Source organism: Mesorhizobium sp. P2_A12 (assembly GCF_056405075.1).
In genome coordinates this window covers 1-113,692 of sequence record NZ_JBFUCU010000005.1, presented here as the reverse complement: position 1 = coordinate 113,692, position 113,692 = coordinate 1, and the positions used below count along the sequence as shown (strand labels likewise).

General features: G+C 63.3%; 105 protein-coding genes and 1 pseudogene (1 of these 106 cut by a window edge). 55 read left to right on the top strand and 51 right to left on the bottom strand.

Annotated elements, in window-relative coordinates; translation table 11 throughout:
- The 3 genes from acuI to olsB form a co-directional block, all read left to right on the top strand.
- Positions 1–771 carry the 3' portion of an acrylyl-CoA reductase (NADPH) gene (gene acuI / locus AC1DZU_RS14370; RefSeq protein ID WP_477285645.1) on the top strand. 219 nt of this gene lie to the left of the window's left edge, so 771 of the gene's 990 nt are visible here — the last part of the coding sequence; its start codon lies beyond the left edge, outside the window; the stop codon is at positions 769–771.
- Between the two features lie 143 nt (positions 772–914).
- Positions 915–3,197 (top strand): hybrid sensor histidine kinase/response regulator, encoded by a 2,283-nt coding sequence (locus AC1DZU_RS14365; protein ID WP_477285643.1) that lies wholly within the window; start codon positions 915–917, stop codon positions 3,195–3,197.
- A 205-nt stretch (positions 3,198–3,402) separates the two neighbouring features.
- Complete coding sequence (gene olsB / locus AC1DZU_RS14360) at positions 3,403–4,278, top strand: l-ornithine N(alpha)-acyltransferase (protein WP_457151051.1); 876 nt, start codon at positions 3,403–3,405, stop codon at positions 4,276–4,278.
- Between the two features lie 67 nt (positions 4,279–4,345).
- Here olsB and AC1DZU_RS14355 read toward each other — a convergent pair whose 3' ends face one another.
- The gene (locus AC1DZU_RS14355) at positions 4,346–4,978 is read right to left on the bottom strand and encodes a trimeric intracellular cation channel family protein (protein WP_477285641.1); all 633 of its coding nucleotides are present in this window, start codon (positions 4,976–4,978) and stop codon (positions 4,346–4,348) included.
- 108 nt (positions 4,979–5,086) lie between these two features.
- Positions 5,087–5,719: a nucleotide exchange factor GrpE gene (gene grpE / locus AC1DZU_RS14350; RefSeq protein WP_477285639.1), complete on the bottom strand. Its 633-nt coding sequence runs from the start codon at positions 5,717–5,719 to the stop codon at positions 5,087–5,089.
- A gap of 240 nt (positions 5,720–5,959) precedes the next feature.
- On the opposite strand from grpE, the gene AC1DZU_RS14345 reads away from it, so the two are divergent.
- From AC1DZU_RS14345 to AC1DZU_RS14335, 3 genes are all read left to right on the top strand, one after another.
- The gene (locus AC1DZU_RS14345; protein WP_477285637.1) at positions 5,960–6,160 is read left to right on the top strand and encodes a hypothetical protein; all 201 of its coding nucleotides are present in this window, start codon (positions 5,960–5,962) and stop codon (positions 6,158–6,160) included.
- 98 nt (positions 6,161–6,258) lie between these two features.
- Positions 6,259–6,639, top strand: a complete 381-nt coding sequence (locus AC1DZU_RS14340; RefSeq protein ID WP_477285635.1) for a hypothetical protein — start codon at positions 6,259–6,261, stop codon at positions 6,637–6,639.
- A gap of 160 nt (positions 6,640–6,799) precedes the next feature.
- The gene (locus AC1DZU_RS14335) at positions 6,800–7,819 is read left to right on the top strand and encodes a fatty acid desaturase (protein ID WP_477285633.1); all 1,020 of its coding nucleotides are present in this window, start codon (positions 6,800–6,802) and stop codon (positions 7,817–7,819) included.
- A gap of 101 nt (positions 7,820–7,920) precedes the next feature.
- Here the strand turns inward: AC1DZU_RS14335 and AC1DZU_RS14330 are convergent, their stop codons facing one another.
- The 7 genes from AC1DZU_RS14330 to cysG form a co-directional block, all read right to left on the bottom strand.
- Entirely contained in the window at positions 7,921–8,541 is a 621-nt protein-coding gene (locus AC1DZU_RS14330; protein WP_184876947.1) for a DJ-1/PfpI family protein, read from the bottom strand.
- A 192-nt stretch (positions 8,542–8,733) separates the two neighbouring features.
- Positions 8,734–10,341, bottom strand: a complete 1,608-nt coding sequence (locus tag AC1DZU_RS14325; RefSeq protein ID WP_477285631.1) for a GMC family oxidoreductase — start codon at positions 10,339–10,341, stop codon at positions 8,734–8,736.
- 96 nt (positions 10,342–10,437) lie between these two features.
- Entirely contained in the window at positions 10,438–10,971 is a 534-nt protein-coding gene (locus tag AC1DZU_RS14320) for a DUF934 domain-containing protein (protein ID WP_477285629.1), read from the bottom strand.
- A 167-nt stretch (positions 10,972–11,138) separates the two neighbouring features.
- Positions 11,139–11,903, bottom strand: coding sequence for a phosphoadenylyl-sulfate reductase (locus AC1DZU_RS14315; RefSeq protein ID WP_184876954.1), 765 nt, complete (start codon positions 11,901–11,903; stop codon positions 11,139–11,141).
- Positions 11,878–13,548 (bottom strand): nitrite/sulfite reductase, encoded by a 1,671-nt coding sequence (locus tag AC1DZU_RS14310; protein WP_477285627.1) that lies wholly within the window; start codon positions 13,546–13,548, stop codon positions 11,878–11,880. The genes AC1DZU_RS14315 and AC1DZU_RS14310 overlap by 26 nt, the downstream gene beginning before the upstream one ends.
- A gap of 42 nt (positions 13,549–13,590) precedes the next feature.
- Positions 13,591–13,896 carry a DUF2849 domain-containing protein gene (locus tag AC1DZU_RS14305; RefSeq protein ID WP_477285625.1) on the bottom strand — a complete coding sequence of 102 codons (306 nt, stop codon included), beginning with the start codon at positions 13,894–13,896 and terminating at the stop codon, positions 13,591–13,593.
- Entirely contained in the window at positions 13,893–15,344 is a 1,452-nt protein-coding gene (cysG, locus tag AC1DZU_RS14300) for a siroheme synthase CysG (RefSeq protein ID WP_477285623.1), read from the bottom strand. The genes AC1DZU_RS14305 and cysG overlap by 4 nt, the downstream gene beginning before the upstream one ends.
- Positions 15,345–15,825: 481 nt before the next feature.
- Between cysG and AC1DZU_RS14295 the strand changes: the two genes are divergently transcribed.
- Positions 15,826–17,613 carry a cation:proton antiporter domain-containing protein gene (locus tag AC1DZU_RS14295; protein ID WP_477285621.1) on the top strand — a complete coding sequence of 596 codons (1,788 nt, stop codon included), beginning with the start codon at positions 15,826–15,828 and terminating at the stop codon, positions 17,611–17,613.
- Between the two features lie 91 nt (positions 17,614–17,704).
- On the opposite strand, the gene AC1DZU_RS14290 is transcribed toward AC1DZU_RS14295, so the two are convergent.
- Positions 17,705–18,514: an AraC family transcriptional regulator gene (locus AC1DZU_RS14290; RefSeq protein WP_477285618.1), complete on the bottom strand. Its 810-nt coding sequence runs from the start codon at positions 18,512–18,514 to the stop codon at positions 17,705–17,707.
- 160 nt (positions 18,515–18,674) lie between these two features.
- Between AC1DZU_RS14290 and AC1DZU_RS14285 the strand changes: the two genes are divergently transcribed.
- Positions 18,675–19,595, top strand: a complete 921-nt coding sequence (locus AC1DZU_RS14285) for a zinc-binding dehydrogenase (RefSeq protein WP_477285616.1) — start codon at positions 18,675–18,677, stop codon at positions 19,593–19,595.
- A gap of 82 nt (positions 19,596–19,677) precedes the next feature.
- Here AC1DZU_RS14285 and AC1DZU_RS14280 read toward each other — a convergent pair whose 3' ends face one another.
- The 8 genes from AC1DZU_RS14280 to AC1DZU_RS14245 form a co-directional block, all read right to left on the bottom strand.
- Positions 19,678–20,430, bottom strand: a complete 753-nt coding sequence (locus AC1DZU_RS14280; RefSeq protein ID WP_095199543.1) for an SDR family NAD(P)-dependent oxidoreductase — start codon at positions 20,428–20,430, stop codon at positions 19,678–19,680.
- A gap of 116 nt (positions 20,431–20,546) precedes the next feature.
- Positions 20,547–20,870: a hypothetical protein gene (locus tag AC1DZU_RS14275; protein ID WP_477285614.1), complete on the bottom strand. Its 324-nt coding sequence runs from the start codon at positions 20,868–20,870 to the stop codon at positions 20,547–20,549.
- A gap of 48 nt (positions 20,871–20,918) precedes the next feature.
- On the bottom strand, positions 20,919–23,186 hold the full coding sequence (locus AC1DZU_RS14270) for a transglycosylase domain-containing protein (RefSeq protein WP_477285612.1): 2,268 nt from the start codon (positions 23,184–23,186) through the stop codon (positions 20,919–20,921).
- Between the two features lie 190 nt (positions 23,187–23,376).
- A complete protein-coding gene (locus AC1DZU_RS14265; RefSeq protein WP_013529552.1) occupies positions 23,377–23,523 on the bottom strand; it encodes a hypothetical protein in 147 nt (48 codons plus the stop codon).
- 25 nt (positions 23,524–23,548) lie between these two features.
- Positions 23,549–23,803, bottom strand: coding sequence for a GlsB/YeaQ/YmgE family stress response membrane protein (locus tag AC1DZU_RS14260; protein ID WP_457153965.1), 255 nt, complete (start codon positions 23,801–23,803; stop codon positions 23,549–23,551).
- A 110-nt stretch (positions 23,804–23,913) separates the two neighbouring features.
- A complete protein-coding gene (locus tag AC1DZU_RS14255) occupies positions 23,914–24,117 on the bottom strand; it encodes a hypothetical protein (protein WP_477285609.1) in 204 nt (67 codons plus the stop codon).
- A 74-nt stretch (positions 24,118–24,191) separates the two neighbouring features.
- Positions 24,192–24,812, bottom strand: a complete 621-nt coding sequence (locus AC1DZU_RS14250) for a ribonuclease D (protein WP_095084743.1) — start codon at positions 24,810–24,812, stop codon at positions 24,192–24,194.
- 125 nt (positions 24,813–24,937) lie between these two features.
- Entirely contained in the window at positions 24,938–26,323 is a 1,386-nt protein-coding gene (locus tag AC1DZU_RS14245; RefSeq protein ID WP_477285607.1) for a M20/M25/M40 family metallo-hydrolase, read from the bottom strand.
- A gap of 420 nt (positions 26,324–26,743) precedes the next feature.
- Between AC1DZU_RS14245 and polA the strand changes: the two genes are divergently transcribed.
- On the top strand, positions 26,744–29,698 hold the full coding sequence (polA, locus tag AC1DZU_RS14240; RefSeq protein ID WP_477286071.1) for a DNA polymerase I: 2,955 nt from the start codon (positions 26,744–26,746) through the stop codon (positions 29,696–29,698).
- A gap of 10 nt (positions 29,699–29,708) precedes the next feature.
- The gene (locus tag AC1DZU_RS14235; protein ID WP_477286069.1) at positions 29,709–30,329 is read left to right on the top strand and encodes a LysE family translocator; all 621 of its coding nucleotides are present in this window, start codon (positions 29,709–29,711) and stop codon (positions 30,327–30,329) included.
- On the opposite strand, the gene AC1DZU_RS14230 is transcribed toward AC1DZU_RS14235, so the two are convergent.
- Positions 30,326–30,730: a transcriptional repressor gene (locus AC1DZU_RS14230; RefSeq protein WP_477285605.1), complete on the bottom strand. Its 405-nt coding sequence runs from the start codon at positions 30,728–30,730 to the stop codon at positions 30,326–30,328. The genes AC1DZU_RS14235 and AC1DZU_RS14230 overlap by 4 nt on opposite strands.
- A 259-nt stretch (positions 30,731–30,989) precedes the next feature.
- Here AC1DZU_RS14230 and AC1DZU_RS14225 point away from each other — a divergent pair, with 259 nt between their 5' ends.
- The 5 genes from AC1DZU_RS14225 (at position 30,990) to amrB (ending at position 39,147) form a co-directional block, all read left to right on the top strand.
- Positions 30,990–33,194, top strand: coding sequence for a caspase family protein (locus AC1DZU_RS14225; protein ID WP_477285603.1), 2,205 nt, complete (start codon positions 30,990–30,992; stop codon positions 33,192–33,194).
- 145 nt (positions 33,195–33,339) lie between these two features.
- Entirely contained in the window at positions 33,340–33,687 is a 348-nt protein-coding gene (locus AC1DZU_RS14220) for a hypothetical protein (protein ID WP_477285601.1), read from the top strand.
- Positions 33,684–34,394 (top strand): DUF4760 domain-containing protein, encoded by a 711-nt coding sequence (locus tag AC1DZU_RS14215; protein WP_477285599.1) that lies wholly within the window; start codon positions 33,684–33,686, stop codon positions 34,392–34,394. Before AC1DZU_RS14220 ends, AC1DZU_RS14215 begins: the two co-directional genes overlap by 4 nt.
- 2 nt (positions 34,395–34,396) lie before the next feature.
- A complete protein-coding gene (locus AC1DZU_RS14210; RefSeq protein WP_477285597.1) occupies positions 34,397–37,423 on the top strand; it encodes a caspase family protein in 3,027 nt (1,008 codons plus the stop codon).
- A gap of 35 nt (positions 37,424–37,458) precedes the next feature.
- Positions 37,459–39,147, top strand: coding sequence for an AmmeMemoRadiSam system protein B (gene amrB, locus AC1DZU_RS14205; RefSeq protein ID WP_477285595.1), 1,689 nt, complete (start codon positions 37,459–37,461; stop codon positions 39,145–39,147).
- Positions 39,148–39,332: 185 nt separating this feature from the next.
- Here the strand turns inward: amrB and AC1DZU_RS14200 are convergent, their stop codons facing one another.
- Both AC1DZU_RS14200 and AC1DZU_RS14195 read right to left on the bottom strand, forming a co-directional pair.
- Positions 39,333–41,165, bottom strand: a complete 1,833-nt coding sequence (locus tag AC1DZU_RS14200; RefSeq protein WP_477285593.1) for an MORN repeat-containing protein — start codon at positions 41,163–41,165, stop codon at positions 39,333–39,335.
- A 153-nt stretch (positions 41,166–41,318) separates the two neighbouring features.
- Positions 41,319–42,413 (bottom strand): trypsin-like serine peptidase, encoded by a 1,095-nt coding sequence (locus tag AC1DZU_RS14195; protein WP_477285591.1) that lies wholly within the window; start codon positions 42,411–42,413, stop codon positions 41,319–41,321.
- A gap of 348 nt (positions 42,414–42,761) precedes the next feature.
- Here AC1DZU_RS14195 and AC1DZU_RS14190 point away from each other — a divergent pair, with 348 nt between their 5' ends.
- Positions 42,762–43,856 (top strand): S1 family serine peptidase, encoded by a 1,095-nt coding sequence (locus AC1DZU_RS14190; RefSeq protein ID WP_477285589.1) that lies wholly within the window; start codon positions 42,762–42,764, stop codon positions 43,854–43,856.
- Between the two features lie 78 nt (positions 43,857–43,934).
- Here AC1DZU_RS14190 and mgrA read toward each other — a convergent pair whose 3' ends face one another.
- The 7 genes from mgrA to AC1DZU_RS14155 form a co-directional block, all read right to left on the bottom strand.
- Positions 43,935–44,981: an L-glyceraldehyde 3-phosphate reductase gene (mgrA, locus tag AC1DZU_RS14185; protein WP_477285587.1), complete on the bottom strand. Its 1,047-nt coding sequence runs from the start codon at positions 44,979–44,981 to the stop codon at positions 43,935–43,937.
- Between the two features lie 119 nt (positions 44,982–45,100).
- Positions 45,101–46,243, bottom strand: a complete 1,143-nt coding sequence (locus AC1DZU_RS14180; protein ID WP_477285585.1) for a Gfo/Idh/MocA family protein — start codon at positions 46,241–46,243, stop codon at positions 45,101–45,103.
- A gap of 11 nt (positions 46,244–46,254) precedes the next feature.
- Positions 46,255–47,001: a sugar phosphate isomerase/epimerase family protein gene (locus AC1DZU_RS14175; RefSeq protein ID WP_477285583.1), complete on the bottom strand. Its 747-nt coding sequence runs from the start codon at positions 46,999–47,001 to the stop codon at positions 46,255–46,257.
- A gap of 53 nt (positions 47,002–47,054) precedes the next feature.
- The gene (locus AC1DZU_RS14170; protein ID WP_477286067.1) at positions 47,055–48,152 is read right to left on the bottom strand and encodes an ABC transporter ATP-binding protein; all 1,098 of its coding nucleotides are present in this window, start codon (positions 48,150–48,152) and stop codon (positions 47,055–47,057) included.
- A 5-nt stretch (positions 48,153–48,157) separates the two neighbouring features.
- Positions 48,158–49,087: a carbohydrate ABC transporter permease gene (locus tag AC1DZU_RS14165; protein ID WP_477285581.1), complete on the bottom strand. Its 930-nt coding sequence runs from the start codon at positions 49,085–49,087 to the stop codon at positions 48,158–48,160.
- Positions 49,084–49,971, bottom strand: a complete 888-nt coding sequence (locus AC1DZU_RS14160; protein ID WP_477285579.1) for a carbohydrate ABC transporter permease — start codon at positions 49,969–49,971, stop codon at positions 49,084–49,086. The genes AC1DZU_RS14165 and AC1DZU_RS14160 overlap by 4 nt, the downstream gene beginning before the upstream one ends.
- 81 nt (positions 49,972–50,052) lie before the next feature.
- On the bottom strand, positions 50,053–51,291 hold the full coding sequence (locus AC1DZU_RS14155; RefSeq protein ID WP_477285577.1) for an ABC transporter substrate-binding protein: 1,239 nt from the start codon (positions 51,289–51,291) through the stop codon (positions 50,053–50,055).
- Positions 51,292–51,695: 404 nt separating this feature from the next.
- Here AC1DZU_RS14155 and AC1DZU_RS14150 point away from each other — a divergent pair, with 404 nt between their 5' ends.
- Entirely contained in the window at positions 51,696–52,748 is a 1,053-nt protein-coding gene (locus AC1DZU_RS14150; protein ID WP_477285575.1) for a LacI family transcriptional regulator, read from the top strand.
- Between the two features lie 6 nt (positions 52,749–52,754).
- Here AC1DZU_RS14150 and gndA read toward each other — a convergent pair whose 3' ends face one another.
- The 6 genes from gndA to AC1DZU_RS14120 all read right to left on the bottom strand — a co-directional run bounded on the left by gndA (position 52,755) and on the right by AC1DZU_RS14120 (position 58,611).
- Entirely contained in the window at positions 52,755–54,182 is a 1,428-nt protein-coding gene (gene gndA / locus AC1DZU_RS14145; protein WP_477285573.1) for an NADP-dependent phosphogluconate dehydrogenase, read from the bottom strand.
- Between the two features lie 158 nt (positions 54,183–54,340).
- Positions 54,341–55,954 carry a copper resistance CopC/CopD family protein gene (locus AC1DZU_RS14140; RefSeq protein ID WP_477286065.1) on the bottom strand — a complete coding sequence of 538 codons (1,614 nt, stop codon included), beginning with the start codon at positions 55,952–55,954 and terminating at the stop codon, positions 54,341–54,343.
- Positions 55,955–56,034: 80 nt separating this feature from the next.
- On the bottom strand, positions 56,035–56,553 hold the full coding sequence (locus tag AC1DZU_RS14135; RefSeq protein WP_477285571.1) for a YcnI family copper-binding membrane protein: 519 nt from the start codon (positions 56,551–56,553) through the stop codon (positions 56,035–56,037).
- A 39-nt stretch (positions 56,554–56,592) separates the two neighbouring features.
- Positions 56,593–57,132 carry a copper chaperone PCu(A)C gene (locus AC1DZU_RS14130; RefSeq protein ID WP_477285569.1) on the bottom strand — a complete coding sequence of 180 codons (540 nt, stop codon included), beginning with the start codon at positions 57,130–57,132 and terminating at the stop codon, positions 56,593–56,595.
- 97 nt (positions 57,133–57,229) lie between these two features.
- Positions 57,230–57,586, bottom strand: a complete 357-nt coding sequence (locus AC1DZU_RS14125) for a DUF2946 family protein (protein WP_477286062.1) — start codon at positions 57,584–57,586, stop codon at positions 57,230–57,232.
- A 122-nt stretch (positions 57,587–57,708) separates the two neighbouring features.
- Positions 57,709–58,611 (bottom strand): GntR family transcriptional regulator, encoded by a 903-nt coding sequence (locus AC1DZU_RS14120; protein ID WP_477285567.1) that lies wholly within the window; start codon positions 58,609–58,611, stop codon positions 57,709–57,711.
- A gap of 229 nt (positions 58,612–58,840) precedes the next feature.
- Between AC1DZU_RS14120 and AC1DZU_RS14115 the strand changes: the two genes are divergently transcribed.
- The 6 genes from AC1DZU_RS14115 to AC1DZU_RS14090 all read left to right on the top strand — a co-directional run bounded on the left by AC1DZU_RS14115 (position 58,841) and on the right by AC1DZU_RS14090 (position 66,564).
- Positions 58,841–60,346 carry a UxaA family hydrolase gene (locus AC1DZU_RS14115; RefSeq protein ID WP_477285563.1) on the top strand — a complete coding sequence of 502 codons (1,506 nt, stop codon included), beginning with the start codon at positions 58,841–58,843 and terminating at the stop codon, positions 60,344–60,346.
- A 121-nt stretch (positions 60,347–60,467) separates the two neighbouring features.
- Complete coding sequence (locus tag AC1DZU_RS14110; RefSeq protein ID WP_477285562.1) at positions 60,468–61,466, top strand: aldo/keto reductase; 999 nt, start codon at positions 60,468–60,470, stop codon at positions 61,464–61,466.
- 336 nt (positions 61,467–61,802) lie between these two features.
- The gene (locus AC1DZU_RS14105) at positions 61,803–62,795 is read left to right on the top strand and encodes a substrate-binding domain-containing protein (RefSeq protein ID WP_477285561.1); all 993 of its coding nucleotides are present in this window, start codon (positions 61,803–61,805) and stop codon (positions 62,793–62,795) included.
- A 159-nt stretch (positions 62,796–62,954) separates the two neighbouring features.
- Positions 62,955–64,508 carry a sugar ABC transporter ATP-binding protein gene (locus AC1DZU_RS14100; RefSeq protein WP_477285559.1) on the top strand — a complete coding sequence of 518 codons (1,554 nt, stop codon included), beginning with the start codon at positions 62,955–62,957 and terminating at the stop codon, positions 64,506–64,508.
- The gene (locus AC1DZU_RS14095; RefSeq protein WP_477227872.1) at positions 64,505–65,473 is read left to right on the top strand and encodes an ABC transporter permease; all 969 of its coding nucleotides are present in this window, start codon (positions 64,505–64,507) and stop codon (positions 65,471–65,473) included. Before AC1DZU_RS14100 ends, AC1DZU_RS14095 begins: the two co-directional genes overlap by 4 nt.
- A gap of 74 nt (positions 65,474–65,547) precedes the next feature.
- Positions 65,548–66,564 (top strand): zinc-binding alcohol dehydrogenase family protein, encoded by a 1,017-nt coding sequence (locus AC1DZU_RS14090; protein WP_477285556.1) that lies wholly within the window; start codon positions 65,548–65,550, stop codon positions 66,562–66,564.
- Between the two features lie 78 nt (positions 66,565–66,642).
- Here the strand turns inward: AC1DZU_RS14090 and phnF are convergent, their stop codons facing one another.
- Positions 66,643–67,392 carry a phosphonate metabolism transcriptional regulator PhnF gene (gene phnF / locus AC1DZU_RS14085; protein WP_477285554.1) on the bottom strand — a complete coding sequence of 250 codons (750 nt, stop codon included), beginning with the start codon at positions 67,390–67,392 and terminating at the stop codon, positions 66,643–66,645.
- A 122-nt stretch (positions 67,393–67,514) separates the two neighbouring features.
- Here phnF and phnG point away from each other — a divergent pair, with 122 nt between their 5' ends.
- The 12 genes from phnG to phnE (AC1DZU_RS14025) all read left to right on the top strand — a co-directional run bounded on the left by phnG (position 67,515) and on the right by phnE (AC1DZU_RS14025) (position 77,981).
- Positions 67,515–67,976, top strand: a complete 462-nt coding sequence (phnG, locus tag AC1DZU_RS14080; protein WP_477285552.1) for a phosphonate C-P lyase system protein PhnG — start codon at positions 67,515–67,517, stop codon at positions 67,974–67,976.
- Complete coding sequence (phnH, locus tag AC1DZU_RS14075) at positions 67,976–68,587, top strand: phosphonate C-P lyase system protein PhnH (protein WP_477285550.1); 612 nt, start codon at positions 67,976–67,978, stop codon at positions 68,585–68,587. Before phnG ends, phnH begins: the two co-directional genes overlap by 1 nt.
- A 1-nt stretch (position 68,588) precedes the next feature.
- The gene (locus AC1DZU_RS14070) at positions 68,589–69,701 is read left to right on the top strand and encodes a carbon-phosphorus lyase complex subunit (RefSeq protein ID WP_477285548.1); all 1,113 of its coding nucleotides are present in this window, start codon (positions 68,589–68,591) and stop codon (positions 69,699–69,701) included.
- Positions 69,698–70,591 carry an alpha-D-ribose 1-methylphosphonate 5-phosphate C-P-lyase PhnJ gene (locus AC1DZU_RS14065; protein ID WP_477285546.1) on the top strand — a complete coding sequence of 298 codons (894 nt, stop codon included), beginning with the start codon at positions 69,698–69,700 and terminating at the stop codon, positions 70,589–70,591. The genes AC1DZU_RS14070 and AC1DZU_RS14065 overlap by 4 nt, the downstream gene beginning before the upstream one ends.
- Entirely contained in the window at positions 70,588–71,364 is a 777-nt protein-coding gene (gene phnK, locus AC1DZU_RS14060) for a phosphonate C-P lyase system protein PhnK (RefSeq protein ID WP_477285544.1), read from the top strand. Before AC1DZU_RS14065 ends, phnK begins: the two co-directional genes overlap by 4 nt.
- Before the next feature lie 3 nt (positions 71,365–71,367).
- The gene (gene phnL / locus AC1DZU_RS14055; protein ID WP_477285542.1) at positions 71,368–72,075 is read left to right on the top strand and encodes a phosphonate C-P lyase system protein PhnL; all 708 of its coding nucleotides are present in this window, start codon (positions 71,368–71,370) and stop codon (positions 72,073–72,075) included.
- Positions 72,072–72,689, top strand: coding sequence for a DapH/DapD/GlmU-related protein (locus AC1DZU_RS14050; protein ID WP_477285540.1), 618 nt, complete (start codon positions 72,072–72,074; stop codon positions 72,687–72,689). Before phnL ends, AC1DZU_RS14050 begins: the two co-directional genes overlap by 4 nt.
- Before the next feature lie 85 nt (positions 72,690–72,774).
- Positions 72,775–73,485: a DUF1868 domain-containing protein gene (locus AC1DZU_RS14045; RefSeq protein WP_477285538.1), complete on the top strand. Its 711-nt coding sequence runs from the start codon at positions 72,775–72,777 to the stop codon at positions 73,483–73,485.
- Between the two features lie 135 nt (positions 73,486–73,620).
- Entirely contained in the window at positions 73,621–74,469 is an 849-nt protein-coding gene (gene phnC, locus AC1DZU_RS14040) for a phosphonate ABC transporter ATP-binding protein (protein WP_111548853.1), read from the top strand.
- A 148-nt stretch (positions 74,470–74,617) separates the two neighbouring features.
- A complete protein-coding gene (phnD, locus tag AC1DZU_RS14035; protein ID WP_477285536.1) occupies positions 74,618–75,526 on the top strand; it encodes a phosphonate ABC transporter substrate-binding protein in 909 nt (302 codons plus the stop codon).
- Positions 75,527–75,580: 54 nt separating this feature from the next.
- Positions 75,581–76,537: a phosphonate ABC transporter, permease protein PhnE gene (gene phnE, locus AC1DZU_RS14030; RefSeq protein ID WP_184877052.1), complete on the top strand. Its 957-nt coding sequence runs from the start codon at positions 75,581–75,583 to the stop codon at positions 76,535–76,537.
- A gap of 76 nt (positions 76,538–76,613) precedes the next feature.
- Positions 76,614–77,981 (top strand): phosphonate ABC transporter, permease protein PhnE, encoded by a 1,368-nt coding sequence (gene phnE / locus AC1DZU_RS14025; RefSeq protein WP_477285533.1) that lies wholly within the window; start codon positions 76,614–76,616, stop codon positions 77,979–77,981.
- A gap of 157 nt (positions 77,982–78,138) precedes the next feature.
- Here phnE (AC1DZU_RS14025) and AC1DZU_RS14020 read toward each other — a convergent pair whose 3' ends face one another.
- The 3 genes from AC1DZU_RS14020 to AC1DZU_RS14010 all read right to left on the bottom strand — a co-directional run bounded on the left by AC1DZU_RS14020 (position 78,139) and on the right by AC1DZU_RS14010 (position 81,422).
- Complete coding sequence (locus tag AC1DZU_RS14020; protein WP_477285531.1) at positions 78,139–78,990, bottom strand: sugar phosphate isomerase/epimerase family protein; 852 nt, start codon at positions 78,988–78,990, stop codon at positions 78,139–78,141.
- Between the two features lie 39 nt (positions 78,991–79,029).
- Positions 79,030–80,217, bottom strand: a complete 1,188-nt coding sequence (locus tag AC1DZU_RS14015) for a Gfo/Idh/MocA family protein (RefSeq protein ID WP_477285529.1) — start codon at positions 80,215–80,217, stop codon at positions 79,030–79,032.
- Between the two features lie 149 nt (positions 80,218–80,366).
- A complete protein-coding gene (locus AC1DZU_RS14010; protein WP_477285527.1) occupies positions 80,367–81,422 on the bottom strand; it encodes a sugar phosphate isomerase/epimerase family protein in 1,056 nt (351 codons plus the stop codon).
- A gap of 400 nt (positions 81,423–81,822) precedes the next feature.
- Here AC1DZU_RS14010 and AC1DZU_RS14005 point away from each other — a divergent pair, with 400 nt between their 5' ends.
- Genes AC1DZU_RS14005 through AC1DZU_RS13985 form a run of 5 tightly spaced genes read left to right on the top strand, consistent with a single transcriptional unit; the run spans position 81,823 to position 86,076 of the window.
- Entirely contained in the window at positions 81,823–82,710 is an 888-nt protein-coding gene (locus AC1DZU_RS14005) for a sugar phosphate isomerase/epimerase family protein (protein WP_477285525.1), read from the top strand.
- Positions 82,711–82,769: 59 nt separating this feature from the next.
- Positions 82,770–83,939 (top strand): mandelate racemase/muconate lactonizing enzyme family protein, encoded by a 1,170-nt coding sequence (locus AC1DZU_RS14000; protein WP_477285523.1) that lies wholly within the window; start codon positions 82,770–82,772, stop codon positions 83,937–83,939.
- A 2-nt stretch (positions 83,940–83,941) separates the two neighbouring features.
- Positions 83,942–84,658 carry a FadR/GntR family transcriptional regulator gene (locus AC1DZU_RS13995; protein ID WP_095084786.1) on the top strand — a complete coding sequence of 239 codons (717 nt, stop codon included), beginning with the start codon at positions 83,942–83,944 and terminating at the stop codon, positions 84,656–84,658.
- Between the two features lie 5 nt (positions 84,659–84,663).
- Positions 84,664–85,644, top strand: coding sequence for a hydroxyacid dehydrogenase (locus tag AC1DZU_RS13990; RefSeq protein ID WP_477285521.1), 981 nt, complete (start codon positions 84,664–84,666; stop codon positions 85,642–85,644).
- Between the two features lie 42 nt (positions 85,645–85,686).
- Complete coding sequence (locus tag AC1DZU_RS13985) at positions 85,687–86,076, top strand: hypothetical protein (RefSeq protein ID WP_477285519.1); 390 nt, start codon at positions 85,687–85,689, stop codon at positions 86,074–86,076.
- A gap of 13 nt (positions 86,077–86,089) precedes the next feature.
- Here AC1DZU_RS13985 and AC1DZU_RS13980 read toward each other — a convergent pair whose 3' ends face one another.
- Positions 86,090–87,385: an amidase gene (locus tag AC1DZU_RS13980; RefSeq protein ID WP_477285517.1), complete on the bottom strand. Its 1,296-nt coding sequence runs from the start codon at positions 87,383–87,385 to the stop codon at positions 86,090–86,092.
- Between the two features lie 118 nt (positions 87,386–87,503).
- On the opposite strand from AC1DZU_RS13980, the gene AC1DZU_RS13975 reads away from it, so the two are divergent.
- The gene (locus tag AC1DZU_RS13975; RefSeq protein ID WP_477285515.1) at positions 87,504–87,851 is read left to right on the top strand and encodes a GFA family protein; all 348 of its coding nucleotides are present in this window, start codon (positions 87,504–87,506) and stop codon (positions 87,849–87,851) included.
- Between the two features lie 141 nt (positions 87,852–87,992).
- On the opposite strand, the gene AC1DZU_RS13970 is transcribed toward AC1DZU_RS13975, so the two are convergent.
- The gene (locus AC1DZU_RS13970) at positions 87,993–89,207 is read right to left on the bottom strand and encodes an MFS transporter (RefSeq protein ID WP_477285513.1); all 1,215 of its coding nucleotides are present in this window, start codon (positions 89,205–89,207) and stop codon (positions 87,993–87,995) included.
- Between the two features lie 183 nt (positions 89,208–89,390).
- Here AC1DZU_RS13970 and AC1DZU_RS13965 point away from each other — a divergent pair, with 183 nt between their 5' ends.
- From AC1DZU_RS13965 to AC1DZU_RS13955, 3 genes are all read left to right on the top strand, one after another.
- Positions 89,391–90,377, top strand: a complete 987-nt coding sequence (locus AC1DZU_RS13965; RefSeq protein ID WP_477285511.1) for an AraC family transcriptional regulator — start codon at positions 89,391–89,393, stop codon at positions 90,375–90,377.
- A gap of 58 nt (positions 90,378–90,435) precedes the next feature.
- Positions 90,436–91,404, top strand: a complete 969-nt coding sequence (locus tag AC1DZU_RS13960; RefSeq protein ID WP_477285509.1) for an AraC family transcriptional regulator — start codon at positions 90,436–90,438, stop codon at positions 91,402–91,404.
- 143 nt (positions 91,405–91,547) lie between these two features.
- Positions 91,548–91,979 carry a DUF4437 domain-containing protein gene (locus tag AC1DZU_RS13955; RefSeq protein WP_477285507.1) on the top strand — a complete coding sequence of 144 codons (432 nt, stop codon included), beginning with the start codon at positions 91,548–91,550 and terminating at the stop codon, positions 91,977–91,979.
- A 13-nt stretch (positions 91,980–91,992) separates the two neighbouring features.
- Here AC1DZU_RS13955 and AC1DZU_RS13950 read toward each other — a convergent pair.
- The 8 genes and pseudogenes from AC1DZU_RS13950 to AC1DZU_RS13915 form a co-directional block, all read right to left on the bottom strand.
- Positions 91,993–92,751, bottom strand: a pseudogene (locus tag AC1DZU_RS13950) (ABC transporter ATP-binding protein); the annotation flags it as partial.
- 113 nt (positions 92,752–92,864) lie between these two features.
- Positions 92,865–93,305 carry a hypothetical protein gene (locus tag AC1DZU_RS13945; RefSeq protein WP_095772406.1) on the bottom strand — a complete coding sequence of 147 codons (441 nt, stop codon included), beginning with the start codon at positions 93,303–93,305 and terminating at the stop codon, positions 92,865–92,867.
- The gene (locus AC1DZU_RS13940) at positions 93,302–94,390 is read right to left on the bottom strand and encodes an ABC transporter ATP-binding protein (protein ID WP_477285505.1); all 1,089 of its coding nucleotides are present in this window, start codon (positions 94,388–94,390) and stop codon (positions 93,302–93,304) included. Before AC1DZU_RS13940 ends, AC1DZU_RS13945 begins: the two co-directional genes overlap by 4 nt.
- Before the next feature lies 1 nt (position 94,391).
- The gene (locus AC1DZU_RS13935) at positions 94,392–95,330 is read right to left on the bottom strand and encodes a carbohydrate ABC transporter permease (RefSeq protein ID WP_095084794.1); all 939 of its coding nucleotides are present in this window, start codon (positions 95,328–95,330) and stop codon (positions 94,392–94,394) included.
- Positions 95,331–95,333: 3 nt separating this feature from the next.
- Positions 95,334–96,395: a carbohydrate ABC transporter permease gene (locus tag AC1DZU_RS13930; protein ID WP_111548867.1), complete on the bottom strand. Its 1,062-nt coding sequence runs from the start codon at positions 96,393–96,395 to the stop codon at positions 95,334–95,336.
- Between the two features lie 80 nt (positions 96,396–96,475).
- A complete protein-coding gene (locus tag AC1DZU_RS13925; RefSeq protein WP_477285502.1) occupies positions 96,476–97,909 on the bottom strand; it encodes an ABC transporter substrate-binding protein in 1,434 nt (477 codons plus the stop codon).
- Between the two features lie 46 nt (positions 97,910–97,955).
- Complete coding sequence (locus tag AC1DZU_RS13920) at positions 97,956–99,068, bottom strand: ABC transporter ATP-binding protein (RefSeq protein ID WP_477285500.1); 1,113 nt, start codon at positions 99,066–99,068, stop codon at positions 97,956–97,958.
- Between the two features lie 438 nt (positions 99,069–99,506).
- Positions 99,507–100,166: a TetR/AcrR family transcriptional regulator gene (locus tag AC1DZU_RS13915; RefSeq protein WP_477286060.1), complete on the bottom strand. Its 660-nt coding sequence runs from the start codon at positions 100,164–100,166 to the stop codon at positions 99,507–99,509.
- A 110-nt stretch (positions 100,167–100,276) separates the two neighbouring features.
- On the opposite strand from AC1DZU_RS13915, the gene AC1DZU_RS13910 reads away from it, so the two are divergent.
- From AC1DZU_RS13910 to AC1DZU_RS13900, 3 genes are read left to right on the top strand one after another with little or no spacing between them, the layout of a single operon-like run.
- Entirely contained in the window at positions 100,277–101,473 is a 1,197-nt protein-coding gene (locus tag AC1DZU_RS13910; protein WP_477285498.1) for a Tm-1-like ATP-binding domain-containing protein, read from the top strand.
- A 10-nt stretch (positions 101,474–101,483) separates the two neighbouring features.
- Positions 101,484–102,338 (top strand): phosphoenolpyruvate hydrolase family protein, encoded by an 855-nt coding sequence (locus AC1DZU_RS13905; RefSeq protein ID WP_477285496.1) that lies wholly within the window; start codon positions 101,484–101,486, stop codon positions 102,336–102,338.
- 6 nt (positions 102,339–102,344) lie between these two features.
- Positions 102,345–102,764 carry a cupin domain-containing protein gene (locus AC1DZU_RS13900; RefSeq protein WP_477285494.1) on the top strand — a complete coding sequence of 140 codons (420 nt, stop codon included), beginning with the start codon at positions 102,345–102,347 and terminating at the stop codon, positions 102,762–102,764.
- Positions 102,765–102,792: 28 nt separating this feature from the next.
- On the opposite strand, the gene AC1DZU_RS13895 is transcribed toward AC1DZU_RS13900, so the two are convergent.
- The gene (locus tag AC1DZU_RS13895; RefSeq protein ID WP_477285492.1) at positions 102,793–103,983 is read right to left on the bottom strand and encodes a M24 family metallopeptidase; all 1,191 of its coding nucleotides are present in this window, start codon (positions 103,981–103,983) and stop codon (positions 102,793–102,795) included.
- Positions 103,984–104,353: 370 nt separating this feature from the next.
- Here AC1DZU_RS13895 and AC1DZU_RS13890 point away from each other — a divergent pair, with 370 nt between their 5' ends.
- The 7 genes from AC1DZU_RS13890 (at position 104,354) to AC1DZU_RS13860 (ending at position 111,076) form a co-directional block, all read left to right on the top strand.
- Positions 104,354–105,964: an ABC transporter substrate-binding protein gene (locus tag AC1DZU_RS13890; RefSeq protein WP_477285490.1), complete on the top strand. Its 1,611-nt coding sequence runs from the start codon at positions 104,354–104,356 to the stop codon at positions 105,962–105,964.
- Between the two features lie 183 nt (positions 105,965–106,147).
- Positions 106,148–107,134, top strand: a complete 987-nt coding sequence (locus AC1DZU_RS13885; RefSeq protein ID WP_477285488.1) for an ABC transporter permease — start codon at positions 106,148–106,150, stop codon at positions 107,132–107,134.
- Positions 107,131–107,961 (top strand): ABC transporter permease, encoded by an 831-nt coding sequence (locus AC1DZU_RS13880; RefSeq protein ID WP_477285486.1) that lies wholly within the window; start codon positions 107,131–107,133, stop codon positions 107,959–107,961. The genes AC1DZU_RS13885 and AC1DZU_RS13880 overlap by 4 nt, the downstream gene beginning before the upstream one ends.
- Positions 107,958–108,773: an ABC transporter ATP-binding protein gene (locus tag AC1DZU_RS13875; protein ID WP_477285484.1), complete on the top strand. Its 816-nt coding sequence runs from the start codon at positions 107,958–107,960 to the stop codon at positions 108,771–108,773. Before AC1DZU_RS13880 ends, AC1DZU_RS13875 begins: the two co-directional genes overlap by 4 nt.
- Entirely contained in the window at positions 108,770–109,546 is a 777-nt protein-coding gene (locus AC1DZU_RS13870) for an ATP-binding cassette domain-containing protein (RefSeq protein ID WP_477285482.1), read from the top strand. Before AC1DZU_RS13875 ends, AC1DZU_RS13870 begins: the two co-directional genes overlap by 4 nt.
- Positions 109,547–109,631: 85 nt before the next feature.
- Positions 109,632–110,174 carry an L-2-amino-thiazoline-4-carboxylic acid hydrolase gene (locus tag AC1DZU_RS13865; protein ID WP_477285480.1) on the top strand — a complete coding sequence of 181 codons (543 nt, stop codon included), beginning with the start codon at positions 109,632–109,634 and terminating at the stop codon, positions 110,172–110,174.
- Positions 110,175–110,293: 119 nt separating this feature from the next.
- Positions 110,294–111,076, top strand: coding sequence for a hypothetical protein (locus tag AC1DZU_RS13860; protein ID WP_477285478.1), 783 nt, complete (start codon positions 110,294–110,296; stop codon positions 111,074–111,076).
- A 12-nt stretch (positions 111,077–111,088) separates the two neighbouring features.
- Here AC1DZU_RS13860 and AC1DZU_RS13855 read toward each other — a convergent pair whose 3' ends face one another.
- Positions 111,089–111,700: an NAD(P)-dependent oxidoreductase gene (locus tag AC1DZU_RS13855; RefSeq protein WP_477285476.1), complete on the bottom strand. Its 612-nt coding sequence runs from the start codon at positions 111,698–111,700 to the stop codon at positions 111,089–111,091.
- A gap of 41 nt (positions 111,701–111,741) precedes the next feature.
- Positions 111,742–112,377: a DsbA family protein gene (locus AC1DZU_RS13850; protein WP_477285474.1), complete on the bottom strand. Its 636-nt coding sequence runs from the start codon at positions 112,375–112,377 to the stop codon at positions 111,742–111,744.
- Between the two features lie 140 nt (positions 112,378–112,517).
- Between AC1DZU_RS13850 and AC1DZU_RS13845 the strand changes: the two genes are divergently transcribed.
- Positions 112,518–113,435 (top strand): LysR family transcriptional regulator, encoded by a 918-nt coding sequence (locus AC1DZU_RS13845; protein ID WP_477285472.1) that lies wholly within the window; start codon positions 112,518–112,520, stop codon positions 113,433–113,435.
- The last annotated feature ends 257 nt before the right edge of the window (positions 113,436–113,692 follow it).

Sequence of the window (113,692 nt, the reverse complement as noted above, 5' to 3'; positions counted from 1 at the left end):
GTCGTCTCGTCTTCCCATCCTGACTGGCGCGCCGGCGACAAGGCCATCCTGAATGGCTGGGGCGTCGGCGAAACCCACTTCGGCGCCTATGCCGGCCGCGCCCGCGTCAAGGGCGACTGGCTGGTTCCGCTGCCGCAAGGGATGAGCCCGCATGACGCGATGGCGGTAGGAACCGCCGGCTATACCGCCATGCTCTGCGTCATGGCGCTGGAACGGCATGGCATCCTGCCCGATCGCGGCCCGGTGGTGGTGACGGGGGCGGCCGGCGGCGTCGGCTCGGTCGCGGTTTCGATCCTGTCCAGCCTCGGCTACCATGTCGTTGCTTCCACCGGCCGCAACGCCGAAAGTCCCTATTTGATCAACCTTGGCGCCGCCGAAGTGATATCGCGCGACGAGCTTGCCCAGCCGGCCAAGCCGCTGGCCAAGGAGCGCTGGGCCGGCGGCGTCGACGCGGTCGGCAGCCACACACTGGCCAACGTGCTGTCGATGACTTCCTATGGCGGCGCGGTCGCCGCCTGCGGCCTGGCCGGAGGCATGGACCTGCCGACGAGCGTCGCCCCCTTCATCCTGCGTGGCGTCTCGCTGCTCGGCATCGATTCGGTGATGGCGCCGAAGGCGGTCCGTCTCGAAGCATGGCGGCGCATCGGCACCGACCTCGATCTGCAGAAGCTCGCCAGCCTGTCGACGACCATCGGTTTCGACGGCATCATCGATGCCGCGCATGACATCGTCGACGGCAAGATCCGCGGTCGTGTCGTCGTGGATATGTGAACCGCTCGACTACCCTGAGAAGGCGGACGGAATTGCCAACTCGGATGGCAAATCCGCAACCGTCGCGGCGAAAAGCGCTCATCCGCTAAAATTCGAACGATCCGCCGCAATTTTCCATAATCTCTATCTGGCAAGGGTTTCGCATGATCGCGGAATCCGGCAGCCAACAGGTGGACACGGGCGAAGACGTCGATGCGGCGCCGACATCGACGCGGCGCTTTGTCGCCGCGCCGCCGCTGGTGCCCGAGCCGGAACCCGCCAGGCGCGAGGGCCTTGCGTTGCTGGCCTTCGCCGCCATCGTCGCGCTGGCAGGCCTGGCGCATCTGACCGGAGCACCGATCTTTATCAGCGTCGCATTGCTGGCAGTCGGCCTTGCCGGCCTTGCCCTGCATCTGCGCGCCAGGCGGAGCGAACACCGCACCGCGGTCCTGCTCGACGAGACCACCGCCCGCAGCCGCGCCGAGATCGAGACGCTGGCCGACCGCATGTGGGAGATGCAGGAGAGCGAGGAGCGGTTTCGCGGGCTGATCGACGCACTTGGCGACCTCGTCATTCATCGCGACCGCGATGGCTACATCGTCTATGCCAACAAGATCTTCGCCGACCTCGTCGAAAGCGATCAACGCGACCTCGCCGGCAAGACCCTGGCGGAACTCGGCATCGATGTCGGCATCGTTCCCGATGCTGCCTTTTCCGATCATGAATGCCTGAGTTCCACCGATGTCTCCATCCGCACGCCGAGCGGTCCGCGCTGGTTTTCGTGGATCGAACTGTCGGTGCGCGACAAGGACAGCGGCGCCGTTTCGCATCGCGCCATCGCGCGCGACATCACCGCCCGCAAACGCGCCGAATCCTCGCTGATCACCGCTCGCGAGCGGGCCGAATACGCCAGCCAGGCCAAATCGCGCTTCCTCGCCACGGTCAGCCATGAAATTCGGACGCCGATGAACGGCATCATGGGCATGGCCAGGTTGCTGGCCGACACCAGCCTGTCGCCGGAACAGCAGACCTATGTCGGCGCCGTCTCGACGTCGGCCAGCGCATTGCTTGCCCTGATCGAGGATCTGCTCGATTACTCCAAGATCGAGGCGGGGCGCTTCGACCCGGAGCCGCAGCCGATGTCGGTGCGCGAAATCGCCGACAACATCGTCGAATTGCTCGCTGCCCGCGCCTTCGCCAAGGATATCGGGCTGGGCTGCCATGTCGAACCCGACGTGCCCCAATTGATCACCGCCGATCCGGGCAAGGTCAGGCAGGTGCTGCTCAACCTCATCGGCAATGCCATCAAGTTCACCGATAGCGGCGGTGTATTGGTGAGCATCGCACGCGCGCGCACCGAAACCACCGACCGCATCTGCTTCACGATCGCCGACACCGGTCCGGGTCTGCATGAAGACGACCTGGAACGCATTTTCGAGGAGTTCGAGCAGGCCGACGGCACGTCGACGCGCACGCATGGCGGGGCCGGCCTCGGCCTTGCCATCTCCAAACGCCTGGTGGCCGCCATGAGCGGCACGATTTCAGTATCGAGCCGATTCGGTCAGGGATCCGAGTTCGTCTTCGAAATCCCGGCAATATCGGCCACGGAAGCGCCGCAGAGCCGACAGAACGCGCTTTCGGGCAAGCGCGCGGTGATCCTGTCGAAAAATGCCGTCGAGGCCGATGCCATCGCCCGCACCATCCGCGCCAATGGCGGCGCGGTCGATGTCGCCACCACCGTCGCGCAGGCCGCGCCCTTTGCCAACGGCTGCGATGTGCTCCTGGTCGACGCGGCGATGGAAGAGAGCGACGGAAGGCTGCTCAAGCGCCTGCGCCAGAGCGGTTTCGCCGACTGCGAGGCCATCACGCTGATCGCGCCGACCGACCGCGGCATGCTTGGCGAGTTCCGCGCCAGCGGCTACGCAACCTTCCTTGCCAGGCCGGTGCGTGGCGGAACGCTTCTGCGTGTGCTGTTGAGCAGCAATGCTTCCGCCCTCGCCCAGCCCCAGCCGGAAAACCGTCACGCACCCGCGCTTCGTGCCCTCGGCAGCCGCCAACGGGGCCTGTCGGTGCTGATCGCCGAGGACAACGACATCAACGCCATGCTTGCCCGCGCCACGCTGCTGAAGGCCGGACATCGCGTCAAGGTGGTCGGCAACGGCAAGGCCGCCGTCGAGGCTGTCACCGGCGCCGGGCACAGCCATCGCTTCGACGTGGTCCTGATGGACCTTCACATGCCGGTCATGGACGGGCTGGACGCGATTGCTGCCATCCGCCGCTACGAGGAGGAAACCGCCGTGCCGCCGGTGCCGATCATGGTGCTGTCGGCTGATAGCCAGGAAAAGACCCGCCATGCGGTGCTTGCCCATGGCGCCAGCGGCTTCGTTACCAAGCCACTCGACCCTGACGCGCTGGTCAATGCCGTCGAGGGACAGGTCGCGGCCTAGGGCATGATCCCGAACCGAAGGTCAGGAACTTCGACAGCCCATCCAACCCGCCCGCTGGCGTAACGTAGCCGGTTGACCGTATTCGCCAGCCGACGAAGTATTGCCCACGACGTCGTATCACGGTACTGTCACAATCCTGTTGCACCTACACCGTATCCCCGTGCCAAGAGGGATGGCTCGAAGGAGAATCCTCGTGCATACAGTTATGCCGGAATGTGACACTCGGCCGAACGCCAGCAGCGCCTTGCTTGCCGGGCGTAACGTCGATTCCGTCATAAAGGGCGCAGCACTCGGCCGTATCGGTAATCTCGAAGTGCGGCTCGCCCGCAACGAGGCCGAGATCGCGGCCGCGCAGGAAGTCCGCTACCGGGTGTTCTACGATGAACTCGGCGCCAGGAAGGATTTGTTCCAGGCGCCGGATCGCCGTGACGCCGACCGGTTCGATCCGCTCTGCGACCATCTGCTCGTCTTCGATACTTCGCTTTCCGGCCCCGAACATCGCCGTATCGTCGGCACCTATCGCCTGCTGCGGCAAGAGATCGCGGCCGCCGCTGGAGGCTTTTATTCCGAAGGTGAATTCGAGCTGACCAAGCTTATCGCCCGTCACCCCGGCCAGCGTTTTCTCGAGCTCGGCCGCTCCTGCGTGTTGCCTGAATATCGGTCGAAGCGCACCATCGAGGCGCTATGGCAAGGTATCTGGGCCTATATCAACCACTACGAAATCGGTGTGATGACCGGTTGCGCGTCCTTCCACGGCACTGTGCCGGCGGCGCATGCCGAGGCGCTTACCTATCTCGCCCACCACTGCCGGACGAATTCGGCCTGGGACGTGCGCGCGGTGTCCGGGCGCTACTGTTCGATGGATCTGATGCCGATCGAGGCGGTCAATGCCAAGGCGGCGATCGCGGCGATGCCGCCGCTGGTCAAGGGCTATCTGCGCGTCGGCGCCCGCATCGGCGATGGCTGCGTCATCGACCGCGAATTCTCAACGGTCGACGTGTTCGTCGTGATGCCGGTCAAGGAAATCGGCGCCCGCTACGTCAACTATTATGGCGGGGAAGCCCAGCGCTTCGCTGCGTGAATAGCCGAATAATAGGACGTCGTGGCCGGAGTTGCGCGGCAACAACCACTATTCGCTATACCCTCTTTCACGGAATATCTTCCGGTCGCCGGCCGGGTCGGCTCTTGTAGGGGGGAAATGCCCAGCCGAAGCGGAGCGCCCCACCGCGCACGGCGAACGCCGCGGCGAAGCCGGCCAATCCTGAGACAATCTGCGGCAAGCCGGCAACGTCGCCTGCTGTGAAGATGGCAGCGCCGACGAGCGCGGCCGTGACATAGATTTCAGGCCTCAGCAGCACCGAAGGCTCCCCGGCCAGAAGATCGCGCAGGATACCGCCGAACGTCGCGGTCAGCATGCCGGTGATCACCGACACCGCCGGCGAGCCGGTGATGGCAAGTCCCTTGGCCGCGCCCATCACGGAAAACGCGGCAAGGCCGATGGCGTCGAGCCAGAGCAGCAGCTTGTAACGGGATTCGACGCGGTGCGCGGTGAAGAACACCACCACCGCCACCACCGCGCAGATCAGCACATAGTCCCTGTTTCCCACCCAGAACACCGGCACGTTGAGGATCAGGTCGCGAAACGTGCCGCCGCCGATGCCGGTGACGCTGGCCAGGAACAGGAAACCGATAATGTCGAGCTGCTTGCGTGAAGCAGCAAGCGCCCCGGTCGCGGCAAAGACGGCGACGCCGGCATAGTCGAGAAGCGCGATGGGGTTCATGAGTGAGCGAATAGCAAGAAGGGAGTAGCGAATAGGGAATAGCACGAAGCCACTTGGCCGCTATCAACTATTTCCTACTCGCTACTCCCTATTCGCTACTCACTCTCATCAGGCGTCTTTCTCAGCCTGCTCATTGACAGGCCCAGGCTCGACTGCCGCTTCGGCCGCAATCTTCGGGCCGCCCTTGGCGACGCCGACCATGGCCGGGCGCAGCACCCGCTCGCCGATCGAATAGCCCGGCTGGACGACCTGGACCACGGTGTTGGCCGGGACATCCGGATTGGGCACTTCAAACATCGCCTGGTGGAAATTGGGATCGAACTTCTCGCCTTCAGGCGTGAGTTTCTTGACCCCGTGCCGTTCCAGCGCCGACAGCATGGCGCGCTCGGTGAGGTCGACGCCTTCGATCAGCGCCTTGAAGCCAGCGTCCCCGGATGCCTTGGCTTCAGCCGGGATGGCGTCGAGCGCGCGGCGCAGATTGTCCGACACCGACAGCATGTCGCGCGCGAAATTCGCCACCGCGTAAGTGCGCGCGTCGTGCACGTCGCGCGCGGTGCGGCGGCGGAGGTTTTCCATCTCGGCCGCGACACGCAGCGCGCGGTCCTTCAGGTCCTCATTTTCCTTCAGCAGCCGCACAAGGGTTTCATAGTCGCCATCGATGCTGCCTTCCGTGCGCTCGGCATTGGCCTCGGTCGCCTCGACTTCATCGGGCGCGCGTTCGTCTTTTGCCTGGTCGCTCATCGCCGTTTCCCGTCAATCTCGAATGATATGGATTTTGAGCCCGATATCGAGGTTTGGCAGCCAAAAATCAAGGGGTAAGAGACAGTCGAGGCTCATTGCCAGGGCAGGACACCGAACGGCACGGTCTTTCGATTTTAATTCAAGCTTTACCTTAAATGACGGCGTTACTTGCCACGAAGGCGTAACGCGGGAACCATTTCCCTGCTGGAGGAGTTTCGAAGCTGACACAGGATTTTTGAGATGATGACCCGCAACAAAGGCGAAAAGGGAGAACGGCTGGCCACCGAGGTCAGGCGCCAGTTCGGTGCTGAGGCGATGACGCGCTTTCTGCGTACCTTGCCGGCCTTCCGCACCGAGGCCGACATTCCCGACCGCCTCAGGGAGCTGCTCGACCGCCTCGACGGGGCGGAAGACAGCGACATCGGCTGGCGCCGGCAGTAAACGCAACGATCAATCTGGCAACAACCCTCCATCGGCAATAGCCTGAGAGAGCCGAACCATCTAGTGAGGGACGCGTTATGATTCGCATGGAGGACGTAGTGCGCAAGGTTTCGATCACCTCATTGCTGTCGGCGCTTGTCGGTCTTGGCGCCGTTGCATTGGTGGCCTTTCCGTCACAAGCAGAGAGTCTGCAGCTGGAATTGGGAAAACATGGCCCGCGGCTGAAGCTCCTGCCAGATTGCGATCCCAACTACGACGATTGCGACGTCACCCGCCGCGACGACTGGCGCGACCGTCGTCACTCACGAGGCTGCACGGAAGACCGGGCTCTCGACAAGGCGGAACGGATGGGCATCCGCCGGGCAAGAATAGAGTCCGTCGGCCGCCGCGAGATCACCGTCCGCGGCAGACAGGACGGCTACCGCGTGCGCGTGACTTTTGGAACCGAGCGCGGCTGCCCCATCCTCGATCGCGAGTAGTGATCGCCACGAAGCCGAAAAAACCGGCGCTCCAGTGTGAATCGTCGACTGGTCAAGTTGGGACTGACCGGGTCGACCGCCGAGCCACGCGACAATTACGCACAGTAATTTTGCGTGATCCCTGTCTTGCGGCGGCGGGACACCCCGCCTATGCTTCCTGATGAACATGATTTCCCCTGAGGCGGCCGCCAACAGCAAGCGCGCCTGGCTTAAGATTCTGGCGCGCTACAAGAAGCCTGACAGGCGCCGCAGCGCGCTCGAACTCGCCATCACCCTTATTCCCTTCGTCACGCTCTGGGCGCTCTCTTCAGCCGCCTATTCCTACGGTCATTGGTGGGGTCTGGTCCTCGTTCTTCCGGCGGCCGGGTTCCTGGTGCGTATCTTCATGATCCAGCACGACTGCGGCCATGGTTCCTTCTTCGCCAATCGTTATGCCGACGACTGGATCGGCCGCGCGCTCGGCATCCTGACGCTGACGCCCTACGACTGCTGGCGGCGTGCCCACGCGACCCATCATGCCAGCGCCGGCAATCTTGACGAGCGCGGCATGGGCGACATCAGGACGCTGACCGTTGCCGAATACCGGCAATTGTCATGGCGAGGCCGCCTTGCCTATCGCCTCTATCGCCACCCGCTGGTGATGTTCGGACTGGGACCGATCTGGCTGTTCATTTTCGAGCAAAGGCTGCCCGTGGGCATGATGCGCGGCGGCCTGACCCCTTGGGTGTCGTCAATGACCACCAATCTTGGCATCGCGGTTGCGGCGGCTATCCTCATCTGGTTCGTCGGTCCCGGCGCGTTCCTGGTTGTCCATCTGCCGATCGTCATCCTTGCCGGTTCGGCCGGCATCTGGCTTTTCTACGTCCAGCACCAGTTCGAGGAGACGGAATGGGCAAAGGATGCGGACTGGGAATTCCAGCACGCCGCCCTGCACGGATCGTCCTACTACGACCTGCCACCGGTGCTGAACTGGTTCACCGGCAACATCGGCGTCCACCACGTCCACCACCTCTCCGCCAAGGTGCCGGGCTACCGGTTGCAGGAAGTGCTGCGGGATTATCCGGAACTGCGCGGCATCGGTCGCGTCACGCTGCTCGACAGCCTGCGCTGCGTCAAACTGGCGTTGTGGGACGAAAACCGCCGCAAGCTCGTGTCGTTCCGCGAGGCGCTGGCGGCGTAAAGAAACCGCCGCACCATACGGCGCGGCGGCATTTGGCAAATCTTGGATTTGTCTTGACGCAATTCCGGACGGAAAACCGCTTTTTCTGGAATTGCTCGCGATCAGGCCGCCTGGCGCTCTTCGCGCATCAGGATCTCGCCATGGCGGATCTCGGTGCCCAGCACCTTCAGGCATTCGCGGATGAAATTGGACAGGCCCGGCCAGCCCTTGGCTGAAACGAGATTGCCGTCGACATGGGCGCCGGTCGGCGCGACATCGATGTAGATGCCGCCGGCCAGCGTCACCTCCGGCTCGCAATAGTGAAGCGCTGCGACTTCCCGGCCCCGCACCACGCCGTCGACGGCGATCAGGATCTGCACGCCGTGGCAGATGGTGAAAATCGGCTTGCCGGCCTCATGGAAATGCCGCACCAGCGCCTGCACCCGCTTGTCGATGCGGATGTATTCCGGTCCACGCCCGCCCGCCGCATAGACGGCATCATAGTCGTCCGGCTTCACCTCGGCGAAGGTCTTGTTGAGGATGTAGTCGTGGCCAAGCTTTTCCGTATAGGTCTGGTGGCCTTCGAAATCGTGCAACGACGTCTTCAGGATATCGCCGGCCTTCTTGTCGGGGCAGACGACATGCACCGTATGGCCAACGGCATGCATGGCCTGTTCAAAGACGAAAATCTCGTATTCCTCGCTGAACTCGCCAACGAGCATCAATATCTTCTTGCCAGCCATTCTCGGTTCCTCCCTTGTGGCCACATTTATTTCGGATGGTGAAATAATGGAACTATCCTAAGGGCAGCGCGGCGAAAGGGAAAGCACAAATCCCCCATTGGTAAGACCAGTTCCCGTTGACCGGGAGTGGCATCGCTATAGATCGCTTCAAAACAGGGGAAGATAGAGCCACTGGTTGGACCAGAACTCCTTTCAGGCCACCGCCTTGATCATGTCTGCCGCCTTCTCGGCGATCATGATGGTCGGCGCATTGGTGTTGCCGCCGATCAGCGTCGGCATCACCGAGGCGTCGACCACCCGCAAGGCCCGTATGCCGAGCACGCGGAGCCGCGGATCGACCACCGCCATGTCGTCGATGCCCATCTTGCAAGTGCCGGCCGGGTGATAGATCGTATCGGCTCGGGCTCGGATATGGGTCATCAGCTCAGCATCGCTCGATACGCCGGCGGTGTAGATTTCCCTGGCGCGGTATTTGGCCAGCGCCGGCGCCTCCAGTATGCCGCGCATCATTCTGACACCCCTGAGCAACAGCTCGGCGTCGCGTTTGTCGGACAGAAAACGCGGATCGATGCGCGGTGGCGCCAGCGGGTCCCGCGCCGACAGCCCGACCTCGCCGCGCGAATGCGGCCGCAGCACGCAGACGTGGCAGGAAAAACCATAACCCGTATGCAGCTTGCGACCATGATCATCGACGATGGCGATGCAGAAATGCAGTTGCAGGTCGGGACGGTGGATCGCCGGGTCGGATTTGAGGAAGGCGCCGCCCTCAGCGTAGGGCGTGGCGATCATACCGCCGCCATCCCTGCGCCAGCGCCGCAGATGCCGCAGCAGGCCAGGCAGACCGCGCAGGCCGATGCCCATCATGTCGGTATTCTTCGATGTCCAGCCCATGATGAAATCAAGATGGTCCTGCAGGTTCTTGCCGACGCCGGGCAGTTCATGGACGATCGGAATTCCGTGCGCTGCAAGCTCGACAGCCGGGCCGATCCCGGACAGCATCAAGAGCTGTGGCGAGCCGAAGGCACCAGCGCAGACGATGACCTCGCGCCTGGCTTTCGCAACGGCTTCATTCTTGCCGGCGCGATAACGCACGCCGGCGGCCCGCTTGCCTTCAAGGACGATACCCGTGGCGTGCGCTCCGGTGACAACAGTGAGGTTTGGCCGGCTCATCGCCGGGTGTAGATAGGCGGCGGCTGCCGAACAGCGCTCGCCATTGCGGCGTTCGCCCCAGAATTGCGTGACCTGATAAAGTCCGGCCCCTTCCTGTTCGACGCCGTTGAAATCATCGTTGCGCCGGATCTGGTTTTCGCCACAGGCCTCGACAAAGGCCTTGGAGAGCGCACGCGGCTCCTGCTGCTCGGCGACCCGCAATGGTCCTTCGCCACCGTGCAAGGCATCTGCACCACGCTGATTGCCTTCGGCACGCCGGAAATAGGGCAGCACCTCGTCCCATGACCAGCCGTCGCAGCCGAGATCGGCCCATTCGTCATAGTCGCCGCGGTGCCCGCGTGTGTAGAGCATGGCATTGATAGCGCTCGAACCACCCAGCGCCTTGCCGCGCGGCTGGTACCCCTTACGGCCGCCAAGCTCTGGCTGCGGCACGGTCTCGAAGGCCCAGTTGTTGATCTTCGGCCGGCCCGGCAACAGCGCGATGACACCTGCCGGCGCGCGAACGAGCAGGTTTCTGCCCTCGCCGCCGGCTTCGATCAGGCAAACCCTTTTCGATGGATCTTCGGAGAGCCGCGCGGCAAGCGTGCAGCCGGCGGACCCGCCACCGGCAATGACGTAGTCGAAATCCATAGTCTCCTCCCGGACACCCGGCGGATGTTTCCGTCCGGATGACCAAGAGAAGGCCCGATCACAGCCGATGTAAAGACGCGTCGAATTACCGCTGCGTCAGCTGACGCGAACGCGTCGCCAGGAATATTTTGGCCCCTTGGGCTCCTGTACGGCGGTTGGCTGGTAATAGAGCCCCAACCCACCGGTGCGGCCCTCTTCCAGCCGCTTCAACAGCACCGGGTTAGATATCTCGAATTCGTCGAAGCCGAGCCGCAGCATATGCGGCAGCTGGTCGACCAGCACCTGGCCGGTGGCGCGCACCACACCCTCGAAATGATAGCGGCTGCGCAGCAGTTCGCCCTTTGAGAAGGAACGGCCGTCGCTGAAGGCCGGGAAGGCCAGTGCCACCAGTGACAGCTGGTCGAGCAGATGAGCGATCTTCTCGAGCTGGTCGCCGGGCTGCAGCGCGACGCCGAGCCGCTCCGTAGCGGACCGGCGTACCTCCGGATCGAGATCGAGAAACGCCTGCAGCGGCAGGATGAAGCGGCCATTGCCGGACAGCGCGTCCGCGCTTTCGGCATGAGCCCACTCGTCCTCGCGAAAACCCGTCGGGGTCCAGAGGCGGGTCTCCGGTGTCATCGGCTCAGTCATCAAAAATTCCTAAGTCCAAAAGAATTCCAGGGTGCGTGAAATTCAGGTCGGGCCGAGACGAAAATGGTGGGTTCCGAGAACCGGAGCGGAGCGTACTTAAGTACGTGAGCACCGGAAGCGCAGGAAACCGCCATTTGCAGGCCGGCATCACCTGAATACTACATACCCTAGAGCGATGCGTCGGTCAGCGACTTTTCCAGTCCCGATAGGTGAATGCCGCACTCGGTCTTGGCATGACCGGCCCAGCGGCCGCTGCGCGCGTCCTCGCCGGGCTGCACCGGCTGCGTGCAGGGGAAGCAGCCGATCGACAGATAGCCATAGGCGACCAGCGGATTTTCGCGCAGCGCATGCGCGCGCATGTAATCCGCCTGGTCCGATGTCGTCCAGTGCGCCAGCGGATTGATTCGGATGCGCGGGCCGACTGCCTCAAACACCGGAAGCGCTGCCCGGGTCGAGGCCTGGAAGCGCTTGCGGCCGGTGAACCAGGCGCGGAAAGGGGCAACGCCACGCGCCAGTGGCTCGACCTTGCGCACGTCGCAGCAGGCGTCGGTATTGCTCTGGTGCAGATTGCCCGTCGGGTCGATCCGTTCGAGCGCTGCTTCTTCGGGCTTGATCACCCGTATGTTGGTCAGCCCGAAATCGGCGGCAAGCGCGTCGCGATAGCTGAGCGTCTCCTCGAAATGCTTGCCGGTGTCGAGGAAGATGACCGGCAGCGTCCGGTCGATCGTGGAGATCATGTGCAGCAGCACGGCCGAATCGGCGCCGAACGACGACACCGCGGCGATCTCGTCGTGGAACAGTTCGCGGGCCGAGCGTTCGATGATCTCGAGCGGGGTCAGATGACCATAAAGCGCATCGAGCCCCGCCGCTTTCGCGGCGATGCCGTCATCGACGTCGACGATACGGTCAAGCGGCCTTGGCTTCGCCAGCATAGAGCGCCTCCTTGAACGGCGCGGGACCGACTCGGCGGTAGGCGTCGATGAATTTTTCTTGTGGGTTGAGCCGAAGGCCGAGATAGGTCTCGACGATCTGCTCGATGGCGTCGGTGATTTCTTCCGAGCTGAAGCCGCGGCCGATGATCTCACCGACCGACGTGTTCTCGTCGGCCGAGCCACCCAGCGTCACCTGATAGAGCTCGGAGCCTTTCTTCTCGACGCCGAGGATGCCGATATGGCCGACATGGTGGTGGCCGCAGGCATTGATGCAGCCGGAAATCTTCAGCTTAAGTTCGCCGATCTCGCGCTGCCGCTCCAGCGAGGCGAAGCGGCGCGAGATTTCCTGCGCGATCGGGATCGAGCGCGCCGTCGCCAGCGCGCAATAGTCGAGGCCCGGGCAAGCGATGATGTCCGATATCAGGTTGGAATTGGCCGTGGCCAGCCCGATGTCGACCAGCGCGTCATAGACCGCCTTGAGATCGGCACGCGCCACATGCGGCAGGATCAGGTTCTGCTCATGGCTGACGCGAAGCTCGTCGAAGGCGTATTTCTCGGCGATGTCGGCCACCGCTTCCATCTGGCTGTCGGAGGCGTCGCCCGGCACCTCGCCGATACCCTTCAGCGAAATGGTCACCGCCGCATAGTCGGGATGGCGGTGCGTCACCACGTTCTGGTCGAGCCAATCGGAAAAGCTCTTCGAATCGAGGCGCGCCAGCTTAACCGCTGCGTCGCCGTCCGGCCGGTCGGTAAGCGCCGGAGGCGCAAAATAGGCCTGGATGGCGCGGATATCGGCGTCCGGCAGCTTCAGTTCGGCGTCCTTCAGTTCCTGCCACTCGGCCTCGACCTGGCGAGTGATTTCCTCGACGCCGGTCTCGTGGACGAGGATCTTGATGCGCGCCTTGTACTTGTTGTCGCGGCGCCCATAGAGGTTGTAAACGCGCAGGATCGCCGTGCAGTAAGACAGAAGGTCGGCCTCCGGCAGGAAGTCGCGGATCTTCCTGGCCACCATCGGCGTGCGGCCCTGGCCGCCACCGATATAGACGGCGAAGCCGAGTTCGCCGGCGGCATTCTTCTTCAGGTGCAGGCCGATATCGTGGGTCTGGATGGCGGCGCGGTCACGCTCGGCACCTGTCACCGCGATCTTGAACTTGCGCGGCAGGAACGAGAATTCCGGATGCACCGACGACCACTGGCGCAGGATTTCCGCATAGGGGCGCGGATCGGCGACCTCGTCGGCGGCGGCGCCTGCGAAATGGTCGGCGGTGACATTGCGGATGCAGTTGCCGCTGGTCTGGATGGCATGCATCTCGACGCTTGCCAGATCCGCCAGGATCGCAGGAATATCCGACAGCGCCGGCCAGTTGAACTGGATGTTCTGGCGCGTGGTGAAATGGCCGTAGCCCTTGTCGTATTTGCGGGCGATGTGGCCGAGCATGCGCAACTGCTTGCCATTCAGCGTGCCATAGGGCACCGCGATGCGCAGCATGTAGGCGTGCAGCTGAAGATAGACGCCGTTCATCAGCCTTAGCGGCCGGAACTGGTCCTCGGTGATTTCGCCGGCAAGGCGGCGCTGGACCTGGTCGCTGAACTCGGCGACGCGGGCCTGGACAAAATCGTGGTCGAACTCATCGTAACGGTACATGCTTCGTCTTTCAGGGCGCGTCCGCCCATGCCTGTTGTCTTGTTAAGCTGCCCAAGTCGCCTGCTTGGCAGCTTGCTTGCCGAGATCGTTGCGGATGGTCGGGCCGGCGGCGCGGATCTTCTCGCGCAACCGCACCGGCTCGACGATGCCGTTGACGACATCGGCGTCGATCAAATTGACGTCGACCACTTCGTTGTCGGCATAGGCCTTGGCGCCGATCGCCTCCAGGCGATCCTCGGCCGCCTTGTCGTGCGCCAGGTCGGCATGGTCCACCGTCTCGGCCCAGCCGCCATCGGCATACCAGACGGCAATGCCGTCACTGAGGCGGTTGGCGGTCAGTATCTTCATTGTTGAACTCCCTCAGCGGCAGCTGCGGACACGCCCGCATGCCTGTGTGCCGCGAGCGGCTCGGACCGTTCAAAGTTGGCGCCGGCAACCGCATCGCCGATGATGGTCATGACTGGGCCGGAAAGATCGGCACGCGCTTCCAGCGACGGCAGGTCGGCAAGCGTGCCGTGGAAGCGGCGGCGATTGGCGAGGCTGGCATTCTCGACAACGGCCACCGCCGTGTCGGGTGACAGCCCAGCCTCGATCAACCGGCCGGCAACCTCGGCCGCCACCGAACGGCCCATATAGACGGCGACGGTCGCGCCCGAAATGGCAAGCTTGGCCCAGTCGGGCAGCGAATTGCCCTTGAGGTCGTGGCCGGTCGTGAACACCATCGACGAGGAAACGCCGCGCAAGGTCAGCGGCAATTCGAAATCGGCGGCGGCGGCGAAGGCTGCGGTAACACCCGGAACCACCTCATAGGCGATGCCGGCATCACGCAGTGCTGCCATCTCCTCGCCGGCCCGCCCGAAGACCAGCGGATCGCCCGACTTCAGCCGCACGACACGCTTGCCTTGGCGCCCAAGCTCGACCAGCAGCGCATTGATCTCGGCCTGGCTCTTGGTGTGGCAGCCCTTGCGCTTGCCGACCGGCAGGCGCTCGGCATCGCGGCGTCCCATGGCAACGACCGCTTCCGGTACCAGTGCGTCATGGACGATGACATCGGCCTCCATCAGCAGACGGTGGGCGCGCAGGGTCAAAAGATCCTCGGCGCCCGGACCGGCACCGACGAGCGCGATATGGCCCGAAGCCGGCGTGTTCGAAAGCAGAAGATCGACGGCGGCGTCATGTGCCTGCGACAGCTGGCCGGCGTCCACCGCATGGGCGGGCGCGCCGCCGAAAAAGTCGCTCCAGAAGCGGCGGCGGGCATTGCCTTTCGGCAGCAGCTTCTCGGCAGCACCACGAAACGACGCGGCAAGCGTTGCCAGCGGCCCGAGCGCCGGCGACAGCAGCTGGTCGATGCGGCTGCGCAGCATCTGGGCAAGCACCGGGCCTGCCCCTTCCGTGCCGATGGCGATGGCGACCGGCGCGCGGTTGACCAGAGCCGGGGTGAAGAAATCGCAGAGCTCCGGCCGGTCGACCGCATTGACCGGGATCCCCAGCCGGCGCGCGTCCGCGGACACGCGGCGGTCGAGTTCCTCGTCACCGCTGGCGGCAAATACCATGACCGCGCCTTCGAGCTGCGACGCGTCGTACGCGGCAACCACATGGCTGGCATCGGACTGGGCGATGAACGCGAGCAGGTCGGCCTCGGCATCTTCAGCTATGATGCGCAGGACCGCGCTCGATTGCCCGATCAGCCGCGCCTTGGCCAGCGCCTCGTCGCCGCCGCCGACGATGGCCACGGTTTGCCCCTCGACCCGCAGGAAGACGGGGAAGGCATTGAGCTTGGGAACAGTGTGCGGCATGGACGCGAGCGTAATCCTGAACAGGCCTGCAGTTCTACGCGCGGGCGCGAAAAACCAGAAGGAACGCACTCGCGCATCGCTTGTCGGGATGCAATCGCTTTTCTGAAAGCCTGTCGGCCAAGAGAAAAATATTCCTCGTTGGCACATGGAGCGGATTCAAGCTGCTGCCGTAGGCCTTGATTTGCGCCTCTTTTAGCGCCCAACGAAAAATACCGCAAAACAGTTTTTTCTAAATTCTACCAATTTAGTAGATTAAAGCCGCCTGCACCAAAAGCCAAGCAAAGTAGCAACATCTCTGCCCTTTTCGATCAGGCGGTGACATGATCTGCGTGAATTCTGACGGCATTCGTTTTCTCCGCCCCGTCGATTTCGCGCGCTTGCGGGTTGCATCGTCGACACGCCTTCCACCATATTGCAAACAGGCGGCCGCTTCGGGCGGCGCACATCCGACATCTCTGGTTTGAAAGGCGCTCCATAGACAATGCCGCATGACACGCCCCTTATCGCCACCATCGTCGCCGGTCTGGGGCTGGCTTTCGTCTTCGGGGCTCTCGCCAACCGCTTCCGCATTCCGCCGCTGGTCGGCTATCTGGTAGCCGGCGTGCTGGTCGGGCCGAACACGCCCGGCTTCGTCGCCGATGCCGGCCTTGCCAATGAGCTCGCCGAAATCGGCGTCATCCTGCTGATGTTCGGCGTCGGCCTGCACTTCTCGCTGAAGGATTTGCTGTCGGTGCGCGCCATAGCGGTGCCCGGCGCCATCGTCCAGATCGGCTTTGCCACCGCACTCGGCGCCGGGCTGTCCTGGATGCTCGGCTGGTCGATGGGCGCGGGGCTGGTCTTCGGCCTGGCGCTGTCGGTCGCCTCGACCGTGGTTCTGCTGCGCGCCTTGCAGGAGCGGCGCCTGATCGAGACGGAACGCGGCCGCATCGCCGTCGGCTGGCTGATCGTCGAGGACCTGGCCATGGTGCTGGCGCTGGTGCTGCTGCCGGCCCTTGCCGGCGTGCTCGGCGGCCAGGAGCCGGCGGACGCTCACGCGAGCGGCCTGCTGTCGCTACCGGTCGCCTATGGCATCTGGGGCGTCGTCGGCATCACGCTGGCCAAGGTGGTCGCCTTTGTCGTCGTCATGCTGGTCTTCGGCCGCCGGGTCATCCCCTGGATCCTCCACTATGTCGCCCACACCGGCTCGCGCGAACTGTTCCGGCTCGCCGTGCTGGCCATTGCGCTCGGCGTCGCCTTTGGCGCGGCCAAGCTGTTCGGGGTTTCGCTGGCTTTGGGCGCCTTCTTTGCCGGCATGATCATGAGCGAGTCCGAGCTCAGCCATCGCGCCGCCGAGGAATCGCTGCCGCTGCGCGATGCCTTTTCCGTGCTGTTCTTCGTCTCGGTCGGCATGCTGTTTGATCCGTTCAGCCTGATCAGCAATGGCTGGCCGATTCTGGCGGCGCTCGCCATCATCGTCATCGGCAAATCGCTGGCGGCATTCGTCATCGTCATTGCCTTCGGCTATCCGTTGGCCACTGCGCTGATGATTTCGGCAAGCCTTGCCCAGATCGGCGAATTCTCCTTCATCCTGGCCGAACTCGGTGTCGGGCTGAAACTATTGCCCGAACAGGGCCGCGACCTCATCCTGGCCGGCGCCATCCTGTCGATCGTCCTTAACCCGTTGATGTTCCTGGCCATCGACTGGATGAAACCATGGCTTGAAGCCCGCGCCGCCAGAACGGCGCCGCCGGTCGAGGCAAAGCCGGTCGGCCCGGCGACCGAACCCGGCCAGGTGGCCTCTGTTGCGACGGCGACGAACAGGGAAGACGGGCCGCCGCCCAGGACAACCCTCGCCAACCACGCCATCCTGATCGGCTATGGCCGTGTCGGCAGCCTCGTCGGCGCGGCGCTGAAAGAGGCCGCCCTGCCCTTCCTCGTCATCGAGGATGCCGACAAGACGCTGGCCAAGCTGAAGGCCGACGGCATCGAGACCGTGTCCGGCAATGCGGCGAATGCCGAAGTGTTCGCCGCCGCCAATCCTGAAGGCGCCAGGCGGCTGATCCTGGCCATCCCCAATGCCTTTGAGGCCGGCCAGATCGTGCTGCGGGCGCGGGCCGCTAACCCCGGCATCAACGTCATCGCCCGCGCCCATTCCGACGCCGAGGTCGAGCATCTCAAGGGGCTCGGTGCCGACACCGTGATCATGGGCGAGCGCGAGATTGCACGAGGGATTGTCGAAGAGGTGTTGGGGCAGAAGCCACCAGAGGCCTCGGAACCGTCCGCTGCCTGAGCCGATCCTGAACGATGATGGTTCGCCGCTGGCCGATGGCCGGCGACAGATTGCATAGTCGATCTCGACAGTCCGCCCTCTATCGAATTTATCACGCAACGAATGCTGACCCGCCATTCTGAGCGACGCTGCTGAGATACTGTGCGGGCGGCTTGCCCAGCGCCTTCTTGAACATGGTGATGAAGGCTGTGACGGACTCATAGCCGAGAGCTGCCGAAACCTGCTGCACGCTCTCGCCAGAGGCCAGTTCCCGTATCGCGACGATCAGATGCAGTTGCTGGCGCCAGCGTCCGAAGCTCAGGCCTGTCTCTTTCACCACCAGCCGTGCCAGGCTGCTTTCGCTGAGAGCAACACGCCGGGCCCATTCTGCCAGATTGCTGCGGTCGGCAGGATTCTCGGCCAAGGCATCGACGATCCGGCTCAAGCGCGGCTCTGACGATATCGGCATATGCAGCTGCTGGACAGGCATGCGCGGCAGTTCGTTGAGCAGAACCGTGGTCAGCACGGCCTTCCGTGAGTCGTCGTCCTGCCCGTGATCGGCCAGCTCGACGATCAGTTCGCGCAGCAGCGGCGAGATCGACAGCGTGCAGCACCGGTCCGGCAGAACGGCAGCTCCCGGCTCGATGTACACGAAGAAAATCCGGGCATTGGCGGTGGCGATATTGCTGTGCTCCATACTGCCGGGAATCCACACCCCGCAATGCGGCGGCACCATCCACAGGCCGCTGGGGACGCGGCAGGTGACGCCGCCACCGAGCGCGAAGACAAGTTGGCCTTTGCGGTGCCAATGGGAAGGGACCTCAGCCCTGGTCTCGGTGACGTCGACGCGCACGGCAATCGCCGGCTCGGAAAGCGCATCCACATCGAAATCGAGCCATGGGTAGCGGAGAGGTTGTCTCATGATTGACTGTTTTTAGCGATCAATTGCGTTGATATCTAAATTATTCAAGAGGGAAAGTCGATAGGTTACGGCTCGTGAATGAGCACATCTGGAGCGCGGTGCAGGGCATATCCGCCGCCCGAAGGCTATGCATCCACCACGCAGCAATGAGGTATGAACTATGCTCGCCCTGGTCATCTCTCCCGATAGTGCAACCGGCCTGAAGCTCGCGGAGCTCGACGAGCCTCAGCCGGGCCCGAACGAGGCGCTTGTCTCGGTCCATGCAACCTCGTTGAACCGTGGTGAATTGCGCCTGCTCGCCATACGTCCAGACGGCTGGATACCCGGCCAGGATATCGTCGGGGTTGTCGACAGGGCAGCAGCCGATGGCTCCGGGCCAGCCGCGGGCGCCCGTGTTGCGGCTTTGGTCGACCAGGCCGGCTGGGCCGAACGTGTCGCCGTTTCAACCGACCGTCTCGCCGTCCTGCCGGATGACGTCAGCTTCGTCTCCGCCGCCACGCTTCCTGTCGCGGGCACGACGGCGCTCAGGACCCTGCGCCATGGCGGTGACCTGGCCGGCCAGCAGGTCCTGATCACCGGCGCAAGCGGTGCGGTCGGTCGTTTCCAGATTCAGATCGCCCGCCAGCAGGGTGGGTTCGTGACAGCCGTCGCCGCCTCTCGGCACGGCGAGTATCTCCGCGGGCTGGGAGCCGCGCGGGTTGTCGAGTCGATCGAGATGGCAGAGGGGCCGTTTTCGCTGATCACCGAATCAGTCGGCGGCGAAAGCCTCACAAACGCGATCGAGCGCGTCGCACCTGGCGGGACCATTGTCATGTTCGGCTCGAGCAGCGGCGAACTCACGCCCGTCGGATTCCGCCAGTTCGTTCCGGGTCACGAAGGAGCGAGGCTTCAGACTTTCGCCTACTACGCGTCTGGCTCAGGCATTGGCGCGGATATCGCCTCGCTGCTGGCTATGGTCACGGCTGGCCGGCTCGAAACGCGCGTGGTCTTGACCGTGCCATGGACAGACGTCGCCCAAGCCCTCGACGCACTGCGACAGCGCAGCATCAGCGGTAAGGCTGTTCTCATCATAACCGGATGACGAGCAATTCCAGGAAAAGCGTGAACCGGTTTCCGTCCGGAAGTGCATTAGAACAAAGAGATAGAGCCTGAAATCGACTCGCTCACACGTGCTGGCCGCCATTGATATGGATTTCCGAGCCGGTCACGTAGGACGCCTGCTGCGAGCACAGGAAGAAGATGATGTCGGCGACTTCCGCCGTGGTGCCGAGCCTTCTCAGCGGTATCGTCTCGACGATCTTGTCCGTGCCCGGCGACAGGATCGCGGTGTCGATCTCGCCCGGCGCGATGGCGTTGACGCGAATGCCGTGCGGGCCGAAATCATGCGCCATCTCGCGCGTCAGCGAGCCAAGCGCCGCCTTCGAGGTCGCATAGGCGGTGCCGGCAAAGGGATGCACGCGGGTGCCGGCGATCGAGGTGACGTTGACGATCGAGCCCTTGGCCGCCGCCAATTCCTTGAACAGCCCGCGCGCCAGCATGATCGGCGCGAAGAAATTGACCTGGAACACGTCGCGCCAGACATGCATTGGCGTGTCGATCGAGTCCATCCGGCTGTTGCCGTCCTTGAGCTTCGGCGAAATGCCGGCATTGTTGACCAACGCATGCAGCTGGCCGCCATGCGCTTCAAGCCGGTGGCGGATTTCCGAGACGGCGATGCCGACATCTTCCTGGTCGGCGAGATCGACCTTGATGTGGTCTTCCGGCCCGGCCGGCCATGGGCAATCCTCGGCGAAAGCCTGGCGCGAACAGGTAATGACGCGCCAGCCCTCGCGCGAAAAGCGCTTGACCGTGGCGTGGCCGATGCCGCGGCTGGCGCCGGTCAGCACGATGGTTTTTCGGGTGTCGAGTTCAGCCATTTTGGGCCTCCAGTCGGCAGATGTAGCCGAACGCCGCCGAGGTAGCGAGAGGCCGAAATGTCACCATTTGCCCGGACATGAGAACGGGGAAGCCGACTGCCCCAGCGTTCTTCCCGCTAGTAGCAGGTCGGGCATTCAAAAAGCAGGGCGAGATTAAGAAGAAAAGTTGCCGGCGCCAAAAACCAGAGAACACACCGGAAGCCGACGCGTGATCGTCGCATCAGGAGCCCACAAACCCAGGCAATGCCATAAGGTATCAGACACCCAATAATGACCGCTCCGATCATCGCGCCTATTCTTTCGTGGAATAGGTATGCAGGATCAGAAAAACGCAGGTTCGGCAAATGCCTGAACACCACAACGCACGCTGGCATCAGCAATAGCAAGAGCCATTGCCACCAGCTCAAATGGTTGAATTTTTCCCTTTTGACGTCGTGCATTCCAGCCTCGTCCATCGGCAGCGACAGCTGACCTGCCTCCGGAGCAGTTTAGCCGCCACCAAGGATATCGAGGATCGAGGTCTGCTTCTTCTTCAGCGGACCGCCGACATTGCCTGGTGGCACCGGATGCTTGATCGACGCGGTGGCGCTGTCATCCTCCGGCATGGCAAGGCCATCGGCATCGACGGTCTGTGCGGGACGCACCGCGCGAACCGGCGCCACCGGCGCAGCCGCCTGCGCGGCCGGCGCCTGCTGGCCAACGGACGCAGGCGGAACCGGCGCCGGCTGGCTGCTACTTGCCGAAGGGATCTCGTCGGGCACGATGGTGTCGGCGGGGGTCGACTTCCAGGTGCCGGGCAGCGGCCGCACCTGCACGCCCTCATGCGCAGCGACCATGAATTCGTGCCAGGCCTGCGCCGGCAGCGCGCCGCCGGTGACCTTCTTCATCGGGCTGCCATCGTCGTTGCCGAACCAGACGCCGGTGGTGAGATTGGCGGTGTAGCCGACGAACCAGGCGTCGCGCGAATTCTGGCTGGTGCCGGTCTTGCCGGCCGACGGCCAGGCGAAGGCCGCTTTCCTGGCGGTGCCGGTCTCGACCGTCCCCGTCATCATCGAGTTCATCATGCCGACGATCTCGGGCTTGACGACGCGTGGCGCGCTGCCGCCGCCGCTGTCGTAAAGCACCTTGCCGTCGGCGGTCGTCACGCGGCGGATGAAATGAATTTCGGGCTTGTAGCCGCCATTGGCGAACGGCACGTAGGCCGATGTCAGTTCCAGTGGCGTCACCTCCGAGGTGCCGAGCGCGATCGAGGTGTTGGACTGCAGCTCGGACTGGATCCCCATGCGGTGTGCTGCCTCGACGACGGCGTTCGGCCCGACCTCCATGGTCAGCTGGGCGGCGACCGAATTCAGCGATTTCGCCAGCGCGGTGGCCAGCGTCACCTTGCCGAAATACTTGCCGCCGTAATTGTCGGGCGTCCAGTTGCCGATCTTGATCGGCGCATCGTTGCGCACGCTGTCGGGCGTGCGGCCGGCCTCGAGGGCGGCCATGTAGACAAACGGCTTGAACGCCGAACCCGGCTGGCGGCGTGCTTCCGAGGCGCGATCGAACTGGCTGGTCGAATAGTCGTAGCCGCCGACCATGGCGCGCACAGCGCCTGAATCGTCGATCGACACCAGGGCGCCCTGGGTGACGTTGAGCTTCTTACCGCTGTCGTCGATCAGCTTGCGGATCGACTGTTCGGCGAGTTTCTGCAGCGTCAGGTCGACGGTGCTGTCGACGATGATGTCACCGCGCACGTCGCCGATCAGGTCAGGCAGCTCTTCCATGATGGTGTCGGCGACGTAGTTTTCCGAGCCGGTCCAGTACGACGGCGCGCGCGTCGCTGGCGCACTCATCGCGGAAGTCAGCTCCTTGGCGCTGATCTTGCCCTCGTCGCGCATGGCGGCAAGCACGAGCTGCGACCGCTCCTCGGCGGCCTTCGGATCGCGCGCCGGCGACAGCCGCGACGGCGCCTTCAGCAGGCCGGCAAGCAGGGCTGCTTCCGACAGGGTGACGTCGCGCGCGCTCTTGCCGAAATAGCGGCGCGAGGCCGCTTCGACGCCATAGGCACCGGAACCGAAATAGACCCGGTTGAGGTACATTTCGAGGATCTGGTCCTTGGTGTGCTTGTGCTCCAGCCACAGCGCCAGCAGCACTTCCTGCACCTTGCGCTCCAGCGTGCGGTCGGGGGTCAAGAACAGGTTCTTGGCCAATTGCTGGGTCAGCGTCGAACCGCCCTGCGAGAAATGCCCGCCAAGCAGATTGGTCACCATCGCGCGCGACAGGCCGATCGGGTCGATGCCGAAATGCGAGTAGAAGCGGCGGTCTTCGATGGCGATGACGGCCTCGGGGATATAGGGCGACATTTCGTGCAGGCCGACGGCCTCGCCGCCACTCATGCCGCGATTGGCCAGCAGTTGGTTGTCGACTGAGACGATCTTGATGTTGGGGGCGCGGTCGGGGATCGACCAGGTCGTGGCCGCCGGCATCTTGGCGCCGTAGTAGATGACGATGCCGGCCGCCGCGATGCCGCCCCAGATGGCGAGCACGAAGCACCAGTAGAACAGCCGGCCGAGCACGCCGAACAGGCCGCGCCGGCTCCTGACGCGCCCGCCGCGCGACGATTTCCCCTTGGCCGGCTTGCGCTTTGCGGAGGCTTTGCGGTTGCTCGGCACGACGCGATCCTCCTCGTTCACCGAAAGCCCCACCGAGGATCTCGCCTGCGGCGGTCCCTCGAAACTGGGTTCGATGCGACTGTCTCTGCGGTTCGCCATGCGCTGTGCTTGATATCCCCGATGCCTACGGCGTTCGGGTTGAAGAGTAGATGCGGCGATTTAAGGGCGGGTTAAGTCGGGAAAAATCGAAGCAATGTGGATTCAATTGCTTGCGGATCGGTTCCAACGGCATATCAGCGCCGCCCGTTTGCGCAACAAGACGACAGTCGGCGGCACCGGTCCGATGCGATCAATTCTGCTGGATCGAAATGCCTTTGTCGTCGATCTTGAGCTCGACGCCCTTCGGTTTGGTCTGCTCTCGATAGACATAGATGCCGAGCGCGATGACCACGACGACGAGCGCGCCAATGACGAGATAGAGCGTATTCTGTTTCATGGCGCGCTCTTTCTGTTGTCGAGCGTCAAGCTCGTTTCAGGACCTTGACCAGCACCAGCAGGATGATGGCGCCGATCGTTGCGTGGATGATTGCAGCGAGAACGCCGCCGCCGATGGAAAAGCCGATCCGCGGGAACAACCAGCCGGCGATGAACGCGCCGACGATGCCGACGATGATGTTGCCGATCAGGCCGAAGCCGAAGCCGGACACGATGAGGCCGGCGAGCCAGCCGGCGATGGCACCAATGATGATGAAGACGAGCAGGCTTTCGACACCCATGACGATTTCCTCCGAGCAAGAGGGCGAGCGCGGAGCGGAAAGCTCCGAATCGGCCTCGATATCAACGACTTCAGGCTATTCGAAAGCAGCCAGCCTCGCCAGCGGCGCGCTCATTGGTCGTCATCGTCGCTTGCGGCAGGCCGCCAACTGGTCGGCTCGACCTTCTTTTGCGTATGACTGTCGGTGTAGACCCACCAGCCGGCGTCGCGATATTGCGCGATGGATTCGTTGATGACGCCGTCACTGTCCTTCCAGGTGACGGAGACCTTTGAACCGTCGGTCGGCGCGGTCGCTATAGGCTTTCTGTCCGCCATGTCATCCCCCTTTTTGAACCGACCAGACTGAGCCGACAGAACGCGGCGGCCTGCATCCGGTTCCAAGCAGGTCATCAGCTGTGGGCGAAGATATCCTCTTCGTCCCAGCCCATGAGGTCGAGTTTGGCACGCGTCGGCAGGAAGCGGAAGCAGGCATCGGCCTCCTTGGTGCGCCCGTCTCGCGCCAGGCGACCGGCCAGCACATCGCGCAAACGGTGCAAATAGAGCACATCGGAAGCGGCGTATTCGAGCTGTTCAGGCGACAAAGTCTCGGCCGCCCAGTCCGACGACTGCTGCGCCTTGGACAGGCCGACGCCGAGAAGCTCGAAGCAGATGTCCTTCAGCCCGTGCCGGTCGGTGTAGGTGCGGGTCAGCCGCGAGGCGATCTTGGTGCAGAACACCGGCTCGGGCATCACCCCGAACGCATTGTAAAGCACGGCAAGGTCGAAGCGGCCGTAGTGGAACAGCTTGGTCACGCCGCGATTTCTCAGCAGGCTGACGAGGTTCGGCGCCTTCTTCTGGCCCGGCGCGATCTGGATCACGTCGGCCGTGCCGTCGCCAGGCGAGATCTGCACCACGCACAGCCGGTCGCGATGCGGGTTGAGTCCGAGCGTCTCGGTGTCGATGGCCACCGCCCCGACATTGTAGTGCGAAAGGTCGGGCAGGTCATTTTTGTGGAAACGGATGTCGGCCATTGTCTTCTCCGGTCGAGCCTGCGGCATCCCTTGAAGCGCAAGGGGTGCCGCAGCGCTTTTATCTCGTGGCCCGTCCTCGCCGCGATCCGCTGAAAAATCAACAGGAAAACTGGGGTTTCGCCGCCTCAGTGCGTCAACGCCTCCAGAATCCGCGCCCACGAGCGCTGCCCCTTGTGGAAGGAGCTGAGCTCGTATTTCTCGTTGGGCGAGTGGATGCGGTCATCGTCGAGGCCGAAGCCGACCAGCAGCGATTCCATGCCGAGATAGGTCTGGAAATCGCCAACGACGGGGATCGAGCCGCCGCCACCGGTCGTCACCGCCGGCTTCGGCCACTCGTCGGACAGCGCGTTCTTGGCCTTGGCCAGGAACGGCGAGTCGTAGGAAAGCTGGATTGCCGGCGAGCCGCCGTGCGGGTGGAATTCAACCGAACAGTCGGCCGGAATGCGCTCCTTGACGAATTTCTGGAACGCGGCGCGGATCTTGGCCGGGTCCTGCTTGTGGACGAGCCGGAACGAGACCTTTGCCGAGGCTTCCGCCGCGATCACCGTCTTGAAGCCCTTGCCGGTGTAGCCGCCGATGATGCCGTTGAACTCGGCCGTCGGCCGCGCCCACGTCAGTTCCAGCACCGAGCGGCCCTTCTCACCCGACGGGATCGACAGGCCGACAGGTCCGAGGAACATCTCGGCCGTCTCGCCAAGCGCCTCCCATGATTTCAGGATCTGCGACGGCGTTTCCTCGACGCCGTCATAGAAGCCTGGAATGGTGATGTGGCCGTCCTTGTCGTGGATATCGGCCAAAACCTTGGCCAGGATGCGGATCGGGTTGGCGGCGGCACCGCCATAGAGGCCGGAATGCAGGTCGCGATCGGCGGCCTTCACCGTGATCTCCTCACCGACCATTCCGCGCAGCCCGACGCAGATCGACGGCGTGTCGCGGTCCCACATGCTGGTATCGCAGACCAGCGCGAAATCGGCCTTCAGCTCGTCGGCATTGGCTTCGAGGAACGGTTTCAGCGACGGTGAGCCGGATTCCTCCTCGCCCTCGAACAGGATGGTGATGCGGCACGGCAAATTGCCATGCACCTGCTTCCAGGCCCGGCAAGCCTCGACGAAGGTCATCAACTGGCCCTTGTCGTCGGCCGAACCACGCCCGGTGATCACCTTGCGGCCGGGCTCGATTTCCTTGACCGCGGGCGAAAACGGATCGCTTTCCCACAATTCGATCGGATCGACCGGCTGCACGTCGTAGTGGCCGTAGAACAGCACATGCGGCGAGCCGGCTGGTCCATCATGATGCGCGACAACCATGGGGTGCCCGGGCGTGTCGCGAACGCTGGCGTCGAAGCCGATCAGCTTGAGCTCTGCCACCAGCCATTCCGCCGCCTTGCGGCAGTCGGCGCCATAGGCCGGATCGGTGGAGATCGACTTGATCCTGAGCAGGCCGAACAGGCGCTCAAGGCTCTGGTCGAGATTCTTGTCGAGGCGATCGAGAACGGGGGAAACTGCGGACATTTGTGAAGCCTTTCGATTCAGTGCCGGGACCGTAAAGGCAGACTGGGCGAACGAAAAGCCCGGGACGATTGGACCAAGGCGCGCAATGCCTCGCGAACGACAAAAAAAGACCGCCGTGGTGGAGGGGGAACCACGGCGGCCTTCTACTCGAAACGATGCGGCAGCCCGGAGAGGGGGATAGGCTGCCGCAGGTGTCCGGGATAGGCGGGGGACGGGCCTTGCTCCGGACTTCGGCGAAAACTGCCGATGACGTTTATTTGGGTCTTTGAACGTGGCGATTCAAGGGCATGAAAATTACACTTTTGTAACATGGGCGTGAGCAGGCCGGCCGCTGCCATTCTTTCAGGGTGTTGCCGGAACCGGTGGGTGCCGGCGCCTTTGGCATGGACCGCAGCATCGAGCCGCGCTATCCCTGCCGACATGAAAAAAGGCGATCATCTCTTCCTTATCGACGGCTCCGGTTACATCTTCCGTGCCTATCATGCACTGCCACCGCTGACCCGCAAATCCGACGGCCTGCCGGTCGGCGCCGTTTCCGGCTTCTGCAACATGCTGTGGAAGCTGATGCTGGATGCCCGCAACACGGATGTGGGCATTGTGCCCACGCATTTCGCCGTTATTTTCGATTATTCCTCGAAAACCTTCCGCAACGATCTCTACCCCGAATACAAGGCCAACCGCTCGGCGCCGCCGGAAGACCTGATCCCGCAATTCGGCCTGATCCGCCAGGCGACAAGGGCGTTCAACCTGCCTTGCATCGAGATCGAAGGCTACGAGGCCGACGACCTGATCGCCACTTATGCCAGGCTGGCCCGCGAAGCGGGCGGCGACACCACCATCATCTCCTCCGACAAGGACCTGATGCAATTGGTCGGCGCCACGGTCGGCATGTACGACCCGATGAAGGACCGCCAGATCGGCATTCCGGAAGTCATCGAGAAATGGGGCGTGCCGCCGGAAAAGATGGTCGACCTGCAGGCGCTGACCGGTGATTCCGTCGACAATGTGCCCGGCGTGCCCGGCATTGGGCCGAAGACGGCGGCGCAACTGCTGGAGCAGTTTGGCGACCTCGACGGACTGCTGGCCCGCGCCGGCGAGATCAAGCAGGACAAAAGGCGCGAATCGATCATCGCCAACGCCGACAAGGCGCGCATTTCACGCCAGTTGGTGACGCTGAAGGCCGACGTTCCGGTGGCCGAGGGGCTGGACGACTTCATCCTGCACGCGCCGGACGGACCGAAGCTGATCGGCTTCCTCAAGACCATGGAATTCACCTCGCTGACCCGCCGCGTGGCGGAAGCGACCGGCACCGAGGCCGGTGACGTCCAGGCCGTCGCGGTGACCGTCGAGCGAGCCGACGCCGCGCATGGCCCCGATGTCGGCGCGGGAACTTCCAACGTCCGACCTGCCAAGACCGGCGAAGACGGCGCGGCGGACCAGGCCCCGGGCGCCGACAAACCCATCAGCGGCGACACCCCTTCCCTGCTCGCCGCACTGCGGTTGGAGAGTGCCGCCACCCGCAAGATCGATACGTCAGCCTATCATTGCATCCGCGATGTCGCGACCTTGAAAGCCTGGGTCGCCGAGGCAACCGAGACCGGGCTTGCCGCTTTCGACGTGAGGGCGACGTCGGCCGATCCGATGCAGGCCGAGTTGATCGGCATGTCCATCGCCACGGCGCCCGGCCGCGCCGCCTACATTCCTTTTGCCCACAAGAGCGGCAATGGTGACCTGCTCGGGGGCGGCGCGGTCGAAAACCAGATCCAGCTTCGCGAGGCGCTGGCCGTGCTGAAACCGCTGCTGGAGGACAGGTCGGTTCTCAAGATCGCGCAGAACCTGAAATACGATCTGGTCATCATGAGCCGCTACGGCATCGATGTCGCGCCTTTTGACGACACGATGCTGATCTCCTATGTGCTCGATGCCGGCACCCCTCATGGTCACGGCATGGACTCGCTTGCCGAGAAATGGCTTGGCCACACCCCTCTCCAGCTCAAGGAGGTTACCGGCTCCGGCAAAAGCTCCGTCGGTTTCGATCAGGTCGACATCGACAGGGCGACCGCTCATGCCGCCGAAGACGCCGATATGACGCTGCGGCTCTGGCTGGTGCTGAAGCCGCGGCTTGCCGCCAAAGGCCTGGTGTCGGTTTATGAACGGCTGGAGCGGCCGCTGGTGCCTGTGCTGGCGCGTATGGAACAGCGCGGCATCTCCGTCGACCGGCAGATCCTGTCGCGGCTCTCGGGCGAACTGGCGCAGGGCGCCGCTCGCCTCGAAGAGGAAATCTATCAGCTCATCGGCGAACGCATCAACATCGGCTCGCCAAAACAGCTTGGCGACATCCTGTTCGGCCGCATGGGTCTGCCCGGGGGTTCGAAAACCAAGACCGGGCAATGGTCGACCTCAGCGCAGCTTCTCGAAGACCTCGCCGCCGAAGGCCATGAACTGCCGCGCAAGATCGTCGACTGGCGCCAGCTGACCAAGCTGAAATCGACCTACACCGATGCGCTGCCGGGCTTCATCCACCCGGACACCAAGCGCGTCCACACTTCCTACGCACTGGCGGCGACGACGACGGGCCGGCTGTCGTCATCCGATCCGAACCTGCAGAACATTCCGGTACGCACTGCCGAAGGCCGCAAGATCAGGACCGCCTTCATCGCCGACAAGGGCAACCGGCTGGTCTCGGCCGACTACAGCCAGATCGAGCTGCGCGTGCTCGCCCATGTCGCTGAGATCCCGCAATTGCGACAGGCCTTCGCCGACGGCGCCGACATTCACGCCATCACCGCATCGGAAATGTTCAATGTGCCGGTAGAGGGCATGCCTTCGGAAGTCCGCCGTCGCGCCAAGGCGATCAATTTCGGCATCATCTATGGCATTTCCGCCTTCGGCCTCGCCAACCAGCTATCGATCCCGCGCGAGGAAGCGAGCAACTACATCAAGAAGTATTTCGAGCGCTTCCCTGGCATCCGCGACTACATCGAGGAGACCAAGGCCTATGCCCGCGAGCACGGCTTCGTCGAAACGATCTTCGGCCGCCGCATCCACTATCCTGATATCCGATCCTCCAATCCCTCGGTCCGCGCGTTCAACGAGCGCGCCTCGATCAATGCCCGCTTGCAAGGCACCGCCGCCGACATCATCCGCCGTGCCATGGTGCGCATGGACGAGGCGTTGGAGAAGGCCAAGCTGTCAGCCCGCATGCTGCTGCAGGTGCATGACGAGCTGATCTTCGAGACGGTCGAGGCGGAAGTCGAGGCGACCATCCCCGTCGTGCGTCACATCATGGAAAACGCGGCGATGCCGGCGGTGTCGATGTCGGTGCCGCTGCATGTCGACGCCCGCGCCGCCAACAACTGGGACGAGGCCCATTGAAGTGAGCGAAATGCTGCCGTTTTCAACGGCCACATTCCTCTCTTTCGCGCTGGCGTCGATGCTGATCGAACTGACGCCAGGCCCCAACATGACTTATCTGGCGCTGGTTTCGGCGAGCCACGGCCGCAGCGCGGGCTTCGCCACCGTGGCGGGCATCGCGTCGGGCCTGGCGGCCGTTGGCGGCATCGCCGCCTTGGGCGTCGCCGAAGTGATTCAGGCGTCGCCCTTGCTCTACGAGGGTCTCCGCTGGGCAGGCATTCTGTTCCTGCTTTATCTCGCTTGGGAGGGTTGGACCGCTGGAACCGATGTGGTTTCGAACAATGGCAATCCGGGTGGAAAGTATTTCTGGCGCGGATTTGTCACCAATCTCCTCAATCCGAAGGCGGCGATCTTCTATGTCGCCGTGCTGCCCACCTTTGTCGAGGCCGGACGGCCGATACTTGCGCAGACTGTCCTGCTTATCCTGACCTATGTGGCCATCGCGACAGCCATCCATGGACTGATCGTCATGTTGGCGGGAGCGCTGCAGCCATTCCTCGACGATCCACGGCTGGAACGAACCAGCCGACGGTTGCTTTCGGCCTTGCTGGCGCTCGTTGCGTTCTGGTTCGCCTGGTCGACCGCGCGTTAGGCCGCTTCAGCCAAACATTTCGCACATGTCCCGCGAAATTCGATCACCGCCTTCTTGGCGGCGAAGCCTGTCGAGCGGACCCATTCGTCCAGCTGGTGGTCGACATCGTGATCGGACATTTCGGTGACTTGTCCGCATGTGTCGCAGATAGCGAAGGCGGTCATCGAATGGCTGTGGTCATGCGGCTCGGCGCAAGCGACGAAGGAGTTGATGCTTTCGAGCCGATGCACGAAGCCGGACTTCACCAGCGTGTCGAGCGCCCGGTAGACCTGCAGCGGCGCGCGAAAACCGCGCTCGCGCAGTTGGTCGAGCAAGGTGTAGGCGCTGAGCGGCCCACTGGCGGCCTCGAGTTTCTCGAGCACGCACAGCTGGTTCTTCGTCAGCACATCCCTTGCCGCCATGATCCTGTTTCCAACCTGTCCTGCGTCGATTGCGCATCATTTCCGCGCGCAAACGATCCCTGTCCATCAGATAGCGACGAACAGGTATTTTTGCTACTGTTTCCAACATCTCTGCCCCGGAAGGCTGTCGAGAAGCCTATCGTCGACCGGGGCAGGGTAACAGGCGGATTGCTCTGCGATGCAACATTCAAAATACTGACAAGATCTTCGGCAAGGGTTCCCGCGCTTGGGAAATTCGATCGGGCTTGGGGAAGCAATCATGATCAAATTGACGCGGCGGACGCTGCTGGTCGGCACGTCCGCGCTGACGATGGCTGGCATGGTGTCGTTCAGGGCCATGGCTGCATCGCGCACTTACCATGCGCTGCTGGTCGCCTGCACCGAATATCCGAACCTGCCACAGAGGAACTGGCTGGTCGGACCGAAGAACGATGCCGGCCTCGTCCACGAGTACCTGTTGAAGAACGTGCCCGATCCGGTGCGGTTCGCGCCGGAGAATGTCACGTTGTTGGCCAAGGACGTCCCGGGCGCCAATGGTTTGCCGACCCATGCCGCTATCAAGGCCGCCCTGGCCGACCTCGCCGCCAAGGTGCAGCGCGACGATTTCGTCTATCTGCACCTGTCCGGCCACGGCGCACAGCAACCGGAGAGGGTCAAGGGCGACGAGACCGACGGGCTCGACGAGATTTTCCTGCCCGTCGACATCGACAAATGGATCAACCGTGATGCGGGCGTGCCGAATGCCCTGGTCGACGACGAGATCGGTGCCGCGCTTGACGCCATCCGCAACAAGGGCGCCTTCGTCTGGGTCGTGTTCGACTGCTGCCATTCCGGCACCGCGACCCGCGCCGTCGAAGTCGACGACGAAATGGAGCGCAAGGTCGAGTTCGCCGACCTGGTCGGCGGCAGCGAAGCCGAGCGGGCCGCGGCGATCAAGGCCTATGACGAGGTGACATCCGCGGCCGGCTCGCGCGGCGTCGACGACAGCGGCACGCGCAAGCCCGCCTTCAACCTGACCCCGACCGGCGGCGAACCGATCACCAAGGGCAAGCTGGTCGCCTTCTATGCCGCGCAGACGGTGGAGACGACGCCGGAAATGCCGCTGCCCAAGGGCACGACGGATGCACCCCGGTTCGGCCTGTTCACCTTCACCATCCTGTCGAAACTGGCCGAGAACCCGAACGTCACCTATCGCCAGCTCGGCCAGGCCGTGCTGCAGCAATATTCGGCCGACAGCCGCACGCGCCCGACACCGCTGTTCGAGGGCGAACTCGACGCCCGCGTGTTCGGCACCGACAAGATGGACGCGGTCATGCAATGGCCCGTCGTCATCAAGGACGGCGAAGCGACGATCGGCGCCGGCCTGCTGCATCGCCTCACCCCCGGCAGCAAGCTCGCCATCCTGCCGTCAGCGCTGTCGCCGCTTTCCGACACTGTCGGCTATCTCGAGGTGCAGTCAGCCAGGAACCTGGAGAGCCGGGTCAAGCCAGTCGAATTCGACAAAAAGCCGGCGCTGAAGCTCGCCGATATTCCCGCCAACGCCTATGCGCGGGTGGCCGAGATCGCCGTCGACTACAAGCTCGCCGTAGCGCGGCCGGCGGCGACCAAGGGACTGGAGAAGGAAACCGCCCTGGTCAATTCGGTTCTCGATGAACTGGCCACGGCCAAGGAAACCGGCTTCAATATCGAACTGGTCGACCCCGGCAAGAGCGCCGAGCTTCGCTTTGCAGTGATGCGAGAGAATGCCATTGCCGGCGCTGCCAAGGACGCGACCGACAAGCCGGCGCTGTGGTTCCTGCCGGCCTCGGGCGACGTGACCTTGAAGGACGGCGGCAAGCCGCCGCTGATCATCATTCACATGGATGACCGGAAAAAGCTGGTCGAGGCGACGACCAGAAATCTGCGCACCATCTTCCGTGCCACCGGGCTGTCGCGGCTGGCGGCGGCTTCCGACTACAAGCCGGAGGACGTCGACGTCCAGTTCCAGGTCAAACGCCGTGGCAAGGACGGCCTCGAGCCGTTGCAGGCTTCCGTCGTTCCCCGCGTCTCGCCGGGCGACGAAGTGCATGTGCTGGCAAGGAACGGCTCTGATCTGCTGGTCGACATCAACGTGCTCTATGTCGGCAGCGACTATTCGATCACCCACATCGTCGCCGAGCGCCTGGCGCCGCAAGCCACGCTCGAAGAGGGGCTGCTGGCCTTCACCGACACCAGCTTCGGCATGGAAAGGATGATCGCGGTTTTGACTGAGGCGCCGCCGGAGAGCGAGAAGGAGGATCTGAGCTTCCTGGCGCAGGACGGCGTTGCGTCCATGACGCGCGGGCTGGGCCCTGCCAGCTTCTCCGACATGCTGACCGATATCGGCATGGCGCCGGCAACCCGCTCAGTGATGCGGCTTGCCGACAAGAGCGGCCCGAAGGGCGCGGTCATGATCTTCCCGATGGAGACGGTGCCACGCGCCTGACCGAATGCCGGCACAGGGGCCGGGCCGGCTCTTGCGCGATCGGCGCGATATGAGAACATTCCCGGCCGGCGCAATGGCGCATGACGGCCGGATCAAGCGGATAGGATCGATTGTGAAGAATTCTATGTTTTCCTGGCGTGGAGCGGTGGCCGGCCTTGCCGGAAGCCTGTTGCTGATCGCCAATGTTTCGGCGGATGAGGCCTGCGGCCTGTGTGCCAAGCAGATCGTCACCAATTCGGAACTGGCGACCTGTTTTCTCGATCAGTACGATCAGATCGCCAAAAGCGGCAACGGCGCGGTCGTGGTCGACCTTAGTGGCTGCGCCTCGCGCGGCGTGGTCGAAGCGCTGCCGTCACCGAACAAGGGGGTGGCGGAGCCCGATGTGCAGTTCATGATTTCGCGCCTGCAGCTGCAATGCCTGAAAAAGAAGCTGGAGGCGCCCGGCATCGTACTGGATCCCTCCGCCGTCATCGAACTGGACAGCTGCCAATGAAAAAACCGGCGGCCAACACCAGGCAAACGGCAGCTGCCGCCGCCCCCGCAAAGGCGCCCGCCACGAAGCCGGCTTTGCCGGAAACCACCGAGGGTTTTCCGTGGCCGAGCAGCCACGAGATCAAGAAGGAAGCGAACCCGTTCACCGACCGCGACTGGCGCATGCTGATCTATGCCTGGTCGGGCCTGCTGGTGCGCCTGGCCATCATCTTCACCTTGATGTTCTCGATCTACCAGTTCCTCGCCAACCAGGAGCAGAAGCGCGTCGAGCAGACCATGTCGCTGGTTGAGCTCTGGGAAACCAAGGACTACCAGCAGGCGCAGCGCGCGCTAAAAGATCGTCTTGCGGCCCTCAACGCCAAATACGACAATCTGCTCAGCGCCAACCCCTCGCCGACCGAGGAGCAGGTGTTCCGGCAGCGGATCGGCATCGAGGCGATGACCGCCAGCGGTGGCGACATGCCACTCGCCGATTTCAGCGAGAATTTCGACCGCATCGTCTATTTCCTCAACCGCCTGTCGTTCTGCATCGACGGCGATCTGTGTTCGCGCAGAGTGACCGACGCTTATTTCCGCGACTATGCCGTCTCGTTCTGGAGTTATTTTGCCGGCTATGTCGACAAGCAGCGCAAGACTGGTTCACCCACTTTCGCCACGGCGATCGAGGCTTATGTGCGCAATGGGCAACCCGCGGCCGAAGTCAAATAGCGATGGGAGAAGCAGCTCGCCGCCTCATGCGTGCCTGCTGCTGGCTGGCCATGGCCGGTGCGCTTGCTGCCGCATCGGCTGCTCGCGCCGAAGAGGCGGCTGACTTCCACCTCGATCTCGACACTGGCGGTCACAGTGCGCAGGTCACCGATCTCGCATTCACGCCCGATGGCGATGACATCGTCTCGGCATCCAACGACAAGACCATCCGCATCTGGGACTGGCAGAGCGGGGTGACGCTGCGCACCATTCGCGGCTATCTCGGCAATGGCAGCGACGGCAAGATCTTCGCGGTGGCGGTCTCGCCGGATGGCAAGACGATCACGGCCGGCGGCTATTTCGGCGCCAGCCTCGGCGACAAGCCACCCTATGGCGACATCCGGCTGTTCGACTTCGCCACCGGCAAGATGAAGGCGGTGCTCAAGGCCGCCGATTACGCAACCTACGACCTCGCCTTCTCTCCCGACGGCAAAACCCTGGCTGCCGGTGGCGCCGACGGTGTCGTCTACCTCTGGCGGCTGGACGACAAATCCGCGACCGGCTGGACGCTGGACAAGAAGCTCGATGCCGATTCCTGGCACATCGACAAGCTCGCCTTCGCTGCCGCGGGGACTAGGCTGGCGGCGACCACCACCGACAACGGCATCCGGCTCTGGGACGTCGCGAAGGGCGAGGAGATCGCCTTGCCGGCCGAGGCCGAACCGTTGCGGGATATCAGTGTCATGGCATTGGCCGTGTCGCAGGATGGCAGCCTGTTTGCCACCGGCAGCAAGGACGGGCAGGTGCAGCTCTGGCACGCAGCCGACGGCACAATGGTGCGCGCCATGCCGAAGCAGGATTTCCTCATCGGCTCGCTGACCTTTGCCAAGGGGTCGCGGCTGGTCGCCTCCTGCGGCTATCGCTGCGCTGACAAGCATCGCTCCGTCGTCTGGAACACCGACACCGGCGAAAAGGTGCTCGACTATACCGGCCATGACGGCACGGTCTATGCCAGCACCGCCAATGCCGATGGCTCGCTGGTGGCAACCGCCGGCGGCACGCGCAACGCCATCCAGGTCTGGGATCCCGCAACCGGCGAGCGCAAGGCCCTGCTGCAGGGAGTGGGCGAACCGGTGACCGCGGTCGGCATCGACGTGGCGAACGACGTCATCGCCTGGAGCAACGCCAACCCCTGCCCCGAGCGCGTGTCCTGTCCAGAAGAACAAGGCGCACTCGACAACAGGCTGGTGCTGCCGACCACCGAGCGTTTCTTCGTCGACCCGCAGCCGCTGGTAGAGTCGGGCTCGTTTGCCCGCGCCGCGTTGACAGACGGCCAGTGGTCGCTGCGCGCCAAGGAAGGAGGCAAGGACGCGCTGGAGAACGCGGTGCTGGAAATCGCCAATGGCGGCAATGTGGTGCGCAGCATCAAGAACGATGCCACCAATGGCTTTGTCCATTCGGCCTTCACCCTGATCGACAATGGCCTTGGCCTGATCACCGGCGGCAATGACGGCACGCTGCTCGAATATCGGACGCCGACAGCGAGAGTGTCGGGCGAATTCACCGGCCACACCGGCGAAATCAACGCCATGGTAGCCTCGGAAAAATCCGGCCTGCTGGTCACCGGCAGCGCCGATCAGACGCTCAGGCTCTGGAATCTGAAGACGCACGAGCTGATCGTCTCGATGTTCTTCGCCGGCTCGCAATGGATCGCGTGGATGCCGCAGGGCTACTATTATTCTTCCGATGAGGGCGACAAGCTGATCGGCTGGCAGGTCAACCAGGGCCGCGACCATGAAGGCCGCTTCATCCGCGCCGGCCAATTGAAGAAATATCTTTGGAGCCCGGAGATGGTTCGCCGCGCGATCATCCTGCGCAGCGCCAAACAGGCGGTCAAAGAGATGCGGCCAGGCGTCGACAACGAACTGCAAAAGCTGCTGCAGCGCAAGCCGCCGGAATTCGACATCCGCCTCGCCGCCGACCAGAGCAAGGTGCGCGACGGTTATGTCGCCGTCGAGATCACCGGCGCCGGGCAAGCCGGGACCGATGTCGCCGGCTTCTCGATCCTGTCGAACAGCCGCAATGTCGGCGACGTCACCGCGCGATCGGTGGACGGCAACAAGACCATCGTCGAGATACCGGTCGAGAATGGCGAAAACACCATCCGCATCACCGGCACCAACGAATTCGGTTATCTGACTGAACGCAGCGTAACGGCGCTGGCAAGGAAGACCGAGAAGACCGAGGCCAAGGGCAAGCTCTATGTCGCGGTGATCGGCGTCGACAAATATCCGTTCCTGACCGACGCCTGTTCGGGCCACGCCTGCGACCTGCGCTACCCCGTCGATGATGCCACCGAATTCCTCAAGGTGATTGCGCAGAAATCGGCGCCACTGTTCTCATCGATGGAGACGCTGGTTCTGGTCAACCGTGAAGCGCTCGACGAGACCCCCGACAAGGCCAGGCAGACCTATTCGATCGCCAGCGCCGACGGCATCATGGAGCCCGACTCCGATACGATCGACGACCAGCTCGCTGATTTCCTCGACAGACCGGGCGAGCACGACACCACCATCATCTTCGTCGCCGGCCATGGCATCAACATCGACGAGGACTATTATTTCATCCCGACCGACGGCCGCAAACAGGATGCCGAGCGCTGGAAGCGCTCCTCGCTTGTTGACTGGTCGGACATCCAGAAATCGGTCGAGCGGGCCAAGGGCATGCGCTTCATGCTGCTCGACACCTGCCATGCCGCCAACGCTTTCAACCCGCGCCTGGAAAAGGACGCGCAGGATGCGCGCATCGTCGTGTTTTCGGCCACCGCCGCCAACAACACCGCCGCCGAACTGCCCGAACTTGGCCACGGCGTCTTCACCTATTCGATCCTCGAAGGCCTGCGCGGCAAGGCCAGGACGTCGGACGGCGGCGTCACGCTGTTCGGCCTTGCGGACTACATTTCACGCGAGGTGGTGCGGCTGACATCATCGAAGCAGAAGCCGTTCTACTATGTCGGCGGCGTGGAGAACATCGTGCTCGCCGAGCCATGAGGGGACCGCGTCTGCGCCAAGACGAGTGCCGACTTATGGCCAAGTGGTTGGCTGTATTCGTCGCAATGCTGTCGTCCCTCCTGCCCCTTCACGCCGTTGCCGCGCCCATAATTTGCCCGCCCAGCGGCGAAAACTTCCCCCCCTTCTACGACGACGCCACACAGTTCAAGGATGCCATCGCAAAGGTTGCCGATATCGAGCCATCAAACCAGCGGCTGACCGGCATCACCGTCCCGCATCATCTTCTGGCCGCAGATCTGGTTGCGCTGGGTTTCCGGGCGGCGTCCGGCTTCCGCTACAAGCGCATCGTCATCCTGTCGCCGGACCATTTCCACAAGACTCACAAACTGTACGCCACCACGCTGCACGGCTTCGATACCGTGCTTGGCCCGGTCGCCGCGGACGTACAAGCGGTGCGCCAGCTCGAAACGCAGGGCGACATGGTCGAGGAGTCCTGCCTGTTCGACAAGGAACATGGCGTGCGCGCCATGCTGCCGTTCCTGCACCATTACTTCCCGGAGGCGAAAATCGTGCCCGTCGCGATGTCGGTCAAGGCGCGGCGCGGCGACTGGGACAGGCTGGCCGAGGCTCTGAAGCCGATCGTCGATCGGGACACGCTGATCGTCGAATCCACTGACTTCTCGCACTATCTGCCCCAGCACGAGGCACGGCGCTTCGACCAGCAGACGCTGAACATGCTGGCCGCCGGATCGCTCGACGGCATCGCGGCGCTTCGCCAGCCCGATCATGCAGATTCCGTCGGGGCGCTCTACATCCAGACCCGGCTGCAGCGCGAACTGTTCGGCGCCCAGCCACTGGTGGTCGCCAACGAGAATTCGCAGGAACACACGCCGGACTATGTCGAGCGGACCACCAGCTATATCGTGGCGCTGTTCGGCGCCTTCGCCCCCGGCTTCAACAACCCGGCACGGCCGAAGGACAGGATCTACTATCTCGCCGGCGACGTGAATTTCGGCCGCGCCATGAAGAAGATATTGGTCCGCGACGGCGTTGCCGACCGGATCGTTGACAGCGTTTTGGCCCTCACCGGTTCACGGCCGCTGATCGTCAACCTCGAAGGCGTCATCTTGCCCAACGTGCCGGAAGCGATCGACGACATGACGCTGGCGATGCCGCAAGACCTGGCTGTCGACATGCTGAAGCGGCTGCATATCGCCGGTGTCGGGCTCGCCAACAATCACGCCTATGATCTCGGCCCATCAGGCTATGCCGAGACGCTGCGCGCGCTGGACGAGGCCGGCATCCGGCATTTCGGCCAGGGTGAAACGCTGGCGCTTGCAGATCTCGACCTTGTCGGCCTGACCGACATCGACACCAACGGCTCGAAGAACACCGATCTGCTGACGCTTGCCCTGCTCGACCGGCTGCTGCACCAGAACGCCGAGCGGCCGGTGGTCGCCTTCGTTCACTGGGGCCGCGAGTACAAGACCGAACCGTCGGCGCGCGAAGACATGCTTGCCGATCAGATGCGGCTGCGTGGGATCTCGGCCATCGTCGGCGGCCATCCACATGTGTCGAGCGAGGCGATCGTTCCGCTTGACGGCGGCGATGTGGCGGAGGTCTATTCGCTCGGCAATTTCCTCTTCGACCAGAGCGCCGAGCGGTCGTCGGGATCGATGCTGGAACTGCGCGTCTTTGCCCAGGGCACGATCTTCACGAGGCTTTTGCCACTGCCCAACTATTTCGAGATGGGCCGCGAATAGGTGCGCCAGGGTGTGTTGAGATTCCGGTCAGGCCGAGCCGGAGTCGAAGACGGGCGCGAAGCGACCAAACAAGGTAGGTTCCGAGAACCGGAGCGGAGCGTACTTAAAGTACGTGAGCACGGGAAGCGCAGGAAGCGCAGGAAGCTGCCGTTTGCACGCCGGCATCACCTGAATATCAACGCACCCTAACCGCAGCCGACCATGTCGCGTGGCAGATAACAGGCCGCCGGCTCGGTCTTGGTCTCGAACAGCGACTGCTTCGGCCGGAAATAGAAGAAGGTCACCGGCTTGCTCTCGCGCACGCTGCCATCGGCAAAATGCGCGGCGATGCTGAAGCTATGGATCGACGACATCGACGACCACATCTTCAGCCGCGCCGTGTAGGCGCTGATCTTCTTGTTGCCGCGCACCGGCATGGCGATGGTGTAGTCATGCTTGCCGATCGGGAATTCGATGTTCTGGTAGCGCATCGCTTCCGGCGTGCCACCGCCGCCATCCCCACATTCGGCCATCGCTTCCGGGGTCTCGAAAACCGCCATGGTGATAGAGGTGCGGAACGGCTCGCTCTGCTGGTAGACATGACCTTCGTCATCCGACCAGGAATAGTCGAGCTTGCCGATCGCATTCAGCGTCATCGCCTGTTGCATAGTGCCAAGATAGTCGGCGACCTCGCCGAACTTGATCTTGTTGGTGAGCTGGCTGCGGCAGACATTGAGACTGTCCACAGAAGGACAGGGAAACCGCCCCGTCTCCAGGCTGGCCGTGTCGACGCCGGCCTCTGCGAGCACGCTCTTGATCGACACGTCGACGCCCTCGCCGAAACTGCCGACGTCCTTGCTGAACATGCGGCTGGGATCACCGGTCGGATTGCCTTCGTCGTCGACCGTGGTGAACTGGATCGACATCTTCATGTCCTTGGGCTCGCCCCAGCCATTGTTGATGATCGAGAAATCCGGGCGGAAGCCGACGCAGCCGAAATGCTCCGAGATCGACAGCATCGGCTTGCGATAGGCATCGCTGGCGGCGACCTTCATTTCCAGACTGTCGAGCTTGACCCTGGACTGGTCCGATGTCTTCAGGTCAACCTCGGCAAAGGCCGGCGCGTCTTCCCAGTTCATACCTTCATAGACATTGCTGGTGGTGACCTGGCCGGTGCCGTTCCAGCCGTCATTGTACTGGTCCGACAACGGATAGATCGCGATATCCGCGTCGCGCACCAGATGCTGGTACTGCATATCGGATTGCTGAGTCATGCGCTGGTCGACCGCGACGCCGATCTCAACCTTGTCGGCATCGCCGCCGCTGGTCTGCGCCTTGAGTAGCCCGCCGACCCTGGCATCGGCCAGCACATCGGGGCGCGTTCCGCCGACCTCCTTGCCCATCGCCCATTGCGACTCGTAGATGGTGCCTCCGGCAAGTCGCGTGCGGCCCTTGCCGTTCTTCAACCCGTCGATAAATGAGCCGGCAAAAATCTCCCCGGTCCTCGATAGCAGCCGCCCCTCGCCATTCGGGATGCCGGCGACGAACTGGCCTTCATATCGGTTGCCGTCGGCGTCGACATGAATGCCCTTGCCGTTGAGTTGCCCGGCAAGCCAATGCCCGTCGAAAACCTCGCCCGAGCGCAGCTCAAGCCGGCCTTGCCCGTCGGGCCGGCCATTGCGGACGTCACCGAAATAGCTGGAATAGATGGTTTTGGGATCATAGCTCGCCGAGCCGCGCACCCGCCACACCAGCCTGCCCTTGCCGTTGATGGTGCCGTCCTCGGTGATCGTTCGGTCGGGTGACTGGCCGGCCGCCGGCTCCCAGACGAAGTCGAGATTTTTCTCCGGATGGAAATCCCAAACCCGGACCATCCTGCGCAGCACCGAGCGCGTGTCTGCCTGGTAGAGGATCTGCACCCGTTCCGCCCAGGCGCCACCGGCAGGACCGGTCGCCGGATCGGCGAAGGCCGGTGATAGCATCAGCGCGGCCAGCATCGATGCGGCCGCGATCCCGAACACTGCTCTTGCCCGCGCCATCCCTTGAGCCCCTTTGGATGCCAACCCCTTGGCCCCCTTGAGCGTAGTCGGCGAGCCGGCCTCGTGCAAGAGAAGCCGCATGGAAGCACCGGGATGAAAAAAGGCGGCGGGATTGCCCCGCCGCCCTTTGTCTTCACAGTGACTGCGCAGCGATTATTTATACAGGCTGTTGATCCACTGGATGTTGGCCGCGTTCAAGCGCACGGCAGTGTTCGCGTCGGGGCTTTCCGCCACGTTGACACCGGTGATGATGCGCTGCTTGGAGCTGTTGTCGTAGGCATAGACCGAGCTGCCGCTCGACCCCGGGAACGTATCGCAGTCATATTGGAAGTATTCCGGAGCGATGTTTTCGGCATGCACTTCGCAGTTCGCCTTCCACATCGTGCCCATCGGCTTGTCGCCAGGATAGCCGACGAGGTTGGCGGTGAAGTCGCCGAGATCGTCATAGTTGGCGTAGCCCAGCCAGCCGAGGTTGGTGCCGACATCCTGCTTCAGCGTGATGATGCCGAGATCCCACGGAATGACCGAACCATAATAGCCCTGGTAGTTGTCGATGAAGCCCTGCAGCACGTAAGCGCTTTCATAGGTGAAGGCACCGAACGGTGCGTCGTCTGCTGTGCTGCCGTTGAGGCCCGGCACGAACAGATATTCGGAGAGCCAGTCCTTGTCCTCGTGGCTGTAGAGGCAGTGCGCCGCGGTGAGCACGGTGCGCGGGCCGATCAGCGTTGCCGAGCAGCTGCCATAGTTGCCCGTCTTCGGCGATTTGGCTTCGAGATAGCCGATTGCCGAGAACGGATAGGTCTTGGTGTTCTTGACCTGCTCACGGTCGTCGGTGCCGAAAACCTGGCGGCCGGCTTCGCCTTCGCCAAGGTCAGGATCTTCGGTCTTGCGCTGCGCCCCGTCCTTTCCGTTGGCCGGCGCGTTCAGTTCCTTGATGATAAGATCCCGCAACGCTTCGCTCGGCTCGATCTTGATCTCCTTGCCATCCGCGGAACGTCCGACGATGCCATAGGATTTGACAGCCGTTGCCTCGTCAGCAAGCGGCGCGGCGCGGCTGTCTTCGTCAGTCAGCTTCGGCGACGCGATTGGTTTTGCCCGCCCGGGCTTGTAGTCGCCTGAAGTTACGTCCCGCATGCTTTCGCCATTTCCAGCACTGGCGGAGCCAGGATCGGCGGCGAAAACAGGGACCGTCCACATTGCAGTGGAAAGCAATGCGGACGCAATGATAGCGTTTGTCAGTTTTGTCATGGTGAGACTCTCCCAAAAGTCAGCAAGGACTTGATCAAAATACAGAAATATTGTCGAGATCGTGGTGAAGCCGAAAAATGAGTTTGGTTACCGGCGCCTGAACCTGATCATCACCCCACGCGGTCTGTCGAAGGCCCCCGCCAAAGACACCCGCGCCGGTATACTGCCTAAATTAATACAACATTGGAATGACAAATCGCTTCCACGTAGCCCGTGGGGGGCTATAGGGTTTTGAACGGGTTCCGCACGGGAACGCGATCCGCGAAGCGACGCCGGTTTGCTGGCGACTGTTTCGCTGATCATGCGCCGGAGTGGCTCGTTCGGGAACGTGTCTCAGGAGGATTTCAGGTGCACATCATCCATCGGTTCAGGCCGATCGTCGCCGCGTCGGCGCTCGCCATCGCCTCGGCTCTTGCCACCGTCAGCGCCAGCCAGGCGGATGACACCGCCAGGCCCGAAGCGGCGGTCTCGCCGATGAAACGCGTCGCGGATGCCAAGGCCAAGGCTGCAGCGGAAAATCCCGAGGGCGCCGATCGCGTCTATGGCGGCAACCAGGCCGAAAAGGGCGCCTATCCGTTTCAGGTCGCGCTGCTCACCAGCGATAGGCTGGACGAGAACCCGGCCTCGCAGGCCAATGCACAATTCTGCGGCGGCAGCCTGATCGCGCCGCAATGGGTTCTGACGGCGGCCCACTGCCTCAACGACAAGGGCCAGCCGATTTCTCCCGACGCCGTCACCGTGCTGACCGGCGCCACCGATCTCAGCGAGGGCAAGCGCCACAAGGTGTTGGAGGTCATCGTCAACGAGGGTTACAGCGAGCAGACGCTCGACAACGACCTCGGCCTGCTGCGGCTTGCAGAGCCGGCCGATGCGCCGACCATCAAGGTTACCCATGACGCCACACCCGATGCCGGCAAGACCACCGTCACCGGCTGGGGCAAGATGCAGGATGGCACCTTTCCAACCACACTGATGGTTGCCGACCTCGACCTGCAGCCGAACCAGGCCTGCAACAGCGGCATCAAGGCGATCTATGCGCATGATCTGAAGGCCGCGCTTGGCGATCTCTCCCACCGTATGCGTTATTCGGAGAAAGGCATCGACGCGGCCGCCAATGCGATTGCCGCCGACATGACCGACCCGCTGACCAGCAACATGATTTGCGCCGGCACCACCAGCGGCGTGCGCGATGCCTGCAACGGCGACAGCGGCGGCCCGCTGTTCATGACCAGCGCCGACGGTCCGGTCCAGGTCGGCGTCGTCAGCTGGGGCGAAGGCCCGGCGGACGGGAGTGCGGCCTGCGGCCACAAGGATGCCTACGGCATCTACACACGGCTGGCCAACTACACCGGCTGGATCGAGGCGAAAATGAAAACTCCGGCGCCGGCGCCGGCCAAACCCAAGGCGGGACTAGGCACCGCCCAAAAACCAGCCACGCCCTGAAGCAGGAGCACTTCGCTTGACCTGAAAAACGGCAGCAGAGGTTCCAAGCGTTTTATTTTGCCGGCTTACCGAGCGAGCTTACTTTCTCGGCGGACCTTTGCGCTCGGCCGAAGCCGCCCACAGGTTGATGTCGGACTCGCGCGCATAGCTATCGATCTCCGCGAGTTCGGCATCGCTGAAGTCGAGCACCTTGAGCGCGCCAACGCAGTCCTCGACCTGCTCCGGCCGGCTCGCGCCGATCAGCGCAGAGGTCACCTTGCCCTTGCGCAGCACCCAGGCGAGCGCCATCTGCGCCAGTGTCTGCCCGCGCTTGCCGGCGATGGCGTCGAGCGCCTTGATGTTGGCGATGGACTTGTCGTTGATGAAGGCTGTCTTCAGCGACTTGCCCTGGGAGGCACGGCTGCCTTCGGGGATGCCGCCGAGATATTTGTCGGTCAGCATGCCTTGCGCCAGCGGCGAGAACACGATGGAGCCGACGCCGAGCCCTTCGAGCGTATCGAGCAAGCCGTCTTCCTCCACCCAGCGGTTCAGCATCGAATAGCTCGGTTGGTGGATGATGCAAGGCGTACCAAGCTGCTTCAGTATGTCGGCAGCCTCGCGCGTGCGCTGCGAATTGTAGGACGAGATGCCGGCATAGAGCGCCCTGCCCGAGCGCACGGCATGGTCAAGCGCGCCCATCGTTTCTTCCAGCGGCGTATCGGGATCGAAGCGATGCGAATAGAAGATATCGACATAGTCGAGCCCCATCCGCTTCAGGCTCTGGTCGAGGCTGGCCAGCATGTATTTGCGCCCTCCCCATTCGCCGTAAGGCCCAGCCCACATCTCGTAACCAGCCTTGGTCGAGATGATCAGCTCGTCGCGGTAACCAGCGAAGTCGGTGCGCAGGATTTCGCCGAAAGCGGTCTCGGCCGAGCCAGGTGGCGGACCGTAATTGTTGGCGAGGTCGAAATGGGTGATGCCAAGGTCGAAAGCCCGGCGCACGATCGCCTGCTTGGTCTTGTGCGGTGTGTCATTGCCGAAATTGTGCCACAGCCCCAGCGATATCGCCGGCAGCTTCAGACCGGAGCGACCACAGCGGTTGTAGATCATGGTCTCGTAGCGGTTTTCGGCGGGGATGTAGGGCATGGGAAAATCCTCAAATGGAAGCGAGCCGTCGGCTGCCATCGCGACAATGCGGCGAGTCGGCTCTGCCCCCCACCCTTACCCCCTCCCGGCCGGAACGGGGAGAGGGTTGGGTGCCTGGTCTACTTCTTCTTCGCCAACAGCGCCTTGGCCTCCTTGACGCCAAGTGCGGCCGGCTGTTCGCAGCTGGTCTGCATGGCGACGAACTTGCCGGTTTCGCCTGAGCGCAACAGCCCAGTCATCACGTCGACGGCATGCAGCGCCAGTTCCATCGAGCAGCGGTGCGGCCTGCCTTCGGCGATCGCCACCGCCATGTCGGCGAGGCCGGCCGTGCGGTAGTTGGCCATCATGCCTTGCGAATGCATCTCGTTGGGAACACCGAACGGATGCTTCCATTTCGGCAGCTTCTTGACCGGCTTGCTGTCTTCGGTGAAGCGCACGTCGCCGCCGAAGAAATTCGGATCCGGCACGAACACCGTGCCCGCCTCGCCATAGAGTTCCATCGGCGCGTGCCCATGCGCCCAGACGTCCCAGCTGGTATTCAGCGTCACCACGGCGCCGTTCTCGAACTCCAGCAGGCCGTGGATGGTCGTCGGCGTGTTGACCGGGATCTTTTCGCCCGCGCGCGGCTTCGAGCTGATGGTGCGTTCCTTGGCTGGCGTCGACGCGAAGGCCGCCACCTGCTTCACCGGTCCGATAAGCTGGATCAGATTGGTGATGTAGTACGGCCCGATGTCGAGCACCGGTCCCGCGCCGGGCTGGAAGAAGAAGTCCGGATTGGGGTGCCAGTGCTCCATGCCGTGGCCCATGACGTGGCAGGTGCCGCTGGTGATCTTGCCGAGCTTGCCGGTGTCGATCAGGTCGCGGACCAGCTGATGCGCTCCGCCTAGGAACGTGTCGGGCGCCGAACCGATGCGCAGGCCTTTCGCCTCGGCGCGTTTCTTCAGGTCGAGCCCTTCCTTGACCGACAGCACGAAGGGCTTTTCCGAGTAGACGTGCTTGCCCGCGTCGAGCACTTGCTTCGACACCTCGAAATGCACCGCCGGGATGGTCAGGTTGACGATGATGTCGATGTCGTCGGCCTTGAGCAGGTCGTCCACGGTTTCGGCGCGCAGCTTGAACTCCTTTGCCCGCGCCTTCGCCGCTTCCATGTTGATGTCGGCGCAGGCTCGCATCTCGATGCCGCGAAACAGCGGCGCCAGCGAAAAATACGCCTTCGAAATGTTGCCGCAGCCGATGACGCCGATGCCAAGTTTCTTTGCCATGCTGATTGCTCCTAGTAGGTCTTGACGGCTGCGATCGAGCGGCGGGCGAAGCGCTCGATGTCGTTCGGGTTGTCCTGTTCCATGACGTAGTATTGGGCCGCACTCTTGGCGCGCAGCACCTTGATCAGGCCGGCCCAGTCGATCGTGCCATGGCCGACATCCGACCAGCCGTCCTCGTCCAGTCCCTCGCCGGGCTTGGCCATGTCCTTGACGTGGACGGCGCTGATGCGCTTGCCATGCTTCTCGATCCACGCCAGCGGATCGTCGCCGCCGCGCACCACCCAGGCGACGTCCATTTCCCAGCCGATGTCTGGCGCTGCCGCGAGGATGAGTTCCTGCGGCACCGAGCCGTCGGCAAGTTTCTTGAACTCGAAATCATGGTTGTGCCAGGCAAAGCCGTAGCCGGCCTTTTTCGCGGCGTCGCCAACCTTTGCCAGACGCTCGCCGAAACCGCGCCAGCCGGCGGCATCGGATGGGCGTTGGTCGGGCATCAGAAAAGGACAGATGAGCAGCGTGATGCCGAGTGTGTCGGCAATTTTGCGCACGCCGTCGAAATCATTCCCGAGCGCGTCGATCGAGAAATGCCCGGTCGGCATGGCGAGCCCGTTCTTGTCGAGTTCGGCGCGAAACGCCTTGGGATCATCATAGACGCCACCGAAGCCTTCGACCTGGGTGTAGCCGAGCTTGCCGAGCGTCTCGAGGACGCCTTCCCAGGGCTGGAAATTGCGGGCGCTGTAAAGTTGGAATGACCAGTTCATCGTCTCTGTCCGTTCTGCTTGTGGATTGTCGTTGGGAGAGTGGTTCTCGAAAGCTAGATGCGGTTGCCGGTTGCGCTATCGAAGAGCGAAGCGCGCATCGGATCGAAGCCGACCGTCACCGCCTCATCGTTTTTGGGCGTGCGTTCCGAGGTGACCCGAACGCTGAAATTCTGCTGGGCAAGCTTCAGCCAGACCAGCGTGTCGGAGCCCATGGGTTCGACCACCTCGACATTGGCGACTGTCGAGAACGGCCAGTCCGTGCCACTGTTCAGGCTCACATGCTCGGGCCTGATACCGAGTACGGCCGGGCCGGGTGCTGGATGCCCGGCAAAGTCATAAGTGCCGAGCGGAATCTTGAGAGCGTCGGCCACGAACCGCCAACCGCCGTCCGCGTTTTCGAGTTGCCCATCGATGAAATTCATCGCGGGTGAGCCGAGGAATCCGGCGACGAAGCGGTTGACCGGGCGGTTGTAGATAGTCTGCGGCGCATCGAGCTGCTGAATGATGCCACCCTTCATCACTGCAATGCGGTCGGCCAGCGTCATCGCCTCGATCTGGTCGTGGGTGACATAGATCATGGTGTTCTGCAGCTTGCGATGCAGCAGCTTGATCTCGACGCGCAGCTCGGCACGCAGCTTGGCGTCGAGGTTGGAGAGTGGCTCGTCGAACAGGAACACGTCGACATCGCGAACCAGCGCCCGTCCGATCGCCACGCGCTGTCGCTGGCCGCCGGAGAGCGCCGCCGGTTTACGCTGCAGCAGCGGCTCGATCTGCAGGATTTCGGCCGCCCGCGCGATCCGCTTGCCGATCTCGTCCTTTGGCGTGCCGGCGACCCGCAACCCGAAGGACAGGTTCTTCTCCACCGTCATTTGCGGGTAGAGCGCATAGGACTGGAATACCATGCCGATGCCGCGGTCCTTGGGCTCTTCCCAGGTGACGTTCTTGCCCTTTATGAAGATGCGGCCTTCGGAGACGTCGAGCAGGCCGGCAATGCAGTTGAGCAAGGTCGACTTGCCACAGCCGGAGGGGCCGAGCAGCACGATGAACTCGCCCTCGGCGACATCGAGATTGAGCGTCTGCAACACCGAGACCGCACCGAAATTGAGCGACAGGTTCTGGATCGAAACGCTGGTGCCGTTGGCTGCCGTCATCGCCATCACCCTTTCACCGCGCCGGCGGCGATACCGCGGACGAAAAGCTTGCCGGAAATGAAATAGACGATAAGCGGCACAAGCCCGGTCAGGATGGTGGCGGCCATGTTGACGTTGTACTCCTTCACGCCTTGCACCGAGTTGACGATGTTGTTGAGCTGCACCGTCATCGGATAGGTGTCGGGGCGGGTGTAGACGACGCCGAACAGGAAGTCGTTCCAGATGCCGGTCACCTGCAGGATGACGGCGACGACGAAGATCGGCAGCGACATCGGCAGCATGATGCGCAGGAAGATGCCCCAGAAGCCGGCCCCGTCGACGCGCGCCGCCCGGAACAGTTCTTCCGGCATCGAGGAAAAATAGTTGCGGAACAGAAGCGTCAGGATCGGCATGCCGAAAATGGAATGGACGATCACCAGCCCGCTGAGGCTGCCATAGAGGCCGATCTCGCGCAGGATGATGACGATCGGGTAGATCATCACCTGGTAGGGAATGAAGGCGCCGACGATCAGGATGACGAAAAAAGTGTCGGCGCCCTTGAAGCGCCAATTGGCCAGCGCGTAACCGTTGACCGAGGCGATGGCTATCGACAGCAGCACCGACGGCACGGTGATGCGCACCGAATTCCAGAAGCCGCGCGAAAGCCCGTCGCAGTTGAGGCCGGTGCAGGCCGACGACCACGCCTTGACCCACGGCTCGAAAGTGATCTCAAGCGGCGGCGAGAAGATGTTGCCGAGCCGGATCTCCGGCATGCCCTTGAGCGAAGTGACGACCATCACGTAGAGCGGCAAGAGGTAGTAGGCCGCCACGACAAAGAGTGTGCCGTAGAGGAAGATGTTGCGGCGCGAGAGCATACGGCGCGGTTTAGGGCCGTGGGGTCCGGCGATGTCCTGGCTGGAGGCGGCGATTGGAGCGGTGGTGTTTGCCATGCTCATTTGCGCCGCCCGAATTCGAGATAGGCCCATGGTACGATGACGATCACCACCGAGAGCAGCATCATGGTCGAAGCGGCAAAACCCTGGCCGAGGTTCTGGGCGAAGAACATGTAGTCGTACACGTACTTGGCCGGCACCTCGGAGGCGATGCCCGGGCCGCCGCTGGTCTGGGCCACGACGAGGTCATAGACCTTGACGATGCCGGAGGCGATGATGACGAGCGTGGTGATGAAGACCGGCCGCATCATCGGGATGACGATGAACAGGTAGGTTTTCCACATCGGTATCCCATCCACCCGCGCGGCCTTCCAGATGTCCTCGTCGATGCCACGCAGGCCGGCCAGCATAAGGCACATGATGAGCCCGGTGCCTTGCCACAATGCCGCGATCGATATGCCGTAGATGACGATGCTGGAATTGTAGAGCGGGTCGAAGCTGAAGCTCTCCCAACCCAGCGCTCGCACCACATGCTGGATGCCGAAATCCGGATTGAGCAGCCACTGCCAGACAAGGCCGGTGACGATGAAAGAGAGCGCAAAGGGATAGAGGAAGATGGTCCGGAACGTGTCCTCGAAGCGTATCTTCTGGTCGAGCAGCGCGGCAAGGAGGAAGCCGATGACCAACGAGAACACCAGCGAGATCGCGCCGTAGATCAAAAGGTTCTCGATCGAGATCAGCCAGCGCGGCGTCACCCACAACCGGTAATACTGGTCGAGCCCGACGAAATTCAGCCGCGGTAAGAGCTTCGAATTGGTAAAGGAATAGAGCACCGTCCAAAGGGTGCCGCCGACGAAAACCACCCCAGCGGTGAGGATCATCGGGATCGAGGCGACCTTCGCATTGAGGTTGCGGAACAGCGGGTTGGGGCGTTCGCTCTTGCTCATCTCGTCAGCCGGCTGGGTAAGGGCGGTGTGGTCCCGGCCCTGCGTTCGCAAGGCCGGGAGCGAGGTGGGTTGCCTCCAACGTCAGTCTGCCGAAGCGATGAGGTCGGCGAAGCGCTTCTGCGCCTCTTCCACGGTCAATTCCGGCTTGGCGAAGAATTCGGCGAAAAGATCTTCCTTCTGCTTCTGGGTGTCCTGCGAGAGCAGCTGGTCCGTCCACGGTATGACGGCGCCCTTGGCGAGGATGGCGAGGCCCTTCTTCATGCAGTCGTTCGCCGCATTGAGATCGACGTCGCCGCGCACCGGCAGCGAGCCTTTCTTGAGGTTGAAGGCGACTTGCGTCTTGGGATCGAGCAGCGTCTCGGCCAACACCTCCTGCGCCTTGGACTTGTCGGCATCCTTGAGCAGCGGGAAGTAGAAGGCGTCGCCGCCGGTAGCGATGACTTCGTTCAGCCCAAGGCCCGGCAGGCAGGTATAGTCCTTGCCGGCGGTCTTGCCGGCAACTTGGAACTCGCCTTGCGCCCAGTCACCCATGATCTGGCCGCCGGCCTTGCCGGTAATGACCATGTTGGTGGCCTGGTTCCAGTCCTGCACATTGGTGTTCTTTGCCATCTTGCGGGCATCGTCCGCGGCCTTGAAGACCTTGGCGACCTCGGGACCGGCGGCGAATTTGGCATCCTTGTCCTTGTAGACCTTGAGGAATGCATCCGAGCCGCCCACCGCGGCAAGCAGCACGTCGAAGGCGCCGGAGGACTGCCAGGCCTGCCCGCCTACGGCGAGCGGGACGATGCCTGCCTTCTCCAGCGCCGGCGCGGCTGCCACGAATTCATTCCAGTCCTTGGGCACCGGCACGCCGGCCTTCTCGAAGGCTTCGTTCGACAGCCACAGCCACTGCCAGGAATGGATGTTGACGGGTACGCAATAGATCTTGCCGTCGATGGTGCAGCTGTCGAGCAGGCTCTTCGGCCGCACGACTTCCGTCCACTTGCCCTTGGTGGCAACATCGGTGAGGTCGCGCATCAGGCCGGCCTGCACCAGCTCTTCCGCCTGTCGGCCGTGGTTGAACTGGGTGGCGCCCATCGGATCGCCGCCGGTGATGCGGCTGATCATGATCGGCCGCGCCGTGCCGCCGGAACCGGCGATGGCGCCATCCACCCAGTGATTGCCGGTGGCGTCGAATGCCTTGGCGAGTTCCGCCACGGCCGCGGCCTCGCCACCTGAAGTCCACCAATGGGTGACTTCCAGGTCCGTCGCGGCGGCCGGACCGGCAAATTGCAGAGTAGCCGTCGCTGCCAGCGCAGCGGTCAAAAGTCTGTATCGCATTTCGGTTCCTCCCAGAATCTGAAACGTTACAGATTTTGGATACGGGAATTGCGCGGACTGCGCAACCCCCATGAACGAACCGAGCAGGACATTTTTTCGAGCCGCGAACAAATTCATATGAGCGCTCGCTTTCATATGCACCGCAACATGGATCGCTGCGCCGCAAAACATCAAAATTGGCGCGAAAGTCGGAAAAAGACGATGGCGAAGGCGATTTCTTCTGCAATCCCAATGGGTTTCGCAAGAGAGCCGTCCGCCTCGCCGTTAGCGGCCGCATCTCGACATTGGCAATCTGTAACGTTTCAGTATACTGACGCTTGCCGGGGCTGGAACGCACACTGTATCGCAATAGCGGCGATTGCCGACCCGGCCCGCGACTGCTATGCGCCTGACGGGCGGGACGAATGGACAGACGGCGTACAGAAAAGAACGCAGAGGCGTTGGCGCAGGGGCGGCCGACGTTGAAGACGCTTGCCTTCATGACCGGGCTCGGCGTCACCACCGTGTCGCGGGCCTTGAAGGACGCCCCGGAAATCGGCGCCGAAACAAGGCGCCGTGTCCAGCTCGTCGCCAAGCAGATCGGCTACCGGCCGAACCGCGCCGGCGTGCGCCTGCGCACCGGCAGGACCAATGTCATCAGCCTCGTGCTGAACACCGAACGCGAGATCATGAGCTTCGTCTCGGACATCATCTACGGCGTTTCGGAGGTCATTGCCGACACACCTTACCACCTGATCGTCACGCCCTATTCGCGCTCGCAGGATCCGCTCGACCCCATACGCTACCTGGTCGAGACGGGCTCCGCCGACGGCGTCATCATCTCACGCACGCAGCCGAATGATCCACGGGCCCGCTACATGCTGGAGCACGGCATTCCCTTTGCCACGCATGGCCGCACCGATATGGGGCTGGTCCACCCCTATCATGATTTCGACAACTACGCTTTTGCGGTGGAAGCCGTGCGTCGTCTGGCCGGCATCGGCCGCCGCCGGCTCGCTTTGTTGTCGCCGCCCGTCGGGCTGACCTACCACAGTCACACCGTCAACGGCTTTGCCGATGCGCTGAGCGAGGTTGGCGCCAGCGAAATCCCCTTCAACACCGTTTCTATCGACCATACGATCGAGCAGATCAGAATGCGGACCGCGCAAGTGATGCGCCGCGAAGACCGGCCGGACGGCTTCGTCAGCAGCGCCGCCGCCGCGACACTGGCCATCGTCGCCGGCATCGAGGATGCCGGCCTCAAGCTTGGCCGTGACGTCGATGTCGTCTCCAAGCAATCGTCGGACCTGCTGCATCTGTTCCGCAGCGAATTGCTGGTCGTCAACGAGAACTTCCGGCTGGCGGGCTCCGAACTCGCCCGCTCCGTGCTCGGCTGGATCGGCGGCGCCGCGCCCGGCACGCTGCAGAGCCTGAGCGTGCCGGGCGAGGTGCTGGCCTATCGGCGTTCGGTGGATTAGCTATTTTCAGCCAGCTGCACCACTGCCCCACGGCCCGTGGAATGCACCCGGTCCGTCGATACGCTCGAAGCCATGCGCGCCAAAGAAGTCGCGCTGCGCCTGGATCAGGTTCGAGGTGCCGCGGCCCTGGCGGTAACTGTCGAAATAGGCAAGTGCGGAAGACAGCGCCGGCACCGGCGAGCCTGCCTCCGATGCCCTTGCCACGATACGCCGCAGCGACGGATGCGCTTCCTGCATCAGGGCGATAAAGGCCGGCGCCATCAGAAGATTGGTCGATGCGCCGCCGGAACCGAACGCCTCGGCCATGGTGTCGAGCATCTGCGAGCGGATGATGCAGCCGGCGCGCCAGATCCTGGCAATGGTCGGCATCGGCAGGTTCCAGTTGAACTCCTTGGAGGCGCCGCTCATCACCGCAAAGCCTTGCGCGTAGGCCGCGATCTTGCCGGCGAAAAGCGCCAGTTCGAGATCTCCAAGCAATGCGTCCCTGTCGCCGGAAATCTTCGTCACGCCGATATTGCCATAGGCTTTTTCCGCCGCCTGCCGCTCGTCCTTGATCGACGACAGCACGCGCGCCGCCACGGCCGCCTCGATCGCGGTCGCCGGAATGCCGAGCTGCTGCGCCTCGATGACCGACCATTTGCCGGTGCCCTTCTGGCCGGCGCGGTCAAGGATGATGTCGACCACCGGCTTGCCGGTCTTCGGGTCGTCTGCGGCCAGCACCTTGGCGGTGATCTCGATCAGGTAGGAATTGAGCCTGCCCTTGTTCCAGTTGGAAAACACCGTGCCGATATCCTTCGGCCCCATGCCGAGGCCGTCGCGCAGGATGCCGTAGATTTCTGCGATCATCTGCATGTCGGCATATTCGATGCCGTTATGGGTGGTCTTGACGAAATGGCCGGCGCCGTCGGTGCCGAGCCAGGCCGCGCAGGGCTCGTCGTTGAATTTGGCGGAGATCGCTGTCAGCACGTTCTCGACGCGTTTCCAGGAATCCTCGGTGCCGCCGACCATGATCGACGGCCCGTGGCGCGCGCCCTCCTCGCCGCCGGACACGCCCATGCCGATGAAAGTCAGCCCCGAGCCCGAAAGCTCGGAGAAGCGCCGCATCGTGTCGCGGAAATTGGCGTTGCCGGCATCGATGACGATGTCGTTGGCCGACAGCACGCCACGCAAGGCTTCGATCTGTTCGTCGACCGGCTTGCCGGCCAGCACCATGATGATGATCGGGCGTGGCGGCCGGATCGCGGCGGCGAGTTCCTCCAGGCTGTAGCAAGGCACCACCATGTCCCTCAGCGCGCCGGCATTCTCGACGAAAGCGTCGGTGCGTGCCCTGGTGCGGTTGAAGACAGCGATGCGGTGCCCGTGCTCGGCGATGTTGAGCGCCAGGTTGGAGCCCATCGTGCCAAGGCCGATCAGGCCGATTTCGGCTTTTTCCATCGTTTCTTCCCTGCTTTCGGATCTTGTTGGTTCGAGCTCGCGGTTTGCCGGGATGCCCATTCTTCGGCGAGATGATTGACGGGCCTTTCGGGCCGCGTCAACCGCCTCGCCGAATTGTGTTGCATCGGCCGAGTTCGGGGCACTTGGCGGTCCAGCTATTACGGTCTGATATCGACGGGCGCTTCGATCTTCACCATCTCGAAGTCCGAGACCAGAATGTCGATGCGCGCCGTCCAGCGTCCCGGGACCGGGATCACGAGATCGTCGACACGCCAGCTGCCATCGCCGGGCTTGGTCGCGGCACGTTTGAGCGGCTCGATGCCTGAAACGGGCTTCGACAACACCAGCGTCACCTCCTTGGCGTCGAGCGGTCCGAAGTCGCCGGTCATGATGATCATCGAGGCGACGACCGGTCCGGCATGGCCGGGCGTGATGCTGAGATCGGCCATCGCTTGCAGCGTATGGATATGGACCGAGACCGGTTGCGCCGCGGCGATCGCCAGCGCCCGTGGTGGGGGCGTGAAGCGCCAGCCCGCGGCGACACCGAAGATCGCCAGCACGATCAGCATTTCGGCGCAGATCGAGCGGGCGAGCCTGTGCTGCACTTCCGTCGCTCCGGCCTCGGCCGATGCGGTGAGTTTCCAGCGGTTGACGGCGGCAAGCGTGAACAGAAAGACCAGCAGCCCGAGCTTGATCAGCAGCAGCTTGCCATAGGCGGTGTTTACCAACGCCGCCGGCGTCTGCACCTGGATGACGGCAAGCACGATGCCGGCAGCGACAAGCACGACCACCACCGGCACGATCATGCGTGAGAACCGCCGCAGGAGTGGCGCGACCTCCGCGGACTGACCTTTCAGCGCCAGACCGAGCGGCACCAATGCGCCGGCCCAGAAAGCGATGCCGACGCCGTGCAGGAACACCATCGGTCGCGTCAGCCATTGCGGTTCGGCGGCGCTGGCATGGCCGCTGGCGGCCAGCGCAATACCTACACCGGCAAGTCCAGCCAGCGCGACTGGCTTGGCGGCCACGCGCGGCCCGGCCAGCGACAGCAGGCCGAGCCCCAGGGCGATCAGCGCTGCCAGCACCGTCCAGCCGAAGCTGGTATCGAGCCCGGTCCGCCATATGACCGGCCGCGCTAGATGGGAGAGCGGCGCCCCGAGCGCATCAAGCCCCTGCAAGCCGAGCGACGCCGGGGCCGCGACCAGCCCGCAAAGGATTGCCCCGATAACGAAGCGCCGGCCGGACGGCCCGCGTTGGGCCAGCCAGGCAAGGGCGAAAGCGCCGCCGACGCCAAGGAAAAGGCCGACGTAGAGCAGAACCTTGCCGAGCCAGATTGCCGATCGCTGCGGCCAGTCGACGGCCTCGGACACGACCGGCGGCTCTGTTGGCGCGCCGATGGAAAACAGCAGCGAACCGCCTACCGGATGACCATCTGCGGAGATGACGCGCCAACTCAGCACATGCGTGCCGGACTTGAGGTCCTGCGGATTGTCGATTTCGACCGTCTGGTCGCTGAGGCGGAAGGCGGTCAATGGAACCGGCGTGCCGTCGGGCCTCACCAGCGTCAGCACCAGCGGCGAGACCGGCTCGCTGAAGGTCAGCGAGAACTGTGTCGGCCCCTGTGCCAGCACCGCGCCGTCGGCCGGGTCGGTCTTAATCAGCGCGGCATGAGCTAAGGCCGGACTTGTCGAGGCCATGACGATGAGCAGCAGCAGCATCGCCAGAAAGCCCCCGGCAACCCGGCTGACGAGCTTGCTGGCCATGTGAACCATCCGAAGTGAGGATATCGCGATCATGCCATTGCCATGAAATGGTGGCGCGTTCCGCGAACGAAGCGCGCCGCCGAAAGACATCATCTCTTCGGCAACAGCTTGATGCCGGGCGCCGGATTTTCCAGGGCGTCTTCATCCTGCCCTGCTGCCGGGATCTCGATCCAGCGATCAGCGGCGCCGTCGCATTCCTGCACCACCGGGAAGTAGAGCTTCTGGCCCACGGGGAGATCGGCCGTCAGCGTCGCGCGGAAAACGAACTCGTCATAAAATTCATCCGGCAGGCTGCCGCCGCTCCAGTCGACTTCCTTGACCCCATCGGTCACCGCCTGACCGTAGAGCTGGTAGGATTTGTCGTAATTGCCCTTCTTGACCTGCAGCGTCCAGCCCGGCGTCGGCATCGGTTTCACCGCGATCACCCCTTCCGGGATTTGCACGCGAAGGGCGATCGTCGCCTTGCCGTCGCAACCATGCGGCACGCGCAGGACAGCCTTGTAGGTCGAGCCGACAGCCGCTTCCTGGGTTTCGAGCGTGATGTGCGCGAAGGCAGCACTTGTCCCGAGCAGAAAAAGCGCACCGGCCGACAAAAGGTACTTGTTCATGATGGTTCCTCTAGAATCTTGATCAATACGATGGCCGGTTCAGTCATTGTCTTCTTGAGGCGCAGGGCTGCCCATGGCCTGCACTGCGAATTCGACCGTCACCGTCCCGGCCTTTTCGAAGGTCAGGGTGGCGGCGAACATCTCGCCTTGCTTGGGTGGCTGCTTCAAATCCATGAACATCACATGATAGCTGCCGGGTCCCAAAACGACCTTGCCGCCAGCCGGAATCTCCAGGCCGCCAGCAACCGGCCGCATGGTCATGACGCCGTCTTTGACGCCCATCTCATGCAGCTCGGCCTTTCCCGAGATGTCGGTGGAAATCGACAGCAGCCGATCCGGCGTGCTGCCTTTGTTGGTAATGGTGAAGTAGCCGCCGGCCACCTTGGCGCCGGCCGGCGTGGCACGTGACCAGGGGTGCCCGATCTCGAGATCGCCGATCTTGAATCCATGTGCGAAGCCGGTCTGGGCGCCGGCGAACAACAGCGCAAAAGCCAGTACGGCGATGCCGAGACCCGCCTCGAAGCTGCGTCGAATGCTGCCGGGCTTGGGACGCGCGGCAGTGCGGAAAAAATGGGACATGGTTGCTCCATGAAGTGAAGGTCGCGCCGTTGCCGGTCGCGGACAGTTTGATGTTTGGATGGGTACGCCCGCGAAAGGTTCCGGCGGGCAGACAGACTCAGGCCGTCCGCGGCGGCGCGCGCGGATTCGACGGCGAACGCTCACGCGCGAAGTCGAGATGGATGGCCGCCGGAAAGACGAAGGCGACGGCCTCAAAGGAACGCGCGCCCAGGGCAAGCCCCACAACGGGCGGCGGTGCAAAGGCCGGCGAAAACATGCTGCAGCCAAGCATGCAACATGCCGGCAGATGCGACGGCGGCGGGTTGCCGCCGGGAAGCTGGGTCGCACCCTCACGGGTACAGATGACGTTGCCGAAGGCATCGAGTTGTGACGCATTCGGCGCGGTGCCGAACGCGAACGCACCGAGCGTCGACTGGAGCAACAGCAGATAGGCCGCGACAAGCGCGACCAGAATGCTCCACCGTTTCTCCCGGCCGTTCAAACGATCTGCCTCATCGAGCAATCACCGGAGCGATACCTATCACGGTAGGGGCAGGTCGAAAATCGGCAAATTCGATGCTGCGGCAACGCGGCATATTAGGATTTCAGTGGCGGCCGGCTCTCCGGGATAGAGGTCAGTAATGTCTGGCGCGCCGACTTCAGGTGCTTGCGGCAGGCGGCGTCGACCTTGCCGAGATCGCGCGATTTGAGTGCCGCGATATAGGCGAGGTGCTCACCGATCGCGACCTCGTTGCGCTCGCGCTCCTGCGCCTTGTTCCATTGGTAGTGATAGTGGAAGATCATGGCGATGACGTCGTAGAAATCGACGATGAAGCGGTTGTGCGACGCCCGGTGGATGAGCCGATGGAGGCGCTCGTCCAGCTCCGAGAATTCGTTGAAGCGGGTGGCGATTTCGCTTGCCAGCAAGCGATGCTCGTCCTCCAGGCGGTCGAGATCGGTCCAGACCGCGCTGTCCTGCGGCAGAGCGGCGAAGGCTGCCGCCGAGCGCAGTTCGAACATTTCGCGGATTTCGGTCAGTTCCAGCGCGAAGGCACGGGTGAAGCCCTTCAGCACCCAATGGCTGTTGCGGCGCTTCTCTATCAGGCCGAAGCGGGAGAAGCGGATCAGGAACTCGCGCACGCTGGTGGTGCCGACGCCGATCTCGCGCGCCAGTTCTAGCTCGTTGATCTGCATGCCGGCCTCGGCGCCGCCGGCGAGCAGCCGTCGCATGAACGACCGCTCGATGATTTCGGCCAGCGTGTCGGTCTCTTCCTCGGGGAAGAAATCATCGGGACGCGGTTCGCGCAGCACCGTCTTGGCGCGCTTGTTCCAGGCGATCAGCCCGGTCTCTTCCATGCGCGCCAGGATGGTGCGGACGGTTGTCCGGCTGACACCAAGCAATGTCCCCAGCTCCGGCTCCGAAGGCAGGCTGCGTGTTTCATCGAGCAGCCTGAGGCACCTGTTGTAGGCATCCTTGTAGACGTTGTTGCTCTTCGACATCCCTGACCCGTTGCACGCCGTCGCTTGCGGCTGCTGGCTTGAAGCGCAATATGACGTTCCCATGACCCCTGAAAAGCGAAACCGCTTTTCGGAACACCCAAGGACATGCGGAACTCCCCAGCGAAAAAACAATTGACGCAAAACTGTTTTTTCACGATAAAAGACATTATCTTTTAACAGGCGCGTGTCAATCCGCCCGCGCATCCCAGGATCACCCAGGAAACCGCCCGTGAACGCCTCCAACAGCATTCTTCTGTCTCCCGCCGACAATGTCGCCGTCGCCAACGGCCGCATCGAGATCGGCACCACGCTGCCGGGCGGTGCCGTCGCCACTGCGCTGATCGAGCCCGGCCACAAGGTGGCGATCAAGCCGATCGCCACCGGCGAGGCCGTGGTGAAATACGCCCAGGCAATCGGCCGCGCGACACAGGACATAGCGCCGGGCGAGCATGTTCATTCACACAATCTGGTTTTCGAATCCGGCCGTTTGCCCGTAGTGCCGCCGAGCGAGGCCGAGCACGCGACAGAAGCCGACCGCAGCCGCACCTTCATGGGTTATCGCCGAGCCGATGGTCGTGCGGGTACGCGCAACTTCATCGGCATCATCGCCAGCGTGAATTGCTCGGCCACTGTTTGCCATGCCATCGCCGACCAAGCCAACCGGACCCTGTTGCCGAAATATCCCGGCATCGATGGCTTCGTCCCGATCGTTCACGGCCAGGGCTGCGGCATGAGCGGCACCGGCGACGGCATGATGGTGCTGCATCGCACGCTCGCCGGCTATGCCCGCCATCCCAATTTCGGCGGCGTGCTGATGGTCGGGCTCGGCTGCGAGGTCAATCAGCTCACGCTCTATGGCCAGAAGGGCGCTGCCGCCGGCAAGCGCCACTTCAACATCCAGGACGCGGGCGGCTCGCGCAAATCGGTCGAAAAGGCGATGCTGGTGCTGGCCGAGATCGCAGAGGAAGTCGGCCAGCTGAAGCGTGAGCCGATCCCGGTCAGTGAGATCGTCGTCGGCCTGCAATGCGGCGGCTCCGACGGCATGTCCGGCATTACGGCCAATCCGGCGCTGGGCGCAGCCGTCGACATCCTGGCCGGCGTCGGCGGCATCGGCATCCTTTCAGAGACAACCGAGATCTATGGTGCCGAGCACCTGCTTGCCTATCGCGCGGCAACACCGGAGATCGCGCAGAAGCTCGACGGTTTCGTCAAGTGGTGGGAGGATCACGTCGCCAAGCATGGCGCCTCGATCGACAACAACCCCTCGCCCGGCAACAAGCGCGGCGGCCTCACCACCATCCTGGAGAAGTCGCTGGGGGCCGTCGCAAAGGGCGGCCAGACGCCGCTCAACGGCGTCTTCGGCTATGCCGAAAAGGTCATCGGCAACGGACTGGTGTTCATGGACACGCCCGGCTACGACCCGGTGTCGGCCACCGGACAGGTGGCGGGCGGCGCCAACATCATCGTCTTCACCACCGGCCGCGGCTCGTGCTTCGGCTGCCGGCCGACGCCGTCGATCAAGGTCGCCAGCAACTCGACTATGTACCACACCATGGAAGAGGATATGGACGTCAACTGCGGCGTCATCGCCTCGGGCGAGAAAACCATCGCCGGCATGGGCCGCGAGATCTTCGAACTGATCGTCGAGACGGCTTCCGGCCGCAAGACCAAGAGCGAGGATTTCGGCTACGGCGACAACGAGTTCGTGCCCTGGCATCTTGGTGCAACGCTCTAACTCTTTGTTTTTGCTCAATTCCGGACGGAAAACCGTTACACACTTTTCTAGCAATTGCACTAGATTGACTGATATCTGAAGGCTGCCAACCGGATACGGTCGGCAGCAGGGAGGTTTTCGTATGAACAAGCGCCGCATCGGACAGACCGCGCTCGAGGTCACCGAGATCAGCTTTGGCGGCGCCGCGATCGGCGGCCTCTACCGCGCCTGTTCGCGCGAGTCGGCGATGGAGACGCTGCAAGGCGCCTGGGAGGCCGGCCTGCGTTATTTCGACACCGCACCCTTCTACGGTTTCGGCCTGTCGGAACGCCGCTTCGGCGACTTCCTGCGCTACAAGCCGCGCGATTCCTATGTGTTGTCGACCAAGGTCGGCCGCCTGTTCCGTCCCGTTCCGGACGACCGTGTTCCCGATCACTCCTATGTCGATCCGCTGCCGTTCGCGCTAGACTACGACTATTCCTATGACGGCATCATGCGTTCGGTCGATTTCAGCTATGCGCGGCTTGGCCTCAACAAGATCGACATCCTGTTCGTCCACGACATCGGCGCCTATACGCATGGCGTAGAGAAAACCAAACTGCATTTTCGCGAGTTCATGGACGGCGGCCTCAAGGCACTCGAAGAGCTGAAGCGATCCGGCGTCATTTCCGCCTATGGGCTTGGCGTCAACGAGGTCCAGATCTGCCTCGATGTGATGCGTCGGGCGCCACTTGATTGCATCCTGCTCGCCAGCCGCTATTCCTTGCTCGACCGCAGCGCCGAAGCGGAACTTTTGCCATTGTGCAGGGCACAACAGACCTCACTGGTCATCGGCGGCGTGTTCAACTCCGGCATCCTGGCGACCGGGCCTGTGCAAGGCGCGCATTTCGACTACCTGCCCGCCAACCACGACGTGCTGGACCGCGTCGGTGCGATGGAAAGGATCGCCACCGAGGGTGGCTATCCGCTGGCCGCTGCCGCGTTCCAGTTCCCCTTGCATGAACCTGCGGTCGCCACGGTGCTGACCGGCACCGCCAAGCTGGCAAACCTGACCCGCAACCTCGAATTGCTCGACGTCGACGTGCCCGAGACGGAATACGCCAGATACCGGCCCTATACGCTGGTTCAGGAGCTGGCGTGAAGCCCCCATCCACCCACCGTGAGAGGTGACCTGGGCTTCACATTCTTGCGATCCCATGAAAGAATGAACATTCCATATTGACTAACTAGTGGAATTAATATTCCATGGCTTCACGGAACGGAACGGGAGCGTTTGACGGCGGCAAGGGAGGAGTGGCGCGGTTATTTCCCCCTGCCAGAACTCGGCAGGGTTGACGCGAAACACCGCTTGCATCGGACAGGTCGATGCACTATCAAAACAGTGTAAATGTTTTTTATTGATAAAGTTCTGTTTGGGCCACGCCTATCCGGACGGAGCTTCCGTAACGTTCACCGGGCGACTTAGGGAGGATTCCTAATGAAATTCGTAACCAGCATTCTCAACCGCCGCGCAGTGATGACGTTGGCAGCAGCTTCGATGCTCGCCGGCGTCATGCATTCGGCGCCGGCTTCGGCGGCGGACGTGACCATTCCGATCATCGTCAAGGACACGACGTCCTTCTACTGGCAGATCGTTCTGGCCGGAGCCCGCAAGGCCGGCAAGGACCTAGGCGTCAACGTACCGGAACTCGGCGCCCAGGCTGAAACCGACGTCAACGGCCAGATCTCGATCCTCGAGAATGCCGTCGCCGGCAACCCGGCCGCCGTCGTCATCGCGCCGACCGAAGCCAAGGCGCTTGGCAAGCCGATCGACGAAGCCGCTGCCAAGGTCAAGGTTATCGGCATCGACTCCGGCGCCGACTCCAAGGCCTTCACCTCGTTCCTGACCACCGACAACGTGCAGGGTGGCCGCGTCGCCGCGGACGGTCTTGCCGCAGCCATCGGCGAAGCCAATGGCGGTAAGGTCGAGGGCAAGGTCGCGTTGATCACGGCACTTCCCGGTGCCGGCTCGCTGGAACAGCGCGCCCAGGGCTTCAAGGAACAGCTCAAGGCAAAATATCCGGGCCTCGAGCTCGTCGCCGACAAATATGCCGACGGCCAGGCCACCACCGGCCTCAACATCGCCACCGACCTGATCACCGCCAATCCGGACCTGAAGGGCATCTTCGCCTCCAACCTGATCATGGCGCAGGGCGTCGGTCAGGCGATCGCCGAGAACAAACTTGCCGGCAAGGTCGGGCTGATCGGATTCGACAGCGACGAGAAGCTGATCAAGTTCCTCAATGACGGCGTCATTTCCGGCCTCGTCGTCCAGGACCCGTACCGGATGGGCTATGACGGCATCAAGACGGCGCTCGCCGCCTCGAAGGGCGAGAAGGTCGAGGCCAATGTCGACACTGGCGCCAACCTTGTCACCAAGGCCAACATGAAAGAGCCGAAGATCGACGCGCTGCTCAACCCGAAGCTCTGAGCCGCCGTATCCAAATCGTTTCCGGGGCCTCGCGCCCCGGAAACATCCACTGCCGGCACAAACGGCTTGGCAATCCACAAGCTTGAGCTAGGCTGCCTTTCGAGGCGTATCCTTGCCTCGCAGCGTGCCAAATCGTGAGGCCAATCTGGGAGGATTGTCATGACGTCGACGGCGCAGGAACTGCACCCGGCACCCGTGCTGGAACCAGGGCGGACCATCCTCGAATTGCGCGGGTTGGAGAAGCGCTATCCCGGCACCCACGCCCTGAAGCCGGTCAACCTCGCTTTCAAGTCCGGCGAGATCCACGCCATCGTCGGCGAGAACGGCGCCGGTAAATCGACGCTCATCAAGCTTCTCACCGGCGTCATGCCGCGCACCTCTGGAGAGGTGATCTGGGAGGGCCAGCCGGCAGCCTTGGCGACACCGCATGAGGCGATGGCACTCGGCATCAATGCCGTGCACCAGGAGGTCGTGCTCTGCCGTCACCTGACGGTGGCAGCCAACATGTTCCTCGGCGAGGAGAATTCGCGCTTCGGCATCCTGCAGCAACGCGCCATGGTCAAGGAAGCGCAGAAGATCATCGACGATCTCGGCTTCGATCTGCCGGCGCATGTCACACTCGGCGACCTCACCATCGGCCAGCAGCAGCTGATCGCCGCCGCCCGCGCCACCGTGCGCGGCACCAAATTCCTGATCTTCGACGAGCCGACCGCCTACCTGACCCGCAAGGAGGCCGACCAGCTCTTCACCCTGATCCGCCGACTGAAGGGCGAGGGCGTGACGATCATCTACATCAGCCACCGCATGGAGGAAGTGTTCGAGCTGGCTGACCGTGTTTCCGTACTGCGCGACGGCACGCTGGTCGGCACCCGCAACATCGCCGAGACCAACGACGCGGAGCTGGTCAAGATGATGATCAACCGCTCGATCGAACAGATCTACCACAAGGAACATTTCACACCGGGCGCGGCGATCCTCGAATCCAGGAACCTTTCCGGCAAAGGCTTCGAGAATGTATCGATGACGGTCCGAGCCGGCGAAATCGTCGGGCTCTACGGCCTGATCGGCGCCGGGCGCAGCGAGTTCGTCACCACGCTTTACGGCCGCCACCGCAAATCGGCCGGCCAGATCCTATGGGAAGGCAAACCGGTCCAGATCAACTCCGAGCATGACGCGATCAAGCTTGGCATGGCGCTGGCGCCGGAAAGCCGTCGCGATCAGGGTCTCTGCCTCAACCTTTCGGTCGGCCTCAACCTCAACCTGCCGATCTACAAGCGCATCTCGAACAATCTGCTGATCTCCAATGCGCAGGAAAGGACCCAGGCCGACCGCCAGATCGCCGATCTCAGGATCAAGACGCCGACGCGCAGTGCACTGGCGTCCAGCCTGTCCGGTGGCAACCAGCAGAAGATCGTCATCGGCAAATGGCTGGCCCACGGCGCCAGGCTGTTCATCTTCGACGAGCCGACGGTCGGCGTCGACGTCGGCACCAAGGCCGAGATCTACCGCCTGTTCAGCGTATTGTTGTCGAAGGGAGCCGGCATCATCCTGATCTCGTCCTACCTGCCCGAGGTCTACGAACTGGCCGACACGCTGCACGTATTCCGCCGCGGCAAACTGGTGGCCACGCACGGGTTCCGCACCGCCGACCATGAGGAAATTCTCACACAGGCGCTCGCCGAGAAACAAGAAAAGCTGGGAGAACAGATATGAGCACCGAGGCGATTCCTGCCGAAAAACCGAAGCGCAACTACAATGCCCTGTTCGGGCTGACGCTGCTGGCGCTGCTGGTGCTGCTGTGGGTCATCCTGTCACTGTCGACATCAAGCTTTGCTTCGGCCAACAACATCTCGAACCTGCTGCGCCAGGGCTCGATGATCGCCATCCTGGCCGTCGGCCAGACCTTCGTCATCATCACCGGCGGCATCGATCTTTCGGTCGGCGCCGTGGTTGGCTTCGCCACCGTCATAGCCGCGATGCTGATCAATGCCGGCATCCCGGTCTTCCTCGCCATCCTCATCACCTTGCTAGTCGGCGTCGCCATTGGCCTGTTCCATGGCTTCGGCATCGTCAAGATGGGGCTGCCGCCCTTCATCATCACGTTGGCAACGCTGACGTCGTTGCGCGGCATCGGTCTTTTGATGACCAACGGCAATTCGATCTCGATCAACAACGATGCCTTTCAAGAGTTCTCGCGCAACTCCTTCCTCGGCGTCCCCAACCTGTTCTGGATGGTGATCCTGGTTGGTATTCCGGCCTACATCTTCCTCCATCACAGCCGTTGGGGCCGGTATTTGTTCTCGGTCGGCTCCAATGCCGAGGCCTCGCGCCTGTCCGGCGTCAATGTCCAGCGAACCATCTACATGGCTTACACGCTGTCGGGTCTCTGCGCGGCGTTCGTCGGCGTGTTGCTGGCCTCACGCATCGGCATCGGCAACCCGACCCAGGCCGAGGGTTGGGAACTGCAAGCGATCGCGTCGTCGGTGATCGGCGGCACCTCGCTGTTCGGCGCGGTCGGCTCGGTGCACGGGCCGCTGCTCGGCGCCTTCATTCTGGCCACCATCAACAACGGCGCCAATCTCTTGAACGTCAACGCCTTCTGGCAGCGCATCATCACCGGCGCGCTGATCATCATCATCGTCTATTTCGACGGGCTGCGACGCCGCGGTAGCAAGTGACAATAATTTGAGATCGATCGCCGGCCCTGTCGCGAAAATGGGCCGGCGATTTTCATGACAAACTGGATTGAAGCATGAAAGCCGTCGTCTGCCGCTCGCCTGGCGAGCTCGTCCTGGAAGACCGTCCGGCGCCGAGCGCGCCACCCCCCGGCTGGGCGCTGGTGGCTGTCAGCCATGTCGGCATCTGCGGCACCGACTATCATATATACGAAGGCAAGCACCCATTCCTCGCCTATCCCCGCATCATGGGCCATGAGGTGTCGGGAACGATCGTCGAGACCGGCGAAGGCGTCGAACTTTCCGCTGGCGAGCCGGTGGTCATCAATCCCTATCTTTCCTGCGCCAAGTGCATCGCCTGCCGGCACGGCAAGCCGAATTGCTGCGTCAGGATCGAGGTCCTCGGCGTCCATCGCGACGGCGCCATGTGCGAACGGATTCTGGTGCCGGCACAAAATCTCTATCCGGCAAACGGCCTGTCGCTGGCCGACGCCGCCGCTGTCGAGTTCCTGGCCATCGGCGCGCATGCTGTGCGACGCGCAAGCGCCGATCCCGGCGCCCGCACGCTGGTCATCGGCGCCGGTCCGATCGGGCTTGGCACCGCCATCTTCGCCGGCATCGCCGGGCTTGACGTGACGCTGCTCGACATGAGCAGCGAAAGACTTGCCTTTGCCGCCAACGAGCTTGGTTTCCAGACCCTCGACGGTTCGCGCGGCGCGGTGTCCGATCTGGTCGGGCAAGCGACCGCTGGCGAAGGCTTCGATGTGGTCTTCGACGCCACCGGAAACACCCAGTCGGTGCAGTCGGCCTTCGCCCATGTCGCGCATGGCGGAACACTGGTGCTGGTCAGCGTCGTCAAGGACGACATCACCTTCTCCGATCCGGAATTCCACAAGCGCGAGATGACCCTGATCGGCAGTCGCAATGCGTTGCGCGCCGACTTCGACCACGTCGCCGCCTCGATCCGCAACGGCGCCGTGCCGTTGGCAAAGCTCGTCACCCACCGCACCACGCTGGCCGATACGCCGCACGATCTCGCGCGCTGGGCACACGAGAAATCCGGCCTGATCAAGGCTGTGATCGAGGTCGGATAAAAGCATTTCCAGGAAACGTGTGAAGCGGTTTTCCGTACGCAATTGCGTCAGACAATCCAGCCAGTCGCCAGTGTCACCTTACAGTGCCGACAATTTGAGTTCGACGCGCTCAGCCGGGAAGCGTGACTCGGAAAACTGGATCGGCTGGCCGTCCGGCGTGACGTTGACGGCGACCGTGACCAGCACGATGGCGCCGGGCTGCAGATCGAGGTCGGCAAGGTCGGCGGCGTCGGCATGGCGTGCTGACAGCATGGTCGATTGCCTGAGATAATCGTCGATGCCGAAACGTGCCAGCGACGCGGTGATCGAGCCGGTTTGCGCCATGGCGGCATCAATGCCGGCAAAGCGCCTGGCCTCGAACCAGCCGGCAGCACGCGACACCGGGCGGCCATCGGCTTCGCCGCGTGTTTCCAGCCGGATCACGTTTGCCCCCCTGGCTAGGCCCAGCCCCTCGGCGACGCGCCGGCTGGCCGGCTCCACCGACGAGGCAAGCAGGACAATATGCCGTTCCGACGCCTGCCCTTGCAGGCCTGCCGAAAACCGTGTTCGCGCGCCGATCGGATAGGACAGCCGCTTGCGCGACAGCACGAAGGTGCCGCGTCCCTGTTCGGCCCGCAGCACCCCTTCCTGCACAAGGGCTGCTATGGCACTGCGCACCGTGTGACGGTTGACGCCATAGCGCTCGGCCAGCGCAACCTCCGGCGGTAGCGCTGCATTCTCGGCGAAATCGCCGATGGCGATCGCATGCAGGATCTTGTCGGCGATCTGCCGCCACAGCGAGACACCACTCCGCCGCTCGATGCTGTCCGCTGCCAGCTGCCCGACCATTTTAATTGTCCCAGCCTCCCATTGCTTGTCATCCACCCGTCATGGACTCGCGCTAGATAATAGGTATAATTTGTATAATTGTCTATATCAATAGACAAATTTAGACAAGAGGATTGTTGCTCATGCGAGGACAGGAAGCCCGCGACCAAGCCGAGCGCAAGGCCGCCATGGCAACACTGGCACAATCCAGCGGCGATGACGTCGTCCGGCTCTGGAACGCGTCCGGACTGCCCTCGGAAGCTGAGCTGCTGCGCGGCCCGGAGACCGGCCTGGTCACCGTGCGCGGCCGCATCGGTGGTGGCGGCTCCCCCTTCAATGTTGGTGAGACGACCGTTACCCGCGCCACTGTCCGGCTGCCGTCCGGACAGGTCGGTCACTGCTATGCGCTTGGCCGCGACAAGCAGAAGGCAAGGCTGGCGGCCATCGCCGATGCGTTGTGGCAGGACCCGGTGCGTCGCGCCGAGGTCGAGACCGTGCTTATTGCGCCTCTACGATCGGCTCTGGCCACCGCGCATGAACGGCGGCGCGCCGAGACGGCGGCAACGAAGGTGGATTTCTTCACCATGGTTCGCGGAGAAGACTGATGGACATCGCAGCGCAATCGATCGAGGGCGGTTTTGCCGATCCGGTCTTCAACGCCCAGACCGTGTTTCGCGCCGTCATGGACGCGATGGCGCGGCCGGGCAGCGTGCAACCCGTGCCCGCCTTCGCCCGCCCGCCGGTGCCGCTTTCGGCGACCGCCGGCGCCGTAGCGCTGGCGCTTTGCGACAACGACACCCCGCTCTGGCTCGACCCGGCTTTGCAGGCCTCTACCGCGATCAAATCCTGGCTTGGTTTCCACACCGGTGCGCCTTTGGCCAACACGCCGGCCGATGCGCATTTCGCTTTGATCGCCACGCCGGCCGAGATGATGGCGCTCGACGGTTTTTCGCAAGGTACCCAGGATTATCCCGACCGCTCCACCACGCTGATCCTGCAAGTCAGTGATCTCGTTTCCGGCGCCCTGCTGCTGCTCGGAGGCCCCGGCATCGAAACCAGTGCCACGATCGCGCCGGCGCAGATGCCGCGTCATTTCGTCGAGCAGTGGAAGCAGAACATCAAGCGCTTTCCGCGTGGCGTCGACATCATCCTCGCCACATCGGACGGCGTCGCCTGCCTGCCGCGCACCACGCGCATCAAGACGATGGAGGGCTGAGATGTATGTCGCGGTAAAAGGTGGCGAGGCGGCCATTGCCAACGCCCACAGCCTGCTCGCCGACCGCCGGCGCGGCGACCGTTCGGTGCCCGCCATTCGCCTCGACCAGATCGTCGAACAGTTGGCGCTTGGCGTCGACCGGGTGATGAGCGAAGGCTCCCTCTATGACCGCGAGCTGGCGGCGCTTGCCATCGTCCAGGCGCGCGGCGACCTGATCGAGGCGATCTTCCTGGTGCGCGCCTATCGCACCACGTTGCCGCGCTTCGGCTATTCCAAGGCGATCGACACCGCCACCATGCTGGTCGAGCGGCGCGTTTCGGCGACCTACAAGGACCTGCCCGGCGGCCAGCTGCTCGGCCCGACCTTCGACTATACGCATCGGCTGCTCGACCCCGGGCTTGCCGCCGGCGGCGATGTCGCCGAGCCGCTGCAGCGCGAGACCGAAACAAAAGCCATGCCGCGCGTCTCGGCGATCCTGGCCCGTGAAGGCCTGATCGAACCGGATGGGGAGATGCCACAGGACCATGTCCCCGGCGACATCACCCGCGAGCCGCTGGAATTCCCGATGGCGCGCGACATCCGCCTGCAGGCGCTGTCACGCGGCGATGAGGGCTTCTTGCTGGCGCTCGGCTATTCCACGCAGCGCGGCTATGCCCGTAACCATCCCTTCGTCGGCGAGATCCGCATCGGCGAGGTCGAGCTGGAACTGGATGTTCCCGAACTCCCGTTCGCCGTGCCGCTCGGCACGGTGCGGGTCACCGAATGCCAGATGGTCAACCAGTTCAAGGGCTCGGCCAAGGCGCCGCCGCAATTCACCCGCGGCTACGGCCTGGTCTTCGGCCAGAGCGAGCGCAAGGCGATGGCGATGGCGCTCTGCGATCGGGCATTGCGCGCTTCGGAACTCGGCGAAGATGTCGTCGCCGCCGCGCAGGACGAGGAGTTCGTCATCTCGCATTCCGACAATGTCCAGGCGACCGGCTTCGTCGAGCACCTGAAGCTCCCGCACTATGTCGACTTCCAGGCCGAACTCGACCTCGTGCGCCGCATGCGCGCCGAATATGACGCCCGCGAAAACCCGGTGAAGGCGGACGACAAGAGGGAGGCCGCGGAATGACCGCTCAACCGACAGACATTGCCACCTACAACTTCGCCTATCTCGACGAACAGACCAAGCGGATGATCCGTCGCGCGATCCTCAAGGGCATCGCCATCCCCGGCTATCAGGTGCCGTTCGCCTCGCGCGAAATGCCGATGCCTTATGGCTGGGGCACCGGCGGCGTCCAGGTCACCGCCTCGATCATCGGTCCCGATGATGTGCTGAAGGTCATCGACCAGGGCGCCGATGACACCACCAATGCGGTCTCGATCCGTGCCTTCTTCAAGAAGGTCGCCAATGTCGCGGTGACGACCGATACCGCCAGCGCCACCATCATCCAGACCCGCCACCGCATCCCCGAGCACCCTATGAAGGCAGGCCAGGTGCTGGTCTACCAGGTGCCGATTCCCGAGCCGCTGCGCTTCCTCGAGCCGCGCGAAACCGAGACGCGCAAGATGCATGCGCTGGAGGAATACGGCCTGATGCATGTGAAGCTCTACGAGGACATCGCCAGGCACGGGCGCATCGCCACCACCTATGCCTATCCGGTCAAGGTCGAGGGTCGCTACGTGATGGACCCGTCGCCGACGCCGAAATTCGACAATCCCAAGATGCACCGCTCGCCGGCCTTGCAGCTGTTTGGCGCCGGCCGCGAAAAGCGCATCTATGCGGTGCCGCCGTTCACCGAAGTGGTCAGCCTCGACTTCGAGGATCATCCGTTCGAGGTGCAGACCTTCGACCAGCCCTGCGCGCTGTGCGCGGCCGAGAATGTCTATCTCGACGAGGTCATCCTCGACGACCATGGCGGCCACATGTTCGTCTGCTCGGACACCGACCACTGCGAGAAACGGCGTGAGGAGGGCCATCGCGGCCATCTTGCCCCTGAGATGATGGAGCCGGCGCAATGACCGACGAACCACTGCTGCGCGTCTCGGCGCTCTCCAAATTCTACGGCTCGCGCGTCGGCTGCGACAACGTCTCCTTCGACCTGTGGCCGGGCGAAGTTCTGGCGGTCGTCGGCGAGTCCGGTTCCGGCAAGACGACCCTGCTCAACTGCCTGTCGACCCGGCTGTTGCCGAGTTCCGGCACCGCCAGCTACCGCATGCGCGACGGCCAGTTCCGCGAGCTCTACCGGATGAGCGAGCCCGAGCGCCGCTTCCTGATGCGCACCAACTGGGGTTTTGTCCACCAGAATCCGGCCGACGGCCTGCGCATGACGGTGTCAGCCGGCGCCAATGTCGGCGAACGGCTGATGGCGGTTGGCGACCGCCACTATGGCAAGATCCGCGCTACAGCCGTCGACTGGCTGTCGCGCGTCGAGATCGATGAAGACCGCATCGACGACGAGCCGCGCGCCTTTTCCGGCGGTATGCGCCAGCGCCTGCAGATCGCCCGCAACCTCGTCACCGGGCCGCGGCTGGTGTTCATGGATGAGCCGACGGGCGGCCTCGACGTCTCGGTGCAGGCACGCCTGCTCGACCTGCTGCGCGGCTTGGTCACCGACCTTGGTCTCGCCGCCATCGTCGTCACCCACGACCTTGCCGTGGCGCGTCTTCTGTCGCAGCGCATGATGGTGATGAAGGATGGCCGCGTCGTCGAAAGCGGTCTCACCGACCGCGTGCTCGACGATCCGCGCGCACCCTACACCCAGCTTCTCGTTTCCTCGATACTTCAGGTGTAACCCATGCCGACGCCCCTCGTTGTCTCCGACGTCGCCAAGAGCTTCACCATGCATCTGCGCGACGGCATCAAACTGCCTGTCGTTGCCGGTGTTTCGTTCTCTATCAGGGCTAGCGAATGCACCGTGCTCGGCGGCCCGTCCGGCGCCGGCAAGAGCTCGATCCTGAAGATGCTCTACGGCAACTACGCCGTCGACGAGGGCCAGATCATCGTCAAGCACGATGACGGGCTGATCGATCTCGCCACCGCCAGTCCGCGCACCGTGCTTGCCATACGCCGGCAAACGATCGGCTATGTCAGCCAGTTCCTGCGCACCGTGCCGCGCGTCTCGGTGCTGGATGTCGTCGCCGAACCGCTGGTCGAGCGTGGCGAAGACCGCGAGAGCGCGCGCGGCAAGGCTCGCGCCTTGCTGGCGCAGCTCAATCTGCCGGAAAAACTCTGGGCGTTGCCGCCGGCAACCTTCTCCGGCGGCGAGCAGCAGCGCGTCAACATCGCGCGTGGCTTCATCACCGAGCATCCGATCCTGCTGCTCGACGAACCGACCGCCTCCCTCGATGCCAGGAACCGCGACGTGGTGATTGAACTCATCGCCGCCAAGAAGGCGGTTGGCGTCGCTCTGCTCGGCATCTTCCACGACCACGACGTGCGCGAGGCGGTCGCCGACCGCATCATCGACGTCACCGCTTTCGCGCCCGGAAAAATCGCCGCATGACGAAAAAACTGTCGGAGACGCCGCTGATCCACCCGACGGCGGACGTGCAGAACTCGACGCTTGGCCGCTGGACCGAGATCGCCGACGGCAGCCGAGTTTCCGAGAGCATCCTCGGCGACTATTCCTACATGATGCAGGACTGCGCCGTCTGGTGCGCGACGATCGGCAAATTTTCCAACATTGCCGCCAGCGTGCGCATCAACGCCACCAACCACCCGACATGGCGGCCGACGCTGCACCACTTCACCTACCGCGCTTCCGACTATTGGGACGACGCAGAGCACGAGAGTGAATTCTTCGCCCAGCGCCGCGCCAAGCGGGTCACCATCGGCCACGACACGTGGCTCGGCCACGGCTCGACCATCCTGCCCGGCGTCACCGTCGGCGATGGTGCCGCGGTCGGCGCCGGCGCGGTCGTCTCGAAGGATGTCGCGCCCTACACCATCGTCGGCGGCGTGCCGGCCAGACCGATCCGTGAGCGCTTCGACCGCCGCACTGCCGAACGCTACCAGGCGCTCGCCTGGTGGGACTGGGACCATGCCAAGCTGCGGACAGCACTAGCTGATTTCCGGGAACTGTCGGCCGAAGCCTTTCTGGAAAAATATGGCGGATAGGCCATCACATCATTGTCATGGGTGAGCCTGTTTCATATCCCTGACACATCGCCGGGGCAGGACGCCATCTGCCCTGGAGATCGCAATGCTTGTTTCTGTCAGACCCTCGCTCGCCGGATTCTTTGCCGGCTCCAATCCGAAGCCACCCGTTCATCTCGGCACGCGCTACGACATGTCGGGCAATTTCCTGATCGAGCCCGGCAACACGGTCGTCAGCCATCTCGTCAGCGGTTCGCCCTCCGAGGCCGTGGTGCTTGCGGTGCGCGACCGGATGCTGGCGATGCCCGATGCCGACCGGCTGGCCTTCACCCCCGTCTCAAGCCTGCACATGACGCTGTTCCAGGGCATCATCGAATATCGCCGCCGGTTGCCCTACTGGCCACATGACGTGCCGCTCGACACCAGCATCGACGCGATGACCCGCCTCTACCTGGAGCGGCTGAAGGGTTTCAAGGGCTTCGGCCCGTTCAACATCAAGGTGGTCGAAATTGTACCGACCGGCCTCACCGTTGCCGGTGCGACCGACGAGGACGTGCGCATCATGGCCGACTGGCGCGATGCCTTGGCGGTGCCGTTCGGCTACAGGCATCTCGACCATGACAACTACGTCTTCCACATCACCTTCGCCTATCAGATCCAGCGTCTTGCGGACGACAGGGCGGCCGCATGGCAGCAACTGTTCGATGATTGCCTCGCGCTTTTCGCGCGGCAGGCTCCGGTGATCGAGATCAAGGCGCCCGCCTTCTGCAGCTTCAGGGACATGGAGCATTTCGAGGAGTTGCAGGTACTCGGCTGATCGACGGCTACAGGCGCCTGACACCGTGCCTGTGGGCAGTAACAAAACTGACATCAATCCGACACCGCAGGTTCATGGCGCTGCGCTAGCCAAGGGTTAACAGACCCTTCAACTGCGACTGGACTGGAAACGACCATGTCAGCCACGCTCGAAATCCGCGGCGTCACCCGACGATTTGGCAAGAACACAGCCGTCAGCGATATCAACATCTCAATCCCGCAGGGCCAGATGGTTGGCATTATCGGTCGTTCGGGCGCCGGCAAATCAACCCTTCTGCGCATGATCAATCGTCTCATCGATCCCAGCCAGGGATCGATTTTTTTTGACGGCGCCGAGGTCTCCCAATTGCGCGGTTCGCCGCTGCGGCGCTGGCAGCGCGACTGTGCCATGATCTTCCAGCAGTTCAACTTGGTGCCGCGCCTCGACGTGCTGACCAATGTGCTGCTCGGCAAGCTGAACCACCGTTCGACTATGTCGAACCTGCTCGGTATGTTTTCCCGCGCCGAGTGCGCCGAGGCGGTCGCCGCACTCGAGCGGCTCGACATCGCCCGCACCGCGATGCAGCCTGCCGGCACGTTGTCGGGCGGCCAACAACAGCGCGTCGCCATTGCCCGCGCCATGATGCAGCAGCCCAAGGTGATCCTCGCCGACGAACCGATCGCTTCGCTCGACCCGCTCAACGCCAAGGTGGTGATGGATTCGCTGCAGGACATCAATCTGCGCGAAGGCATCACCGTCGTCACCAATCTGCACACGCTGGACACTGCCCGCGCCTACTGCAACCGCATCATCGGCATGGCCGCCGGCAAGGTCGTCTTCGACGGTCCGCCGGAAGAGCTCAACCGCGAGGCCGTCCGTCTCGTTTATGGCGCCGACAGCAATGGCGGCGAAATCTCCGAGGCCATCACCTCGACCAGCATCGCCTACAAGCAAAAGATCACCGCATCCGCCGGACCGCTCGAGCCCGCATTCCCGGGATATTGAGTCCATGATCCCGAAAAGTGGAAACCGGTTTTCGGGAAAGATCATGGGTCAAGAAAGAGCGACCTGGATCGCCAGCCCGCGTCAAGGGCACCTGTCAGAATAACCAACGCTACCGGCGCGGGGCCGGAACCCACAGGAGAGATATCCAATGTTCAGGAAGATGGTATTTAGCGCCGTTTCGGTGCTCGCCATGGCGACCAGCATGGCCCACGCCGCCGATATGAAGGAATTCCGCGTCGGCATCCTTGGCGGCGAGAACGAAACCGACCGGCTGCGCAACTACCAGTGCCTGGCCGACCATCTGAAGGCCGAATTCGGCTTCGAGAAGGTCTCGCTGTTCCCCGCCGCCGACTATGACGGCGTCATCCAGGGCCTGCTCGGCGGCACCCTCGACTTCGCCGAACTCGGCGCTTCCGGCTATGCCAGCGTCGCTCTCAAGGACCCGAAGGCGGTCACCCCGATCCTCACCACCCAGCAGACCGACGGCGCCACCGGCTATTATTCGATCGGCCTGGCGCTGAAGTCTTCCGGCATCATCGACATCAAGTCGGCCAAGGGCAAGAAGCTCGGCTACGCCGACCCGGATTCGACCTCCGGCTATCTGATCCCGCTGACCCAGATTCCGAAGGACACCGGCGCTTCGAACGAGACCTTCTTCGCTTCGACGCAGTTCAATGGCGGCCACGAGAACAACGTCCTGGCCGTGCGTGACGGCAAGGTCGACGTCGCGGTGGACGATTCCTCGGGCATCGGCGATTTCAAGAACGGCTACACCTCCGGCACCTTCCACAAGGAAGTCGCCAAGGGCGCCGTCGACCCCAACGACTTCGTCGAAGTCTGGCGCTCGGGCCTGATCCCGAACGGCCCGCTGGTCGTGCGCACGGCGCTCGGCGACGAGATGACCGCCAAGCTGACCGCGTTCTTCACAGCCCTTCCGGCCAAGGACAAGGCTTGCTTCGAGGGCGTCGAAGGCGGCGATTTCACCGGCTACGTTCCGGTGAAGGCGGACTTCTACAACGTCATCGTCGAAGCCCGTAAGGCAGCCATCGGCGGCTAACGGCGAAATCAGAAGGGCGGTGTTGAAAGCACCGCCCTTTCTGTTTGTCCGATCATGACCCTTTCCGTGACAGCCCCTTCCCGCGCCACCCATCAGATGGCCGATGCCTGGCGACGCCAGATATCGCTGCGCCGGCTCTATACGGTGCTCGGCGTCGGTTTGCTGCTTGCCGCGATGTTTGCGAGCATGTGGTTCGCCGACGAAGCCAATGCCGGGCACTTCTTCGACCGGCTGCCGCACATTCTGGATTTCCTGAGCTGGCTGATCCCCAAGGATTGGAACGACGTCTGGCGGGCGCTGTTCGACATTGCCTCGCCGCATGACACCGGCACCCAGGAATTCAACTTCCCGCTCGGCCGCGTCTATGTCTGGGGCGGTTTTTATATCCCTGAATATTTCGAGCTCATGCTGACCACGGTGAACGTGGCCCTGGTCTCGACCTTTATCGGCTTCATCTTCGCCGTGCCGTTTTCCTTCATCGCCGCGCGCAATTTGACGCCGCATCCGGTGCTGAGGCTCGTCGTCAAGCGCTTCATGGAGCTGCTGCGCGCCTTTCCGGAGATCGTCATTGCCGGCCTCTTCGCGGCCATTGTCTCGACCGGACCGATCGCCGCCATCATCGCCATCGGCCTGCATTCGATCGGCGCGCTCGGCAAGCTGTTCTATGAGATCAACGAGAACATCGACATGCGCGCCGAGGAGGGCCTGAGGGCGGTCGGCGCCAACTGGTTCGAGCGGGTGCGCTTTGCCGACCTGCCGCAGGTGCTGCCCAACTTCATGTCCTACACGCTGCTCCGCGTCGAGATCAATGTGCGCGCCTCGACCATCATCGGCGCCGTCGGCGGTGGGGGCATCGGCGAGGAATTGAAACTCTCGATCTCACGCGGCTTCGGCGCCAAGACATTGGCGCTGGTGCTGCTCTTGTTCACGACCATCTTCATCATCGACCAGTTCTCGGCCTGGCTGCGCCGCAAGCTGGTCGGCGAACAAGCCTTCCTGATGGGTGCTTAGCCATGATCCCGAAAAGTGGAATCCCAAAAGATAGAGCCCCATCCCGGTTCTATCGGGATGGATCAGGCTCTTGATCATGGCGACGATGACCGCAGACGAAATCCGGTCGATCGAGGAGCGCTACCCGCAAGTGTTCCGGCGGCCAACGTACAAGCGCTTTGCCCCGCTGTTCCTGTTCGTCGGCATCCTGCTTTACCTCACCTATGCCTTGTGGTTCTTCAGCCTGCCGCAAGTGCTGCGGGAATCGCACTGGGAACGCCTGCCGCTCTTCCTGTCGCAGTGGGTCAGCTACGACCTGCAGCCCGAGTTCCGCCTCGACCAGCCCGAGATCACGCCGAAATACCCGCGCTTTTCCGCGCTTGGCGAGAACCCGAATCCAGACTGGGTCATCAAGAACGCGGACGGCACGTTTAGCGTCCTGATCGACGGCCCGGGCAAATCCGTCACCTTCGACAAGAGCAAGGCGACGATCGTGGCCAATGGCGAGACGGTGCCGGTGTCGCTGACCGGCGGCAAGCCGGTGATCTCGGGCCCGGTGCCAGACTGGATCACCGCGCATGACGACGAAGTGGTGGCCAAGATGGGCTTCGCCGGCGAAGTGCGTGTCACCGTCGACCGCGTCAAGGTCCGCAAGCGCTTCTTCGGCTGGGCGAATTTCGTCTTCGACACGCGCTCGCCCTTCTTCGGCAAGTCTGCCAGTGAAGTGGCCTCGCTGATCGTGTCCGGCCCCGAACTCAAGCCGGGCACCTCGAACCTCGCGCTGGCGGGAGACAACATCTGGAACAACGCCCAGTGGCAGCACGGCGACGTCTGGACGAAGTTGTTGCAGACCATCGTCATGGCCTTTCTCGGCACCCTGCTCGGTGGCATCGTCGCCTTCCCGCTTGCCTTCTTCGCCGCCCGCAACATCACGCCGAACGGACTGCTCAGCCAGGTGCTCAAGCGTTTCTTCGACTTCATGCGTTCGGTCGACATGCTGATCTGGGCGCTGTTCTTCACCCGCGCCTTCGGCCCCGGCCCGCTGGCGGGCAGTGCCGCGATCTTCTTCACCGAGATCGGCACGCTGGGAAAAACCTATTCGGAAAGCCTCGAGAACATCGACGACAAGCCGCGCGAGGGCATCAAGTCGACAGGCGCCAACGGTCTTCTGGTGCAGCGCTATGGCGTGATGCCTGAAGTGATTCCGATCTTCATCAGCCAGACGCTCTACCAGTGGGAATCCAACACCCGCGGCGCCACCATCATCGGCGCCGTCGGCGCTGGCGGCATCGGCCTGAAATTGTGGGAAGCGATGCGCACCAACTCCAACTGGGCCAACGTCTTCTACATGGTGCTGCTGACGCTGGCCGTCGTCTTCATCTTCGACAACATATCCAACTTCCTGCGCCGCCGGCTGAGCCGGACCATCCACGACTACAACAGGATCCAGGCCGAGCAGGGTTAGCCATCCCAGCGCTTCAGGGTGTGTTGAGATTCAGGTCAGGCCGAGTCGAAAATGCTGGGTTCCGAGAACCGGAACGGAGCGTACTTTTGGGTACGTGAGTACCGGAAGCGCAGGACCCCGGCATTGCAGACCGGCCTCACTTGAATATCGACACGCCCTATGCCGCTTTCTTCCACCCATTCTTGATATGCTTGTAGCCGTCGCGATAGACGGCTTCCGGGCTCTCGGAAAAATCGCGCCACACCTTGGTCGCCGCAGCCAGATCCTTTAGCGAACGGCCGAACGCCTCGATCGTCAGCCAATCGTCATAGCCACTCTTGCGGATGGCGGAGAACGTTTCCGTCCACGGGATGTTGCCGCGCCCCGGCACGCCGCGGTCGTTCTCCGAAATATGGATATGGACGACATTCCTGCGGTGTTTTGTATAGGCGCCGATCGGGTCGGCTTCCTCGATATTGGCATGGAAAGTGTCGTACATCGCCTTGATATGCGGCCTGTCGATGGCATCGACATGCTCGGACAGATCCGCCATCGTGTTGAGAAGATAGCATTCGAACCGGTTCAGCGCCTCGAGCCCGATGGTGACGTTCCTCTTGCCGGCATGATCGCCGATGGCGCGTTGCGAAGCGACCGAGCGCTTCTTCTCGGCGGCTGTCGGCCCCGAGCCGGAGAAGGCACCGAGCGTCGAATGCAGCGGGCCGCTCAGCGTCCTGGCGCCGAGCGCGTCGGCGCAGTCGAGAGCCCATTTCATATAGTCGACGCCGGCCTTGCGGGTCGCAGCGTCGGCCGCGATCAGGTTCATCGCCGGATCGCCCATGGCTGACACGGCGGTCCGCTCCAGCCCGATACGGTCGAGCAACTCACCCAGTTTCTTGTAGTCGTCGGGCGTGCCGGCAAAGATCGGTATCTCGACGCCATCGAAACCGGTTGCCTTGATGTCACGGAGCAACGGCTCGTGTTTCTTCGACACCGCCGTCGTCCACAGGAACATGCACATGCCGATTTTCATCGACGCCCCTCCCCAGTGAATTCCCCTCGCCGGTCGAAGTTACAGTTTCGTCCAGGCCCCATTCTTCTTCGACGACCTCACGCAGGCCTCGATGAAGGCCATGCCCTCGACGCCGTCCTGAATGGTCGGAAAGACGACATCCTTCGCCGGCTTGCCGCCCTTCCTGCGCGCCGCGCGGATGGCGCGCGCGGCCTCCTGGTAGATGTTGGCGAAACCTTCGAGGTAACCCTCGGGATGGCCCGACGGAACCCGGCTGACACGCCCCGCCACCGGCAGTGCACCAGCGCCGTTGCGGGTGATCAGTTGCTTCGGTTGGCCGAACGGCGTGTACCAGAGATAGTTCGGGTCGGCCTGCACCCATTCCAGCCCGCCCTTGGAGCCATAGATGCGCAGCTTCAGCCCGTTCTCATGGCCCGGTGCCACCTGGCTTGCCCAGATCATACCCTTGGCCGGATGCGTCTTGCCGTCGGGCTTGAAGCGCAGCATGACATTGACATTGTCGTCGAGCAGCCTCCCCGGCACGAAGGCGTCGAGATCGGCAGAAAGGGAATCAAGCTCCAGTCCCGAGACGAAGCGCGCCAGATTGTAGGCGTGGGTGCCAATGTCGCCGAGCGCGCCGCCTGCGCCTGCCTGCTTGGGATCGCCACGCCACGACGCCTGCTTCTGGCCGGTGGCGGCGAGGTCCTCGGTCAGCCAGTCCTGTGGATACTCGGATTGCACGATGCGGATGTCGCCGAGCACGCCCTTGGCCACCATCTCGCGGGCCTGCCGCACCATCGGATAGGCCGTGTAGTTGTGGGTGAGCACGAACACCTTGCCGGTCTTCTCGACCACGGCGGCCAGCTTCTTGGCTTCGGCAAGCGTCGTCGCCAGCGGCTTGTCGCAGATGACGTGGATGCCGGCCTCGAGGAAGGCCTTGGCCGCCGGCACGTGGACATTGTTGGGGGTGACGATGGCCACCGCCTCGATGCCGTCGGGCCGCTTGGCCTCAGCCTTGGCCATCTCGGCATAGGAGCCGTAGCTGCGGCCCGGATCGAGCCCGAGTTCGGCGGCCGAGGCCTTGGCGCGAGCGGGATCGGATGACAGCGCGCCGGCGACCAGCACGAAATCATTGTCCATGCGCGCCGCGATGCGGTGCACCGCGCCGATGAAGGCGCCTTGCCCGCCGCCGACCATGCCATAGCGGATCGGACCGCCTCCCGTTTCCGACTTCGATACGCCGACCATATCTTTTCTCCTCGTGTCTGAAATATCCCCGCCCCTTTGAGGGGAGGTCGATCCGCGCAGCGGATCGGGTGGTCGCAGAGGTAGAGCTTGGATGAACTGACCCTGCCCGGCCCCGTCGGCCACCCTCCCTCGAGGGGAGGGGAGCCGCCTTAAATTCCCATCATGCCGCGCAGCACTTTCTTGTCGGTGGTGCCGCCGGCAAAGTCGTCGAATGCCTTTTCCGTCACCCGGATGATGTGGTGCTGGATAAATGGCGCGCCCTCTGCCGCGCCATCTTCCGGGTGCTTCAGGCAGCATTCCCATTCCAGCACCGCCCAGGAATCGTAGTTGTACTGCGTCAGCTTGGAAAAGATGCCGCCAAAATCCACCTGCCCGTCACCGAGCGAGCGGAAGCGGCCGGCGCGGTTGGTCCAGCTCTGATAGCCGGAATAGACGCCTTGCCTCCCGGTCGGGTTGAACTCGGCGTCCTTGACGTGGAACGCCTTGATGCGCTCGTGATAGATGTCGATGAATTCGAGATAGTCGAGTTGCTGCAGCAGGAAGTGCGAAGGATCGTAGTTGATGTTGCAGCGCTTGTGGCCGCCGAGCGCATCGAGGAACATCTCGAAGGTGGCGCCGTCGAACACGTCCTCGCCGGGATGGATTTCGTAGCCGACATCGACGCCATTGTCTTCATAGACATCAAGGATCGGCTTCCAGCGCTTGCCGAGTTCCGCAAACGCCTCCTCGATCAGTCCGGCCGGCCGCTGTGGCCACGGATAAAGGTACGGGAAAGCCAGTGCTCCGGAGAAACTCACAGAGGCGTTCAGCCCGAGATTGCGCGAGGCCTTGGCGCCGAACTTCATCTGTTCGACCGCCCACTTCTGCCGCGCCTTGGGATTGTTGTGCACCGAAGCCGGCGCAAAGCCATCGAACTGCGCATCATAAGCCGGATGCACCGCCACCAATTGCCCCTGCAGATGCGTCGACAGTTCGGTTATCTCGACGCCGGCGTCGGCGCAGATGCCTTTCACCTCGTCGCAATAGGCCTTGGAAGATGCCGCCTTTTTGAGATCGAACAAGCGCGCGTCCCAGGTCGGGATCTGCACGCCCTTGTAACCAAGACCAGCCGCCCATTTGGTGATCGAAGCCAGTGAATTGAACGGCGCGGCGTCACCTGCAAACTGCGCCAGAAACAGTCCAGGGCCCTTCATTGTCGTCGGCATCGGCATCCTCCCTCGTTTTCCTCGCGACCGAGCATAGCGCCGATTGGAAGCAGGGCCAGCCACTTTGGTCTTTTCACACCGCGCGCTTGTGCGCGCCGCTATTCTGGTATTACCAAATGCGAGGATTTGGTCAAGTCTTGCAGTGCATCGCGGGAACCTCGGGGGTGGGCAAAAAAAGGATACATATCTCAATATAATCAATGAAATAATTCGGAGCTAGCGCAGCAGGCCGCCGCTTCTTGCCGTCCATGGGAAATTGCTGTAGACCTCGCTTCAGGCCCAATTGGTCGAACCAGTTTGCGAAAAAAGGCTGGGGATGCCTTGGGGAGGAACCCTTGCGTCGCCTTTCAGCGATGCATGTGCAGGCGAACCATAAAGACGAATTTGGGAAGGACAGACCATGCACCTTTCGACGCACAACTGGATGCGCGCGGAACCACTGGAGACGACGCTCAAGCGCATCAAGAAGTTCGGCTATGAGTCGATCGAGATTTCCGGCGAGCCCGAGCAGTACAAGACCAAGGAGACGCGGGCGCTGCTGAAGGAGCATGGTATCCGCTGCTGGGGCGCGGTGACGTTGATGCTGGGTGAGCGCAACCTTGCCGCCAGGGACCAGGGCCAGCGCGAGCGTTCCGTGCAGTATGTCAAGGACGTGCTGACGATGATCAGCGAACTCGATGGCGAGATTATCACGCTGGTTCCGGCGACGGTCGGCAAGGTGGTGCCGGACGGCACCGAGGAAGAGGAATGGAAATGGGTTGTCGACGCCACCCGTGAATGCTTCACCCACGCCAAGAAGGTCGGCGTCAAGATCGCCGTCGAACCGCTCAATCGCTTCGAAACCTATCTGTTCAATCGCGGCGCCCAGGCCCTGGCGCTGGCCGACGCGGTCAGCCCCGAATGCGGCGTCTGCCTCGACGCCTACCACATCCATATGGAGGAATTTAACGTCTATGACGCGATCCGGCAGGTCGGCAAGCGCCTGTTCGACTTCCATGTCGCCGACAACAACCGCTTTGCCGCCGGCCTCGGCCAGATCGACTGGCCGAAGATCGTCGCCACGCTGAAGGAGGTCGGCTACGACGGCGCTCTGACCAACGAGTTCGTAGCACCCGTCGATCGCACGCCGGCCGCACCCTATCCCGACATGGTCGAGCGCCATCCGGTCGACATCTCGCCTGAACAGCTGAAGTTCATCCAGGATCACGGCTCCAGCGTGCTGACGGAGAAATTCTACACCGACCAGATGCGCATCACCGCCGAAACGTTGCTGCCGCTGATCAAGTAGTCGACTGCTGTTGGGAAATTGCCCTTTCGCCCTGACCGGCGGCAGGGCTGGGGAAGACCATGCGCATCAAGACCGTCCAAGCCTGGTGGATCCGCATCCCGATCGAAGCCGCTCGTCAACACCGCAGCGACTTCGGTCAGGTGACGACCTTTGACGCCGCCATCCTGCGCATCGAGACGGATGACGGGCTGGTCGGCTGGGGCGAAGGCAAGAACGCCGCCGGTAGCGCCGGCAGCTACGGAGCGCTTGTCCACATGCTTAACCACGAGGTCGGACCGCAACTGATCGGCCACGATCCGGCCGACATCGGCGTCATCTGGGAGATGCTCTACAACGGCGTGCGCCACGACAGCGCGGCCCGCGCCGGCCACGCCATGCCGCAACTGGCACGGCGTGGCATGAGCATAGCTGCCATCAGCGCTGTCGATATCGCGCTCTGGGATATCTTGGGCAAATCGCTTGGCGTTCCGGTCTGGCGGCTCCTCGGCGGCCGCAAGTTCGACCGCATGCCGGCCTATGCGTCCGGAGGCTGGGCAGCCGCCGACGCCATCGGCGAGCAATTGAAGTCCTATGTCGCCAAGGGCGGCTTCAAGGCTCTGAAGATGCGGGTTGGCGCCATGGATGGCGCCGCGCATGTTTCCGCCGCCCGCGTCCGTGCCGGACGGCAGGCGCTCGGTCCCCACGTCGAACTGATGGTCGACGCCCATGGCACCTACACGGTGGCCGAAGCCAAGCGCTTCATCCACCTCGTCAACGATCTGGACCTCGCCTGGTTCGAGGAGCCCATCATCGCCGACGACAAGCCAGGCATGGCCGAAGTGCGGGCAAGCGGCACCGTTCCAATCGCTACCGGCGAAAGCGAGGCGACGCGCTATGCCTTCCGCGACCTTGCCGTGCTGAAAGCCGCCGACATATTCCAGCCCGATCCGGCCTTCTGCGGCGGCATCAGCGAAGCGATGAAGATCGGCACCATCGCCAGCGCCTTCAACCTGCGCTTTGCGCCGCATCTGTGGGCCGGCGCACCGTGCTTCTTCGCCGGACTGCACATCTGTGCTGCTTCGCCGGCTAGTTTCACCGTCGAATATTCGCTCGGTGCCAACCCGATGATCCATGATCTGATCGAAGAGACTGTCGAAGCCAAGGACGGTATGATAGCGATCCCGGAAAGGCCGGGTCTGGGGTTCACCATTTCGGAGCGGTTCCTGGAGGCGCACGCGCAACGCGATTGACAATGAAAGAAAAGAACCTTCTCGCGGAACTCGCTGCCTACCTGTTCTCCCATTCGGACAAGGAGACCGGCCGAACGCCGTCGGAACGTGAGCTGGCGGAGCAGTTCGGCGTCAGCCGCGGCCAGATCCGCGAGGCGCTCGCCATCCTCGAAGCCATGCGCATCGTGGAGCGCAGAGCCAAGTCCGGCATCTACATCGACACCAAGCAGGCCAGCGTCGAGGCGATGGCGCTGTTCGCGCGCGCCGGCCTGCCGCTCGATCCGATCCAGATCTACGAGACGGTCGAGTTGCGCAAGATCCATGAGATCAAGGCGGCCGAGCTTGCCTGTTCGCGCGCCACCGAAGAGAATTTCGAACGTCTGCGCGAAATCCTGAAAGCGTCGGAAGAGCGCATCGCCGCAGGCGAAGGCCTGGCCAAGGAAGACCGCGAATTCCACCTTGAGATCGTACGCGCGACCAAGAACAGCGTCTTCCACAATGTCTGCAGCGTCTACTACATGATGGGCGAGCAGCGCCTGCCGATCTATTTCAACGATCCGGAGCGCAGCGTGCGCTCGCATGCCGAGCACATCCAGATCTACGAGGCGCTGTTGCGCCGCGATGGCAATCTCGCCCAGGCGCTGATGAGTGCTCATCTGCAGGGCGCCGAGAGCTACTGGAAGGGCCTGATCGAGGGCCACGGCGAGGAACCTCAAAGCCCGACGCTCGAAAGAGCCTGATCGACATGGCTCGCATCCTCACCACACACCCCCTGCATCCGCGCGCCACGGCCATGCTGGCCGGCGCCGGCGAGCTTGTCGTCGCTTCTGCTCTCGACCCAGGCACGCTGGCTGTCGAGGCGAAAAACGCTGACATTGTCATCGTGCGCGCGCCCCTGCCGCCACAGCTCTTCGAGGGTGCCGCGAAGCTGAGGGCAGCAATCCGCCATGGCGCCGGGCTCGACATGATCCCGATGGAAGCAGCATTCGCGGCCGGCGTGCTGGTGGCGAATGTGCCGGCGGTCAATGCCCGCTCGGTTGCCGAATACGTCATGTTTGCAGCACTTGCCCTGCTTCGCCGCTTCCGCGTCGTCGACCGCGACTTGCGGGCGAAAGGCTGGCTCGCTGGCCGCGAGCACGCCAATTCCAACAGCGAACTTGCCGGCAAGACGATCGGCATCGTCGGCCTCGGCGCCGTTGGCCAAGCTGTCGGTCATATAGCGGCGCATGGTTTCGACCTGACGGTGGTGGCAACCACGCGCAGCATGCAGCCGGCGCCGGAGAAAATCGGCTTCCTGTCGATCGACGCCCTGGTCGAGCAGAGCGACATCATCGTTCTGTGCTGTCCGTTGACGCCGGAGACGCGCGGCTTGATCAATCGCGAGCGGATCGCCCGCATGAAGCCCGATGCGCTGCTGATCAACGTATCGCGCGGACCGGTCGTCGATGACGGCGCCCTGATCGACGCCTTGCAGAAACGCCGCATCGGCGGTGCTGCACTCGATGTGTTTTCGACTCAGCCGCTGCCGCCAGATCATCCCTATTTCAGCTTCGACAACGTCATCATCACCCCGCATATGGCCGGCATCACCGAGGAATCGATGATGCGCATGGGCGTCGGCGCGGTCGGTGAAGCCTTGCTGGTGCTGGCCAACAAACTGCCAGTCAACCTGCGCAACCCCGAAGTGGTCGATCACTACCGGCGGCGGTTTCCGGCGAGCGTGTAGCGCATCGCTGTTTCGCCTTATTTTCTGGCGAGGCTCGCTGCCATGTCCGATCATCCGTTCTCGCTATTGTTGCTTGCCGCCGTTTCCACGGGCGTCGCGCCGTCGCTTGCCGCGGCCGAGAGCAGCTATGTCTTTTGCGACAACGGGCTGCGCTGCTTCAAGGCACCCTGCCCGTCGAACAGCGCGCTCGACCTTGCCACCGGCACGATCATCAAGGGCGTGTCGATCGACAGCAGCGGATTGCCGCAGGCCGACAAGGCGATAACGGATCTTTCAGACGCGCTTTACGCTGGAAAGCTCATTGTCAGGGGATCGATCGAGCATCGCACGCAGACCATCGCCGGCGAGGACTACAGCCTGCCCTGGCTGGTCGCGACCGGCATCGTACGCACCGCGAAGGAAAGCGAACGCAAACACTGTTCGTCGCACTGACACTCAGCGCCGATCACGCGCCGAGCAGCGACTCTATTTCGACAGCAATCCGCAACAGGCGCCGGTCTTGGCCGTTGCGCGCCACCAGCATCAATCCTGCCGGGCGCACCATGCCCGGCATGGGCAGCGAGATCGCACAAAGGTCGAACTGGTTGGCAACCTGCGTGTTGCGCAGCAGCAGGCCTTCGGTGCGGGCACGCAACTCGGCATCGTCGACCATCGAAACGATGGTCGGCGCCGTCACCGGTGTGGTCGGCAGGGCCAGCACATCGACCGATGCCAGCCGCTCGTCCATGGCGGCCACGAGCGCGGCGCGACGACGCATTGTCCTGATGTAGACTGGCGTCGGCAGCATAGCTGCCCGCGACAAAGGCCCGCTGACATGTGGGTCGACCGGCAGCGATGCCCCTGTCGCCAACCAGTCGGCATGGATCTCCGCCCCTTCCATGGCAGCGATCGAACCGCGCTTGGTCGCCGCGCGCATCTCTCCAAGCAGATCGTCTATCGACAGATCCGCCACCCCTGCACCCGCTAGTTCGACCTTGCGAAGGCATCGATCGAACGCGGTCGCCACCTCGCCTTGCGTCTCCTCGAAAAGGACGCCACGCGGGATGCCTACGCGAAGCCCCGCAAGGGAGATCGACGTCAGCGCTGCCGCTTCCTCGCCGGCCATCACGGCATCGGCGGCGGCGCACTGGGCGACGGTTCGGGCAAGCGGCCCGACCGAGTCCAGTGTGCCGGACAGCGGGAAAGCGCCAGTGAGAGGCACCCGCCTAGCGGTCGGCTTGAAGCCGACGACACCGTTGAGCGATGCCGGAATGCGTATCGAACCACCGGTGTCGGAACCGATGGAGATTTCGCTCGTCCCCTCGCCGACGGAAACGCCGGCACCCGAGGATGAACCACCAGGAATGCGGCTGGCGTCGGCGGCATTGCCGGGCGTGCCGTAATGCTGGTTGTCGCCGATCGCCGTGAAGGCGAATTCGGTCATGTTGGTCTTGCCGACGATCACCGCGCCGGCCTGCCGCAGCCGGCCAACGATGGCGGCGTCGCGCAGGGCAGGTGCAGCGGTCCTGAGCATGAGCGAGCCGGCCGTGGTAGGTTCGCCTGCGACATCGAACAGATCCTTGATCGAGACAATGGTGCCGTCGAGCGGCCCGAGCGTCACGCCTGCCCGCTTGCGGGCATCGCTGGCGTCAGCCGCGACCCGCGCGGCTTCGGCATAAAGCTTCGTGAACACGTGTTCTTCGCCGGCACGGGCGGCGAGGCGCGCGAGGATGGTTTCGAGATGATCGCGGGCTGATTGCATTTCAGTGTCGGACTCCGGACGCCTTGAACGTCTTGAATGTAGCGGCTGGCACATGGCCTGCCGAGACTTAACCCGGCACAGGCGGTATTGCACCCTGTCGAAAGCGAGGAAGTATCCGATGCTCTACAAAGGCAGTTGTCACTGCGGCAAGGTCGCCTTCGAGTTCGAAGCCGAGCTGACCGGTGCCGTGCGGTGCAATTGCTCGATCTGCTCGCGCAAGGGTGCCCTGTTGTGTGTCATCCCGCACAAGACCTTGCAGGTTCTGGCCTGGCGCGATGATCTCGGCACCTACAGATTTGGCAGCCATGCCATCGCCCACCGCTTCTGCCGTGCCTGCGGAATTCACCCCTTCGCGGAGGATGTCGGCGAAAGCCGTGAACGCAGTGCTTACGTCAACATGCACTGCGTTGCGGATTTTGACCCTTCGACCTTGCCGGTCTTCGACTTCGATGGCCGCTCGGTCTGAACCTATAGCCCGTCGCATCGGCTGCGTTGGCAAGGTTCGTTTGTCGCTGCCGTTACAACGGCATCGGCCCGAAAACCGTGATGCGGTCGCGGGCCGATGCTTGGCGTCGGGGTAGTTATCCCCAAATTGTGTGTCGGACGGCTACTCGGCCTGCTTCGGGCCGCGCAGGAACACCACGACAGCCGCCAGCAATGTCGCCGTGCCGCAATAGGCGAAGGCGCTGGCCACGCCGGCATGGTCGACCAGCAGGCCACCGAAGACAGCACCGAGGGCAATCGCCACCTGGAACGTCGCCACCATCAGCCCGCCTGCGCTTTCTGCCTGATCCGGTGCTGCCCGCACCAGCCAGCTCTGCAGCCCGACCGGCACCGCGCCGAAGGCAAAGCCCCACGCCGCAACCGCGGCGGCAGCGACCGTGGGCGAGGCACCGAAAACCAGCATCGAGGCCGCCGCCGCCGCAATCAGCAAGGGCGCCAGCGCAACGGCTGCCTTGAGGTTGCGTTCGGCCAGGATGCCGCCGGCGACATTGCCGAAGAAGCCACCAACGCCATAGGCCAGAAGCACCAGCGAGATTGTCTCGATGTCGAGCACGGGGACCTTCTCGAGGAAAGGGCGCACGTAGGTGAAGCCGGCAAAGTGTCCCGAGGCAACGAGCAGCACGACCAGCAGTGCCACCCTGATGGAGGGGCGCTCGAGCACATCGAGCAAGGTACGGAAGCTTGCCACGCCCACGGGTGGCAGCTTCGGAATGGTGGCCACCTGCACCAGCAGCGCCAGGGCGCCGACGACGGTGGCGATCATGAAGGCGGTCCGCCAGCCCCAGATGTCACCGACATAGGCGCCGACCGGTGCAGCGCAGACCGTCGCCAGCGAAACGCCGGTCAGGATGATCGACATGGCGCGCGGCATCAGCCGCATCGGCACCAGCCGCAGCGCCATCGCCGCCGACATCGCCCAGAAGCCGCCGAGTGCCACGCCGAGCACGACCCGGGCAAGCAGAAGCACGGTAAGCGACGAGGCAAAGGTTGCCAGAAGGTTCGACAGGATCAGGAACGCCGTCAGCATCCACATCACCAGCCTGCGGTCCATGCGCCTGGTGATGATGGCCATGGTCGGCGCGGCAATAGCGCCGACGATGGCGGTCGCCGTCACCGCTTGTCCGGCCACGCCTTCGGTGACGCCGAGGTCGCGCGCCATTGGCGTCAACAGGCTGGCGGGCAGGAACTCGGCGGTGACGAGGCCGAAAACACCAAGCGCCAGCGAGACCACGGCACCCCATGCCGGCTCGGTTCGTTCATCAGAGTCTGCAGGATTCAGAAGTGTGGCGTCGATGACGCCTGTCGCGGGTTCGGCCATGGTCAGTCTCCGATCTGTTTGCAGCGCCACATAGGGAACGACCCGACGGGGCTCCACCCGTTACACGCCTTGCCATCTCGGCTTGGCTATGTGGCCGGTCTTCGATCTTGTTTGCAGCGCAGCATTGGCTGCAACGCAACATAGGGAGTGACCGCCTGGAGTTTCCATGCTAGAAACCCCATTATGTTTGACCATTCGTCCAAAATCCCGATCACGGGCGATCCGCTAACCGACATATTGCGCGGGCTGCGTCTCGATGGCGTCGAATACGGTCGCTGCGAAATGAAGGAGCCGTGGGGCATACAGTTCCCGGCTCAGCCCGGGGCGCGGTTTCATTTCATCGGCCGCAGAGGCTGCTGGTTGAAGCAGCCGTCGGGCGAATGGGTGGAGCTGAATGCCGGCGATGCGGTGCTGCTGCCGCGCGGTGCGGCGCATGTGCTGGCCAGCGAACCCGGCGCCCAGGCCTGGCCGATCCACGGCTACGAACTCGAAGAGGTCTGCAAGGACGTCTACTGCACGTCGAACGCAGAGATGTGCGGCAAGGACTGCCAACCGGGAACGCTGCTGTTCTGCGCCAGCATGTATTTCAACCTCGATGGCCTGCATCCCTTGCTCGGCATGATGCCGGACGTGATGCGCACGCACGAGCTGGAAGCCTACGAACCGGGGATTCCGCATTTGCTGGACTCGATGGCACGCGAAGTGACGATGGAGCGCGTCGGCTCGGGCGGCATCATGGCGCGGCTGGCTGACGTGCTTGCCGCCACCGTCATCCGCTCATGGGTTGAACGCGGCTGCGGCGACTCGTCCGGCTGGATCGCGGCAGTCAGGGACCGCGAGATCGGGCGCGTGCTGGCCGCCATCCATCTCGAACCGAACCACGACTGGACTGTCGAGTCGCTGGCCAGGATGATGGGCGCCTCGCGGTCGGGATTTGCCGAGCGGTTCGCCACCATCGTTGGAGAAACGCCGGCTAAATATGTCACCCAGGTCAGGATGCACCAGGCACGGCAGTGGCTGGTCCGCGACCGGATGAAGATCTCCGTCGTTGCCGCGCGTCTCGGCTATGAATCGGATGCCGCCTTCAGCCGTGCCTTCAAGCGCGTCATTGGCTCGGCGCCCAGCCATCTTCGTGCCGAAGAGCAGGCCGATATCCGCCAGGCCGGCTAACGTAGGTGGCCCGTATGGCGGCCGTGACTGGCTGATCATTTCAGGCTAGGAAATCCGCATGGATTTCAACTCATCCAGGAACATCTTGCCGGCCTCGGGCGGTCCGCTGACCGACATGCTGCGCGGATTGCGGCTGGACGGCGTCGACTACGGCCGCTGCGAACTTGGCGAGCCGTGGGGCGTGTTGTTTCCAGCCCAGAAGGCGGCGCGATTTCACTTCATCGGCCGCCGCGGATGCTGGCTGTTTTCGCCATCCGGGGAATGGTTGAACCTGAAGGCCGGCGATGCATTGCTTTTGCCGCGCGGCGCCGAGCATGTCCTTGCCAGCGCGCCAGGTGTCCATGCCGTGCCAATCGAGAGTTACAGTATCGAGCCTTTGCAGGACAACGTCTTCAATGTCTCGAATGGCGGCAGCGGCCCGAAGACGTTGCTGTTTTGCGGCAGCATGCACTTCAATCTGGGCGGATCGCACCCTTTGCTGGGCATGATGCCGGATATGATGCGCGCCAACGAACTGATGGCGGGTGAGCCAGGCATTCCGCATCTGCTCGAAGCCATGGCAAGCGAAGTCACTCTAAACCGACCGGGCTCTGGCGGCATGCTGGCGCGGCTTGCCGACGTGTTGGCCGCTTCCATCATCCGTTCGTGGGTAGAGAACAGTGGCAGCGATACCACCGGCTGGATCGCGGCGATCAGGGATCGTGACATTGGCCGCGTGCTGGTCGCCATTCATCTGCAGCCCGACAGGAACTGGACGGTAGAGGCCCTCGCGCGAGAGATGGGCGCCTCACGATCGGCTTTCGCCGAACGCTTTACCACCATCGTCGACGAGACACCGGCAAGATATGTTGCCCGAGTACGCATGCATCAGGCACGGCAATGGCTGACGGACGACCGGATGAGAGTATCGGTGGTCGCCGCTCGACTGGGTTACGATTCCGAAGCGTCGTTCAGCCGGGCGTTCAAGCGGATCGTCGGCATCGCGCCCAGCCATCTGCGCACCAACGGCACCTCTGAAGAGGGTTGAGGCGATCCCATCCCTGGCTTGCCGGATTGGATGAATTGCCAAGCCTTCCGGACGCAATGTCATTGCCGGGCTGACTGCATGCAATAGCTTGCGATTGCACAGCAATGAGGGGCCGGCGGCAAGTCGGCCCAGGAGGAGAGCCAATGTCAAATCATCTGAAGGTCCTGGCGCTGGCCGCCATGCTCGTGTTTTCAGGGAGCGCCTTTGCCCTTGAGGACAGCTACCTGCCGACCGACAAGATTCCCTATGTCGCCGAGGCCCCGGACCAGCCGCAGCGCCTCGGTGCGCTTTGGGGCGTCCGCGCCAAGGGCCCGGCGGGAACTTTGCTGAAAGTCCCGGGCAACTGGCGCGCCCCTGTTCACGCACACACCGCCGACTATCGCGCGGTGGTGATCCAGGGGCTGTGGGCGCATTGGCAGATGGAAGGCGGCGAAGCGACCAAGGTCGAGCTGCCTCCCGGGTCCTACTGGACCCAGAAGGCCGATGAGATGCATGACGACGCCTGCCTGTCTGACACCGAATGCGTGATCCTGCTCATCAACGACACGCCATACGAGACCTACCTGCCGAAATAAGCGAGGTTGCGGCCTATGACGCGTGGCGCAAATTGACGCCGCTGCCCTTGTCGAACAACACCACCTTGTCGGGGTTCCAGGCAAAGCGCACCGGCTGTTCGATCGCCACATCGGTCTTGGCCGGCACCGTGGCGCGTAACATCGCGTCACCGACGCTCAGCGTCAGGATCTTTTCGACGCCATGGTTCTCGAGGTCGTGGACGTGCGCCTCGACCGGCGCGCCGCTCTCGAGGTAGACATCCTCGGGACGAATGCCGAAGACGAGCGGGCGGCCGTCGGTCGCCGCACTCGCCTTGGCTCCCCATGAAAAAGGCAGTTCAAAATTCAGCGGCGCCATCACCGCGCGGCCGTTGACCAGCTTGCCGTCGATGAGGTTCATCGGCGGCGAGCCGACGAAGCTCGCCACATTGGTGTCGCGCGGATTGTTGTAGATCTCATAAGGCGTACCGGTCTGGACGATGCGGCCGGGGTTGAGCACGCCGACCTTGTCGCCCATCGACATCGCCTCGATCTGGTCGTGGGTGACGAACAGGAAGGTGGCGCCGAGCTGCATTTGCAGGTTCTTGAGTTCCGTGCGCAGCGCCTCGCGCAATTTGGCGTCGAGCGCCGACAGCGGCTCGTCCATCAGGAACACGCGCGGCTTGCGCACGATGGCACGGCCGATCGACACGCGCTGCATCTCGCCGCCTGACAGCTTGTCGGTCTTGCGGTCGAGCAGGTGCTCGATCCTGAGCGTTCGGGCGGCGCGGTCGACGCGGTCCTTGATCTCGGCATCGGGTCCTCCGGTCAAGCCGGAGGATGACGGCGTGAGAGTTGAGAGGGCGACGCACACCGACCGTCGCGGACCGGCGCGAGCGCGACCTGCCGGATAGCGTCAGCTGCTGATCATCGCGCTGTCTTGTTGAGAGCGGTGACGACCAGCGCGAGAATCACCGCCGCGGCGGCGATTTCCCACACGAAAGCCTGCTTGTAGAAAGGCGGCGTGGCGAGCTGCGCCTTGCCGGCGAGAGTGTTGGGGTCCGGTGGATTGAGGAAGAAGACGCCGTAGAGATGCGCCGCCGTGATCGAAACCAGCAGCGCAATGCAGAAGACCAGCGCCACGACCAGCGCTACGGTCACCACACTGCGCACCTTGACGCCCGGCTGGGCCAACGGCAGCAGGTTGTTGATGAGTCCGGCAAGCACCACGAGACCGCTGCCGACCGCGTACAGGCCGATGGAAAAGGGTTGGAAGATCAGCACCAGCGCCATGACACCGAGGCCAATGATGAAGACCTCGAGGCAGTACGCGCCGGCCCGGCTCATGCCGGAAGAACTGTCGCTCATGACCGCACCGCCTTTCCGGAGCCATCGAAGACATGGGTTTGCCTGGGATCGGGGCGTAGATTCAGCGCCTCGCCGACCTTGACCCGCTGGCTTCTCGTCACCACGACGCGGATGTCGGCGCCTGCCGCCGTGCGGGCATGAATAAGGGTTTCGGCGCCCATGGGCTCGATGAGCTCGGCCCGGGCGGAGATGGTGCCACGGTCCCCCGTATCGGTCGCGGTGAAGGCGCGGGGGCGGACACCGATCGTCACCTTGCCGGGCTGCRGGCGCGCGACCGCCGCGTCCGTGCGGATCGCCAGATTAATGCCGGCCACGGCCATCTCCGCCGTGCCATCGGCGAAGGTCTTGAGGTCGGCCTCGAGAAGATTCATCTGCGGCGTGCCGATGAAGCTCGCCACGAAAGCATTGGCGGGCTTGGCAAAAACCTCGTGCGGTGAGCCGACTTGCTCGATCAGGCCGTCCTTCATGATGGCGATGCGGTCGGCCATGGTGAGCGCTTCGAGCTGGTCATGGGTCACGATCACGGTCGCTTTGGAGAGGCCCTGCAGCACTTCCTTGATCTGGCCACGCATGCTCTGGCGCAGTTCGACATCGAGACGCGACAAGGGCTCGTCGAAGAGGAAGCAATTGGGGTCGCGGACGATGGCGCGGGCCATGGCGGCGCGCTGCTTTTCGCCCTCGGATATCTGGTTCGGCAGCCGGTCGAGAACGTGCTCCAAGTGGAGGATCGCGGCGACGCGGTTGACGCGGGCAGTCCGCTCAGCCCTGGAAATGCCGTCATGATAGAGCGGGAAGGCGATGTTCTCGCCGACCGATGCTGACGGGTAGAGCGCGTAGAACTGGAACACCATGGCGATGTCGCGCTTTTCGGGCGGCAGGTTGTTCATCACCTTGCCGGCGATGACGACCTCGCCGTCAGTGACGCTTTCCAGCCCGGCGATGACGCGCAGGGTCGTCGTCTTGCCACAGCCGGACGGGCCGAGAAGGCAGACGACCTCACCGGCGGCCACCGACAGGTCAACGTCCTTGACCGCGGTGAAGGAGCCGAAACGCTTGGTGACTTTGCGGAGTTCGATGGTTGACATCTCAGCGCTTCACGGTGCCGAAGGTAACGCCGCGCAACAGATGGTTTTGCAAGAAGAAGGTGACCAGGAAGACTGGGACGAGGAACAGGGTTTCGATGGCGGCAAGCAAAGTCCAGTCGGTGCCGCGTCCACCCGACGACACGGCCTGGTTCATGGCGACCGGGACCGTTCTCGTGTCGGGCCCCGAGAGCAACAGGGCGAAGAGGAACTCGTTCCAGGTGAGGATCAGGCCGAACACGAACGTGGCGGCGAGCCCGGCAATGACCTGGGGCAGGCAAATCTTGAAGAACACCCGCATTCCGGACGATCCGTCGATGCGGGCGGCATCCTCGACGTCTGGCGACAATTCATCGAAGAAGCTCTTCATCATCCAGATGGTGAAGGCCAGGTTGAAGGCGGTGTAGAGCATGATGATGCCGAGATACGAGCCCGACAGGCCCACTACGCGGAACATCAGGATCACCGGAATGATCACCACAATCGCCGGCAGCATGCGCGTGGTCAGGATGATGAACAGGTAGGTGTCATTGCCTTTCAGCGGATAGCGCGAGAAGCCGAAGGCCGCCAGGGTGCCGATGACCAGCGCCAGCAGCACCGACGCCGAGGCGATGAAGATCGAGTTGAAGAAATAACGGTCGAATCCTGTCGCTTCCGGGGCACCGTCCGGCGTCATCGAGCGGGAAAAGACGGACCCAAAATTTTCGAGCGTGGGCTTGAACACAAAATGGTCCGGAATCAAGCCGAACAGCGACGTGGGCGACAGCGTCGGAGGCACCAGGAGCGCGTCGCCCTGCGGTTTGAAGGCGGTGAATATGATGAACAGCACCGGCAGAAAATAGATAAAGGCGACGACGGCCACGGCGAGCGTCCGCCCCCAGCCGGCCTTGTCTACTCCGCTGGCCCTGCCGAAGCCGAGCTTTCCCAATATCGATTCGGCCACGGGTCAGGCTCCTTGCGTACGGCGGTTTGCGAGGTACAGGTAGAGGTTGGTGAGAACGATCACCATGAACAGCATCAGATAGGAGATCGCCGCGCCCTCACTCGTCTTGTTCTGCTCGTTGGCGATGCGGATCAAGTGATAGGAGATCGTCAGTGTGTCGTTGCCGCCCTTGGTAAGGAGGATGACGAGATCCGCCAGCTTAAATGCCTCGATGGTGCGGAAGAGAAGGGCCAACATCAGAAGGCCGCGGATGTAGGGGAAGGTGATCATCCAGAATTGCCGCCAGCTGGAAATACGGTCGATGGCAGCGGCCTCGTAAAGGTATTTCGGCACCGAGACGAGGCCCGCCAGCACAAGGAGCATGACGAAGGGCGACCACATCCATGCGTCGGCGAAAACGATTCCCGCCACGGCACCGACTTTGTTGCTCATCAGGATGAACTGATTGCCGGAGATGGAATTGATGACGTAGCTGAGAATCCCGAATGTCGGGTCATAGTAGTAGGTGAAGAACACGCCAGAGGCGACAACCGAAAGCATCATCGGTGTCAGCACCAGGATCAACAAATACTTGCGCAGCGGAAATTGCTTGGCGAACAGGATGGCCAGCAGAAAGCCGACGATCATCTGCGCGGAGACGGTGAACACGACGAACATGGCGGTATTGATCAGCGCGCCCCAAGTCGCGTGAGCAGCGAGATCGTTGGTAAGGATCCGGACGTAGTTCCCGAGTCCGACGAAGCGGATCGTCTGCTGGTTTGCCTGGTAGGCGAAGAACGAAAGGCCCAGCGACCACAGCAGGGGGAAGATATTCATCACAAACAGAACGGCGATTGCCGGAGCGACCAGCAGGGCGCCGAAGTAGTGGCGGCGATACGCGTTGACGGTAAATGCGGCCGCGACCAACGCCGCCGCGGCGCCCACCACCCAGAAGGAGACAGCCGCCGGCAAGCCCGCCATTGATATGGCCGACACGACGACAGCGACAGCGATGGCGAGTTTCCAGTTGTGGGCAACAACCGCGGTAAGGCGTGGTGTCAGCAGCGTGCTTGAAACAGCGGTCATGGGAGTCCGAAATATGGAGCGCCTGGCGTGGCAATGATGGGGAGCGGCTTTTGCCCGCTCCCCGCAGCTATGTCGGAAGGTTACTGGATAAGGCCAGCGTTCTTCAGGAGGTCCTCCTGGAACTTGGCGATGTTATCCAGGGTGGTCTTGGCGTCCTGCTTGCCAGTGATGGCTAGGTCGTACTGGTCCTGCTGCTGGGTGAGCAGTTCGAAGAACTGCGGCACGTGCCACATGTCCTTCTGCCAGTCGAGCGAGTTCGCCCAGGCGCGGTCCCACGGACGATAGGTCACGTATTTCGGATCGCTGTAGACCGACTTGATCGCGGACTGGCCGCCGGCGGCGGCGAACTGTTGCTGGATATCGGGCGAGAGCCACCACTTCACGAAGCCCACCGCTTCCTTGATTTGCTCAGGCGTCGTCCAGGTGGTGAGAACGAAAGGCTGTCCGCCGATCTGTGACGTACGATTCACCTTGCCGTCGGGGCCGCGCAGGCCTGGCGCCAATCCGAACACCAGCTTGTCGGCAACCTTCGACGTCTTGGGATCGAGCGAGGCTTCGCCGAGACCGATCCAGTCGATGTTCATGGCCACCTTGCCTTCACGGAACAACTGGTCCGAGACGAAGATGTCCATGGTGCCGGTCTTGACCACCGGCGGCATGTACTTCAGCAATTTGAGGAAATGCTCCATGCCCTCGATGGACTTCGGGGAGTTTACGACGCCTTCGGCATGTCCGGTCGGGGCCTTGGTTTCATCCCAGATGCCGCCGCCATGCTCCCAGACGAACGTGTGGACCGAGCTCGTCGAGAAGTCGTAGCCTTTGCCTGCCTGATAGGCGATGCCGTAGAAATCGTCATCCAGCACCTGGCCGGCGAGCTTGTCGCCCTTCTTGCGCTGGAAGAATTCGCCAACATGCTCGAACGTGTTCCAGTCCATGGCGTCGATTTCTTCGCCGGTGCAGGGCAGCTTCTCATTGTACTTCGCCTTGAAGGCGGCCTGCTCGTCGTCGTTGCAGAGCACGTCCTTGCGGCCGTAGGTGACCAGCACGTCCGGGAACTGCGGGAAGCCGTAGTAGTTCGGCGTGCTGTTGGGATAGGTCGAGTAGGCGTTGAGCACGGCGGGATGCATCGACTCCATCGTCGCCTTGAGTTCCGGGTCGGCATCGATGAGATCGTTGATCTTGCGGAAGTAGCCGCCTTCGACGAAGGCGCCCAGCCACTGCGAGTCCGACACGATGAAGTTGTACTTCTTTTCGCCCGAGGTCAACGAGGCGTTGACGCGGGTGTAGAAATCCGGCCACGGAATGAAGTCGACATCGAGCTTCACGGTATTGCCAGACTTGGGCTTGTACTGCTCGTCGAAGAACTTCTTCATAATGCGGGTCGGGGGCCAATCCGGCACCGCCATCGTCAACGTCACTTCTTCAGCAGAGGCATAGGTCACGCCTCCCACCAGTAGCGTGGCAGCGAAGCTTGCGGCTGTCGCTAGCCCTTTCACTTTGGTCATCGCCGTCATTCGCGTTTCCTCCCTTGGTTAACCGGATTGCTTCTCGCCGTTCGCGTCAGGTCATTGCCTGGCCGCTCACGGCGCGGAAGACGTGGATTTTCCTGTTATCGATGGCGATCGATGCCGAATCGCCGGTCCTGATGCTGGCGGCGATCGCTTCCGGCAGCACCATGCGCAACATCTCGCCGCCGGCCTCGACCGAGACGATCGTGATGTCGCCGAGCGGTTCGACCAGATGCACCTTCGAGGCAACCCCGGCTTCGCCCTTGGCGGCGAGCCGAATGTCGCTCGGGCGAATGCCGATCAGCGCGGCCTCGCCGGCATCGGCAGTCTTTGGCGCCGTCGCCGGAACCAGAGTCCCGAGCGGCGTGTCGAAAGACCTGGTGTCGGCGCGCACCGAGGCCGTGAACAGATTCATGTGCGGCGAGCCGATCTTGCTGGCGACATAGGTATGGATCGGCTGCTCGTAAAGCTCGTCCGGCGTGCCGATCTGGACGATGCCGCCATCGCGCATGACGGCGATCGTCTCGCCCATCGAGAGAGCCTCGAGCTCGTCGGGCGTGGCATAGATCACGGTCATGCCGAACTGGCGGTGCAGCCGCTTCAGCTCGGCGCGCGTCTCGTGCCGAAGCTTGGCGTCGAGATTGGTGAGCGGCTCATCGAGGAGAAGAATCCTTGGCCGGCGGATCAGGGAGCGGCCGAGCGCGACGCGCTGCTGCTCTCCGCCGGACAGGGTTGCCGGCTTGGCCTTCAGGCGGTGTGTCAGCTTCAGGATCTCGGCGGTCTCTTTCACCCGCTTGTCGATCTCGGCGCGCGCGACTTTCTCCTCGCGCAGCGGATAGGCGAGATTGTCGTAGACCGTGAGGTGGGGGTAAAGCGCGAAAGACTGGAAGACCATCGAGATGCCGCGGCCGGCGATCGGCGCATGGGTCATGTCGCGGCCGCCGATCTCAAGCGTGCCGGAGTCGGCCTGGACGAGGCCGGCGATAGTGCGCAGCGTCGTCGTCTTGCCAACCGAGCTCGGCCCGAAGAGTACGAAGAAGCGGCCTTCGTCGACGGCGAAGCTCAGGTCGTTGATGGCGCGCACGGATCCATAGGCTTTGCTGAGCCCATCGAGGCGCAGCGCAATCCCCTTGCCGGCACTGGCGCGAGGCGACGTCTGCGTCACGATGCGCCACCTCGTGCGGACGGAACACGCGCCATCCGTGTGATCCTCCTCGCCCTGCCGAAATGGACTGCGGCTGTCATTCCCGATCCGCCTTTTCTTTCCTAATCTGGTATTACCAATTTAAGATGCTCGTCAAGCGCTTTCTTAAAATTTGCCGTCACCAAAATAAGCTGAAAACGTCCGCTATATGCTGGTATTTCCTTCATTTTTGGCAATTCTCCACCTTCATCCCGTTCGCAAAACGCCAATCCCCAAAATCACTGAAATCGCCGACCTTCAAATCTGGTCGAACCAGATTCGCTCCGAGCTACCGCGGCGACCGCCCCGGATTGCCCTCGACGACCCCCCAATCCGGTCCGCGTCGGGAGAAGTCTCATATTCTGCATCCGCCTTCGTCCAGCCTCCTCCATGCCCAACTCACGCCGCCACCACCCCTGGTCAGGATGGCGTCCGGAGTCGCGCCTGGCGCACGAGCGCTGAGGCCGCCCACCGGGCGACGGCCAGGGTCTTGCCGCTGTCCAGGCCCCAGATGTCCTTCAGTACAATCAGCAGTTCGACGCCGAAAATCAGCGACAGCGCCTGCGCCAGGCGCTCGAATTCGCGCGGCGGCAGCTCGCCCCTCAGTGGCGCAAGCGCATCCACCAGCAGGTCCATGCGATGGCCACGGGTGAAGGGTGGCTCGCCGCCCAGCGTGCCTGCCTGCCCGCGCGCCCATTGGTCCAGCGACAATTTCAGCGCTGCCTTGAACGTTGCCTCGAAGGCCTCGATGCGCGGCATCGCGCTGTCTATCAACTCCGCCACGCGGCGTTCGGCATCGGACGAATCGGATCGCCACTCGAGTATCGGGCCTAGCCCTTCGTCGACCACCGCGTGGACCAGCGCCGCCTGGCTCGGAAAATAGCGATAAGCGGTCGCGCGGGAAACTTCTGCCGCTTCGGCAACCTCGCTGACCGACGGCGTGACGCCCGCCTGCATCAGCCTTGTCGCAGTCTCCAGCATCAGCCGTTTCGTGCGTGCGCGCGGTCCACGCTCTAGCGCTCGGCCGCTTCCTCGCTCGGCGTCTTCGCCTGCTGTGGATTGTTGACGTGAGACATCCATGTCAATACGATACGCGCGTCTCAAAAATTTGCAATGACCTTCGCATCGTCGAGCGGCCTGGCAATGAGCGGTGGGGCGCAGCATTGCGCCGGCCTGGATTGGGGAACGCAATGAAGCGCATCTATGTGGTGGGCACCGCAGACACCAAGGGCGAGGAACTCGCGTTCCTGGCGGATGCGATAGCCGCCACAGGCGCCATCGTTTCGCGCGTCGATGTCGGGACGCGTGACGCAACCATCGCCGTGGACATCTCGGCGAAGGACGTTGCCGGCCATCACCCCGGCGGTCGTGACGCGGTGCTCGGCGGCAATGACCGTGGCACCGCGGTCGCCGCCATGGGCGTCGCCTTCGCCCGCTTTGTCCAATCGCGAAACGACATCGCCGCCATGATCGGCATTGGCGGCGGCGGCGGCACCTCGATCATCACGTCGGGCATGCGTGCCCTGCCGCTCGGCCTGCCCAAGATCATGGTCTCGACGCTCGCCTCCGGCGACACCGCTCCCTATGTCGATGTCTCCGACATCGTCATGATGCCGTCGGTGACCGACATGGCTGGGCTGAACCGGCTTTCCCGTGTCGTCTTGCACAACGCGGCCCAGGCCATATCCGGCATGGCGGCACGGCCGGCGCCGCCGGCCGATGGCAAACCGTCGATCGGCCTCACCATGTTCGGCGTCACCACGCCGTGCGTGACCGCCATCGCCGACCAGCTTCGCTCGACCTATGACTGCATGGTTTTCCACGCCACCGGCACCGGCGGCCGCAGCATGGAAAAGCTGGCCGACAGCGGCCTGCTGTCCGGGGTCATCGACATCACCACGACGGAGGTCTGCGACCTCCTGCTCGGCGGCGTGCTGCCGGCGACGGAGGACCGCTTCGGCGCGATCGCCCGCACCGGGCTGCCCTATGTCGGCTCGGTCGGCGCGCTGGACATGGTCAACTTCTGGGCACCTTCGACTATCCCGGAGCACTATCGCGGACGACTGGTGTACGAGCACAATCCGAACGTCACCCTGATGCGCACCACGGCACAGGAATGCCGCGCGATCGGCGAATGGATCGGCGCCAGGCTCGCCCTCTGCGCGGGGCCGGTGCATTTTCTGATTCCGGAAAAAGGCATCTCGGCGCTCGACATCGAAGGCGGTGCTTTCTTCGATCCAGAGGCCGATGCCGTTCTGTTCGAAGCCATCGAGCGCACCATCCCTCCGAACGACATGCGCCGCGTGACACGCCTGCCGCTGCACATCAACGACCTCGAATTCGCCAAGGCCGCGGTTGCGGCCTTTCTCGACATTGCCAGACAGTGAGATCCAGGACATGCCCGCCATACCGCGCAAGGACATACTGAAGAGATTCAGGGCAATGATCGAAAAGGGCGTGCCGATCGTCGGCGGCGGCGCTGGCACCGGCCTGTCGGCCAAGGCAGAGGAGGCCGGCGGGATCGACCTCATCATCATCTACAATTCCGGCCGCTACCGCATGGCCGGGCGTGGCTCGGCCGCCGGACTGCTCGCCTATGGCAATGCCAACGAGATCGTCAAGGAAATGGCCTATGAGGTGCTGCCGGTGGTCAAGAAGACGCCGGTGCTGGCCGGCGTCAACGGCACTGACCCGTTCGTCATCATGCCGCTGCTTCTGGCCGAGCTGAAGGCGATGGGCTTTTCCGGCGTGCAGAACTTTCCCACCATCGGCTTGTTCGACGGTCAGATGCGGCAAAGTTTCGAGGAGACCGGCATGGGTTTCGGGCTCGAGGTCGAGATGATCGCCGAGGCGAACAAAGTTGATCTCCTGACCACGCCCTATGTGTTCAATCCCGACGAGGCCCGCGCCATGACAAAAGCCGGCGCCGATATCGTCGTCGCCCATATGGGGGTGACGACCGGCGGCTCGATCGGCGCCACCTCCGCCAAGTCGCTCGACGACTGCGTTGTCGAGATCGACGCCATCGCCAATGCAGCCCGTTCAGTGCGCAAGGATGTCATCCTGCTTTGCCATGGCGGGCCGATCTCGATGCCGGATGACGCGCGCTATATCCTCGACCGCTGCAAGGGCCTGCACGGCTTCTATGGTGCAAGCTCGATGGAACGACTGCCGGCGGAAGCCGCGATCGCCAAGCAGACGGCCGATTTCAAGGCCGTCACGCTTCATGACCAGAAGAAAAAGAAGGGATGATGAGAGATGACCGACAAGAGCAAGATGTTTGTCTACCCCAAGGACGTCAGCGCCTTCGGCTTCGACTGGGGCAGGCTGGCGCTGACCGTGGCGCCCGAGGTGAATGGCGCAACCCGCTTTTCCGGTGGCGTGGTCGACCTGCCCTCCGGCAAGGGCCACACGCGCCACAACCATCCGGGCGCGGAGGAAATCATCTTCATCATTTCAGGCAACGGCGAGCAGATGGTCGAGGACGAGAAGGGCAATCCGGTGGTCGAGAAGGTCGGCCCCGGCTGCACCATCTACGTGCCCGAAAGCCGCTTTCACTCGACGCTTAACACCGGCGACGGGCCGATGCAGCTTTTCGTCGTCTATTCACCGGCCGGGCCGGAACTGGTGCTGCGCGAACTGCCGGATTTCAGGTTGCTGCCGCCGGGCGACAAATAGTGTTTTCCGGACAGCACCTGCCATCCGCCTATGAAGCGCCACCCCTGTTCCATCCCCGGCCACGGTCGCCGAACATGGCATAGCCGGTGTCGGTCACGGCAACCGTGTCCTCCAGCTTGATGAAGCCGCGCGTCGGGTGAAGCATGGTCGTCTCGATCGACAGCACCATGTTCCTTTCCAGCGGCTTGGCCGCATAGGTGCCTTCATAGGTCACCGGATGGTTGGTCATCAGGAACGGCGCTTCATGCGTGATCAGCCCCATGCCGTGGGCGAAGAAATCCGTATAGGCCGCGACCTTCGAGGCCTTCAGCACGCCCTCGGCGTACGAAATCATATCGCCGCCCAGCGTGCCCGCCCTGACCTTGGAGAACGCCGCCTGCTGCACCGTCTCGACCTCAGCCAGCAGGTCTTCGAGTTCGGCATCCGGTTCGCCCAGAATGCCCATCCGGCAGAGGTCGCCGATATAGCCGTGATAGTTGCCGCCGGAATCGATCGACAGCACCTCGCCCTTCGTCCACGCCTGCGGTGAGGCGGCGCGGTTGTGGCTGGAGCCCAGCGTCAGCAGGCAATATTCGAAATGCGCGCCGCGATTGGTCTCTTCGCGCCGCAGCTGCTCGATGATCTCGGTCTTGGCCGTGCCTTCGCCTGCCCAAGCGATTGTGGCCAGCATGGAATCGGTGATCAGTTCGGAAGCGGTGCGCAGCTTCTCCAGCTCCGCATCGGTCTTGATGGCGCGCATGCTCTCCAGCATGGCTGTCGCATCGATCAGCTTGGCATCCGGCAGCGCCTTGCGGATCAGCGTGTAGGCGTCCGACGGCAGGAAGCTCGGTTCGATGCCGATGCGGGCACCCGTTTTGCCGATCTTCCGCAGGTGCTCGACGGCAAGATTGGCAGCATCGAGCGTGCCCCAGCAGGCGGCGTGCAGGGTCGGTGTCCAGAACGGGTTGTTCTGGTGCTCGGCGCCTTCCATGCGGTTGCCGATATAGGCGGCATGGTCGGGTCCGCCCTTCTCATAGATGACGACAGGCAAATAGCGGCTGTGGCCGATCGCATCCATGGCGGCGAAGAAGATGAACTTGTAGCCGCCCAGCAGATACTGCGTGTTGTGCTTGGAGGTTGCCAGCAGCACATCGATGCCGGCCTCCTCCATCAGCCGGTCGACCCTTGCCTGGTCGAATGGGATATTGCTGACGGCACTCTTGCCCGGAGCAATGTTCATCTCTCTCTCCCTGATTGCCTGAGATCGCCGGCTATTTGCTATCGATCCCTTGGCTGTGGATCAAACCTGCACCATTTTGCTCGTTCTGGTCTAGCCAGAAACACAGGAAATGGCCTGCTTCAATCTCACCATCACGTTATGTCAGCGCATTCAATAAAATCTGGTCCTACCAGATCGATCGAATTGAACCGCTTCCTCCAAACTGGTCCAGCGGACGAAAATTTCAAAGCCAAGCGAGGATGCGCCAATTCCGTCTCTGGCGAAACCCTTGGCAAGGCTCATAATCGCCACCGCAAGGATGCTGGCGGGCTCGCCAGCGTTCGAGGGGATGGCGCACCCGGCCGGGTCGCGGAGAGGACGGAGTTCGATCATGTCAGGTTTCACGATTTCAAGACGCCAGATGCTTGCCAGCTCGGCACTGCTGCTGGCCTCCACCGCCATGCCGACATTCGGCTGGGCGCAAACGCCGAAGAAGGGTGGGCGCCTGGTGCTTGCCGCCGATTCCGAGCCGCGCAACCTCAACCCTGCGATCGTCGCCTCCAACGGCGTCTTCTTCATCTCCAGCAAGATCGTCGAAACGCTGGCTGAAGCCTCCTTCGACGGCAAGGACGGGCTGGCGCCACGGCTGGCCTTGAGCTGGGAAGGCGCTGCCGACGGGCTCTCCGCCACGTTCAAACTGCGCGACGGCGTCAAATGGCATGACGGCAAGCCGTTCACCTCCGCCGATGTCGCCTTCTCGGCGCTGCAGGTCTGGAAGCCGCTGCAGAACCTCGGCCGCACCGTGTTCAAGGATCTCGCCGCTGTCGACACGCCGGATGATCTCACAGCCGTGTTCAAATTCGCCAAGCCGACGCCGTTCCAGTTGATCCGCAACGCGCTGCCGGCGCTGAGCAGCGTCGTGCCGAAGCACATCTACGAGGTGGGCAAGATCGAGGACAACCCGGCCAACAACGCGCCCATCGGCACCGGGCCGTTCAAGTTCGGCGAATACAAGGCCGGCCAGTACTACCGGCTGACGAAGAACGCTGATTACTGGGGCAAGGACGAGCCATATCTCGACGAGATCATCTATCAGGTGCTGCCCGACCGCACGTCGGCGGCGAGCGCACTGGAAGCCGAAGAGATCCAGCTTGCCGCCTTTTCCGCCGTGCCGCTGGCTGACCTCGATCGCATCTCCAAGGTGCCGGGCCTCAAGGTGATCTCCAAGGGCTATGAGGGGCTGACCTATCAGCTCGTCGTCGAGATCAACCATCGCCGCAAGGAGCTCGCCGACCTCAAGGTGCGCCAGGCGATCGCGCATGCCATCGACAAGGATTTCGTCGTCAAGACGGTGTTCCTCGGCTATGCCGCCACCGCCACCGGTCCGGTGCCCAAGAACGATCCGCAATTCTACACCGCCGACGTGCCGACCTATGCCTTCGACGTCACCAAGGCCAACGCGCTGCTCGACGAGGCCGGCTACAAGAAAGGCGCCGACGGCAACCGTTTCTCGCTGAAGCTTTTGCCGGCGCCCTATTTCAACGAGACCAAGCAATTCGGCGACTATCTGCGCCAGGCACTCGCCGCCATCGGCATCGACGCCCAGTTGGTCAACAACGACTCGGCCGCGCACATCAAGGCCGTCTACACCGACCACGCCTTCGACCTGGCCGTCGGCCCGCCCGTGTTCCGCGGCGACCCGGCGATCTCGACCACCATCCTGGTGCAGAGCGGCATTCCCGACGGCGTGCCGTTCTCCAACCAGGGCGGCTACAAGAACGATGCGCTCGATGCGCTCATCGCCAAGGCGTCCGAGACGCTCGACACCGCTGCCCGCACCGACCTCTACAAGGAATTCCAGAAACAGGTGGCCGCCGACCTGCCGCTGATCAACGTCGCCGAATGGAGCTTCATCAGCGTCGCCCGCGACACCGTCGGCAACATCGCCAACAACCCGCGCTGGGCGGTGTCGAACTGGGCGGACACTTATCTGGAATCGTGACACAGTCGCGCGGATGAAAGTTAGCGGCGAAACTGTCGTAGATGCACGGACAGACGTCGAGCTCTACGATACCCCCCTCTGTCCTGCCGGACATCTCCCCCTCATGGGGGGAGATTGGCTGGCCGCGCCGGCCAGGCGCGGCACATTTGTTAGACGGCTCAGTGCCCTGCCATCGAGGCCGCCATGACCCGCGCCCTCATTCTCCTTCGTCGTCGCTTGGTCGGCAGCATTTTCGTGCTGCTGATCGTCGTTGTCGGCACCTTCTTGCTGCTCGAAGCAGCAGCCGGCGATGCGGTCGACGCCTACATCGTCTCGACCGGCGGCGACGCCGGCATGATCGAACTCCTGCGTCATCGCTGGGGCCTCGACCAGTCGGAGCTGACGCGGCTGGCCAACTATCTCTGGGCGCTGCTGCATCTCGATCTCGGCCAGTCGGTGACGTTCTCCCGGCCGATCCGCGACGTGATCCTCGAGCGGCTGCCCACCACGCTGCTGTTGATGGTCAGCGCCACCGCGCTCTCCTTTGGGCTGGGCTCGGCACTCGGCATCTATGCCGGCGCAAGGCCGGGCAGCGTCCGCGACCGCTTTCTGTCGATCGGCTCGCTGGCGCTCTATGCCGTGCCGGGTTTCTGGCTTGGCCTGGTGCTGATCGTCGTCTTTGCCGTCGACCTGCGCTGGTTGCCGATCGGCGGTATCGAGACCCTGGCGTCCGACAAGGCCGGCCTCGACCGCGCCGCCGACATCGCCATCCACCTCGTCCTGCCGGTTTCGGCGCTGGGCTTAATCTATCTGGCACTCTATCTGCGCATGATGCGTGCCGGCATGGCCGAAGTCTGGCGGCAGGATTTTGTGCTGGCCGCCCGCGCCAGGGGGTTGTCGCGCCGCCGCATCGTGCTCGCCCACGTCGCCCGCAACGCACTCTTGCCACTGGTCACCATGCTCGGGCTGCAATCGGCGCAGATGCTTGGCGGCAGCGTCGTCATCGAAAGCGTCTTTTCCGTGCCCGGCCTCGGCCGGCTGGCGCAGGAAGCGGTGGCCGCGCGGGATACCCCGCTGCTGCTCGGGATTATCCTCACCAGCGCCGTCTTGGTCATCGTCATCAACCTGCTCGTCGACATCGCCTATGCCTTTCTCGATCCGCGCGTCGGCGCCGGCGAGGCCGGCGCATGAGCCCGCTCCGCCGTTTTCTGCGCACACCCGAGGCTGTCGCCGGCGCCGTCCTCCTGGCGGCGCTGATTGCCATGGCGCTGTCGGCAGCGCTGCTGTTTCCCGGCGACCCGCAAGCCATCGCCGGACCAGCGCTGCTGCCGCCGTTTCAGGACTGGTCGCTACCGCTCGGCACCGACCGGCTCGGCCGCGACGTGCTGGCCGAGTTGTTCCACGGCGCCCGCACCTCGCTGGCCGTCGGGCTCGCGGCAGCGGCGGCAGCGCTCGCCATCGGCTCTGTCGTTGGCACGCTGGCCGGCTTTGCCGGCGGCCTCGTCGACGAGGTGCTGATGCGCATCACCGACGCTTTCCAGACCGTGCCTAGCTTCCTGCTGGCGCTGGCCTTCGTCAGCATCGTCGGACCGTCGCTCGGCATCGTCGTGATTGCCATCGCGCTCGGCACCTGGACTGGACCGGCGCGTGTGGCGCGCGCCGAAGTCCTCTCCATTCGCGAGCGCGATTATGTTGCCAGCGCCCGCGCCATCGGCATGCATCCGCTGGCGATCGCCTTTCGCGAGGTGCTGCCCAACGCCTTGCCGCCGGTGCTGGCGATGTCATCGGTGATCGTTGCCGCAGCGATCCTCACCGAGGCAGCCTTGTCCTTCCTTGGCCTGGGCGATCCCAACCGCGTCACCTGGGGCGGCATGATCGCCGAAGGCCGTGCCGTGCTGCGCACCGCACCTTTCCTGTCGATCGTCCCGGGCCTAGCGCTGGTGCTGACCGTGCTCGGCGTCTATCTCGCCGGCGAAGGCGTCATCGAGACGACAGCCGTCAGAAGAGGCCTGTCGTGACCACGCTCATTTCTATCCGCGACCTGACGGTGACCTACCGCCGCGACGGCAACGAGGTTGCGGTGCTGAAGACTATCAACCTCGACATCGTCGCTGGTGAACGCCTGGCCATCATCGGCGAAAGCGGTTCGGGCAAGAGCACGCTGGCATTGGCGATTGCCGGACTGTTGCCGCAGTCTGCCAGGGTCGAAGGCCGCATTGACTGGCTTTTGCCATCGTCGCCATCCTCTGGTGCCAAGGCACCCCTCGGCGGCCGAGACATCGGCTTCGTCTTCCAGGATCCGTCCGCCAGCCTCGATCCCGTCATGGCTGTCGGCAAGCAGATCGCGGAAGTGGCATACACCCATCTCGGCCTGACATGGCCGCAGGCGTACGCGAAGGCAAAGAGCTTGCTTGAACGCGTTCGCCTGCCGGACCCCGACTCGGCCCTACGGGCCTTCCCGCATCAACTCTCCGGCGGCCAGAAGCAGCGAGTGGCGATTGCCGCCGCGATTGCGGCGGGTCCGAAATTGCTGATCGCCGACGAGGCGACCAGCGCGCTCGACACCATCGTGCAGGCCGAGATCGTCGCTTTGATCCGGCGGCTGGTGGCCGAGGACGGCATGACGCTGCTGTTCATCAGCCACGACATCGCGCTGGCGGCCGAGCTTGCCGAACGGATTGCCGTATTCCGTCATGGTGAACTGCTCGAGCTCGGAATGACGGCACAGATCGTTGGTGCGCCAACCCAAGCCTATACGCGTACGCTGCTCGATGCCCATATAGGCCTCGACGCGACGCCGCTGCTCAACCGAGCCGGGCTCGACGCATGAGCTTGCTCACGGTTTCCAACCTCACCAAGAGCTACCGTCGCGGSGGCAAGACCATTGCCGCCGTCGACGATGTCTCCTTTCATATCGACCCCGGCGAAACGCTGGCGCTGGCAGGACCGTCCGGCAGCGGCAAATCGACGATCGCGCGGCTGGTGCTGCGGCTGATCGAACCGGATGCAGGCCGTATCGAATTCGAAGGCAATGATTTCCTGGCTTTGAGTGGCGCAGCACTCCGGGCGCGACGCGCCCGCCTGCAGATGGTGTTCCAGGACCCGCTTGCCGCCTTCAACCCGCGCGCCACGGTGGCGCGTGTGCTCGACGACCCCTTGCGTATCCATGGAATCGCCGCCCGCGCCGAGCGCCCGCGCCGCATCGCCGCCTTGCTGGAGCGCGTCGGGCTGACCGCTGATATCGCCCCGCGCGCCATCCATGAAATCTCCGGCGGCCAGCGGCAGCGCGTCGCCATCGCTCGCGCCATCGCGACAAAGCCGTCGCTGATCGTGCTCGACGAAGCGGTGTCGGCGCTCGATGTCTCGGTGCGTGAGCAGATCCTTGAATTGTTGCTCGACCTGCAACGCCAGGAACGGATCGCCTATCTCTTCATTTCACATGATCTCGGCGTCGTCCGGGCGATCGCCCACCGCGTTGTCCTCCTCGAAGCCGGCCAAATTGCCGAGAGCGGCGATGCCCGGACCGTCATCGACGCGCCGCAATCTGCCATTGGCAAGGCTTTGGTGGCGGCTGCGCCAAGATTGAACAGGACCCGAACATGACCCCGAACCGAAGGACCACGCCGGCGAAAAGTGGGATCCGGTTTTCGGAACAAGATCATGGTCAAACAGCAAATCAGGACCCAACATGACCGACCCCGAAGCCAGAGCCGAAAAGCTGTCGCGCGAACTCGATTCCGCCTTTCGCAACCGCGCCGATCTCTATCGTCTGTTCCTCGAAGAACTGACGGGAGAGCTCGGTCCGGAACGAGCCGAAGCGATCATGATCCGCGCCATCCAACAGCGCGGCAAGGAAGTGGCCGCAGCCGCCTTCGCCAGCTTCGGCGCCAACGATGCTCGCGCGATCGGCGAAGCCTTCCTGGCCATCAGCCCTGACGGCGGCCGCATGTATCCAACCGATGTCGAACGAAACGATAACCGCATCGCCTTCAAGGTCAAACGCTGCCCGCTGAAGGATGCCTGGGTCGAGGCCGGCGTCGGCGATGAAAAACTTGCCACGCTCTGCCGTATTGCCGGCGCCTTCGACCGCGGCCTGTTCGAGGCGACGGGCGTGCGTTTCGACAACGTCACCTGGACGCCGGGCCACGGCTCCGGCTGCTGCCACATCGCGCTGACCAACAGGGCCGGCGATCAGGAGGCAGACGATGCTGGACGCGCCTCACCGAACTGAAGGACGTCGGCAACGCCGACGCTGTTCGAAAGAAGCCTGACAAGATGACAGTCGGGCCCTTCCTTGCTCTGATCGGGTGCGCGAATCGGCGGACAACGCCTCATTGAGGGGAGACGACAATGCATGTCGTGACATTGCTGAGGGCCGAGATGTTCGACGTCGAGATCGACGGCAAGCCGGCGTCGATCGCGCAGGCCTTGCCGGACTGGAACCCGCATGACCGGTTCGGCCTGGTGATCGACGATGCGCTTGGTGGCATCGGCGCGACCCATCTGCTGCAGATCGCCATCACCTCGTTCTACGATGTCAAGCCGAGCCGACGCACCGAACTGACCGTCTACCCGGAAATCTATGCCTTCCACATCGGCAAGGGCTTCGGTGCGCACGCGCCCTACGATTTCTGGCCTGCCCGGCGCGAGGTCATCACCTCGCGCGATCACCGCGAGGTTCTCGACGCCATCAATGATCGCGGCATCACCAGGTTGGCCGTTCCCGATCGCCAGCCGCGCGAGGTCGTGCATCGGCCGAAGGAAGTCGATGCGGCGCTCGACCGCATCGCTTCGGCATTCGTCTATAGCCCGTCGGGCCGCGTAGTGGATCCCGATCTGATCATTTCAGGCAACGACAAGCGAACAGAATACAATCCCAACAGCGCCTTGCGGCCTCGCTACACCGACAGCCGGCCCACGTCGGTTTCGACGGCTGCCAAGCCGGTCAAGGAGGTTGATCCGTCCTACCAAGACTGGCTCCGCAAGCGCGAGCACGACTTGACCAGCGAGGAACGCGCCTTCGTCGAACGCCGCCGCCAAGAGTTGAGAAAGGACGGCGTCGTCACCGAATCTTATCGGCGTGTCGATGTCCGCGAAGCCTTGATGCGCCTGGCATCGGCCGGGATCGGTTGAGCCTTCGTTCGATCAGTAGCCGACGGTGAAGCGCTGCCTGACGTGCGCCGGCTTTTCGATCTCGTCGACCATGACGATGGCGTAGTCCTCGAACGAAATGCTGCTGCCCTTGTCCGAAGCAAGAAGCGTGTCCTTGCCGAGGCGGAATTGGCCGGTGCGCTCGCCAGGAATGAACATGGCGGACGGCGACAGGAACGTCCAGTCGAGGTCACCGACGGTCTTCAGCCTGTCCAGGAAGTCGGCGCCCTTCTGCGCTTCAGCCTTGTAGATCGCCGGGAATTCCGGCGTATCGACCAGACGCTTGCCGGGCGCGACTTCGAGACTGCCGGCGCCGCCGACAATGAGATAGCGCTTCAGCCCGGAGGCGCGCACGGCAGCGATCAGCGCGTCGGCGTCACTGTCCAGAAAATGCACGGCGCTGATCACCACATCATGGCCGCGGATCAGGTTGGCGAGACCTTCCTTGTCGAAGACATCGCCCTTCCTGGCTGTCACGCCCGGCAGCGCCGCGATCCTTTCCGGGTTACGGGCAATGCCGGTGACCGTGTGGCCGCGATCGGAGAGCTCCCTGAGAAGGCGCGAACCGACAGCGCCTGATGCGCCGATGAGAGCAACTTTTGCCATGTCTTTTTCCGTTTCCTTGTTGGAGATTGCTGGTGGATGGATCACGCCGCGATGTGGGCGACGAGGTTGTCGAAGCTGCCGAACAATGCATTCGAACCGATGAGCCGAGGCGCATCGTTGCGGATGACCGCCAGAGCAGGCACACCATCGGCATGCAGGCGCTGGAACAGCGCGCGGCCACGGCCGACCAGCTCGCGGTGGGCCGTCATCAGGCCTTCCGTCGGCGCCTTCAGCAGGTCGCCGGCGTCCCTCATGCCGGCGGCGGCGAGCACCTCGGCAACGCCGTCGATCGTCACGATATCGCGGCCGTCGACATAGCGCGCCCGCTGGATCGCCTTCAGCGCGAAGAGCCTACGGCAGGGATCTTCCAGTCCGGCAGCACTGATGCCGAGTGTGGCGGCGTGGGAGTCCAGCAAGGTGCCGCGGACATTGAGGACGTTGTGCTGATAGGCCTGCGTGAACTTCTGTCCGGTGAGCCGTTCGATGCGCTGATCGTTCACCCAGGCGTGGGCGGCAAAACCTTCATCCATCGGACGCGCGCCCGCACCCGAGAACAGGCCGGTCGGCAGCAGCTCGACACGCACGCCGCGGGCCGAGAGCTTGTCCAGCATCGGGGTGGCGCCATAGCACCAGCCGCAGAGGGGATCGAAGAGGTAGGTCACTTCTGAATTGCTCACGATCGCTGCCATCCTGGTGCGGAAAGACCGGCCATCGACCGGTCGAATGTGTTGGCGCATCCATGACAGGCGACAGCCTTGCGATAAACAGCGTCCAATAATACAAACTGTCTGATCTAGTCAGACAAAAGGCTGTCGCCTTGGCCGAACTTCTGAACCTCAATCGTCTTGCCTACTTCACCACGGTGATGGAAACCGGCTCGTTCACCGCAGCGGCTGACCGGCTCGGTGTCGCCAAGGCCGTCGTCAGTCACCAGATCGGCAAGCTCGAGGAGGAACTGGGCGCGACGCTGCTTCAGCGCACCACACGGCGCGTCACGCCGACCGAAGAGGGTCGCCTCTTCTATGATCGCGCGATGATCATCCTGCGCGAGGCTGAGGCGGCCTATGGCGAAATCTCGCACGGAGCGGTCGAGCCGAGCGGAACACTAAGGCTGACCGCGCCACTCGACTATGGCACCAAGATCGTGGCCCCGGTCATGGCCACCTATCTGAAGGCCTATCCGCATATGCGCGTCGAGGCGATCTTCGATGACGCGGTCAGCAATCTGGTGGAGGAGCAGATCGATCTCGGCATCCGCGTCGGCTGGCTAGCCGATTCCTCCAACCAGGCGCGTCGCCTGGGCACGATACGGCAGACCGTGGTGGCGAGCCCCGCCTTCGCGGCAAGCCTGCCGCCCGACGTCAGCCCGCGCCAGGCAAGATCGCTGGCCTGGGTCGGCAACGCCCAATTGCGCGGCATCGGCCAATGGCTGTTTACCAGGGATGGTGAAACAGTGCTGACCGAACTCAATCCGATCATCATGTGCGACAAGAGCCCCGCCGCCCATGCCTGCGTGCTCGCCGGCATCGGACTGGGCGTATTTCCCGACTACAGCGTCAGCGACGATATCGCGGAGGGACGGCTGGTGCCGGTGTTTGCCGACTGGAGCTTGCCCACCGGCGGCATCCATGCCGTCTTTCCGCCGGCCCGGTTCCGGCCAGCCAAGGTGCGCGCCTTCGTCGACTTGCTCGCGGCGGCCGAGAAAAACCGATCGCGCGGCCGCATCATGGCGTGACGCCTATTCGGCGACCTGTTGCAGGACGCTGCAACAGATGGGCAATTTCCGCCGCATGGAAACGTCAGAGACAACTTACATTGATGGGAGAATCGACGGCAAGGCGTCCCAAACGCGCAACGCCCGCCGGCTTTTGGCCTGACGGGCGTTTTGTTGATTTGGTTGCGGGGACAGGCTTAGTCTTATTTGTCCTGCTGCGTCGACTATGGTTCCTTGCGGGGCGCTGAGGGGTTCAGTTCCATGGTCACGGTCAGCCG

Excerpts from the sequence above, each read along its gene's own strand:
- AC1DZU_RS14365 (WP_477285643.1), top strand. The coding sequence starts at position 915 with ATGATCGCGGAATCCGGCAGCCAACAGGTGGACACGGGCGAAGACGTC.
- olsB (WP_457151051.1), top strand. The coding sequence starts at position 3,403 with ATGCCGGAATGTGACACTCGGCCGAACGCCAGCAGCGCCTTGCTTGCC.
- AC1DZU_RS14355 (WP_477285641.1), bottom strand. The coding sequence starts at position 4,978 with ATGAACCCCATCGCGCTTCTCGACTATGCCGGCGTCGCCGTCTTTGCC.
- grpE (WP_477285639.1), bottom strand. The coding sequence starts at position 5,719 with ATGAGCGACCAGGCAAAAGACGAACGCGCGCCCGATGAAGTCGAGGCG.
- AC1DZU_RS14345 (WP_477285637.1), top strand. The coding sequence starts at position 5,960 with ATGATGACCCGCAACAAAGGCGAAAAGGGAGAACGGCTGGCCACCGAG.
- AC1DZU_RS14335 (WP_477285633.1), top strand. The coding sequence starts at position 6,800 with ATGAACATGATTTCCCCTGAGGCGGCCGCCAACAGCAAGCGCGCCTGG.
- AC1DZU_RS14330 (WP_184876947.1), bottom strand. The coding sequence starts at position 8,541 with ATGGCTGGCAAGAAGATATTGATGCTCGTTGGCGAGTTCAGCGAGGAA.
- AC1DZU_RS14325 (WP_477285631.1), bottom strand. The coding sequence starts at position 10,341 with ATGGATTTCGACTACGTCATTGCCGGTGGCGGGTCCGCCGGCTGCACG.
- AC1DZU_RS14320 (WP_477285629.1), bottom strand. The coding sequence starts at position 10,971 with ATGACTGAGCCGATGACACCGGAGACCCGCCTCTGGACCCCGACGGGT.
- AC1DZU_RS14315 (WP_184876954.1), bottom strand. The coding sequence starts at position 11,903 with ATGCTGGCGAAGCCAAGGCCGCTTGACCGTATCGTCGACGTCGATGAC.
- AC1DZU_RS14310 (WP_477285627.1), bottom strand. The coding sequence starts at position 13,548 with ATGTACCGTTACGATGAGTTCGACCACGATTTTGTCCAGGCCCGCGTC.
- AC1DZU_RS14305 (WP_477285625.1), bottom strand. The coding sequence starts at position 13,896 with ATGAAGATACTGACCGCCAACCGCCTCAGTGACGGCATTGCCGTCTGG.
- cysG (WP_477285623.1), bottom strand. The coding sequence starts at position 15,344 with ATGCCGCACACTGTTCCCAAGCTCAATGCCTTCCCCGTCTTCCTGCGG.
- AC1DZU_RS14295 (WP_477285621.1), top strand. The coding sequence starts at position 15,826 with ATGCCGCATGACACGCCCCTTATCGCCACCATCGTCGCCGGTCTGGGG.
- AC1DZU_RS14290 (WP_477285618.1), bottom strand. The coding sequence starts at position 18,514 with ATGAGACAACCTCTCCGCTACCCATGGCTCGATTTCGATGTGGATGCG.
- AC1DZU_RS14285 (WP_477285616.1), top strand. The coding sequence starts at position 18,675 with ATGCTCGCCCTGGTCATCTCTCCCGATAGTGCAACCGGCCTGAAGCTC.
- AC1DZU_RS14280 (WP_095199543.1), bottom strand. The coding sequence starts at position 20,430 with ATGGCTGAACTCGACACCCGAAAAACCATCGTGCTGACCGGCGCCAGC.
- AC1DZU_RS14275 (WP_477285614.1), bottom strand. The coding sequence starts at position 20,870 with ATGCACGACGTCAAAAGGGAAAAATTCAACCATTTGAGCTGGTGGCAA.
- AC1DZU_RS14270 (WP_477285612.1), bottom strand. The coding sequence starts at position 23,186 with ATGGCGAACCGCAGAGACAGTCGCATCGAACCCAGTTTCGAGGGACCG.
- AC1DZU_RS14265 (WP_013529552.1), bottom strand. The coding sequence starts at position 23,523 with ATGAAACAGAATACGCTCTATCTCGTCATTGGCGCGCTCGTCGTCGTG.
- AC1DZU_RS14260 (WP_457153965.1), bottom strand. The coding sequence starts at position 23,803 with ATGGGTGTCGAAAGCCTGCTCGTCTTCATCATCATTGGTGCCATCGCC.
- AC1DZU_RS14255 (WP_477285609.1), bottom strand. The coding sequence starts at position 24,117 with ATGGCGGACAGAAAGCCTATAGCGACCGCGCCGACCGACGGTTCAAAG.
- AC1DZU_RS14250 (WP_095084743.1), bottom strand. The coding sequence starts at position 24,812 with ATGGCCGACATCCGTTTCCACAAAAATGACCTGCCCGACCTTTCGCAC.
- AC1DZU_RS14245 (WP_477285607.1), bottom strand. The coding sequence starts at position 26,323 with ATGTCCGCAGTTTCCCCCGTTCTCGATCGCCTCGACAAGAATCTCGAC.
- polA (WP_477286071.1), top strand. The coding sequence starts at position 26,744 with ATGAAAAAAGGCGATCATCTCTTCCTTATCGACGGCTCCGGTTACATC.
- AC1DZU_RS14235 (WP_477286069.1), top strand. The coding sequence starts at position 29,709 with ATGCTGCCGTTTTCAACGGCCACATTCCTCTCTTTCGCGCTGGCGTCG.
- AC1DZU_RS14230 (WP_477285605.1), bottom strand. The coding sequence starts at position 30,730 with ATGGCGGCAAGGGATGTGCTGACGAAGAACCAGCTGTGCGTGCTCGAG.
- AC1DZU_RS14225 (WP_477285603.1), top strand. The coding sequence starts at position 30,990 with ATGATCAAATTGACGCGGCGGACGCTGCTGGTCGGCACGTCCGCGCTG.
- AC1DZU_RS14215 (WP_477285599.1), top strand. The coding sequence starts at position 33,684 with ATGAAAAAACCGGCGGCCAACACCAGGCAAACGGCAGCTGCCGCCGCC.
- AC1DZU_RS14210 (WP_477285597.1), top strand. The coding sequence starts at position 34,397 with ATGGGAGAAGCAGCTCGCCGCCTCATGCGTGCCTGCTGCTGGCTGGCC.
- amrB (WP_477285595.1), top strand. The coding sequence starts at position 37,459 with ATGGCCAAGTGGTTGGCTGTATTCGTCGCAATGCTGTCGTCCCTCCTG.
- AC1DZU_RS14200 (WP_477285593.1), bottom strand. The coding sequence starts at position 41,165 with ATGGCGCGGGCAAGAGCAGTGTTCGGGATCGCGGCCGCATCGATGCTG.
- AC1DZU_RS14195 (WP_477285591.1), bottom strand. The coding sequence starts at position 42,413 with ATGACAAAACTGACAAACGCTATCATTGCGTCCGCATTGCTTTCCACT.
- mgrA (WP_477285587.1), bottom strand. The coding sequence starts at position 44,981 with ATGCCCTACATCCCCGCCGAAAACCGCTACGAGACCATGATCTACAAC.
- AC1DZU_RS14180 (WP_477285585.1), bottom strand. The coding sequence starts at position 46,243 with ATGGCAAAGAAACTTGGCATCGGCGTCATCGGCTGCGGCAACATTTCG.
- AC1DZU_RS14175 (WP_477285583.1), bottom strand. The coding sequence starts at position 47,001 with ATGAACTGGTCATTCCAACTTTACAGCGCCCGCAATTTCCAGCCCTGG.
- AC1DZU_RS14170 (WP_477286067.1), bottom strand. The coding sequence starts at position 48,152 with ATGACGGCAGCCAACGGCACCAGCGTTTCGATCCAGAACCTGTCGCTC.
- AC1DZU_RS14165 (WP_477285581.1), bottom strand. The coding sequence starts at position 49,087 with ATGAGCATGGCAAACACCACCGCTCCAATCGCCGCCTCCAGCCAGGAC.
- AC1DZU_RS14160 (WP_477285579.1), bottom strand. The coding sequence starts at position 49,971 with ATGAGCAAGAGCGAACGCCCCAACCCGCTGTTCCGCAACCTCAATGCG.
- AC1DZU_RS14155 (WP_477285577.1), bottom strand. The coding sequence starts at position 51,291 with ATGCGATACAGACTTTTGACCGCTGCGCTGGCAGCGACGGCTACTCTG.
- AC1DZU_RS14150 (WP_477285575.1), top strand. The coding sequence starts at position 51,696 with ATGGACAGACGGCGTACAGAAAAGAACGCAGAGGCGTTGGCGCAGGGG.
- gndA (WP_477285573.1), bottom strand. The coding sequence starts at position 54,182 with ATGGAAAAAGCCGAAATCGGCCTGATCGGCCTTGGCACGATGGGCTCC.
- AC1DZU_RS14140 (WP_477286065.1), bottom strand. The coding sequence starts at position 55,954 with ATGGTTCACATGGCCAGCAAGCTCGTCAGCCGGGTTGCCGGGGGCTTT.
- AC1DZU_RS14135 (WP_477285571.1), bottom strand. The coding sequence starts at position 56,553 with ATGAACAAGTACCTTTTGTCGGCCGGTGCGCTTTTTCTGCTCGGGACA.
- AC1DZU_RS14130 (WP_477285569.1), bottom strand. The coding sequence starts at position 57,132 with ATGTCCCATTTTTTCCGCACTGCCGCGCGTCCCAAGCCCGGCAGCATT.
- AC1DZU_RS14120 (WP_477285567.1), bottom strand. The coding sequence starts at position 58,611 with ATGTCGAAGAGCAACAACGTCTACAAGGATGCCTACAACAGGTGCCTC.
- AC1DZU_RS14110 (WP_477285562.1), top strand. The coding sequence starts at position 60,468 with ATGAACAAGCGCCGCATCGGACAGACCGCGCTCGAGGTCACCGAGATC.
- AC1DZU_RS14105 (WP_477285561.1), top strand. The coding sequence starts at position 61,803 with ATGAAATTCGTAACCAGCATTCTCAACCGCCGCGCAGTGATGACGTTG.
- AC1DZU_RS14100 (WP_477285559.1), top strand. The coding sequence starts at position 62,955 with ATGACGTCGACGGCGCAGGAACTGCACCCGGCACCCGTGCTGGAACCA.
- AC1DZU_RS14095 (WP_477227872.1), top strand. The coding sequence starts at position 64,505 with ATGAGCACCGAGGCGATTCCTGCCGAAAAACCGAAGCGCAACTACAAT.
- AC1DZU_RS14090 (WP_477285556.1), top strand. The coding sequence starts at position 65,548 with ATGAAAGCCGTCGTCTGCCGCTCGCCTGGCGAGCTCGTCCTGGAAGAC.
- phnF (WP_477285554.1), bottom strand. The coding sequence starts at position 67,392 with ATGGTCGGGCAGCTGGCAGCGGACAGCATCGAGCGGCGGAGTGGTGTC.
- phnG (WP_477285552.1), top strand. The coding sequence starts at position 67,515 with ATGCGAGGACAGGAAGCCCGCGACCAAGCCGAGCGCAAGGCCGCCATG.
- phnH (WP_477285550.1), top strand. The coding sequence starts at position 67,976 with ATGGACATCGCAGCGCAATCGATCGAGGGCGGTTTTGCCGATCCGGTC.
- AC1DZU_RS14070 (WP_477285548.1), top strand. The coding sequence starts at position 68,589 with ATGTATGTCGCGGTAAAAGGTGGCGAGGCGGCCATTGCCAACGCCCAC.
- AC1DZU_RS14065 (WP_477285546.1), top strand. The coding sequence starts at position 69,698 with ATGACCGCTCAACCGACAGACATTGCCACCTACAACTTCGCCTATCTC.
- phnK (WP_477285544.1), top strand. The coding sequence starts at position 70,588 with ATGACCGACGAACCACTGCTGCGCGTCTCGGCGCTCTCCAAATTCTAC.
- phnL (WP_477285542.1), top strand. The coding sequence starts at position 71,368 with ATGCCGACGCCCCTCGTTGTCTCCGACGTCGCCAAGAGCTTCACCATG.
- AC1DZU_RS14050 (WP_477285540.1), top strand. The coding sequence starts at position 72,072 with ATGACGAAAAAACTGTCGGAGACGCCGCTGATCCACCCGACGGCGGAC.
- AC1DZU_RS14045 (WP_477285538.1), top strand. The coding sequence starts at position 72,775 with ATGCTTGTTTCTGTCAGACCCTCGCTCGCCGGATTCTTTGCCGGCTCC.
- phnC (WP_111548853.1), top strand. The coding sequence starts at position 73,621 with ATGTCAGCCACGCTCGAAATCCGCGGCGTCACCCGACGATTTGGCAAG.
- phnD (WP_477285536.1), top strand. The coding sequence starts at position 74,618 with ATGTTCAGGAAGATGGTATTTAGCGCCGTTTCGGTGCTCGCCATGGCG.
- phnE (WP_184877052.1), top strand. The coding sequence starts at position 75,581 with ATGACCCTTTCCGTGACAGCCCCTTCCCGCGCCACCCATCAGATGGCC.
- phnE (WP_477285533.1), top strand. The coding sequence starts at position 76,614 with ATGGCGACGATGACCGCAGACGAAATCCGGTCGATCGAGGAGCGCTAC.
- AC1DZU_RS14020 (WP_477285531.1), bottom strand. The coding sequence starts at position 78,990 with ATGAAAATCGGCATGTGCATGTTCCTGTGGACGACGGCGGTGTCGAAG.
- AC1DZU_RS14015 (WP_477285529.1), bottom strand. The coding sequence starts at position 80,217 with ATGGTCGGCGTATCGAAGTCGGAAACGGGAGGCGGTCCGATCCGCTAT.
- AC1DZU_RS14010 (WP_477285527.1), bottom strand. The coding sequence starts at position 81,422 with ATGCCGACGACAATGAAGGGCCCTGGACTGTTTCTGGCGCAGTTTGCA.
- AC1DZU_RS14005 (WP_477285525.1), top strand. The coding sequence starts at position 81,823 with ATGCACCTTTCGACGCACAACTGGATGCGCGCGGAACCACTGGAGACG.
- AC1DZU_RS14000 (WP_477285523.1), top strand. The coding sequence starts at position 82,770 with ATGCGCATCAAGACCGTCCAAGCCTGGTGGATCCGCATCCCGATCGAA.
- AC1DZU_RS13995 (WP_095084786.1), top strand. The coding sequence starts at position 83,942 with ATGAAAGAAAAGAACCTTCTCGCGGAACTCGCTGCCTACCTGTTCTCC.
- AC1DZU_RS13990 (WP_477285521.1), top strand. The coding sequence starts at position 84,664 with ATGGCTCGCATCCTCACCACACACCCCCTGCATCCGCGCGCCACGGCC.
- AC1DZU_RS13985 (WP_477285519.1), top strand. The coding sequence starts at position 85,687 with ATGTCCGATCATCCGTTCTCGCTATTGTTGCTTGCCGCCGTTTCCACG.
- AC1DZU_RS13980 (WP_477285517.1), bottom strand. The coding sequence starts at position 87,385 with ATGCAATCAGCCCGCGATCATCTCGAAACCATCCTCGCGCGCCTCGCC.
- AC1DZU_RS13975 (WP_477285515.1), top strand. The coding sequence starts at position 87,504 with ATGCTCTACAAAGGCAGTTGTCACTGCGGCAAGGTCGCCTTCGAGTTC.
- AC1DZU_RS13970 (WP_477285513.1), bottom strand. The coding sequence starts at position 89,207 with ATGGCCGAACCCGCGACAGGCGTCATCGACGCCACACTTCTGAATCCT.
- AC1DZU_RS13965 (WP_477285511.1), top strand. The coding sequence starts at position 89,391 with ATGTTTGACCATTCGTCCAAAATCCCGATCACGGGCGATCCGCTAACC.
- AC1DZU_RS13960 (WP_477285509.1), top strand. The coding sequence starts at position 90,436 with ATGGATTTCAACTCATCCAGGAACATCTTGCCGGCCTCGGGCGGTCCG.
- AC1DZU_RS13955 (WP_477285507.1), top strand. The coding sequence starts at position 91,548 with ATGTCAAATCATCTGAAGGTCCTGGCGCTGGCCGCCATGCTCGTGTTT.
- AC1DZU_RS13945 (WP_095772406.1), bottom strand. The coding sequence starts at position 93,305 with ATGAGCGACAGTTCTTCCGGCATGAGCCGGGCCGGCGCGTACTGCCTC.
- AC1DZU_RS13930 (WP_111548867.1), bottom strand. The coding sequence starts at position 96,395 with ATGACCGCTGTTTCAAGCACGCTGCTGACACCACGCCTTACCGCGGTT.
- AC1DZU_RS13925 (WP_477285502.1), bottom strand. The coding sequence starts at position 97,909 with ATGACGGCGATGACCAAAGTGAAAGGGCTAGCGACAGCCGCAAGCTTC.
- AC1DZU_RS13915 (WP_477286060.1), bottom strand. The coding sequence starts at position 100,166 with ATGGATGTCTCACGTCAACAATCCACAGCAGGCGAAGACGCCGAGCGA.
- AC1DZU_RS13910 (WP_477285498.1), top strand. The coding sequence starts at position 100,277 with ATGAAGCGCATCTATGTGGTGGGCACCGCAGACACCAAGGGCGAGGAA.
- AC1DZU_RS13905 (WP_477285496.1), top strand. The coding sequence starts at position 101,484 with ATGCCCGCCATACCGCGCAAGGACATACTGAAGAGATTCAGGGCAATG.
- AC1DZU_RS13900 (WP_477285494.1), top strand. The coding sequence starts at position 102,345 with ATGACCGACAAGAGCAAGATGTTTGTCTACCCCAAGGACGTCAGCGCC.
- AC1DZU_RS13895 (WP_477285492.1), bottom strand. The coding sequence starts at position 103,983 with ATGAACATTGCTCCGGGCAAGAGTGCCGTCAGCAATATCCCATTCGAC.
- AC1DZU_RS13890 (WP_477285490.1), top strand. The coding sequence starts at position 104,354 with ATGTCAGGTTTCACGATTTCAAGACGCCAGATGCTTGCCAGCTCGGCA.
- AC1DZU_RS13885 (WP_477285488.1), top strand. The coding sequence starts at position 106,148 with ATGACCCGCGCCCTCATTCTCCTTCGTCGTCGCTTGGTCGGCAGCATT.
- AC1DZU_RS13880 (WP_477285486.1), top strand. The coding sequence starts at position 107,131 with ATGAGCCCGCTCCGCCGTTTTCTGCGCACACCCGAGGCTGTCGCCGGC.
- AC1DZU_RS13865 (WP_477285480.1), top strand. The coding sequence starts at position 109,632 with ATGACCGACCCCGAAGCCAGAGCCGAAAAGCTGTCGCGCGAACTCGAT.
- AC1DZU_RS13860 (WP_477285478.1), top strand. The coding sequence starts at position 110,294 with ATGCATGTCGTGACATTGCTGAGGGCCGAGATGTTCGACGTCGAGATC.
- AC1DZU_RS13855 (WP_477285476.1), bottom strand. The coding sequence starts at position 111,700 with ATGGCAAAAGTTGCTCTCATCGGCGCATCAGGCGCTGTCGGTTCGCGC.